This is a genomic window from Streptomyces sp. NPDC044044 (genome assembly GCF_056434405.1).
Genome location: NZ_JBWKFG010000009.1, coordinates 227,054 through 340,712 on the forward strand (window position 1 = coordinate 227,054; position 113,659 = coordinate 340,712).

The following is a 113,659-nucleotide window of genomic DNA, read 5'->3' on the forward strand; positions in this document are numbered from 1 at the left end:
CTGCTACCGCCACGCGCGGCCGTCCACCCCCTTTGCCCCAACTGCGTTTGAAATCAAGGGGATCAGGGGAGAACCTGCAATTCGTCCGGAAGGCGATGTCACGCCTCGATCCGGCCATGGACGGAACGAAAGGGGGCGGCACCCTTTCGGATGCCGCCCCATGTCGCTTCTGTGCCCTTGTCAGTCCTCGGAGGAATCAGCGGGTCCGGTTTCGCCGCTGCTCTCCTCGTCCGGTCCCGCACTCGGTCCCGTGCCTGAACCCGGTGCCGATCCCGGTCCCGGTCTTGGTTCTGTCTCCGGTTCCGGACGCGGCTGTGGCTTCGGCGGCCGTGTGCGCTCGCCGGAGCTGTCGCGCAGATACGGGGAGGCGTCGCCGCCCTCCGTGGCGTGGCCGCCGGGCTGCGGCGGGCCGCCGCCGTCGCGCCGCCGCAGATAGCGCTCGAACTCGCGGGCGATCGCCTCGCCGGTCGCCTCGGGCAGCTCGGCCGTGTCCCGGGCCTCTTCGAGGGACTGGACGTACTCGGCGACCTCGCTGTCCTCGGCCGCGAGCTGGTCCACGCCCACCTGCCAGGCACGCGCGTCCTCGGCCAGGTCGCCCAGCGGGATCCGCAGGCCGATGAGGTCTTCGAGGCGGTTCAGGAGCGCCAGCGTGGCCTTCGGGTTCGGCGGCTGCGAGACGTAGTGCGGGACGGCGGCCCACAGGCTCACCGCCGGGACGCCCGCGTGCGTGCACGCCTCCTGGAGGATGCCGACGATGCCCGTCGGGCCTTCGTACTTCGTCTCCTCCAGGTCCATGGTGCGGGCCAGGTCCGGGTCGGAGGTGACGCCGCTGACCGGGACGGGGCGGGTGTGCGGGGTGTCGCCGAGCAGGGCGCCCAGGATCACCACCAGCTCCACGCCGAGCTCGTGGGCGAAGCCCAGGATCTCGTTGCAGAACGACCGCCAGCGCATCGACGGCTCGATCCCGCGGACCAGCACGAGGTCACGGGGCTTGTCGCCGCCCACGCGGATCACCGAGAGCCGGGTCGTCGGCCAGGTGATTTTGCGAACGCCGCCTTCCAGGAAGACCGTGGGGCGGTTGACCTGGAAGTCGTAGTAGTCCTCGGCGTCAAGCGCCGCGAAGACCTCGCCCTTCCACTCCTTGTCGAGATGCGCGACCGCGGTGGAGGCGGCGTCGCCGGCGTCGTTCCAGCCCTCGAACGCGGCCACCATGACCGGGTCGACCAGCTCGGGAACCCCCTCGAGCTCGATCACCCAGGCCTCCTTCCGACGTCCTTTACGTACGCCCCAACCTTACGGCGTCCGGCGGGGCCCTCCGCAGCCCCCTTGCGACGGCTGCGATGAACGGATCACTGCCCCGCGGGAGGCCTCCGCACTCCCTCCGCGACCGTGCTTCACAGCGTCGACCGCAGCCACTGCTCCACGCTCGCGATGTGCACGGTCGCCCACGACCTGGCCGCCTCGGCGTCGCGGTCGCGCAGCGCGGTGAGGATGGCGCGGTGCTCGTGCAGGGTGCGGCTGACGGCGTCCTCCTGGGTGAGGCCGCGCCAGATGCGGGCCCGGGTGGTGGGCCCGGAGAGGCCGTCGAGGAGCGAGCAGAGCACCGAGTTGCCGGACGACTGCACGATGCCGCGGTGGAACTCCAGGTCGCAGGCGACCAGCTCCTCGACCGAAGGCGCCGCCCCCAGGGCGTCCAACTGCGAGGTGAGTACGTCGAGTTCGGCCTCGGTGATGTGGACGCTGGCCATCGCCGTGGCGGCGGGTTCCAGGATGCGGCGCACCGCGAGGAACTCCAGAACCGTGTCGTCGCGGTGGAAGTCGACGACGAAGCTCAGGGCTTCGAGCAGGAGCTGCGGGTCAAGGCTGGTGACGTACGTGCCGTCACCCTGGCGTACGTCGAGGATGCGGATCAGTGAGAGGGCGCGCACGGCCTCGCGCAGAGAGTTGCGCGAAAGGCCCAGGTCAGCGGCGAGTTCGCTCTCTTTGGGCAGCCGGTCGCCGGGGCGCAGCGCACCGGAGACGATCATGCCCTTGATCTTTTCGATGGCCTCGTCGGTGACAGCCATGGGGACCTCGCCTCACAAGACAGAAGACATCCGATGTATCGGACGATTATGGCGTGTCCCTGGGCTGTTGCGCACGTGGGTCCGGCGAATACGCATTTCTCTCAGGGCTAAGATTTCCCTGACTGACCGAACAGACCGCGGGACGGGCGAGAGGGAGGCTACGGCACATGGCCGGGAAGAAGTCGGCGGGGGCCCAGCGGGACGCGGTCGCATCGATCATCGAGGACTGGGCGCGAGAGCGGCCGGAGCTCGACACCTCGCCCCTTGAGGTACTCGCGCGGCTGCACCGGACCTTCCTGCGCTACAACACCAGGCTCACCACGGCGATCGAGCGGCACGGCCTGGCGGTCGCGGGCTTCGACGTGCTGACCGCGCTGCGCAGGGCCGGGGCGCCCTACCGGCTCACGGCGGGCCAGCTCGCCGACTCCGGCCTCGTCTCGTCGGCCGGGGTCACGCTGCGCATCGACCGCCTGGAGAAGGACGGCCTGATCGTGCGCGAGCGCGACGCGGAGGACCGCCGCGTCGTCTACTCACGGCTCACCGACACGGGCCTCGCCAAGATCGACGAGGTGTTCGCCGAGCATCTCGACAACGAACGCCGGATGCTCGACGGACTCTCCCCGGCCGAGTGCCGTCAGCTGGCCCGCCTGATGTCCAAGCTGGAGCGGTCCATCACCGACTCCGACGAGCCTCACGAAGCAGAGGCCTGAGCCTCCGCCTCCGCGCGGTACATCCGGCGCAGCCTGACCACGCCCAGGTCGTGCTGGTAGAGATTCTCGCGCTGGTCGGCGTCGGCGGGCATCGCCTCCAGCATCACCCGGTCCTGTTCGAGGACCTGCCAGTGGCGCTCCTCGATGAGGGTCTTGTAGAGGAAGCGCCAGGTGTCGCGCTGCCAGCCCTGCACGCGGCGGTAGCGCCAGAAGAAGACACCGGTGCGGTTCTCGTCGACCGGGCAGACCATGCCGACGATGCCGAACGGGCCGCCGGGGCCTGCCGACGGGGGGTACGGGATGGTGAGGTCCACCCAGTCCACGCCGGTGCGGCACAGCTCCACCCAGTCGAAGTTGACGCCCCGCTGGTCGGTCTTCTCGAAGAAGTAGCCGCGGTCCGTCTCGCGGATGCGGAACTTGGCGGTGGTGTCGCCGTCGTACATCGTGTGCGACTCGTGGTGCAGGAACGCGCCGTGCATCGGGTCGAGGAGGTTCTCCACCGCGAAGCGCCAGGGGCCGTTCCACTCCGCGTAGCACAGGATCGCGTCGACGTCGGGGTCGGTGAGCGGCTCGGGGAGCGTCAGTTCGGCAGGCTCCGGGTGTTTCTCGTCGCCGAAGTACGCGAGGATCGCGCCTCCGATCTCCCGCACGGGCAGCGACGTGACGAGTTTCTTGCCCTCCAGATTGCAGCCCGGAAGGCCAGGTACGGAGGAGACGGTGCCGTCGGTCTCGATCTCCACGCCGTGGTACCAGCAGGCCACCCGGTCGCCGAGGTGTTTGCCCAGCGAGAGGGGCGCACCGCGGTGCGGACAGCGGTCGGCGAGCATCGACAGGGCGCCGTCCGAGCGGCGGAAGAGCAGCCACTGCTCGCCGAGCGCGGTGACCTTGCGCATGGCGCCGGGGGCGACGAAGTCCGAGGGGACGACGGGGTGCCACTGGTTGCGCAGCCCGGTGGCGTAGATGTGGTCGGCGGAGGCGGTGAGGCCGACGCGGGGGGTCAGGGTGGTCATCGGGGTCACGCTCCCAGTCGGTTCATCTCGGCACGGAAGGACTCTTCGGTCCACGGGGCGCCGTCGGGTGCGTGGACCTGACGGGCGTTCAAGCCGCGTATGACATCGGGGAGTTCATGGCCGTCCTTGGTGAAGACCTCTTCGAGGGTGGCGGCGAGCTTGAACTCGTAGGGGGTCGGCTCGTGCGTCCGGGACTGGTGGATGTCCAGGTACGGCCAGGTGGTGGTCACTGTTGCCTCCGGTGGGGGAATTACAGATCGAGGACGAGAGGGCCGGACGCGCACCGCGAGACGCAGATCATCATCGAGGTGTTGGCAGCGTGCTCGGCCTCGCTGAGCAGGAAGTCGCGGTGGTCGGGCGTGCCGTTGAGCACACGGGTCTCGCAGCTGCCGCAGATGCCTTCCTGGCAGGAACTGCTGACGCTCAGGCCCGCGGCCTCGGCGGCCTGCAGGATGGACGTGTCGGCGCCGACGGAGAGGGTCAGGCCGGACCTGCGGCACTCCACGTCGAAGGAGGACTCGTCGCCCGTCCGCTCCACGACGGGCGCGGCGAACCGCTCCACGCGCAGCCGGTCCGCCGGGCAGACGGCCTCCACCGCGGCGAGCAGCGGCTCGGGGCCGCAGCAGTACACGAGCGTGCCGTCGGGCAGCCCGTCGAGCGCCGCGGAGAGGTCGATGTGCCCGTGCTCGTCCTGCGGCACGACGGTCAATTGGCCTTCTAGGGCAGCCAGTTCATCGGTGAACGCCATCGATCCCCGATTGCGCCCGCCGTACACCATGCGCCAGTCGGCCCCGCGCCGCGCGGCCTCCCGGGCCATCGCGAGGAGCGGTGTGACACCGATGCCGCCCGCGATGAAGAGGTAGCCGGGCGCGTCCTCCAGGGCGAAGTGGTTGCGCGGCTCGGACGCGGTGACCGTCTGGCCGGGCCGCAGCTTGGTGTGCACGTGCCGCGAACCGCCGCGCGAGGAGGCCTCGTTGAGGACACCGATGCGGTACGCCGACCCGTTCCGCGGGTCGCCGCAGAGGCTGTACTGGCGTACGTGGCCGCCGGTGTGGAGGTCGAGGTGCGCGCCGGGGGTCCAGGCGGGCAGTGGCTTGCCGTCCGGATGGGCCAGCTCGACGGAGAGGACTCCGTCCGCCTCCCAGGTCATACGGCGCACCAGCAGGGTCAGTTCGCTCGCGTTCTCGTTCTCGCTCATGCGGGTCGGTCCTCCTCACTGGCCGGGGATCTTGACGGGCGGGGTGAACGGGTTCTTCATCGGTCCGAGGCGGGCCAGGTCGACCTCGACGAGGGTCGGCCCGTCGGAGGCGACGGCGTGACTGATCACGGGGGTCGCGTGCTCCTCGGCGGCGATCCTCGCGTAGGCCAACCCGCAGGCCTGGGCGAGGAGTTCGAAGTCGGGCGTGGCGAGGTCCACTCCCGAGCGGCGCTCGCTGTAGCGGTCCTGCATGTTGCGGAGCACTCCGTACCCGCCGTCGTTGAAGACGATCAGGGTCAGCCGTGGCCGCTCCTGGGCGAGCGTGAGCAGTTCCCCCAGGTGGACGGCGAGCCCGCCGTCCCCGGCGAGGACGACGGTGGGCGCGTCGGGCCGCGCGAGTGCCGCGCCGATGCCCATGCCGAGCCCCTGCCCGATGCCGCCGCCGCGCGGGAAGACGTTGTCGCGGGGGTCGTACATCTCCAGGAGCCGGTTGCCCCAGCTGCTGGACGGGATGGTCACATCGCGGGCGACGACCGCCTCGCGGGGCAGCGCGGCACGGATGGCGTCGCAGATCGCGGCCTGCGGGCCGATGTTGTCGTGCAGCGTGGCGCGGACGTCCTCGCGGACGGCGGCGACGCGTCGCGTCCAGCTCTCGTCGGCACGGCGCGCGTGCGGCAGCAGCGCCGCGAGCACGTCGGGTGCGTGGCCGTGCAGGGCGTGCCGTGCCGGGTACACGCGGCCGAGTGCGGCGGCGTCGATGTCGACCTGGATGTGCGCTTCGGGGAGCGCGAGTCCGTAGTCGGCGGTCTCGTTGGACCGGAAGTGCGTGCCGACGGTCAGCAGGACGTCGGCGTCGGCGAGGAGGGCGCGGGCGGCCGGGGTGGTGGCGAAGTTCCCGATGACCTGCGGGTGGTCCTCGGGCACGGAGCCCCGGCCGGAGTTGGAGGTGAGCAGGCCCGCGCCGGTGGCGTGGAGCAGCTCGGCCAGCTCGGCGCCGGCGCGGGTGGCGCCGCCACCGGCCCAGATGAGGGGACGCTCGGCGGACGCCAACAGGGCTCGGGCCGCAGCGAGTTCACCCTCGGCGGGGACAGGAAGCCGAGCCTCGGGGGTTTCGAGCGCGGCGTCCGTCTGGGCCGCGTACTGCAGATCCACCGGCCACTCCACGCTCGCCGGGCCGCCCGGGTCCTTCAGCGCCGCCCGCGCCGCCTCGCGCAGGATCCGGCCCGCCGATGCGGTGGACGTCACCGTCTCCGCGTACGTGGACACCGCTCTGAGCATGCCCAGCTGGTCCTTGGTCTCGTGGATGAAGCCCCGGCCGCTGCCCAGGAACTCGGCTTCCACCTGGCCCGTGACGTGCAGGACGGACGTGCCCGCGCTCAGCGCCTCGACCAGGGAGCCGGCCGCGTTGCCCGCGCCCGTGCCCGTCGAGGTGAGCGCGCAGCCGAGGGAGCCGCGCGCCCGGCCGTAGGCGTCGGCGGCGTTCACGGCGGTCGCCTCGTGGCGTACCGGCACGAAGCGCAGCTCCCGGTCGACGGCCTCGACCAGCGGCAGATTGTGCACGCTGACGATCCCGAAGACCGTGTCGATGCCGAGTTCCCGCAGGACGGCGACGAGGAGATCGCCTCCGGTGGCGTAATGCATGGGTGGCATGGATGGCATGGGAGAGCTCCTCAGAGGATGCCGCGGCCGACGCCGCCGCAGACGTCGATGCTGGTGCCGGTGGTGTACGAGGCCCGGGGCGAGAGCAGCGCGACGATCGCGTACGCGACCTCCTCCGCGCGGCCCAGCCGCCCGAGCGCGATGCCGCGGTCCGCCGCGAGCTCCGCCTGCCAGTCCTCGTAGCTCATACCGGAGTCGGCTGCCGCGTGGCGGCGGGTCCACTGGCCGGTGTCGATCAGGCCCAGGCAGACCGAGTTGACGCGGATGCCCTCCGGGGCGAGCTCCGTGGCCAGGGACTTGGAGAGGTTGAGGATGCCCGCGCGGGCCGCGCTCGTGGTGATGAGGCGGGGCTCGGGCTGCTTGGCGAGGACCGCGTTGACGTTGACGATGCTCGCCGCGTCCGACGCCGCCAGGTGCGGGCGTGCCGCGTGCAGGGGGTTGAGGACACCGGTGAACTTCAGTTCGAGCTCGTCGCGCCAGTCCTCGGCGGTCGAGTCGTCGAGGCCCTTCATGCGGGACTGCCCCGCGTTGTTGACGAGCCCGTCGAGCGAGCCGAAGGTGCCGGCCGCGCGCTCGGTGAACTCCCGCACGGCGTCCGCGTCGCGCACGTCGCACACGCCCGTGAGGAGACGGTCGCCGCCGCCGAGCCCGGCAGCCGCCTTCGCGAGGCGGTCGGCGTCACGCCCGCAGGTCGCGACGCGCGCGCCCTCGTCGAGCAGGGCGCGGACCGTGGCCAGGCCGACGCCCGAGCTGCCGCCGGTGACCAGGACGGTCCGGTCGGAGAGGCCCAGATCCATAAGTGCTAGCTCCTGTGCGTCAGTTCGTCAGTTCGTCAGTTCATGGTGAATCCGCCGTTGACGGCGATCACCTGTCCGGTCAGATAGCGGGACTCCTCGGAGAGGAGGAAGGAGACGAGCCCGACGAGATCGTCCGGCTGCTGCGGTCGCGAGATCGCCCGGTTGCCCCGGTAGAGCGCGTGCCGCTCGGCCGGCACCGTCTCGGTGGCCTCGACCTCGGTGAGGCCCGGTGCCACCGCGTTCACGGTGATCCCCTTGTCGCCCAGCTCGCGCGCCATCGCCCGGGTCAGCGCGATGACCGCGCCCTTGGAGGCGATGTAGTGGGCGAGCCGCGGCGATCCGTAAAGGGCCGCGTCCGAGGCGATGTTGACGATCCGCCCGGGGGAGCGGAACAGCGGGTGGAGGGCCTTGGCGACCAGCCACGGGCTGCGGGCGTTGACCGCCATCAGGCGGTCCCACACCTCGACGTCGATGTCCTGGAACTCCTTGCCGCCGACGCCGTTGGCGAGCGCGGCATTGTTGACCAGGCCGTACAGCGAACCCAAGTCCGCTACCGCGGAGGCCAGTTCATCTACCGAAGCAGGGTCCGCCACGTCGCACCGCACGAAATGGGCATCCAGGCCCTCCGTACGCAGCTCCGCGACGGCCTCCTGCCCACGCCCCGCGTCCACCTCCGCGACGACGACCCGGAAGCCGTCCTCGCCCACCCGGCGGGCCATGGCCAGTCCCAGGCCACGGCCCGCGCCGGTGATGACGACGGTGCGCTCGTCAGTCACGGGTGACGCCGTGCATCGGCGAGTGCTCGGGGTACGTCGGGACCTGCGGCTTCTGCGTGCCGATGACGACGCAGAAGAGCGCGTCGGTGTCGCCCTCGTTCTTCAGGGAGCGCGCCACGCCCGCAGGGACGACGATCATGTCGCGGTAGCCGAGCGTGCGGTACTCCACCTCGTCGGCGCCCCGGTGGATGCCCACCTTGACCTGGCCCTCCAGGACGAAGAAGGCCTCCTCGACGTCGTGGTGGGTGTGCTCGGGGCCCTCGGCGCCCGGCGGGAGCAGCATGTTGGAGAAGGTGAATCCGCCGGACGGCAGGATGCGGCTGTCGTTCTCGTGGTTGCCGGTCGCGCCGGAGCCGACGTAACGGATCTGGCCGCGGCGGTACTGCGGGCCCGCCTTCTCCTGGAAGGACAGCGTGCTGAAGTCCGCGACACGGGACTCCTTGGTGGCGATCAGCGAGTCGGTGTACTTGCCGAGGTCGCTGCCGTTGTCGTAATCGGTGGTGGTCAGAGGCATGAGGAAGGCTCCTGTTCGGGGATGCGGGCGGTGATGCGGAGGTGGGAGAGGACCCAGGCGTTGAACGCCTCGGGCCGCTCCTGGTTGGCCAGGTGACCGGCGTCCTTGACGATCACGTAGGCGGTCTTGTGCAGGGCTCCGGCGATGGCCTGTGAGGCCTCCACGCCGGTGACCCGGTCCTGGTCGCCGCAGAGGACGAGGGTGGGCGCGGCGATGCCGGGGATCTCGGGGCGCAGATCGGCTCCGGCCATGGACTCGGCTGCGTACGCGTATCCGGGCAGGCGCACCGACGCGGCCATGGTGTCGACGACCCGCCGGACGAGCTGAGGGGGCGCGTCCGGCGAGACGAGCCGGGGCCCGCGCCGCTCGGCGAACGCCTGCGGCCCGAGCTCCGCGAGCTCGGCGGCCCGCTGCCGCATGGCGTCGGCCTTCGCGGGGTCGGTGCCGGAACCGGAGCTGGAGTCCGCGACGATCAGCGAGTCGACGAGCTCGGGGTGCCGGGCCGCGAGCCGCAGCGCGATCACCCCGCCCCACGAGACGCCGAGGACGTGCGCGCTCGCGCCGCGCTCCCGGATGAGGGAGGCCGCCGCGTCCACGAAGCCGTCCAGGTCCAACGGCCCTTCCGGATCAGCGGACTTGGCGTACCCCGGGGCATCCCAGGCCACGACCCGCACGTACGCGGACAGCGCGGCGAGCTGCGGCGCGAAGGCGGCGGACGAGGAGCCGATGCCGTGCAGGCACAGCAGCAGCGGCCCTGCGGAGCCCGCCTCCTCGACATGAATGGCCGTCACAGGATCTGTCCCGTCCGTCCCGCGAGCGCCGCGAGGCTGCGCAGGACCGCGTACGGCACGACCTGGCTGGTCGCCGGGTTGCCCGGGTCCGGCAGGTGCGCGACCTCGAAGCGGTACGTGCCGTGCGCGCCGGACGCCTCGACGACGTGCCGCGTGTGGTGGGCGCCGGGATCGGCGACGACCTGGACCCGCACAGCGTCCAGGTCGCCGACGGCGAGGGCGACCGATGCCGCGACGTTCGTCGACTTGGGGAACTTCACGGGGACGTCGCGCGCGGTCCCGGACATGACCTCGACCGGACCGGTCGCCGTCCGCATCCGGGACAGCAACTCCTCGTCCATCCAAGGCTGTTCGAGCGTGGACGGCAGTTTGGTGGTGGTCAGCCGCACCTCGTCGAGCGGGCCGAGCGAGCGCACCGCCTGGAGCAGATCGAGCCCGCCGACCGCGCCCCCGGTGAAGTACACCCGGCCGGGACCGGCGGACAGGAGCCGTTTGGACAGCTCCTCGTCGGTGAGCGCGCCGGTCGAGGCGATCAGCAGATCGGTCCCGGAGGAAAGGACACGCTCGCCCCATTCCCGTACGACGCCTTGGCCCGCCGCCTCGACGATGAGATCGCAGCGCTCCATGGCCTCGTCGAAGGAGACCTGCGGGGCGGGTGCGCTCTCGCCGAGCGGACGGTTGTCGACCAGGCAGGTCAACTCCGCGCCGGTGACGCGCTGTTCGGCGAGGGCGGTACCGACCACACGGCCGATGGCGCCCCAGCCGACGATGCCGACCTTGCGTACGCGCGTCATGCCTGAACCTCCAGGTTGTTTCGGGCGGAGAGGGGGCCCGGGTCGGGTGAACCCGCCATGTGGCAGCGGATCTCCTTCGACGGCGGCCCCGCCGTCCCCCACAGGTCCGACAGCTCGGGCACCCGCCGCCAGACGCGGGCGATCCACGCGTCCTCGACGATCTGCGCGACCTCGGAGGTGTACTCGCAGACGAGCCCGGAGGGGTCGGTGAAGTAGGAGAAGGTGTTGTTGCCGGGGCCGTGCCGTCCGGGGCCCCACTGCGGGTCGATGCCGTGGTGCCTGAGCCGGCCGAGGCCCCGCATGAAGTGGTCGACCGAACTCATCTCGTACGCCACGTGGTTGAGCGAGGCCCACTCGGCCTGGTTGAAGGCGATGCAGTGGTGGTCGGCGTTGCAGCGCAGGAACGCCATCTGGTGCTCGGACCAGTCGGAGACGCGCAGGCCGAGGACGTCGCGGTAGAAGGCGACGGAGGCGTCGATGTCCGCCGTGTTGAGCACCGCGTGCGTGACGCCCACCGGCACGGCGCCGTCGCTGCCCCGCGGCGCGACCGCGTGGACCTCCGCGCTGATCTCGATCAGGCGGTGCTCGGGGTCGGTGAAGCGCAGGCCGTAGCCGCCGCCGACCTGGTCGAGGGGGCCAGGCCCCGCGACCGGTGCGATGCCGCGCGCGAGCAGCCTGCGGGCGGCCTCGTCGACCTCGGCGGGCGTGCCCACCGCGAAGGAGATCCTGCCGAGGCCCGTGCGGTCGGCGCGGGTGAGCTGGAGCGCGTGGTGCTCGGCGCCGGTGCCGCGCAGCCAGGCGGCCGTGCCGCGCTCGGACTCGACGGTCTGCAGGCCCCAGACCTCCTGGTAGAAGTCGGCGGCCTCCGTGAAGGAGGGGGTGAGGAGCTCGACGGAGCGCAGGGCGCGGAGGCGGGCGATGGGAGGTTGGGACATGTCCTGCTCCAGAGGTGCAGAGATGTAGGTGCGGAGGTACGGGGTTCAGCCGGCCCAGGGGAGAGGCGCATCGGAGACGCCCCAGTAGAGGGACTTCTGGCGCTGGTAGGCGCGGATGCCGTCGCGGCCCTTCTCGCGGCCGAGTCCGCTCTCCTTCATGCCGCCGAAGGGCGTGGCGATGCTGAACTGCTTGTAGGTGTTGATCCAGACCGTGCCCGCGTCGACGCGGCGCGCGATGCGCCAGGCGGCCCGGTGGTCGCGGGTCCAGATGCCGCAGGCGAGACCGTAGACACTGGAGTTGGCCTGCCGCACGAGATCGTCCTCGTCGTCGAAGGGCAGCGCGACCAGGACGGGCCCGAAGATCTCCTCCTGGCAGGTCCGCGAGGAGTTCGGGAGCCCGTCCAGGACGGTGGGCAGGTAGTACGCCCCGTCCCGGTGTTCGGGGCCCTGCGGCACACCCCCGCCGCACAGCACCCGCGCACCTTCCTCGCGCGCGAGATCGACGTACGAGGCGACGGAGTCCCGGTGCTTGTGGTGGACGAGCGGCGCGACCTGGGTGTCCGGGGCGGTGCCGGGGCCGACGCGCAGCTTCCGTACGCGCTCGACGAGCTCGCCGACGAACTCCTCGTACAGCTCGCGGGCGACGAAGAGCCGTGACCCCGCGATGCAGGACTGTCCGCTGGAGGAGAAGATCCCGAACAGCACGCCGGCCAGGGCCTGCTCGACGTCGGCGTCGGCGAGGACGACCGTCGGCGACTTGCCGCCCAGTTCGAGCGAGACCGGCATCAGCTTCTCGGCGGCGGCGTGCGCGAGCGTGCGGCCCGTGCTCGTGCCGCCGGTGAAGGTGACCTTGCCGACGTGCGGATCGCGGACGATCGCGTCCCCGACGATGCTTCCGCGCCCGGTGAGCACGGACAGCAGCCCGGCCGGGAGCCCGAGTTCGTCCAGCGCGCGCGTGATGAGGCGGCCGAGCGCGAGGGAGACGAGCGGGGTCCACTCGGCGGGCTTGAGCAGCACCGCGTTGCCGCCCGCGAGCGCCGGGGCGAGCTTCTGGGCGTCGCTGGCGATGGGGGAGTTCCAGGGGTTGATCGCGCCGACGACGCCGATCGGCTCGTACACGCTCAGCGTCACGTAGTCGCCGCGCGAGGGCGTGATCGCCTCCTCCGCGGTCTCCAGGGCGGCAGCCGTGTAGCGGAAGGTCGCCGCCGCGCTGCCCACCAGGGCGCGGGTCTCGGTGAGCGCCTTGCCGGTGTCGGCGGTCTGCAGGGCGGCGAGGTCGTCCGTGGACTCCTCGATCAGCTCGGCGATGCGGTGCAGGAGCAGGGCGCGCCGGTGGGGCAGGAGGTCGCGCCAGCGCGGGTCGGCGGCGGCCTCGGCCGCCCCGCGCGCCGCTTCGGCGACCTCGTCGAGGGAGACCGCGTGGACGGTGGCGATGACGCGGCCCGTCGCCGGGTCGACGGCGCCGGCCGGGGCGCCCGAACCGCGTCGCCACTCGCCCGCGATGAGTGCTTCGTCGGCTGGGATGCGGGGCATGGGGGCCTCCTGGCGGAACGGGACGTGGTCGAACGGGATGCGCCCGAACGGGACTTGGCGGAAGGGGCCCGGTCTGAACATCGGCCCCACTTCGGTAAGCGCTAGAAATCTAAGGGCTTAAATATCTGGAGCGCAAGACCTACTCGATGGCGGACTTCGAGGATTTCCCCTGCGGAGGCTCTTGACGGCCTCCGGGGCTGGGACGGTACAACTTAAGCGCTTAGAAACTTTGCGCTTACTCGCTACTTGGCCCGCGTTTCCTCAGACGCCGTGGCCCGTCGCGTTCCCCGCTCGTCCCCGCCCCCTCAGCAGCGGAGTTCCCGCATGACGATCGACGCTTCCCCGGACCGAGCGGTCCGGGCCGCCATAGCCGCCCGCTTCGAACGGCTCCCCTTGTGCCGCTGGCACGTCACCGTCCGGCTCATCGTGGGCGCGGTCACCTTCTTCGAGGCCTTCGACCAGCTCCTTATCGCCTACGCCCTGCCCGAGCTGCGCCAGGAGTGGGACCTCAGCACGTCGGCCGCGACGCTGCTGCTCACCGTCGGCTCGATCGGCATGCTGATCGGGGCGCTGCTCTCCGGCCGGCTCGCGGACCGGATCGGCCGGGTCAAGGTCATCGCGCTGTGCATCGCGCTGTCCAGCGTCGCCAACCTGGCCCTGTCCGTGTCCACGTCGCCCGACGCGTTCATGGCCCTGCGGTTCGTCCAGGGCCTGGCGATCGGGGGCGAGGTGCCGGTGGCGGCGACCTTCATCGCCGAGATCACCCGCAGCCACCAGCGTGGCCGCTTCGTCCTCCTCTACGAGCTGGTGTTCCCGGCAGGTCTCACCGTGGGCGCGCTGGTCGCGGCCTGGGTGGTGCCGATCCTGGGCTGGCGCTGGATGTACGCGCTCGCGGCGCTGCCCGGCCTGCTCTGCATCCTCGTACAGCGCAAGGTCCCCGAGTCGCCGCGGTGGCTCGCGGACCACGGCAGGACCGATGAGGCGGCCGCGGTGATGACCGGCATCGAGACGGAGGTCGAACGGATCACGGGCAAACCGCTGCCGCCCGTTCCCGAGGCCCTTCCCGTGGCCGCTCCCGGGGAAGCGGCGTCCGGCCTGCGCGGCCTGTTCACCGGCCGCTACCGGCGCCGCACGCTGGTGATCGGTGTGCTCTGGTTCACCGGCTACTTCGTGAACTACGGCATCACGTCCTGGCTCCCGACGATCTACCAGAACCGCTACGACCTCTCCCTCTCGGACGCGCTCCTCTACTCGACGGTCACGTCCTGTGCGGGTCTGCTCGGCTGTCTCGTGGCCGCGCTGACGGTGGACCGCCTGGGGCGCCGGAAGGTCATCACCGGATGTCTGGGCGGGGCCGCGGTGATGCTGGTGGCGCTCGCGGCCGTGGGCGCGGGTACGCCGGTGCAGGTCCTGGTGTGGACGTCGCTCGCGGCGGTCTTCTTCTTCGGCTCCAACATCTGCCTGTACCTCTACACGCCGGAGCTCTTCCCGACGCGGATGCGGGCGCTGGGAAGCAGCATGGGCGGCGCGATGAACCGGCTCGGAGTGATCCTCGGGCCGATCGTGGTGGGGGTCGTCTACGCGGGCGGCAATGTGTCCACGGTGTTCGTGATGCTGGGGGCCGTGGCGCTGGTCGGGTCCGTGGTGGCGGCGGTCGGGGCGGAGGAGACGGCGGGGCGGCGGCTGGAGGAGGTCTCGCCGTAAGCGTCTCCGCAGACACGCAGACACGCAGACACGCAGACACGCAGACACGCAGACGCCGGGCGGGCCGGAGATCTCCGGCCCGCCCGGCGTCTGCGACACCTTGTGTCAGCCGAAGCGCTCGATGCGGATCCGGTCGACCGGCTGGCCCCCTGCCACCAGCAGGCGCGAGGCATGCTCGGCGAAGCCGTTCGACCCGCAGATGTACGCCTCCCAGCCCCCCTCGGGCTGCGCGGGCCCCAGCAGCGGAGCCAAGTGCTCGGCGCTCAGCCGGCCCTCCGCCCGCGTGAGGACGACCGTGGTCTCGTCGCCGTACTCCTCCGCGTAGATCAGATCCTCGCGGGTACGCGCCGACACGAGCAGCCGCAGCGGCACCGGACGCCCGGCCCGCCGCCAGTGCCGCAGCATGGACATCAGCGGGACCACACCGGACCCCGCACCGAGCAGCAGCGCGGGACGGTCACCGGGCCAGGCGAAGAACCCGGACAGCGGCCCCCGCACCTCCACCACGTCGCCGACGCGGGCGACCGTGTGGAGATGACCGGACACCTCGCCGCCCGGCACATGGTCCAGGGTCAGCTCGATCTCACCGCCCTCGTCCGGGGCCGAGGCGATCGAGTAGTGGCGTTGGGCGGTATACCCGTCCGCGGCCGTGAGCCGCAGCATCAGATGCTGGCCCGGCAGATGCCCCTGCCAGTCCGGCACCTTCAGGCGGAAGCTCGACACCGTGCCTGCCGCGTTCTCGCGCCGGACGTCCACCACCGTCGCCCGCTGCCAGACCGCCGCCGCGCGATTGCTCACCGCGATCCGTCCGGGCACGGCGAACCGCGTGGGGGGCCGATACGTCTCAGTCACCGGAGTAACGCTCCTCACGCCAGGGATCGCCCCGGTGGTGATAGCCGTTCTGCTCCCAGAAGCCCGGCTCGTCGTGGTCGAGGAGCCGCAGCCCCGCGACCCACTTCACGCTCTTCCAGAAGTAGAGATGGGGGACGATCAGGCGCGCGGGGCCGCCGTGCTCGGGAGGCAGCGGGCCGTCCCCGTACTCCCAGACGATCCACGCCTTCCCGCCCGTCACATCGGCGAGGGGGAGGTTCGTGGTGTACCCCGTGTGCGAGTACGCGACGACGTGCGTGGCCTCGGGGCGCGGCCCGGCGGCGGCCAGGAACGCGTCCAGGCTCGCCCCGCCGAAGCGGACCCCGAACTTGGACCAGCTGGTCACGCAGTGGATGTCCCCGCGGTACTCGGACGCGGGCAGCTCGTGCGCGTCGTCCCAGGTCCAGGTGTGCGGGGACGTCACGAGCCCGTCCACGCGGAACGACCACTCCGCGGGCGAGAGCTCGGGCGTCACCTCGGCGGACAGGACGGGCCAGCTGTCGGCCGCGTCGTACTGCCCGGGGGGCAGCCGTGGGTCGCGGTCGGCCGCGCGGGCGCGGCCGGTGAAGCCGCGGGTGGGTTCGACGGGCGTACGGTGCTCGATGGTCATACGGTGCTTGCCACTTCGGAGGTGCTCGGTGCCGCGGAGTCGGCCGCGTCTTGCAGGGCTCGCAGCGCGCGCTGCTCGTCCACTGTCTCCAGCGTACGGTCGCGCATCAGGACACGGCCGTCGACCACCGTGTCGCGCACGTCGGACGCGGCGGCGGAGTAGGCCAGCATCGACCACGGGTCGTGCCGCGGCGTGAGGTGCGGCCGGGCCAGGTCGAGGACGATCAGGTCCGCGCGCTTGCCCGGCTCCAGGGAGCCCAGCTGGTCGCCGAGGCCGAGGGCACGCGCGGATTCGATGGTCGCCATCCGCACGGCCTGCTCGGCGCCGACCGCCGTCGGGTCACCGCCCGCCTTGTGCACGAGCGCCGCGAGCTTCACCGCGCCGAGCAGGTCGAGCGTGTTGGAACTCACGGCGCCGTCCGTGCCGAGGCCCACCGTGACGCCCGCGTCGAGCAGGGCGGGGACGCGCGCGATGCCGCAGCCCAGCTTCAGGTTCGACACCGGGCAGTGCGCCACGGCCGTACCGGTGCGGGCGATGGCCTCGATCTCCGCGTCCGTGAGGTCCACCGCGTGCGCGAGCAGCGTGTCCGGGCCGAGCACGCCCAGCGATTCGAGCAGCTCCACCGGACGCATGCCGTGCTGCTCGCGCACCATCTCCACCTCGCCCGCGTTCTCGGCGGCGTGGATGTGCAGGAGCGCGCCGTGCTCGCGGGCCAGCGCGCTGATCGCCGTCAGCTGCTGCGGCACGAGGGTGTACGCGGAGTGCGCGAAGACCACAGGACGGGTGCCCGGCGCCGGGGTGCGGGCGGCCAGGTCGGCCGCCGCCCAGCCGAGCCGGTCGGCATAGGGGCGGCCGTCCGGCGGGCCCGGTACGTCCATGAACGTGGGGCCTGTCAGGAGGCGCCACCCGGCATCGCGCGCCACGGCCTCGGCCGCCTCGTGGAACCAGTACATGTCGAGCGCGGTGGTGACCCCGCCGCGCACGGACTCGGCGATCGCGCCCTGGATGCCCGCCGTCACGGTCTCTGCAGAGAGCTGCTTCGCCTCGGCCGGGATCACGCGGGCCAGGAAGCCCTGCAGCGTGAGGTCGTCGGCGATGCCGCGGAACAGGGTCATCGCCAGGTGCGTGTGCGTGTTGATCAGGCCGGGCAGGACGAGGCAGCCGCGGGCGTCGAGATGGTCGGCGGCCTCGTACGCGGCGCGCAGCCGCTCGGCGGGGCCGACCTCGACGATCCGGCCGTCGCGCACGGCGACGGCGCCGTCCTTCACGACGGTGCCGGACGCGTCGACGGTGAGGATGTCGCCGCCATGGACCAGAAGGTCCATGGAGCCGCCCCGGTCCTGGGCCGGCAGGTCAGTGGGGTGCATCGGTTCCGTTCTCCACAAGGTCGTGCGGGCGGCTGCTCAGTGCTCCGTGGCGGCCAGGAGCCGGAGCGCGTCCAAGGCTATCCGGGCGCCCCGGTCGACTCCCTCGGCCACCACGTTCCGGTGCGGGTTGTAGCCGCCGGTGGCTTCCTCGTCGACGAGTTCGTCGGCGTTGGCACCGTCCACGACGAGCGCGCCGCCCGCAACGAGACCGTGCGTGGACGCGAAGACGTACAGCGCCGAGAGCTCCATCTCGATGGCCGCGATCCCGGCGGCGGCGTACGCCTCGCCGGGCAGCGGCAGGAAGCCCGGCTGGAACGCGGCCCGCGTCCACACAACGCCGCGGTGGTACGGGGCTTCTGCCGCGCGGGCCGCACGCTGCAGCGCGATGACGGCCTCCGGGGTCGCGAACGCCGGGTACTCGGCGGGGATCAGCTGCTGCGTCACGCCGTCGTCGCGCACCGCCGCGTCCGCGATGACCAGGTCGCCGTCGCGGATGCCGGGGCGGATCGCGCCCGCCGTGCCGAGCCGCAGGATGGTGGTGACGCCCGCCTCGGCGAGCTCCTGGAAGAGCAGGATCGCGCCGGGGGCGCCGACGCCGTGCGAGGCGACGACGACCTCGGTGCCCTGCCACGTGCCGGTGAAGGTGCGGTACTCGCGGTGGTACGACACCTCCTTCGCGTCGTCCAGGAGGTCGGCGACGGCCGAGGCGCGCCCCGGGTCGCCGACGACGACGGCGCGGGTGGGCAGGCCGGTGCGGGGGACGCGGGTGATGGGCAGCGCGTCGGTGAGCGTAGGGGCGTCGGTCGTCGAGCCGGTCGGCAGGTCGGTCGTCAAGTCGGTCGTCATGAGGAAGCTCCTACCAGAGGCGTCGTCTTGCGGCGGCGCCTGCGCGCCGTGGACAGGAAGAGTGCGGCGAGCGTCACCACGTACGGCGCCGCGTCGGTCGCCTGCTGCGGCATGCCGAGCCCCTGAAGACGGAAGCCGACGGCCTCCGCGATGCCGAAGAGCAGCCCGGCGAGCAGGACGCCGAGCGGCAGGGCGCGGCCCAGCATCACGGCCACCACGGCGATCCAACCACGCCCGGCCGTCATGTTCTCGGAGAACAACGTGACGTTGCCGAGGGCGAGTTGGGCTCCCGCGAGGCCGCACAGGACGCCTGACGTCAGGACGGCGGCGTACTGGTACTTCGCCGGGCTCACCCCCAGCGTCGCCGCCGCGTCGGGCGCCTCGCCCACGCCGCGAAGCCGCAGGCCCCACGGGTGGCGGGCCAGGAACACCGCGGCCACGGCGACCGCGGCCCACGAGAGGTACACGAGAGCGGAGTGCCCGGAGAGCACCGCCCCGGCGAACGGGATGTCGATGCCGCCGAGCCCCGCCAACTCCGGGTCGGAGAACGTGCCTTGCACGCCGAAGACCGTACGCAGCAGGAACCCCGTCAGGCCGACCGCGAGAAGGTTGAGCGCGACGCCGAGCACGACGGCGTCCCCGCGCAGCGAGATGGTTCCGACGGCCAGGATCATCGAGTACGCCGCCGACGCGAGGGCGGCGAACACGACACCGAGCCAGGCGCTGCCGGTGAACCAGCTGCCCGCGACGCCGCTGAAGCAGCCGATCAGCATCATGCCTTCGAGGCCGATGTTGAAGACGCCCGCGCGCTCGCAGATCGCGCCGCCGAGCGCGGCGAGGAGGATCGGGGTGAGGGCGAGGAGCGCCGAGTGGAACAGCGCGGAGTCGATGCTCATCGCACGTTCACTTCCTTCACGTCGATCTCGGCGGGGGTCTCGGCGGCGGACTTCTTCCTGGCCCGCCGCCACGTCAGGTTGAGCCGGGCCGCGAGGAAGACGATGACGACGGCCTGCAGGACCTGCGTCAGCTCGCGCGGCACTTCGGTGGTCCGCTCCATGGCGAGCCCGCCGACTTCGAGCGCCGCGAAGAACAGGGCGGCGAGCGCCGTCCCCAGGGGCGCGGCGGCGGCGAGGAGCGCCGCCGTCAGGCCGGTCCAGGTGTGCCCGGCCGCGGTGAGCGAACCGTCGATGAAGCGATAGGGGAAGCTCAGTACGCCGATGGCGCCGACCAGGCCCGCGACGGCCCCGGAGAGCGCCATGAGCCGCAGCGTGAGGCGCGGCCTGTCGACCCCCGCGTACGCGGCGAAGCGCGGATTGAGCCCCGTCATGCGGATCTCGTAGCCGGTGGCGGTACGGGCGTCGGCGAACACGAAGACGGCGACCGCGGCGGCCACGAGGAGCAGTCCGACGGTGACGGTCGACGACCCGAAGGCGGGCAGCTCGACCCCGTCGGGAAGCCGCCGGGTCTGCGGAAGGCTCGACCCGTCCTCCTTCAGCGGAAAGCGCGCGAGGTAGGAGGCGAAGGACATCGCCGGATAGCCGAGCAGCAGACTGCTGACGAGCAGCGGCACCCCGAACCGGTTCTGGCACACGGCGGCGAGCGCGGCGTAGGCGGCGCCGGCCGTCATCCCCGCGAGCAGCGAGGCGACCACGGTCAGCGGCGCGGGCAGCGGCGAGTAGAGCCCGGTGGCCGCCGCCGCGATCCCGCCGAGCACCAGCTGCCCGTCACCGCCGAGGTTGAGCAGCCCCGCCCGCATGGGGATCGCGAGCGCGAGGGCGAGCCCGATGACGCTGGTCCCGGTGGTGAGCGTGGACCCGATGCCGTCGGGCCCGAGCGCGCCGCTGACGACGGAGCCGTACGCCCCGAAGGGGTCGGCCCCCGTCCCGACGAGGAAGAGCGCGCCGACGATCACCGCGGCGACGACGGAGTGCAGTGCGGGGGAGCGAAGGCTCCGGCCGCTCAGGGAGCGGATCGTGGCACCCATGTCAGGGGGCCTCCTTCACGGGGGCGGGTTCGCTCTCGCGGGGAGGCGGGACCGTGGCTTCATCGGTGGTGCCGGTGCCGGTGCCGGTGCCGGTTCTGGTGTCCGAGCCGCCCGCCATGGCGAGACCAAGGGTCCGCTCGTCCGCGTCCGCGCGGGCGTACTCCGCGGCCACCCGGCCCTCGTACATCACCAGGACACGGTCCGACAGACCGCGGATCTCGCTCAGTTCGGCGGAGACCAGGAGGATCGCGTGGCCCGCGTCGCGGTGGGCGATCAGCTGGTCGTGGATGGTCTGGATGGCACCGATGTCGACGCCCCGTGTCGGCTGCTCGACGATCAACAGGGGGGATTCATGGGCGAGTTCGCGGCCGATCACCAGCTTCTGGAGGTTGCCGCCGGACAGCGAGCCCGCCGTGTGGCGGGACGAGGCCGCCTTGATGCCGAAGCGTTCGATCAGGACGCGCGCGTGCTCGCGGAGCCAGGACGGGCGCAGGAGGCCGTGCCCCCGGTGGTGGCCCATGGCCAGGTTCTCGGCGATCGTCGCGGCCGGCGCGGTGCCGACCGCCACGCGGTCCTCGGGGACGTAGGCGAGACCCGCCGCGCGGCGCCCCGCGGCCGACGCGTCCGTGATGTCCTGCCCGCAGAGCGTGACCCGGCCGCGGGAGAGCGGACGCAATCCGGCGATCGCCTCGACGAGTTCACTCTGGCCGTTGCCCGCCACGCCCGCGATCCCCACGATCTCGCCCGCGCGGACGGAGAGCGCGACCTCGCGCACGGCGTCCGTCGACAGGGAATCGACGAGAAGGACATCGCCGCCCGGTGTGCCCGTCGGGTGCACGCGGTCCAGCTCCACCGCGCGGCCCGTCATCGCCGCGGCGATCCCGTCCGCGCTGGTGTCCGCGGTCCGCATCCGCGCCGCGACGCGGCCGTCCCGCAGGACCGTCACCGCGTCGCTGCCCTCCATCACCTCGCGCAGCTTGTGGGTGACGAGGAGGACCGTGCGCCCGTCGTCCGCGAGGGAGCGCAGCACACCGAACAAGGCGTCGGCCTCCGACGGGGTCAGGACCGCCGTCGGCTCGTCGAGGATCAGCGTGCGGGCGCCGCGGTAGAGGAGCTTGAGGATCTCCACCCGCTGGCGCACGCCCACCGCCAGGTCCCCGACCTTCGCCGCCGGGTCCACCGCGAGCCCGTGCTCATCGGCGAGCGCACCCACACGCCGCAGCGCCTCCGCGCGGTCCGTCAGACCGAAACGGCGCGGCTCGGCGGCGTACACGACGTTCTCCGCGACCGTGAAGGACGGGAAGAGCTTGAAGCTCTGGTGCACCATGCCGAGGCCCGCCGCGATCGCCTCGCTCGGGCTAGCGAACGTCACCTCGCGCCCGTCGAGCAGGATCTGCCCCGCGTCCGGCCGCTGCAGCCCGTAGAGCACGGACATCAGCGTCGACTTGCCCGCGCCGTTCTCGCCCATCAGGGCGTGGATCTCGCCGCGCGCGACGGTCAGGTCCACCCGGTCGTTGGCGAGGGTGCCGGGGAACTCCTTGGTGATGCCGCGCAGTTCGACGGCCGGAGCGGCGGCGGCAGAGGCGGTGAGGGACTCAGGCCGCGGGGTCATCGACCTTCAGCTTCCCCGCGACGATCTCGTCCCGCAGCGACTCGACGCGCTTCAGCACATCCTTGTGGTCGGCGATCAGGCACTGGGAGTCCGCGACGCCGGGCTCGAGGCCGGTCAGCGACATCCCGCCCTCCTTGAGGCCGTACGACACCGTGGTGCCGCCCTTGCCCTTCAGGATCTGCGCGATGCCCTTCTCGACGGCGACATCGGTCTTCTTCAGTACGTTGTCGACGACGACCCCGGCGTTGCCGACGCACTGGTTGGCGTCGACGCCGTACGCCTGGAACCCCTTGGCCTTCGCGGCCTGGAAGACACCGGTGTTGCCGCCCGCCGCTGCCGCCATCACCTGGTCGGCGCCGCCCGAACCGATGGTCGCCGCCTGGTCCTTGGCGCGCGCCGCGTCACTGAACGGGGACTGTCCGCCGACGAAGAGCGTGCGGTCCTTGACGCCCGCCTTCGCCTTCTTCGCACCGGCCGCGAACGGCTCGCTGTAGCGGCGGAACTGCACGCTGTCGAGGACGACGACGGCTCCCACCTTGTTGCTCTTGGTGAGCAGTCCGGCCTCGGCGCCCGCGAGGTACACCGCCTCGTGCTCGCGGAAGACCGCGCACGTGACGTTCTTGAACGTCTTCTTCGTGCACGCGTCGACGAGCAGGAACTGCTGCTTGGGGTGCGCCTCGGCCTGCTGGGCGGCGATGTCGGCGAACTCGAAGCCGACGAGCGCGATGACGTCGGGCGCGGAGTCCACGGCCGACTGCACGTTCTGCTGCTGCGAGGACGTGTCGCTGCTCTGGAAGACCTTCGGGGTCCCGGCGCCCTGCGCCTTGGCCGCCGACTTGACCCCGCTGACGGCCAGCTTGAGGAACTCGTTCTGCGCCACCGGGTCGGGCGTGACGAGCGTGAACGCCTTGGCTCCCTCACCGGCGTCCGCATCGCCCTTCTTCGCCGCCGCGTTGCAGCCGGTGGCGAGAAGGGCGGCGCCGACGGCGAGCGACGACAGCCGAAGGGACGTACGACGGGATATGCGAAGCGGCATGCGCAGGGACATACGGGAGCGCCTTCTCGAAGGAGCCTGGGAGCCCAGGCCGTGGCAGGGGGCGGTTCGGGACGTGCGAAGCGATGTCGCTCAGCGACAACGGCGACAACAGCGACAGCGGTGACAGCGGCACATTCGGCGGCCGTCGGTCACGCTGTTGGTCACGGCGGGGCAGCGCATGGAGCCGGCGGTCCGCTGGGCTTTCATGGCCGTCCTCCTCGCACCGTGGGTCGATCCGTCCTGGGTGGCGGTGAGGGTAACACCGGATTTCGGACAGCCGCACGAACGTCTCGAAATATGGTTCGAGCACGTCAGGTACGGTGACGGCACCCCTCCTCGCATGGCCGGAACGCCCCTATTTTCCCGGAGTTGAGCACATGAGCAGCCAGGACCTGCGCGCTGTCACGTGGACGGCGGCCGCGGAGGGCGCCACGCCCTCCCTCTCCCTCATCGACCAGACCGCGCTCCCGCACGCCCTGGAGCGCCTCGACGTCACGACGGTCGACCAGCTGATCGACGCGATCGTGCGGCTCGTGGTCCGCGGGGCACCCGCGATCGGCGCGGCCGGTGGGTACGGGGTCGCGCTCGCCATGGCGCAGGGCGAGCGCGAGGGCTGGGACCGGGCACGCCTGGACGCGGAGGTCGCCCGGGTGCGTGCGGCGCGGCCCACCGCCGTGAACCTGATGGTGTGCGTGGACCGGGTCGCCCCGCTCATCGACGCCGGGCTGCCCGCGGTGCTCGCGGAGGCGGACGCGATCGTGCGGGAGGACCTGGAGGCGAACCACGCGATGGGCGCGTTCGGGGCGGACTGGCTCCTGAAGCGCCTGTCCGTGGACCGCCCGCTGCGGATCCTGACCCACTGCAACACGGGCGCGCTCGCCACGGCGGGCTGGGGCACGGCCTTGGGCGTCATACGCGAACTGCACGGCCGTGGCCGCCTGGAGACCGTGTACGCCGACGAGACCCGCCCCCTGCTCCAGGGCGCCCGCCTGACGGCGTGGGAGCTGGCCCAGGAGGGGATACCCCACTTCGTCCAGGCGGACGGGGCGGCAGCGGGCACGATTCTGCGGGGCGAGGTGGACGCGGCGATCGTCGGCGCGGACCGGATCGCGGCGAACGGCGACACGGCCAACAAGGTGGGCACCGTGGGGATCGCCCTCGCGTGCGCGTACGCGGGAATCCCGTTCGTGGTGGCCGCGCCCACGACGACGGTGGACCTTGCCACGGAGACGGGTTCGGGCATTCAGATTGAACTGCGGGGCGAGGACGAGGTGTTGGAGTGGGGTGGTGTGCGGACCGCTCCGGCGGGGTCGCGGGGGCACAACCCTGCCTTTGATGTGACGCCCGGGTCGTTGGTGACGGGGCTGGTCACGGAGCGGGGCGTGCTGGAGGTGGGGGCGGGGGAGTTGCCGTCGGCGGGGCTGAGCTGAGGGCGTTCCTCACGCCGGAGGGGCTGAAGGATTTCCCCGGGCCGGGGTGAAACTTCAGCCCGTCCGGCATTCGAGGACGAACTCGGCGAAGCCGGTGATGACGGCGCCCAAGGCCCCCGCGCCGAAGGCCCCCGCGCCGAGCGGGTTTCCGGGAAGGGGCGGGGTCGGGGGAAATCAGCCCCGGGTCAGCTCCAGCTCCAGAAGCCACTCCACGACCTCCGTGCGGTGCCGCGCCTCCCGCGGGTTCTCCCCCCACACATACAGCCCGTGCCCAGCCACCACCACCGCCGGCATCCCCGGCGAAAGCGCAGCCTCAAGCCGATCCCCGAGCACCGCCATGTCCTGGCTGTTCTCGATCACCGGCAGGGTCACGGCGACCTCATGCGTCCCGTGCCCGAGCCCCTTCAGCATCTCCAGGTCCCGGAACGCCACACCCCCCGGCTTCCGGTGCCCCATCGCCACCGACGCCACGGTATGGACATGCACCACGGCCCCGGCCCCGGTCAGCGCGGCCACCCGCGCGTGCAGCGCCGCCTCCGCCGAGGGGCGCCCCGCGCCCAGCGCCGCACCGGACGCATCCGTCAACACCACGTCCGCCGGGGTGAGTTCACCCTTGTCGCGCCCACTGGCCGTCACGGCGAGCTGAAGCGGCGTACGCGAAAGCACCACGGACAGGTTCCCGGACGTACCCCGCATCCATCCGAACGAGGCGAAGCGCGCCGCCTCGGCGGCGAGGACGGCGCCCGCCTCCTCCAGGTCGAGCGCGGCAGTGGTCTCACTCATCGGTCTCACTCCTGGTCCTGACAAAACTGATCTCGTCGAAGGCCGCGGCCTCCGGATGCCCGCCGACCCCGGCGGCGAAGTAGGGCTCCCCGGCCCGACGGACACCGACGGTCCGCCACCCGGCGTCCCGCGCTGCGTCCAGCTCCCCGAGCCGGTCGGAGAGGAACAGCGTGCGGCCGGGGTCCACCCCGGCAGCGGCGGAAATGGCCCGGTAGGAGTCCGGCTCCTGCTTGGGGCCCGCATTCTCGGTGTCGTAGAAGCCGCTCACGAGCTCCAGCAGGGACCCCTCGGGCGAGTACGTGAACCACGCCCGCTGCGCCGCGACGGACCCGGACGAATACACGTACAGGCGCACCCCGCCGCCACCGTCACCGTCCGCCGCCCAGCCCCGCAGCACACCGATCACCTCGGGGTAGAAGTGCGAGACCAGCTCGCCCCGCGCGAAGCCCTCCGCCCAGAGGATCCCCTGGAGCGTCTTCAGGGGCGTCGCCTTGCGATCGGCGTCGACCCATGCGCCCAGGATCTGCTCCACCCGCCCGGCATCAGCCCCCGGCTCACCGGCAAGGTCGCGCACCTGCGCGACGGCCCGCGCCACCTCCGGCTCGTCGCCCCGCGAGGCGAGCAGCGCCCCGAAGCGTTCGCGGGCGTAGGGGTAGAGCACATCCACCACGAACCCCGTGGCGCTCGTGGTGCCCTCGATGTCGAGGACCACGGCGTCCACGGAGCCCGCATCGAACCGAACGGTCACGCGGTGTACCCCGCGTGGATCGCGTCGAAGTCCGGGAAGCGGTCCGCGATCGGGCTGCCGGTGAACGTGCCGATCCAGCCGTCCTCCTCGTGGAAGAAGCGGATCGCCGTGAACGCGGGGGACGTGCCCATGTCGAACCAGTGCGTCGTGCCGCGCGGCACCCCGAGCAGATCGCCCTTCTCGCAGTAGACCGCGTGCACTTCGCCGGCCACGTGCAGATAGAAGATCCCGGCGCCCGCGACGAAGAACCGCACCTCGTCATCGTCGTCGTGCGTGTGCTCGGCGAGGAACTTCTGCCGGGCCGCCTTCGCCTTCTCGGGCCACTCGGGGTCGTCGCTGGGGTGCAGCGCGACCACGTCGACCGTCCGGAAGCCCTCTTCGGCGTTGAGCTGGTCGATCTCCGTGCGGTACGCGGCGAAGACGGCAGCGCTGTCCGCGTCGGCGGGCACGTCCTCGCGCACCGGCCACTGCTCGTAGCGCACGCCGACGGGGGCGAGCGCGGCGGCGATCTCGGCCGGGTCCGCGGTGCGGCGTATGACGGTCTCGGGGCCGGACTCCGGCCAGGTCGTCAGGAGGGTCATCGATCACTCCAGGGCAGGTCAGGGATGTGTTCGGATCGTAGCTCGCGGTCCGGACACGTCACACGGTGTCCCACAGCGTGGACGGCGCGGCCCTGCGCACCACCGGCGCGACCTCCTCGGCGAACCGCTGCAGCGTCTCGATCTGCTCGCCCCGCTCCAGGCCGTAGCCGTCCACGGTGACGGACTGCAGGTCGTGCCCGTACACCTCGTGGTAGCCCAGGATCTTGTCGATGATCTGCTGCGGGGAGCCGATGAGCTGCGGCCCGTCCGCGATCGCGTCCTCGATGGTGCGGAAGGGGGTGTTGTAGCCCGCCCTGCCCGCCAGATGCGGCTTGAAGGTCTGGCGCACCTTCGCCTCGTACAGCTCGCGGTAGCGCGAGACGGCCTGCTCCGCGGAGTCCGCGATCAGCAGCCCGCCCGAGCCGGCCGCCACACGGGCGCGCGCCGGATCGTGCCCGTACTCCTCGAACCGCTCGCGGTAGTGCGCGATCAGCTTCGCGTAGGCGGCACGCGGCTGGATGGCGTTGGCGGTGAACAGCGGATCACCGTGCTTGGCCGCCAGGTCGGGGGAGTTGAGGGACGTCGCGGAGCCGTGCCAGATGCGCGGCACACCCGCGTAGGGGCGCGGCACCGTCGTCACGTCCTTCAGCGCGGGCCTGAACTCGCCCTCCCAGTCGACGTTCTCCTCGCTCCACAGACGCCGGAGCAGCTCGTACTTCTCCTTCTGCAGATCCCACTGCCGCTCCTCGTCGAGCCCGAAGAGAGCGAAGTGCCCCGCCTCCGCGCCCTTGCCGATCACCAACTCGACGCGTCCGCGCGAGATCTGATCGAGCGTCGCGTAGTCCTCGGCCACCCGCACCGGGTCGAGGATCGCCACGACGGTGACGCCCGTGAGCAGCTTGATGCGCGTGGTGCGGGCGGCGAGCGCGCCGAGCACGACGGTGGGGCTCGACGACAGGAAGTCGCCCGCGTGCCGCTCCCCGACGGCGTACGCGTCGTAGCCGAGCCGCTCGGCGGCCACGCCGACCTCGATCACGTCCGCCAACCGGTCGGCGGGTGAAGGGAGTTGACCGGTCAGTGGATGCGGGGCGTGGCCGATGATCGAGAGCACCTGGAACTTCATGGCCCTCACTCTTCCCGCGCCCTGTTGCACCCGTATGTACGCGGTATGGCGGCACGCCGGGCCAGGGGGCCCGGACACGCCGAAGGGCGGTTCCCCCTCCCGCGGGGAACCGCCCTTCAACAGCGCTGGGTGTGACTACTTGCCGTCGAGCACGTCCTGGACCTTGCCGCGGACCTCGTCCGTGGCAAGACCGCGGATCGTCAGCGTCGTACGGCGGCGAAGCACGTCGTCCGCCGTCTCGGCCCACTCGTGGTCACGGGCGTAGACGACCTGCGCCCAGATCTCCGGGGCGTCCGGCGAGACGCGCTCGGCCAGCTCCGGGTTCTCGTTCGCCAGGCGGGCGATGTCGAAGGAGAGCGAGCCGTAGTGCGTCGCCAGGTGCTTGGCGGTGTCGGCGGCCATGCGCGGGCCCGGCGCCGGGCCGTCGACGAGCAGGCGGTGCGCGACCGCGCGCGGGTTGGCGATGCCGGGCAGCGGAAGCCGCTTCTGGAGCTGCGAGATCGGCTCGTAGTCGTCGCCGAGCGGGTGGCCCGGCAGCGACTCCAGCTTCTTCATCACCGTACGGCCGATGTGGCGGAAGGTCGTCCACTTGCCGCCCGCGACCGAGAGCATGCCGCCCGCGCCCTCGGTGACGACCGTCTCGCGCTTGGCCTTGGAGGTGTCGCCGGGACCGCCGGGCAGGACCCGCAGACCCGCGAAGGAGTACGTGATCAGGTCACGGGACAGCTGCTGGTCGCGGATGGAGAACGCGGCCTCGTCCAGGATCTGCGCGGTGTCCGCCTCGGTGACCTTGACGTCCGCCGGGTCGCCCTCGTACACCTCGTCGGTCGTGCCGAGCAGCAGCATGTCCTCCCAGGGCAGGGCGAACGTGATGCGGTACTTGTCGATCGGCGTGGCCAGCGCGGCCTTCCAGGGGGCGGTGCGCTTGAGGACCAGGTGCGCGCCCTTGGAGAGGCGGATGGAGGGGTCCGCGTCGGGGTTCTCCATCTTGCGCAGGTGGTCGACCCACGGCCCGGTCGCGTTGAGCACGAGCCGCGCGTTGACGCCGAACTCGTCACCGCTCATGCGGTCCTTGAGCTCCGCGCCCGTGACCCGGCCCTTGGTGAAGCGAAGGCCCGTGACCTCGGCGTGGTTGAGGACGGCGGCACCGGCCTCGACGGCCGCGCGGACCGTCATCAGGGCCATGCGCGAGTCGTTCATCTGGTCGTCGCCGTACACGGCCACGGCCTTGAGGTTGTCCGTGCGCAGCTCCGGCACGTCCTGCGCGGCCTTCGACGGCGAGAGCAGGTGGCCGACGCCGTCACCGAACGCGGAGAGCGCGCTGTACGCGAAGACGCCCGCGCCCAGCTTGGCCGCGCCGTGCGGGCCGCCCTTGTAGACGGGCAGGTAGAAGGTGAGCGGGTTCGCCAGGTGGGGGGCCACCTGACGCGACACCGCGCGACGCTCGAAGTGGTTCTCCGCGACCAGCTTCACCGCGCCGGTCTGCAGGTAGCGCAGACCGCCGTGGAGAAGCTTGGAGGAGGCGGAGGAGGTGGCGCCGGCGAAGTCACCGGCGTCCACCAATGCCACCCGCAGTCCCGACTGCGCGGCATGCCAGGCGGTGGAGATGCCCAGGATCCCGCCGCCGATCACCAGGAGGTCGTACGTCGCCTTGGAAAGCTGCTCCCGGGTCTCGGCGCGGCTCGCCACTGGAATAGAGGCACGTGAACCGGCAGCCGGATGCGTCCCGAGGGCAGGGACGCTCTGCAGGGTGGTCATGTTCTTACTCCTCGTCCTCGATCCAGCCCATGGTCCGCTCGACGGCCTTGAGCCAGCTCTTGTACTCACGGTCGCGGGTGTCCGCGTCCATGCGGGGGGTCCACTCCGCCGCCCGGCGCCAGTTGGCGCGCAGTTCGTCGGTGCCGGACCAGAAGCCGACGGCGAGGCCGGCGGCATAGGCGGCGCCGAGGCAGGTCGTCTCGGCCACCATCGGGCGCACCACCGGTGCGTCGAGGAAGTTCGAGAGCGTCTGCATCAGCAGGTTGTTGGAGGTCATGCCGCCGTCGACCTTGAGGGCCGTGAGCTCGACGCCGGAGTCCTTCGTCATGGCGTCGGTGATCTCACGGGTCTGCCAGGCCGTGGCCTCCAGGACGGCGCGCGCGATGTGCGCCTTGGTGACGTACCGGGTGAGACCGGCGATCACACCGCGGGCGTCGGAACGCCAGTACGGGGCGAAGAGGCCGGAGAAGGCCGGTACGAAGTAGGCGCCGCCGTTGTCCTCGACCGACGACGCGAGCGTCTCGATCTCGGCGGCGGAGTTGATCAGGCCCATCTGGTCGCGCATCCACTGCACCAGCGAACCGGTGACGGCGATGGAACCCTCGAGGGCGTAGACCGGCTTCTGGTCGCCGATCTGGTAGCCGACGGTGGTCAGCAGGCCCGAGTAGGAGTTGATGGCCGACTCACCGGTGTTCATCAGCATGAAGGTCCCGGTGCCGTACGTGGACTTGGCCTCGCCCTTGGCGAAACAGGTCTGGCCGAAGAGGGCCGCCTGCTGGTCGCCGAGCGCGGAGGCGACGGGGATGCCGGGCAGGACGTCGCCGAGCGTGCCGCCGGTGACCTCGCCGTAGACCTCGGCGGAGGAGCGGATCTCGGGGAGCATCGCCATCGGGACGCCGATGGACTCGGCGATCTTCTCGTCCCACTTCATGGTGTGCAGGTTCATCAGCATGGTGCGCGACGCGTTGGTGACGTCGGTGACGTGCTTGCCGCCGTTGACACCGCCCGTCAGGTTCCAGATGACCCAGGAGTCCATGGTGCCGAAGAGGATGTCGCCCGCCTCGGCGCGCTCGCGCAGGCCCTCGACGTTGTCGAGCAGCCAGCGGGCCTTGGGCCCGGCGAAGTAGCTGGCGAGCGGCAGGCCCGTCTCACGGCGGAAGCGGTCCTGGCCGACGTTGCGGCCGAGCTCCTTGCACAGGGCGTCGGTGCGGGTGTCCTGCCAGACGATGGCGTTGTGCACCGGCTCGCCGGTGTTCTTGTCCCAGAGCAGCGTGGTCTCACGCTGGTTGGTGATGCCGATCGCCTTGATGTCCTCGTGGGTGATCCCGGCCTTGGAGATGGCGCTCGCGACGACTTCCTGGACGTTGGTCCAGATCTCGGAGGCGTCGTGCTCGACCCAGCCCGGCTTCGGGAAGATCTGCTCGTGCTCCTTCTGGTCGACCGAGACGATCCGGCCGTCCTTGTCGAAGACGATGCAGCGGCTCGAGGTGGTGCCCTGGTCGATGGCCGCGATGAAGGGGCCAGCGGTGTGTGCGTCGGTGGTCACGGTGTGCTCCTGATTTCTTGCTCGGCGGTCTGTCTCAGGCGGTCATCGGCTGCTGTCGCGGTCCTACTTGAACGCGAGGTTGTAGAGACCGCCCGCGATGGCGCCGCCGATCAGCGGGCCGACGATGGGCACCCATGCGTACGTCCAGTCCGAGCCGCCCTTGTTGGGCAGCGGGAGCAGGGAGTGCACGATGCGCGGACCCAGGTCACGGACCGGGTTGATCGCGTAGCCCGTGGGGCCACCGAGGGAGAGACCGATGCCGACGACGACGAGCGCGGTGATCAGCGCACCGAGGACGCCGATGCCGTTGCCGTTGTCGTTCAGGCCCTGCGTGAGGATCGCGAGGACCAGCACGATGGTCGCGATGACCTCGGTGAGCACGTTCTGCGCGTAGTTCCGGATCTCGGGGCCGGTGGAGAAGATGCCGAGCACCGGACCGGCCTTCGGCGCGCTCTTCAGGTCGACCATGCCCTCGTCCGCCGGCAGCGTGGCGAGGAGCTCGGGGTCGGTGAGGTGCGCCTTGAACTGACCCATGTAGGTGAGCCAGACCAGGATCGCGCCGATGATCGCGCCGAGCAGCTGCGAGCCCAGGTAGAGCGGAACATCGCTCCACTTGGTGCCGCCCTCGATGGCGAGTCCGACGGTGACCGCCGGGTTGAGGTGGGCGCCTGACACGCCACCCGCCAGGTAGGCGCCGGTCAGCACGGCGAAGCCCCACCCGAAGGTGATCGCGAGCCAGCCGGCGTCCTTGGCCTTGGAGGCCTTGAGCGTGACGGCGGCGCAGACACCACCGCCGAGCAGGATGAGTATGGCGGTACCGATGGTCTCGCCGATGAAGATGTCGGAGCTGGACACCCGCGACTCCTTTGTCCTTCGTCCAGGGGAAGGCGAACCCCGGGTCCCTCCGGTGGTCCGCGACCTCAGGTGAGGTCGTTGCCGGCCCTTGGCCTTGTCACACTCTAGCGCGTAATGCCGGTAGGTGTTCGACAATGCCGACCGATGGACGCGAGTCTCACCCCGGGGTTACTTGCCCGTCAAGACTTCCGTTATTGAAAACACGATCGTTATTGATCGTTCCGGGTTATCGATCCCCGTCGGGGTGAAACACGTGCATCGATCGTCGCGCACAAGGATGCCCCCTGCATGTTGAGCAGGGGGCAGGCGGCGGCGTGCGGACGGTGGCGCGGGGGCTAGAAGCGCCCGGCGCCCAGGTCCCGTGACACGGCGCGGGCGCAGTCCCGCACGGCCGCGATGAGGTCGGGACGCAGCTCCCCGTCCTTCTGGACGCGTTCCACCGCGCCGGTGATGCCGACCGCGCCGACCGGCATGCGGCGCCGGTCGTGGATGGGGGCGGCCACGGAGGCGATGCCCTCCCATGTCTCCTCGACGTCGGAGGCGTACCCGCGCGCGCGGGTGATGTCGAGGACGCCCTCGAAGTCGTCGGGGTCCACGACGGTGCGTGTGGTGAGGGCGGGCCAGTCGGCTTCGGCGGCCTCGCTGTGCGCCACGGGGTCGTACGCGGCGAGCACCTTGCCCAGGGCCGTGGAGTGCAGCGGCTGCATGGCCCCGACCTCCAGGACCTGGCGGCTGTCGTCGGGCCGGAAGACGTGGTGCACGATCAGGACGCCCTGCTGATGCAGGACGCCGAGGTAGACACTCTCGCCGCTGGAGCGGGCCAGGTCGTCGGTCCACACCAGGGCGCGGGCCCGCAGCTCGTGCACGTCCAGGTAGCTGTTGCCAAGGCGCAGGAGCTCGGCGCCGAGCTGATAGCGGCCCGAAGCGGACTCCTGCTCGACGAAGCCCTCCGCCTGCAGGGTGCGCAGGATGCCGTGGGCCGTGCCCTTGGCCAGGCCAAGGGCGGACGCGATCTCCGAGAGGCCGAGCCTTCGCTCTCCGCCCGCGAGAAGCCGCAGCATCGCGGCCGCCCGCTCGAGCGACTGGATGTTCCGTGCCATCGCAGCCCCTTCCTCCGTCCCCTCTGACTCCAACGTTCGACAATGCTGAACACTATCGGTCGTTGTCGACCTCCCGCGACAGCGCGGCAGGCTGTGTTTCTCGCCGTTCCCGCCGTTCCCGCCGTTCTCTCCCTCCTTGCCCTTCTCGCCGTTTCCCGCCGCACCCCGCGCCACACCCGGTCGCGGAGGCCGGACCGGGGCGGGGGCGTCCGCACCATGAACACTCAAGCGCCGTGGACCTTCGTCCCGCTACCCTGGCCGAGTGCGCCTTCCACCGAAGCGCAAAGCCGACAGCCGTCGCACCTCAGGGAGCTCTTTCATGGCCTCGTTGCCAACCCCCTCGTCCGGTCTCCACGACGGGACCCGAGTCGAAGCCCTCCGCGAAGCCCTCGCCACCCGTGTCGTGGTGGCCGACGGCGCGATGGGCACGATGCTCCAGGCACAGGACCCCACCCTCGAGGACTTCCAGAACCTCGAAGGCTGTAACGAGATCCTGAACGTGACCCGCCCGGACATCGTCCGCTCGGTCCACGAGGAGTACTTCGCGGTCGGCGTCGACTGCGTCGAGACGAACACGTTCGGCACGAACTTCGCCGCCTTGAGCGAGTACGACATCACCGAGCGGAACCTCGAGCTCTCCGAGGCAGGCGCCCGCATCGCCCGCGAGGTCGCCGACGAGTTCACCGCGAAGACCGGCCAGCAGCGCTGGGTCCTGGGCTCGATGGGCCCCGGCACCAAGCTGCCGACGCTGGGCCACGCCCCGTACACCGTGCTGCGGGACGCCTACCAGATCAACGCCGAGGGCATGATCGCGGGCGGCGCCGACGCGCTCCTGGTGGAGACCACCCAGGACCTCCTGCAGACCAAGGCCGCGATCCTCGGCGCCCGCCGCGCCCTGGAGGCCACCGGCACGAACCTCCCCCTGATCTGCTCGGTCACCGTCGAGACCACCGGCACGATGCTGCTCGGCTCCGAGATCGGTGCCGCGCTGACCGCCCTGGAGCCGCTCGGCATCGACATGATCGGCCTGAACTGCGCCACGGGCCCGGCCGAGATGAGCGAGCACCTGCGCTATCTCGCCCGCCACTCGCGCGTCCCGATCTCCTGCATGCCCAACGCGGGCCTGCCGGTCCTGGGCAAGAACGGCGCCCACTACCCCCTGACCGAGGCCGAGCTCGCCGACGCCCAGGAGACCTTCGTACGCGAGTACGGCCTCTCCCTGGTCGGCGGCTGCTGCGGCACGACCCCCGAGCACCTGCGCCAGGTCGTCGAGCGGGTCCGCGGCGTGGAGACGGTCCGCCGCGAGCCGCACCCCGAGCCCGGCGCCGCCTCGCTCTACCAGACCGTGCCCTTCCGCCAGGACACCGCGTACATGGCGATCGGCGAGCGCACGAACGCCAACGGCTCGAAGAAGTTCCGCGAGGCCATGCTGGACGCCCGCTGGGACGACTGCGTGGAGATGGCCCGCGACCAGATCCGCGAGGGCGCCCACATGCTCGACCTCTGCGTCGACTATGTGGGCCGCGACGGCGTCGCGGACATGGCCGAGCTCGCCGGCCGCTTCGCCACCGCCTCCACCCTTCCCATCGTCCTGGACTCCACCGAACTGCCGGTCATCCAGGCCGGGCTGGAGAAGCTGGGCGGCCGCGCGGTCATCAACTCCGTCAACTACGAGGACGGGGACGGCCCCGAGTCCCGCTTCGCCAAGGTCACCGCGCTCGCCAAGGAGCACGGCTCCGCGCTGATCGCGCTGACCATCGACGAGGAGGGCCAGGCCCGCACCGTCGAGCACAAGGTCGCCATCGCCGAGCGCCTCATCGACGACCTGACCGGCAACTGGGGCATCCACGAGTCGGACATCCTCATCGACACCCTGACCTTCACCATCTGCACCGGTCAGGAGGAGTCCCGCAAGGACGGCATCGCCACCATCGAGGCGATCCGCGAGCTCAAGCGCCGCCACCCGGACGTGCAGACCACCCTGGGTCTGTCGAACATCTCCTTCGGCCTCAACCCGGCTGCCCGTGTCGTCCTGAACTCCGTCTTCCTCGATGAGTGCGTCAAGGCGGGCCTTGACTCGGCGATCGTGCACGCCTCCAAGATCCTGCCCATCGCGCGCCTGGAGGAGGAGCAGGTCAAGGTCGCCCACGACCTGATCTACGACCGCCGCGAAGAGGGCTACGACCCCCTGCAGAAGCTCATGGAGCTCTTCGAGGGCGTCAACATGAAGTCGATGAAGGCGGGCAAGGCCGAGGAGCTCCTGGCCCTGCCGCTGGACGAGCGCCTCCAGCGCCGCATCATCGACGGCGAGAAGAACGGCCTGGAGGACGACCTCACCGAGGCCCTGCAGACCCGCCCGGCGCTCGACATCGTCAACGACACCCTCCTGGAGGGCATGAAGGTCGTCGGCGAGCTGTTCGGCTCCGGCCAGATGCAGCTGCCCTTCGTGCTGCAGTCCGCGGAGGTCATGAAGACCGCGGTCGCGCACCTGGAGCCGCACATGGAGAAGTCGGACTCCGAGGGCAAGGGCACCATCGTCCTGGCCACCGTCCGCGGCGACGTCCACGACATCGGCAAGAACCTCGTCGACATCATCCTGTCCAACAACGGCTACAACGTCGTCAACCTCGGCATCAAGCAGCCCGTCGCCGCGATCCTGGACGCCGCGGCCGAGCACCGCGCCGACGTGATCGGCATGTCGGGTCTCCTGGTGAAGTCGACCGTGATCATGAAGGAGAACCTGGAGGAGCTCAACCAGCGCAAGATGGCGGCCGACTTCCCGGTGATCCTGGGCGGCGCGGCGCTGACCCGTGCGTACGTCGAGCAGGACCTCCACGAGATCTACGAGGGCGAGGTCCGCTACGCCCGCGACGCGTTCGAGGGCCTGCGCCTGATGGACGCCCTCATCGCGGTCAAGCGCGGCGTCCCCGGCGCCACCCTGCCCGAGCTGAAGCAGCGCCGCGTACCCAAGAGGGACACCCCCGCCGTGGAGGTCACCGAGGACGAGGGGCCCGCCCGCTCGGACGTCTCGGTCGACAATCCCGTCCCCACCCCGCCGTTCTGGGGCACCCGCGTGGTCAAGGGCATCCAGCTCAAGGAGTACGCGTCCTGGCTGGACGAGGGCGCCCTGTTCAAGGGCCAGTGGGGCCTCAAGGAGGCCCGCAAGGGTGACGGGCCCTCGTACGAGGAGCTCGTCGAGACCGAGGGCCGGCCCCGGCTGCGCGGCTGGCTGGACGAGCTGCACACCAAGAACATGCTGGAGGCGGCCGTCGTGCACGGCTACTTCCCCTGTGTCTCCAAGGGCGACGACCTGATCATTCTGGACGACCAGGGCAACGAGCGCACCCGCTTCTCCTTCCCGCGCCAGCGCCGCGGCCGGCGCCTGTGCCTCGCGGACTTCTTCCGCCCGGAGGAGTCCGGCGAGACCGACGTGGTCGGCCTGCAGGTCGTCACCGTCGGCTCGAAGATCGGCGAGGCCACCGCCAAGCTGTTCGCCGCCGACTCCTACCGCGACTACCTCGAACTGCACGGCCTGTCCGTGCAGTTGGCCGAGGCGCTCGCGGAGTACTGGCACGCGCGCGTGCGCGCCGAGCTCGGCTTCGGGGGCGAGGACCCGGCCGCCGTCGAGGACATGTTCGACCTGAAGTACCGCGGCGCGCGCTTCTCGCTCGGCTACGGCGCCTGCCCGAACCTGGAGGACCGCGCCAAGATCGCCGAGCTCCTGGAGCCGGAGCGGATCGGCGTGGAGCTGTCCGAGGAGTTCCAGCTCCACCCGGAGCAGTCCACGGACGCGATCGTCATCCACCACCCCGAGGCGAAATACTTCAACGCGCGTTAAGCGGTCAAGTCGTACACTTGTCGGTCCAGCGCAGGCCGGTTGCTCACCCGTCACAAGGGAGCAACCGGCCTTCTCGTCCCTCATGGAGGTGTGCCCGGATGACCAGTACGGTTCCCGCGCTCGGTACCCGAACGGCCGAAGGCTCCGCTCTGCAGGCGGTGCTCCTCGACATGGACGGAACACTCGTGGACACCGAGGGGTTCTGGTGGGACGCCGAGGTCGAGGTCTTCGCCGCACTCGGGCATACGCTCGACGAGTCCTGGCGTGACGTGGTCGTCGGCGGTCCCATGACGCGCAGCGCCGGATTCCTCATCGCGTCCACCGGGGCCGACATCACGGTCCCCGAGCTGACCGTGCTGCTCAACGACGGCTTCGAGAACCGCATCGGCCGCGCCCTGCCGCTGATGCCGGGCGCCGCGCGGCTCCTTGCCGAACTCGCCGCGCACGAGGTGCCGATGGCACTGGTCTCCGCGTCGCACCGGCGCATCATCGACCGCGTGCTCGACTCGATCGGGGCCCACCACTTCACGCTCACCGTCGCGGGCGACGAGGTGGCCCGGACCAAGCCGCACCCGGACCCGTACCTCCTCGCGGCGGCCGGGGTTGGCGCGGAACCGGCCAGATGTGCCGTCATCGAGGACACCGCGACCGGCGTCGCGGCGGCCGAGGCCGCGGGCTGCCGAGTGGTGGCCGTACCGTCCGTGGCGCCCATCGCCCCGGCGTCCGGCAGGACCGTCGTCCCGTCCCTCGAACATGTCAACCTGCCTTTCCTGCAAGGTCTGATGGCTGGAAAGCGCTGAACAGTTGAAGATGTGACCTTTCCCACTCCGTTGGGGGTCGACAGCTGGTCACAGCTGTGCCGGGCCTCCGATATGGGCGAGTTGTGGAGTGTCGTTGTGTCCCGATTGAGGGGAACCTGACGAAACCTTCCCGTGTCGGGTTATCGGTGCGTCCGCGCCCGGTTTCGCTGCGTGATTGAGGGTCAACTCCGGTCCCTTCCGGCCCAACTGGTGGTGCGGACTAATGTCGTCGCGAGAACATCGCCACGCCCCCACGGACCGACTGACCCCACCCCTCGTTGCCGGTCCTGACGGGACCAACAGCTCTGGAGAACGTCGAGCATGAACCGTAAGACTTTGGTGCTGCCGGCCGTCATAGGTCTGCTCGCCCCCGCGCTCGCGGCGTGCGGCGGGGCGGGCGACGGTGGGGGAGACGACGCGATCGCCGTCGGCACCACGGACCGGTTCGCCACCTCGCCCGAGGTCCCGGCTCCCTTCGACCCGGCGTACGCCTATGACGCGGGCTCCTGGAACATCCTGCGCCAGACGGTCCAGACGCTGATGGCCATGCCGCGGGGCGACGGCGAGCCCGAGCCCGAGGCCGCCGAGAGGTGCGGGTTCACCGACACCGGCAACGAGCGCTACGAGTGCACGCTGCGCAAGGGCCTGAAGTTCGCCGACGGCAAGCCGCTGACCGCCACCGATGTGAAGTTCTCCATCGAGCGGGTGCGCGACATCAAGGTCAAGGACCCCAGCGGCTCCGACGGCCTGGTGGCCAACGTCGACGCGATCGAGACCCAGGGCGCCCGGGGCATCGTCTTCCACCTCAAGAGCCCCGACGCGACGTTCCCGTACAAGCTGGCCACGCCCACCGCGGGCATCATCAGCTCCGAGCACTACGCGAAGAACAAGCTGCGCGACGGCTTCGACGTGGACGGCTCCGGTCCCTACACCGCCGAGCAAGAGGTCGAGGGCAACAAGCTCGTCAAGACGGTGTTCTCCAAGAACCCCAACTACAAGGGCGCGTTGAAGCCCAAGAGCGACAAGATCGAGCTGCGCAACTACGACTCCACCGACGCCATGGGCAGCGCCCTCAACAGCGGCGACATCGACATGATGACGCGCACCATGTCGCCCGAGCAGATCAAGCAGCTCGACGAGGACCCGGGCAAGAACATCGAGTTCGTCGAGACCCCCGGCCTCGAGATCCGCTACCTCGGCTTCAACACGGACGCCACCACCGTCAAGTCCAAGGCCGTCCGCCAGGCCATGGCGCAGGTCGTCGACCGCGGCGCCATCGCGACCGGCGTGTACGGCGACGCGGCCGAGCCGCTCTACTCCCTGGTGCCGACCACGGTCACGGGCCACACGAACTCGTTCTTCAACAAGTACGGCGACCCGAGCCCGGCCAAGGCCCGCAGCCTGCTCCAGAAGGCCGACATCACCACCCCGGTCAAGCTCACCCTGCACTACACGACCGACCACTACGGCCCCGGCACCAAGAAGGAGTTTGAGCTGCTGAAGAAGCAGCTCAACGCCAGTGGGCTGTTCGACGTGTCGATCAAGGGCGAGGCCTGGAGCACCTTCCGCTCCGCCGAGCAGAAGGGCGCGTACGACGTCTACGGGATGGGCTGGTTCCCCGACTTCCCCGACGCCGACAACTTCCTCGCGCCGTTCCTCGACGAGGACAACTTCCTCGGCTCGCCGTACGTGAACAAGACCATCAACGAGGAGCTGATCCCGCACTCGCGCCGCGAGGCGGACCGGCTCACCGCGTCCAAGAGCATCCAGAGGATCCAGGACATCGTCGCCGACGACGTGCCGGTGCTTCCCCTCTGGCAGGGCAGGCAGTACATCGCCGCCCGCGACGACATCACGGGCGTCGAGTGGGCCCTCAACTCCTCGTCGAACCTGCAGCTGTGGGAGCTCGGCCGCGGTGTGAGCGGCTGACCTCCGCGCACGCCGGCACGGACCGCCGGGCTTCGCTCCACCGATGGACATCAACGACAAGGCACGTACGTGAAATTGCGTAACCAGTGGCTGGCCCTTCCCCTCACGGGAGGACTGGCCGCCGCCCTGCTGACCGGCTGCGGCACGGAAACGGGCGGAGCGGGGGAGGACGGCGACTCGGTGGTGATGGGGATGTCGGACGACGTCCTGGCCACCGACCCGGCGTCCGGCTACGACCCCGGGTCGTGGCTCCTGTTCAACAACGTCTTCCAGTCCCTGATGAGCTTCCCGAACGGGGGCACGGAGCCGGAGCCCGAGGCCGCCAAGGAGTGCGGCTTCACGGACACGAAGACCAGGGTCTTCGAGTGCACGCTGCGGGACGGTCTGAAGTTCAGCAACGGCAACGCGCTGACCTCGAAGGACGTCAAGTTCTCCTTCGACCGCATGATGAAGATCAATGACGACGCCGGTCCCGCGATCATGTTCCCGATGCTCGACCGCGTCGAGACGCCGAACGCCAAGAAGGTCGTCTTCAAGCTCAAGTACGCCGACGCGACCTTCCCCAGCAAGATCGCGTCCGGCGCCGGCTCCATCGTCGACCACGCGTCGTACGACATGAACAGCCTGCGCGGCGGCGACGAGGCCACGGGCTCGGGACCGTACAAGCTCGACTCCTTCGACAAGGAGCAGGCGGTGTTCTCGGTCAACCCCGACTACAAGGGCACCGCCAAGGTGAAGAACAAGGGCGTCACCCTCAAGTTCTTCCACGACGACCAGAAGGGCCTGAAGAAGGCACTCCTGGACGACAAGATCGACATCGCGTACCGAGGCCTCGCCGCCGACGACATCGCGGACATCGAGCAGGACACCTCCGACAAGAGCCAGAACATCGACGTCGTCGAGGGCACCAGCGCCGAGGTGCAGCACCTGGTCTTCAACATGAAGGACCCAGTCGCCGGCAAGCTGGGCGTCCGCAAGGCCATGGCCTACCTCCTGGACCGTGACGCCCTGGTCAAGGACGTCTACCGGGACACGGCCACGCCGCTGTACTCGATCGTCCCGGCCGGGATCGGCGGTCACAACACCGCCTTCTTCGACACCTACGGCGCCCGCCCGCAGCGCTCCAAGGCCGCGGCGGCCCTGAACGAGGAGGGCATCAGCGGCAAGGTCAAGCTCACGCTCTGGTCCACGCCCTCGCGCTACGGCCCCGCGACCGACCAGGAGCTGAGGGCGATCGCCAAGCAGCTCAACGCGAGCGGCCTCTTCGACGCCGACGTGAAGTCGATCGAATTCAGCCAGTACGAGCGGGACATCAAGTCCGGCAAGTACGGCGTCTACGTCAAGGGCTGGGTGCCGGACTACCCGGACCCGGACAACTTCACGCAGCCGTTCTTCGGCAAGGGCAACGTCCTGCAGAACGGCTACCAGAACAGCGAGATCACCGGGAAGATCATCCCCGGCACCGCGGGCGAGACCGACCGCACCCGGACCGACGAGGACTACTCGAAGCTCCAGGACGTCGTCGCCGACGAGCTGCCGATTTTGCCGGTCTGGCAGGCCAAGCAGTACGCCGTCATCTCCGACGACGTGTACGGCGTCGAGTCGTGCCTCGACGCGTCGACGGTGTTCCGCTTCTGGGAGCTCAGCAAGGCCTGATCACGACAGTGAAAAAGGTGGCCGCCCCTTTCCGAGGGGGCGGCCACCTTTTCCGTTCGCCACTGCCTGTACTGCCTCTACTGCTGCCCTGTACTGCCTCTACTGCGCGCCGGGTCGCACCAGGCCGCTCTCGTACGCGTACACAGCGGCTTGCACGCGGTCGCGCAGGCCCAGCTTCGTGAGCACATGGCCCACATGCGTCTTGACCGTCGTCTCGCTCACGAACAGGTCCGCCGCGATCTCCGCGTTCGACAGGCCGCGCGCCACCAGCTTGAGGACCTCGACCTCCCGCTCGGTGAGTGTGTGCAGGGCGTCGGGCACCGGCTCGTCGCCCGACGGGAGATGCCCCGCGTACTTGTCGAGGAGCCTGCGCGTGATGCTCGGCGCGAGCATCGCCTCGCCCGACGCGACCACGCGGATCGCCTGCACCAGCTCGTTCGCCGGAGCGTCCTTGAGCAGGAAGCCACTGGCCCCCGCGCGCAGCGCCTCCACCACGTACTCGTCGAGGTCGAAGGTGGTCAGGACCAGGACCTTCGCCGGTCCGTCCCGGCCGGGACCGGTGATCTGCCGGGTCGCCTCGACGCCGTCCATCCTCGGCATACGGATGTCCATCAGGACCACATCGGGCTGCAGCGCCCGCACCTGGTCGAGAGCCTGCAGGCCGTCCCCGGCCTCGCCGACGACCGCGACATCCTGCTCGGCCTCCAGGATCATCCGGAACCCGGTGCGCAGCAGTGGCTGGTCGTCGACCAGTAGGACACGGATCGCCACGTAACTCTCCTTCGCTAGCCCGGGGCCATTCTGCCCTGCGTGCCCTCTTCGGACTCGGGCACCCTCACCGCAAGGGGGTACGGCGGGGGAGTCCCGCCGAATTCCGGACATACGGCCTGGTGGTCACACCAGCCGCAGAGCTTCGTCGGCCGGGGCCGCCACTCACCCGTCTCGGTGGCGAGCGTGATCGCCTCCCACAGCGCGTGCAGCTTCCGCTCGACCTGCTCCAGGTCCTCGGTCCTCGGGTCGTACGTGATGACGTCGCCGCTGCCCAGATAGACGAGCTGCAGGCGGCGCGGGACCACGCCCTTCAGGCGCCACACCACCAGGGCGTAGAACTTCATCTGGAAGAGCGCGCCCTCGGAATACTCGGGGCGGGGGGCCTTGCCCGTCTTGTAGTCGACGATCCGCACCTCGCCGGTGGGTGCCACGTCCACGCGGTCGATGATGCCGCGCAGCTTCAGGCCCGACTCCAGCTCCGCCTGCACGAACAGCTCGCGCTCGGCGGGCTCAAGGCGGGTGGGGTCCTCCAGGGTGAACCAGCGCTCGACGAGCTTCTCCGCGTCCGCGAGCCAGCGCGCGAGCCGCTCGCCCTGCTCGTCGTCGGCGAACAGCTCCGTCAGCTCCGGCTTGGCCTCGCGCAGGCGGTCCCACTGCCCCGGGATCAGGGCCTTGGCGCGCGGCGCGGTCCGCTCGCCCGCGGGCGCGTCGAAGAGCCGCTCAAGGACGGCGTGCACCAGCGTGCCGCGGGTCGCGGCCTCGCTCGGCTTCTCCGGCAGCTTGTCGATCACCCGGAAGCGGTAGAGCAACGGACACTGCATGAAGTCACTGGCGCGCGACGGCGACAGGGACGCCGGACGCACGGCCGTCACGGCACCCTCGGTCCTTGTTTCCATGAGGACAGACCCTACGACCCGCCACTGACAACGGCCGCATACCATCGACGACAGACCCTCTCGCCCTGCATGATCGTGCGTGTACCGCGCCGGACAGGGGCGAGGGACGCTTCGAACGAGGGGACATCGTGGACGAGAGCGGCGGGAGCGGCAGGCCGCGGTCCGACGGGACGGACGGTCGGCGGCCGGACCACGCGGACGACCACTCGGAGTCGCCACGTCCGGTGGACACGGCCGACTCCGCGAGGCCCGCGCAAGGCGGCTCCGACAGCGCCGAGGGCCCCGACAGTGCTGCCCGGCCCCAGGCACCCGGACAGGCGCCCCAACAGGCGCCCGACGACACACCACGCCCCGCGGACCAGCCCCGGGAGCCGGGCGACCGCCTCACGAAGAACCCGCAGGACACACCGGCCCCGCGGGACACGCCCGGGAGGACGTCGGCCAAGGACACCCATCCCGAGTACGCGCACGCCAGCCACGGCCCCGCCCCGAAGGCGACCCCGCCCAAGGGACAGAAGGGACCCGGGGGAGGGCTGCTCATGGGACGGCCGTTCGGCGTGCCCGTCTACGTGGCGCCCAGCTGGTTCCTCGTCGCCGCCCTCATCACCTGGGTGTTCGGCGGCCAGCTCGACCGGGTCCTGCCCGAACTCGGCGCCGCCCGCTACCTCGTCTCCCTCTTCTTCGCCGTCGCCTTCTACGCCTCCGTGCTCGTCCACGAGCTGGCCCACACCGTCGCCGCCCTGCGCTTCAAGCTGCCGGTGCGCCGCATCCAGCTGCAGTTCTTCGGCGGGGTCTCGGAGATCGAGAAGGAGTCGGAGACGCCCGGACGCGAGTTCATCCTCGCCTTCGTGGGCCCCCTGCTCTCCCTCGTCCTCGCGGGCGTCTTCTACGCGGGCATGCAAGCCGTAGAGCCCGGCACCGTGCCCGGCGTCCTGCTCGCGGGACTGATGATCTCGAACCTCATCGTCGCCGCCTTCAACCTCCTGCCCGGCCTGCCCCTGGACGGCGGCCGTATGCTCCGCGCCGTCGTCTGGAAGATCACCGGCAAGCCCATGAGCGGCACCATCGCCGCCGCCTGGGTCGGCCGCGCCCTCGCCATCTCCGTCCTGGTCGGCCTGCCGATCCTCAACCAGTCCGGCGCGCTCGGCGGCGAGACCCAGGACATCGGCGGCATGGACACCGTCATGGACGCCCTGCTCGCCGCGATCCTCGCCGCGATCATCTGGACCGGCGCGGGAAACAGCCTGCGCATGGCCCGCCTCCGGCAGCACCTGCCCGAGCTCCGCGCCCGCGCCCTGACCCGCCGCGCCGTCCCCGTGGAGACGAACACCCCGCTCTCCGAGGCGCTGCGCCGCGCCAACGACGCGGGGGCCCGCGCCCTGGTCGTGGTCGACGCCGACGGCGACCCGATGTCGGTCGTCCGCGAGGCGGCCATCGTCGGGGTGCCCGAGCACCGCCGCCCCTGGGTCACCGTCAGCGGCCTCGCCCAGGACATCACCGAAGGCATGCGGATCTCCGCCGAGCTCGCGGGCGAGGAGCTGCTCGACACCCTCCGGGCGACGCCCGCCACGGAGTACCTCGTGGTCGAGGCCTCCGGCGAGATCTACGGAGTGCTGTCCGCCACCGACGTGGAGCGCGCCTTCGTCAAGGCGATGGCCCGCCCCAGCTGACGCGGCCACCCTGGTCCTGGGCCCCCGAACGGGCCGGTAGGCTGTTCACATGTCCGAACCGACCGGTGCCGCCCGCCGACGCGGGCCCTTCAAGGTCGGGGACCAGGTTCAGCTGACCGACCCCAAGGGCCGCCACTACACGTTCACGCTCGAGGCCGGGAAGAACTTCCACACCCACAAGGGTTCCTTCCCCCACGACGAGCTGATCGGTGCTCCCGAGGGCAGCGTTGTCCGCACCACGGGAAACGTCGCCTACCTCGCGCTGCGCCCCCTGCTCCCCGACTACGTCCTGTCCATGCCCCGCGGCGCCGCCGTGGTCTACCCCAAGGACGCGGGGCAGATCCTGGCCTTCGCGGACATCTTCCCCGGCGCCCGTGTCGTCGAGGCGGGTGTGGGCTCCGGCTCGCTCAGCAGCTTCCTCCTGCGCGCCATCGGCGACGAGGGAATGCTGCACTCGTACGAGCGCCGCGAGGACTTCGCCGAGATCGCCCAGCAGAACGTGGAGCGCTACTTCGGCGCCCCGCACCCCGCCTGGCAGCTCACCGTCGGCGACCTCCAGGACAACCTGAGCGACACCGAGGTCGACCGCGTCATCCTCGACATGCTCGCCCCCTGGGAGTGCCTGGACGTCGTCTCCAAGGCGCTCGTCCCCGGCGGCATCCTCTGCTGCTACGTCGCGACCACCACCCAGCTCGCACGGACCGTCGAGTCCATCCGCGAGATCGGCGGCTTCAACGAGCCGACCGCCTGGGAATCGATGATCCGCAACTGGCACGTCGAGGGCCTCGCCGTCCGCCCCGACCACCGCATGATCGGCCACACCGGCTTCCTGCTCACCGCCCGCCGCCTCGCGGACGGCGTGGAGCCGCCCATGCGCCGCCGCCGCCCCTCCAAGGGCGCCTACGGCGACGACTACACCGGCCCGAACGCCGACGGCGGCACCCCCCGCGCGGAGCGCTGAGGCGCCACCGCCGAACGCACAGGCGCCGCCGCCGAGTTCCCCCTTCGACCGGGGAACTCGGCGGCGGCGCCTTTCCGTTCATGCCCTTCCTGGACCCCGCTGTTCCGCCGCACTGTGAGGTATGGCACGATGCTGGCCACCTCCCCCACCGGCACAGCCCTCACAGGAGACACTCCTAGTGCAGCACCCCGCCGTCCCGGAACTGGCACACAACACCACCCGCCCCGTCCACTGGCTGGCCACCGCGGCCGCGCTCGCCGCCGTCGTCGCGGGCTCCTCCTTCCTGCAGCCCGACCCCGCGAACGCCGCCCAGCCGAGCTCCAAGCCGTCCGGCAAGACCGCCGCCGCTCCGGCCCCGGCTCCGGATCCGGCCACCGTCACGTACCCCATCACCTGCGGCAACGTGAAACCCGTGGTCAAGAAGAAGGCCTCCGGGGACCTCGACGGGGACGGCAGACCCGAGACCGTCGCCGTGGTGCACTGCGCCGCCGGATCGGGCACGCCGCCCGACGGCGTGTACGTCGTCACGCGGGCCACGGAGGGCAAGCCCCGCGTCGTCGCCACCCTCGTCGACCCGAAGGACCGCCAGAACGTCAGCGACTTCGCCGTACGTGACGGCGTGATCACCGCCACGCTCCTGGGGTACTCGTCACCGAACGTGCCCAGCTGCTGCCCGGACCTCCAGGACGAGGCCAAGTGGCAATGGAAGGACGGCACGTTCGCACGGTCCACCCCGGCCGGTGCACACAGCGTGTGACCGCGAGGACACGAAGAAGGGCCTGTGCCCGCCGCTCAGCGGCGGGCACAGGCCCTTCTTCTTCGACGAGTTCGCGGCCTCAGGCCGCGTCGGGGCCGTAGACCTCGACGCTGTCCGAAACGCGACGCACGTGGATGCAGTCTCCCGGGCACTCCTTCGCCGAGTCCACGACATCACGCAGAAGCGGCAGCGGTACGGGCGTTGTGGCGCCCGGCGCCTGCAGGAGCTCGTCGTCACCGCTCTTCACATAGGCCAGACCGTCGATGTCCAGCTCGAAGACCTCGGGCGCGTACTGCGCGCAGATCCCGTCGCCGGTACAGAGGTCCTGGTCGATCCAGACCTCCAGGAGATCGCGGCCCTCGGGGCCGGTCCCAGCTTCGTCCTGCACGGTCATTTCTCCTGCCGATCGCTGCGTCGAGCGAACCGACTCGAGGACAAGTCGGGCCAGCCCTGACGGGTGTTGAACGCTTCGACGATACAACCGCCCGCTTTCCGATGTTGTTGGGTGGGTATTCACCTGGCGTGAGGGAGAGCGCAAGGGTGAAGATCGGACACACCTCGACCGTCTTTGTGATCTAGGGGTTTCAATCGACACCCACCCAGGTAGGGTCTGGAAGCGTCCAGCTCCCCTTGGAGGAGGTGAGGACCGTGGCAGCACACGACGACGACATCAACCGCGGCATCCGGCCGGGGCGAGGGTCTGATGACCCCGCCGGTCAGGTTGCCTATCTCGAGCAGGAAATCGCCGTCCTGCGACGCAAGCTCGCCGACTCTCCGCGGCATACGAGAATTCTCGAAGAGCGGATCGTCGAGCTGCAGACCAACCTGGCCGGCGTGTCCGCACAGAACGAGCGGCTCGCCAACACGCTCCGTGAGGCCCGCGACCAGATCGTGGCCCTCAAGGAGGAAGTCGACCGGCTCGCGCAGCCGCCGGCCGGCTTCGGGGTCTTCCTCGTGGCGAACGAGGACGGCACGGCGGACATCTTCACCGGGGGCCGCAAGCTCCGGGTGAACGTCAGCCCCAGCGTGGAGCTCGAAGAGCTCAGGCGCGGCCAGGAAGTCATGCTCAACGAAGCGCTCAACGTGGTCGAGGCCATGGAGTACGAGAGCGTGGGGGACATCGTCACCCTCAAGGAGATCCTCGAGGACGGCGAGCGTGCCCTGGTGGTCGGGCACACCGACGAGGAGCGAGTGGTCAGGCTCGCCGAACCACTCCTCGACGTCACCATCCGCCCGGGCGACGCACTCCTGCTCGAACCCCGCTCCGGCTACGTCTACGAAGTGGTTCCCAAGAGCGAGGTCGAAGAACTCGTCCTCGAAGAGGTACCGGACATCGGCTACGAGCAGATCGGCGGCCTGGGCAACCAGATCGAGCTGATCCGCGACGCGGTCGAACTGCCCTACCTCTATCCGGACCTCTTCAGGGAGCACGAACTGCGGCCGCCCAAGGGCGTCCTGCTGTACGGGCCCCCCGGCTGCGGCAAGACGCTGATCGCGAAGGCCGTCGCCAACTCCCTTGCCAAGAAGGTCGCCGAGGTGACCGGAGCGGCACAGGGGAAGAGCTTCTTCCTCAACATCAAGGGCCCCGAGCTCCTCAACAAGTACGTCGGCGAGACCGAGCGCCACATCCGCCTGGTCTTCCAGCGTGCGAGGGAGAAGGCGAGCGAGGGCACCCCCGTCATCGTCTTCTTCGACGAGATGGAATCCCTCTTCCGCACCCGCGGATCCGGAGTCAGCTCGGACGTGGAGAACACCATCGTCCCCCAGCTGCTCGCCGAGATCGACGGCGTGGAAGGCCTGGAGAACGTCATCGTCATCGGTGCCTCGAACCGTGAGGACATGATCGACCCCGCGATCCTGCGGCCCGGACGACTCGACGTGAAGATCAAGATCGAGCGCCCCGACGCCCAGGCGGCGAAGGACATCTTCGCCAAGTACCTCACCGAGCGGCTCCCGCTGCACGCGGACGACCTCGCCGAGCACAGCGCCGACCGGCGGACCACTGTGGACGGCATGATCCAGTCCGTCGTGGAGCAGATGTACGCGGAGTCCGAGGAGAACCGCTTCCTCGAGGTGACGTACGCCAACGGCGACAAGGAAGTCCTGTACTTCAAGGACTTCAACTCCGGCGCCATGATCGAGAACATCGTGGGACGCGCCAAGAAGATGGCCATCAAGGCCTTCCTCGACGCCGACCAGAAGGGCATCAGGGTCTCTCACCTCCTGCAGGCTTGCATCGACGAGTTCAAGGAGAACGAGGACCTGCCCAACACCACCAACCCGGACGACTGGGCCCGCATCTCCGGCAAGAAGGGCGAACGGATCGTGTACATCCGTACGCTCGTCACCGGAAAGCAGGGCGCGGACACCGGACGCTCCATCGACACGGTGGCGAACACCGGTCAGTACCTGTAGAAGACAGGGCGGCTGCGGGTGTCCTTCGTGGGTACCCGCAGCTGTCTGTTTTTCAATGAACGCAATGATCTCCCCACCAGCGCAAAGGCGCTCTAGGCTCTTCGGTACCGCCGAGCGCGCAGTGCGGGGACGGGCACCGCACACGCACCGGAGAACCAGCGGTACTTGAGCGCCGCACCCGAATGGGAGCGCCGCCGGGCAAGGAGGGCCGCATGACCGTACGGCGAGTAATGGGCATCGAGACGGAGTACGGCATCTCCGTCCCCGGCCACCCGAACGCCAATGCCATGCTCACCTCGTCCCAGATCGTCAACGCCTACGCCGCGGCGATGCACCGGGCGCGACGCGCCCGCTGGGACTTCGAGGAGGAGAACCCGCTGCGGGACGCACGGGGCTTCGACCTCGCACGTGAGACCGCCGATGCCAGTCAGCTCACCGACGAGGACATCGGCCTCGCCAACGTGATCCTCACCAATGGGGCGCGTCTCTACGTGGACCACGCGCACCCCGAGTACAGCTCACCCGAGGTCACCAATCCCTGGGACGCCGTCCTGTGGGACAAGGCGGGCGAACGCATCATGGCGGAGGCGGCCGAACGGGCCGCGCAGCTGCCCGGCGCCCAGCCGATCCACCTCTACAAGAACAACACCGACAACAAGGGCGCCTCGTACGGCACGCACGAGAACTACCTGATGAAGCGGGAGACCCCCTTCTCGGACATCGTGCGCCACCTGACACCGTTCTTCGTGTCCCGGCAGGTCATCACCGGCGCCGGCCGTGTCGGCATCGGCCAGGACGGCCACGAGCACGGCTTCCAGCTCAGCCAGCGCGCCGACTACTTCGAGGTCGAGGTGGGCCTGGAGACGACACTCAAGCGGCCCATCATCAACACCCGGGACGAACCGCACTCCGATGCCGAGAAGTACCGCCGCCTGCACGTCATCATCGGCGACGCGAACCTCTCCGAGATCTCGACCTATCTGAAGCTGGGCACGACGTCCCTGGTCCTCGCCATGATCGAGGACGGCTTCATCGCGGTGGATCTCGCCGTCGACCAGCCCGTGCGCACCCTCCACCAGGTCTCGCACGATCCGACGCTCAAGCGCCTGATCACGCTCCGCAGCGGCCGCACACTCACCGCTGTCCAGCTCCAGATGGAGTACTTCGAGCTGGCCCGCAAATATGTGGAGGAGCGGTACGGCTCCGAGGCCGACGAGCAGACCAAGGACGTCCTCACCCGCTGGGAAGACGTCCTGGGGCGTCTGGAGAGCGATCCGATGAGCCTCTCCGGGGAACTCGACTGGGTCGCCAAGCGGGAGCTCATGGAGGGCTACCGCCGCCGTGACAGCCTCGACTGGGACGCGGCGCGGCTGCACCTGGTCGACCTCCAGTACGCGGACGTACGGCCCGACAAGGGCCTCTACAACCGTCTGGTGGCACGCGGCAAGATGAAGCGCCTCCTGGAGGAGCCACAGGTCGAGCGCGCCCAGACGAAGCCTCCGGAGGACACGCGCGCGTACTTCCGCGGCCGGTGCCTGGAGCAGTACGCGGACGACGTGGCCGCGGCCTCGTGGGATTCGGTCATCTTCGACCTTCCGGGCCGCGACTCGCTCCAGCGCGTGCCCACACTGGAGCCACTGCGCGGGACACGGAACCACGTGAAGGAGCTCCTGGACCGCTGCCGCACGGCGGAGGATCTGGTACGGGTGCTCTCCGGAGGCTGAAAGACCCGGCGTGTGGGAATCATCGAGGTGGTCCCCGGACGTTGCAGTAACTACGGGGCCGATGTCAGACCTGGCTTATAGGGTCTGATCAAGTGCATCGCACCTAACGAGCGGGGTGAGGTAGATGGCGACCAAGGACACCGGCGGCGGACAGCAGAAGGCGACGCGTTCCACCGAGGAGGTCGAGGAGCAGACTGAGGAAGCGCAGGGCTCCGAAGACCTCAAGGAGCGCCAGGAGAAGCTGAGCGACGACGTGGACTCCGTCCTGGACGAGATCGACGACGTCCTCGAGGAGAACGCCGAGGACTTCGTGAGGTCCTTCGTGCAAAAGGGCGGGCAATAAGCGGGCGTGGCGGCCGAGGGCGCGTGTGGTGCCGGGAGTGCGTGGCGCAGTACGGGGCCGCGCATGACCGGCGGCGTCCACGCGAACCGATGTGAACTGCCTCAACGCCCCAGCCGTACATGTGGATCACTGCCATGAGGCGGGTAGGGTCCCTGACGTACTGTGCTTCAACTGCAATTCGGCCATCGGCAAGTTGGGATCCGACCCCGGCACCGTCCGCCGTGCGGCCGCATACCTGGAAGGAAACGCGTGGAAGCCAACACTCGTAGCACCGGGCGTCTACCAGCTGCCTTCCTGACGCCTGGTTCTTCGTCCTTCATGGACTTCCTGTCCGAGCACCAGCCCGCGATCCTGCCGGGCAACCGGCAGTTGCCGCCCACGCAGGGTGTGATCGAGGCGCCGCACGGCACGACGATCGTGGCGACGACGTTCCCCGGCGGCGTCGTGCTCGCCGGTGACCGGCGGGCGACCATGGGCAATGTCATCGCGCAGCGCGACATCGAGAAGGTCTTCCCGGCCGACGAGTACTCCGCCGTCGGCATCGCCGGCACCGCCGGTCTCGCCGTGGAGATGGTCAAGCTCTTCCAGCTGGAGCTTGAGCACTTCGAGAAGGTCGAGGGTGCCACGCTCTCCCTGGAGGGCAAGGCCAATCGTCTCTCCACGATGATCCGGTCGAATCTGGGAATGGCCATGCAGGGCCTGGCCGTTGTCCCGCTCTTCGCGGGGTATGACGTCGACCGCGAGAAGGGGCGCATCTTCAGTTACGACGTCACGGGCGGCCGTTCCGAGGAGCACGGTTTCGCGGCCACCGGCTCCGGTTCGGTCTTCGCGCGCGGTGCGATGAAGAAGCTCTACCGCAACGACCTGACAGAGCAGGAAGCGACGACGCTCGTCGTGCAGGCGTTGTACGACGCCGCGGACGACGACTCGGCGACGGGTGGCCCGGATGTCGCCCGCCGCATCTATCCGATCGTGACTGTGATCTCCGACGAGGGTTTCCGGAGGCTGGCGGACGACGAGTCCTCCGAGATCGCCCGCTCGATCCTTGAGCGGCGCCTGGAGCAGCCCGACGGCCCGCGGGCCTCGCTGCTCTGATCGATCCGTATTCGCCACTGACTGAGTCACTGACAGAAAGGGACGGATAGCCGGTGTCGACGCCGTTCTATGTCTCACCCCAGCAGGCCATGGCCGACCGGGCGGAATACGCCCGCAAGGGCATCGCCCGTGGTCGCAGCCTTGTTGTGCTGCAGTTCGCCGATGGCATCGTGTTCGTCGGCGAGAACCCGTCCCGTGCGCTGCACAAGTTCAGCGAGATCTATGACCGGATCGGCTTCGCGGCCGCCGGCAAGTACAACGAGTACGAGAACCTCCGGATCGGCGGCGTGCGGTACGCCGATCTCCGTGGGTACACGTACGACCGCGACGATGTGACGGCCCGTGGGCTCGCGAACGTCTATGCCCAGACGCTGGGCACGATCTTCTCGAGCCAGGCGGAGAAGCCCTACGAGGTGGAGTTGGTCGTCGCCGAGGTGGGCGCCACGGCTGACGCCGATCAGATCTACCGGCTGCCGCATGACGGTTCGATCGTGGACGAGCACGGCTCGGTCGCGGTCGGCGGCAATGCCGAGCAGATCAGCACGTATCTCGATCAGCGTCATCGTGACGGGATGTCGCTCGCCGAGGCGCTGAAGCTGGCCGTGCAGTCGCTGTCCCGCGACACCAACGGCAGCGAGCGGGAGATCCCCGCGGAGCGGCTCGAGGTGGCGGTCCTCGACCGTACGAGGCCGCAGCAGCGGAAGTTCAAGCGGATCGTCGGGCGTCAGCTCGCGCGGCTGCTCGAAGGCGGTGCGTCGGCGCCCACGGACGCCGAGTCCGACAACGAAGAGCCGGACGCCGACTCCGGTTCGGACTCCGGGTCCGGCTCCGGCTCCGGGTCCACCGAGGAGTAGTCCGGTTCGTCGTGTGCGCCCCGTGTCCTGGCCGTGAGGCCGGGGCGCGGGGCGCCCGCATGTGTGGAGGGGCTAGCGGGCCGCGGGGGCCGTCGAGCCGCGGATCACGAGCTCGACGGGGAGGGTGTCGGGCCGGGGCCTGTGGCCGTCGAGGACGGCGAGCAGGGCCGTCATGCCGCGTTCCCCGAACTGTTCCGCGGGCAGCCGCACGGTGGTGAGTTCGGGTTCCACGGCGGTCGCCAGAGTGAGGTCGTCGAAGCCGGTCACCGAGAGGTCCTCGGGCACGCGCAGGCCCAGTCTGCGGGCCGCCTTGCAGGCACCCGCGGCGAGGATGTCGTCGTCGCAGACGAGCGCGGTGGGGCGGGGCCCCGGCGCGCGGAGGGCGGCCTCGGCGGCCGTGCGGGCGTCGTCGACGGTGAGGGGTGCCCGGACGGTGCGTACGGCCGCGTCGGTGCCCCTCAGCGCCTCCGCGAGGGCCTCGGAGCGTACGTCGAAGGTCCAGGAGTCGACGCCCGCGGCCAGGTGCAGGAAGTCGCGGTGGCCCAGGGCCAGCAGATGCTCGGCCGTCCGGCGCATGCCGTCGCCGATGTCGAGGTTGACGGTGGCCGCGCCGAGGCTGCCCGCCGGGTCGCTGTCGAGCATGACCAGGGGGAGCGCGTCGCCCTGGATGGTGGCGAGGGCGTCGGAGGCGATGGAGGAGGCGAGGATCCCGTCGAGGGCGGCGCGGCTGGAGTCGAAGGGGTCGCGGGCGGGGCCGATGCCGTCGGGGGAGGGGTAGAGGACGACTCCGAAGCCGTTCTCGGCGGCGACGCGGGCGGCCCCGGTGTAGACGCGGGCGAAGAACTCGTTCGTGAGGGCGGGGACCACGAGGAGGGCCGTCCTGGTGCGGCCGAGGCGGAGATTGCGGGCCGCGAGGTTCGGGCGGTAGCCCAGCTCGCGGGCGGTGTCACGGACGCGTTCCGCGGTGCGCTCGGCGACGCGCCCGCGCCACTTCTCGCCGAACACGAGGGAGACGGTGGCCTGGGACACCCCGGCGGCCCGTGCGACGTCGCGGCTCGTGGGGCGTGGCCCTGCGGCCTCCTGCTGTGGCCCGGCCACTTCTGGTACCTCCCAGGTCGGTCCCGCGGGGCGCGATCGGGGTGGACCCGCGGTGAGCGCTCATGGTACGTATGATGCCCGAAGTTATACGTAAAACCTCGGTGTGACGGCACCAGGGGGAGGGGCGGGAAGCATGGCTGCCGGATACGCGGAGATCCTCCGGACGAGATACGCCGGGCGGCTGCTGGCGGGCACCCTCGTGGGCCGGCTGCCGAACGCGACGGCCGCGATCGCCATCGTGCTGTTCATCCGCGCCGAGGGCGGCACGTACAGCCTGGCCGGCGCTCTCGCCGCGGTGTACGGCGTGGCCAACGCGGTGGGGCAGCCGCTGCTCGGCCGCCTGGTGGACCTGTACGGGCAGCCGCGCGTCCAGCTCCCCTCGGCGCTCGTCTCCGCCCTCGGCATGGCGGGCTTCGCCTTCACCGGTCCCGATTCGCTCGGCCTGGCGTACGTGGCGGTGGGCGTGGCCGGCCTCTTCACGCCACCCCTGGAGGGCGGCCTGCGCGCGCTGTGGCCGAGCGTCCTGGGCAAGGAGGAGCAGGTGCACACGGCGTACGCCATGGACGCCATCGCCCAGGAAGTCATGTTCACTGTCGGACCGTTGCTCATCACGGGCTGTGTCGCGCTCTGGTCGGAGCAGGCCGCGCTGCTCGTCGTGAACGTCATCGGCCTGCTGGGCGCCCTCTCCGTGGTGATGTCGAAGCCCTCGCGCGCGTGGCGCTCGGCACCCCGTGAGGCGCACTGGCTCGGCGCGCTGCGCTCACCCGGGCTCATCGCGCTGCTCGGCGCGTTCCTGTTCATCGGCATGGCGCTCGGCTCCATCACCGTCGCCGGGGTGTCGTACGCCGACGGGCACGGCGGGGACGCGGTGTACGGCTGGATGATGGCGGCGCTCGGGCTCGGCGCCCTCGTCGGAGGTTCGGTGTACGGGGCGCGGCAGTGGGCCGGCGTGCCGGAGAAGCGGCTGACCGGCCTGGTGGCCCTGCTCGCCCTCTGCTACTGGCCGTTGACGCTGATGCCCGGCGCGGTCGCCATGACGGTGCTCGCGGCCGTCGCGGGCGTGTTCCTCGCGCCGGCGCTCGCGTGCGCGTTCATCATCGTCGACCGGCACGCCCCGCGGGGCACCGTCACCGAGGCGTTCTCCTGGCTCGTGACCACGTTCACGGTGGGCGCGTCGCTCGGCACGGCCGCCGCGGGGCCGGTCGTCGAGTGGGGCGGGACCCGGTGGGGCTTCGCCGTTCCGGGGCTCGCGGGAATCGCCGCGCTGCTTGTTCTGCTGGCCACGGCGCGGGCGCTCGCGCTGCCCGCAGAATCGGCGGTCGTTGCGGGTTCATCGGAAAATGATCGAAACGGTGCCGTCGAACCCGGTTTCAGGGCAGGGCATCAGGCGTAATGTTCAGTCATGGACCGCCGCATTTTCGGGCTGGAGAATGAGTACGGCGTCACGTGCACGTTTAGGGGACAGCGCCGTCTGTCGCCTGACGAGGTGGCGCGCTACCTCTTCCGCCGTGTTGTCTCATGGGGCCGCAGCAGCAACGTCTTTCTGCGGAACGGCGCCCGCCTCTATCTTGACGTCGGGTCACATCCGGAATACGCGACACCGGAATGTGACAACGTGACCGAGCTGGTCACCCACGACAAAGCGGGCGAGCGCATTCTGGAAGGCCTGCTCGTCGACGCCGAACGCCGCCTGCACGAGGAGGGAATCGCGGGCGACGTCTATCTCTTCAAGAACAACACCGACTCGGCGGGAAACTCCTACGGCTGCCACGAGAACTATCTGGTGGCCCGGCACGGGGAGTTCTCGCGGCTCGCGGACATCCTCATTCCCTTCCTCGTCACGCGACAGCTGCTCTGCGGCGCGGGCAAGGTGCTGCAGACTCCGCGCGGCGCCGTGTACTGCGTCAGCCAGCGTGCCGAGCACATCTGGGAAGGGGTCTCCTCCGCGACCACCCGCTCCCGGCCGATCATCAACACCCGCGACGAACCGCACGCGGACGCCGAGCGCTACCGCAGGCTGCACGTCATCGTCGGCGACTCGAACATGTCCGAGACGACCATGCTCCTGAAGGTCGGTGCCACCGACCTCGTCCTGCGCATGATCGAAGCGGGCACGGTGATGCGGGACCTGACCCTGGAGAACCCGATCCGGGCGATCCGCGAGGTCAGTCACGACATCACGGGCCGCCGCAAGGTGCGCCTGGCCAGCGGCCGCGAGGCATCGGCCCTCGAAGTCCAGCGCGAGTACTACGAGAAGGCCGTGGACTTCGTGGAGCGCCGCGGCATCCGCACGGGCACGGTCGAACAGGTCCTCGAGCTGTGGGGCCGCACGCTCGACGCGATCGAGGCCGAGGACCTCGACCGCATCGGCACCGAGATCGACTGGGTCATGAAGTACAAGCTCATCGAGCGGTACCGAGCGAAGAACAACATGACCATGTCGCATCCCCGGGTCGCGCAGATAGACCTCGCGTATCACGACATCCACCGCCGTCGCGGGCTGTACTACCTCCTGGAGAGGAAGGGCCAAGCCGCCCGCATCTGCAACGACTTGAAGATCTTCGAAGGCAAGTCGGTGCCGCCGCAGACCACCCGCGCGCGGCTGCGCGGCGACTTCATCCGCAGGGCCCAGGAGCAGCGCCGCGACTTCACGGTCGACTGGGTGCACCTGAAGCTCAACGACCAGGCACAGCGCACGGTGTTGTGCAAGGACCCCTTCCGGTCGGTGGACGACCGGGTGGAGAAACTGATCGCCGGTATGTAACCCCTGATACAGGAGATGCGTTGCGGGAACGCAACGCGGGGCGCCGTACGTTCCTCGTACGGCGCCCTTCTCCATGCGTAGAGTTGCGCGCACGCCAACCGACAAGATCGACCGATACGAGGCCCCCACCGTGCGCCGACGCTCACTTCTCCTTGCTGTTCCGGCCGGCCTGCTCACGCTGGCCGGCTGTGGTGACGACAAAAAGGCCGACAAGGCCAAGTCAAGCGACAGCCCGTCCCCTTCCAACTCGACGTCGGCCGCGCCGACGGCGAAGATCGTTGACGGGCCCGTGCCCGAGATCACGAAGGGGACGAAGTTCGGGCAGAAGCCGACCGTCGCCAAGGGGTCCGGCAAGCCGTCGTCGGACCTCGCGGTCAAGACGCTGATCGAGGGCAAGGGCGACGAGGTCAAGAAGGGCGACTACCTCCAGGCCAACTACCTCGGCCAGATCTGGGCCACGGCGAAGGTCTTCGACAACTCGTACGACCGGGGCAACCCCACGGTCTTCCCGATCGGCGTCGGTCAGGTCATCCCCGGCTGGGACCAGGCTCTGGTCGGCAAGAAGCTCGACAGCCGCGTGGAGCTCGCGATCCCGCCGAAGATGGGTTACGGCACCGAGGGCAACAAGCAGGCGGGCATCAAGGGCACGGACACGCTGGTGTTCGTCGTGGACCTCGTGGGCACCTTCACGAACAAGAGCTCGGCCAAGGGCAAGGAGGTCGCGCAGTCCAACATCGACCTCCCCAAGGTCGGCACGAACACGGACGGCAAGGCCCCCAAGATCGACGTCCCGAAGAAGGCCGCCCCGAAGAAGCTCGTCGCGAACTACATCCTCGAGGGCGACGGCGACGAGATCAAGGCGACCGACAGCCTCCTGTGCCAGTACAAGGGCGTGCTGTGGGCCGACGGCAAGGAGTTCGACTCCTCGTACAAGCGCAGCGAGCTCGCCTCGTTCCAGCTGGCGCAGGTCGTCAAGGGCTGGGCGCAGGGCCTGACCGGCAAGAAGGTCGGCAGCCGCGTCCTGGTCGTCGTCCCGCCGGATCTCGGTTACGGCGACCAGCCCCCGCAGGGCAGCACCATCAAGAAGGACTCCACGCTGGTCTTCTCCGTGGACATCCTCGCGAAGATGTGATGCCGGGCAAGATGCAAGACTGTCCGCGCATGACCATCCGTATCAAGCAGGAGCATTTTCGTGAGCATTGACAAGCCCGAGGTCGACTTCCCGGTCGGCGAGCCGCCGGCCGAACTGCAGATCAAGGAAATCTGGGAGGGTGACGGGGCGGTCGCCAAGGCGGGCGACTTCGTCAAGGTCCACTACGTGGGCGTCGCCTTCAGCAGCGGCGAGGAGTTCGACGCCAGCTGGAACCGCGGCACCCCGCTGGAGTTCCAGCTCGGCGCCGGCCAGGTCATCGCCGGCTGGGACCAGGGCGTCCAGGGCATGAAGGTCGGTGGCCGGCGCGAGCTGACCATCCCCTCCCACCTCGCGTACGGCGACCGCGGCGCCGGTGGCGGCCGTATCGCGCCCGGCGAGACGCTGATCTTCGTCTGCGACCTCGTGGGCGTCTGAGCGACGACTGGGGCCAGGGTCTGATCAGACCTGTCCACCGAGGGTCCATGCCTGTCCTGGCATGGGCCCTCGGCTTTTGCCGGGACACCCCGGGGCGGTACGGTCGGCGGTCGGAAGCACTGTTGAGAAAGGGCGTCGATGGCCATTGCCAAGGCCGAGCGGCTGATGAATCTGGCGCTGTGTCTGCTCGGGACCCGGCGACCGCTCAGCAAGCGCGAGCTGCGTGAGTCCATCGAGGCCTATCTGGAGGCGGGGTCCGACGACTCCTTCAACCGGATGTTCGAGCGCGACAAGGACGATCTGCGCGAACTCGGCCTGGTCATCGAGACGGTGGAGAACCTCGACGGCGAGGTGGGCTATCTCGCGCGCCGCGACAGCAACCGCCTCCCGCCCATCACCATCGACGCCGAGGAGGCCGCCGCGCTCGGCCTCGCCGCCAAGGTCTGGCAGCAGGCACGCCTCGCCGGAGCGGCCAGTGGCGCCCTGCAGAAGCTGCGCGCCGCAGGCCTTCCGGAGGACGCCGAGCCGCAGGGGGCGCACAGCGCCCTGGAGCCGCGCATCCCCGTGCACGAGGCGTCCTTCGAGCCGCTGATGCTCGCCTGCCGCGACCGCCGCCCCGTCGTCTTCGACTACCGCAAGGCCACCGCGGCACGCCCCGAGCAGCGTCACGTCGAGCCGTGGGCCCTGGAGTGCTGGCGCGGCCACTGGTACCTCGCGGGCTGGGACCGCGACCGCGGCGCCGAGCGCGTCTTCAGGCTCTCCCGCATCACCGGGAAGGTCCGCGCCCGCGCCGGCAAGTTCACCGCCGACATCCCCGATGTGGTCACGGTGCGTGAGACGGTCGCGAGCTGGGCGGGTGAGAGCGCCGACCGCTCCGCCCTGATCAGACTGCGTACGGGCGCGGGCTATCCGCTGCGCGCCAAGGCCGCCCAGATACGTGAAGTGGGCGAGGGGTGGGACGAGTTGGAGATTCCGTACGGGCACGGGCTCGACGCCTGGCTGGTGGAGTTCGGGCCCGATGTGGTGGTCCTTGAACCCGCCGAGCTGCGGGCCGACGTGGTGGACCGGCTGCGCGCCGTGGCCAAGGGCTGAGGGGACGTACGACCATGGCCTCGAACGCCATCGACCAGACCCGGCGGATGCTCTCCCTGGTGACGTATCTGCGCGAGCGCCCCGGCGCCCACGTCAGTGACGTCGCCCGCGCCTTCGGGATCACCGAGGACGAGCTGATCTCCGACCTGGACGTGCTGCCGCTGTGCGGGACCAGCTTCCGCGGCGGCGACCTGCTCGACATCGACACCGACGGCGACCGCATCTGGTGGCACAACCCGGACGACGTGGCGGCCCCCCTGCGGCTCGCCGCCGACGAGGCCACCGCGCTCCTGGTGGCCGCCCGCGCGGTCTCCACGCTGCCGGGGCTGCGCGAGAGCGACCGGCAGGCGCTGGTGCGCGCCACCGCGAAGCTGGAGACGGCGGCCGGCGAGAACGCGGGCGCCAGTGCGCGGCTCTCGGTGACCTTCGAGTCCGAGGGCGGCGTCTTCGCCGACGTCGACCGCGCCATCTCCGAGCGGCGCAGGCTCTGGCTGCGCTACTACTCGCCCGCGCGCGACGAGCTCACCGAGCGCGAGGTGGACCCGATCCGGCTCTTCGCGGTCGGGCACACGTACATGGAGGCGTGGTGCTACCTCTCCGAGGCGCGCCGCACCTTCCGCCTCGACCGGGTGGCCGAGATCAGGATCATGGACGAGCCGTCGTCGCCGCCCGAGGTCGAACTGCGCGATCTCTCCGAGGGGCTCGTGCAGCCCGCCGCCGAGGACCCCGAGGTGGTCATCGAGGTCGGCCCCGGCGGCCGCTGGGTCGCCGAGTACTACCCCCACGACAGCGCGGAGGAACGGGCCGACGGCGGTCTGCGGATCACGCTGCGCACCCCGGACCCCACCTCGCTGCGCAGGCTCGCCCTCAGGCTCGGCGGGGACGGGCACATCGTCTCGCCCGCGGATCTCGCGGACAGCGCACGGCTGGCGGCGCGTGAGGCGCTCGCGGCCTACGACAAGCACGACAAGCACGACGAGCACGATGAGCACGACCAGCACCCCGGTGGGGCGTACGACAGGCAGGAGCAAGGACGTTGAACACCAGCATCATGTCCGAGATTCCCGGAATGTCGAGAATCGCCCCCGTGCTCTTCAAGGCCGCCTGCCCCGACTGCCGCGCCCGCTTCGAACTCTCCGCGGGTGCCCTGCGATTGGTCATCGGCGCCTCGGCCCGCACCACCTTCTACTCGTTCACGTGCCCCGAGTGCGGCAACGCGGTGCGCAAGTCCGCGGGCGAGCGCATCGTCGAACTGCTCACCGGCGGCGGGGTGCGGACGCTGCGTCTGCACTCGACCGTCTAGGCTCGGCGCATGTTCTGGGCGATGCTGGCGATTGCCGCGGGGTTCTGTGGCCTCGCCGTGCTCGGCGTACTGGCGATCCGGGTCTTCATCGAGGCGCAGCGCCTCAGCACTCAGGTGACGGAGACCACACAGCGGATCAACCGCGCGGCGGAGGATCTCGAAGCGGCGGCGACCGGTGTGGCCCGTGCGGGCCGAGATGTCCTTTAGATCCTGTGAAACCCGTCGGTGCCACAGGGGCGCGCATCGACACCGCGGCCTGTCAACTTCCCTTGTCCGGCAGGTACGCTGCTGAAGTGGCCCGGAGTTGCGAGGCGCGGGCCGCAACTGGGAGTACGCACAGGGATTGCCCTGCGTTCACCCCTGAGCGTTACGATCGCTGCCAGCACGGTGGCCGGACAGCAAGTCCGGCCTGTCCGGCAGCCCCGCCCCTGCCGCCTCGGTGAGAAGGTAAAGACCTATGTTCGGAAAGATCGGCGCCCCCGAGATCATTCTCATTCTCGTCGTCATCGTTCTGCTGTTCGGCGCGAAGAAGCTTCCCGACATGGCCCGGTCGCTCGGCAAGTCCGCGCGCATCCTCAAGAGCGAGGCGAAGGCGATGAAGACGGACGGCAAGAAGGACGAAGCCGCCCCGGCCGACCCGCCCAGCGACCCTTCCGCCGCCCAGCCGCGCACCATCCAGGCCGCGCCCGGCGACGTGACCAGCTCGCGTCCGGTCACCGAGCCCACCGACAGCACGACTAAGCGCTGATCCAAGGCCGGCGACGGCCGGCCTGCCGCACGAGATGAGGACGTGGGTTGCTCAAGTCTGCCCGCAAGAAGGAACAGGATCCCGAGGGGCGGATGCCGCTTGCGGAGCACCTGCGCGAGCTCCGCAACCGGCTCGCGAAGGCCGTGCTGGCCATCATCGTCGTCGCGATCGTCGCTGCCTTCTTCTACAAGGACATCATCGAGTTCTTCACGAACCCGATCCTTAGCTCCGTAGGGTGCGAGTCGAGCTTCGCCGAGCTGGCGGACAAGGGCGGCGAGGAGACCTGCGCGCGCATCGTCCTGAACGGTCTGATCACGCCGTTCACGCTCGCGCTGAAGATCTCCCTGATGGCCGGCGTGGTGCTGGCCTCGCCGATCTGGCTCTACCAGCTGTGGGCCTTCGTGGCCCCGGGCCTGCACCGCAGCGAGAAGAAGTACGCGTACGCGTTCGTGGGCGCCGGTTTCCCGCTCTTCCTGGGCGGCGGCTTCTTCGCGTACAAGACGCTGCCGACGATGGCCCGCGTGCTGCTCGAATTCTCCCCCGGCGGTGTCGACAACCAGCTGCCCCTGGACGAGCTGATCGACCTGGTCACCCGCATGGTGATCGTCTTCGGCCTCTCCTTCGAGCTGCCGCTCCTGCTGGTGATGCTGAACCTCACCGGGGTGCTCACCGGCAAGCGGATGCTCGGCTGGTGGCGCGGCATGATCATGGGCATCACGGTCTTCGCGGCTGTGGCGACGCCCAGCACCGACCCGCTGACCATGATGATGCTCGCCGGTCCGATCTGGGTGCTGTACTTCGCGGCCACCGCCTTCTCGCTCATGAACGACCGGCGCAAGGCCAGGATCGACGCCGCGGGGCCCGATGACGACGAGGCCTCCGACCTCGACCTCACCCCCGAGGACGTCGGCGAGATCGAGCCCGTGTCCGCGAACAGGGCGCTGCCCGAGCAGGCGAGCGGCGACGGCGCGAACCGAGACCGGGTAAACGGTTTCGACGACGTGACCTGACCTTGTAGGGTCCGGCCGTGACCAGCGAGATCACCCTCTTCGTCAATCCCACCGCGGGCCGCGGCCGGGGCGCTCACGCAGCGCAGCCGGCCGCTTCGGCGTTGCGTGCCGCAGGCTTCTCCGTGCGCACGGTCATCGGCGAGGACGCCGCCGACGCGCTGCGCCGGGCCCGTGAGGCCGTCGACGCCGGTACGCGCGCGCTGATAGCCGTCGGCGGTGACGGCATGGCCAGCCTCGCCCTCCAGGCCGTCGCCCGTACGCAGACGCCCCTGGGGGTGATCGCCGTGGGCACGGGCAACGACTTCGCACGCGCCCTGGGGCTCCCGGTCCGCGATCCGGCCGCCGCAGGGACGGTCGTCGCCGACGCGCTCGAAGCGGGGCGCACGCGCGACGTCGACCTGGGGCGGGTGGGCAAGACGTGGTTCGGCACCGTGCTCGCCTCCGGCTTCGACTCGCGGGTCAACGACCGGGGCAACCGGATGCGCTGGCCCACCGGGCGCTTCAAGTACGACCTCGCGATGGCCGCCGAGCTGGCCGCCTTCCGGCCCATCCCGTACCGGATCACGCTGGACGACGGCCGGGTCCACGAGGTCGACGCGACGCTCGTCGCCGTGGGGAACGGATCGTCGTACGGCGGGGGCATGAAGATCTGCGCGCGGGCCGACATGAGCGACGGGCTCTTCGACGTCACGGTCGTCGGCGACTGCAGCCGTACGACGCTCCTGAAGGTCTTCCCGCAGGTCTACAAGGGCACGCACCTCGACCACCCCAAGGTCACCGTGTTCCGGGCCGCGAAGGTGGAGCTCGCGGCCCCGGGAGTCACCGGATACGCGGACGGGGAGCAGCTCGGCGGGCTTCCCCTGACGGCGGAGTGCGTGCCGGGGGCCGTGCGGGTCCTGGTGCCCGAAGGGCCGTGGGCGCCGTAAGGCAGATAATGATCGTCCGTTGTCAGTGGTGGCCGGTAGTCTCGAAAGCACGATGACAGAGGACCTCTCACCGGCCGAGCGGTATGCGGCGGCGCGCGAGCGCGCTGCTGAGCAGGCCACCGCACTCGCTGGCTTCCGCGAGATGTACGAATTCGGCCTCGACCCCTTCCAGATCGAGGCCTGTCAGGCGCTCGAGGCGGGCAAGGGTGTGCTCGTGGCCGCCCCCACGGGCTCGGGCAAGACGATCGTCGGCGAGTTCGCCGTGCACCTGGCCCTGATGCAGGGCAAGAAGTGCTTCTACACGACCCCCATCAAGGCGCTCTCCAACCAGAAGTACGCCGACCTCTCCAAGAGATACGGCGCGGACAAGGTCGGTCTGCTGACCGGCGACAACAGCGTCAACTCCGATGCCCCGGTGGTCGTGATGACCACCGAAGTGCTGCGGAACATGCTGTATTCGGGCTCGCAGTCGCTCCTGAACCTCGGCTATGTGGTGATGGACGAGGTGCACTACCTCTCCGACCGCTTCCGTGGCGCCGTCTGGGAAGAGGTGATCATCCACCTCCAGGAGTCGGTGACGCTGGTCTCCTTGTCGGCGACCGTCTCGAACGCCGAGGAGTTCGGCGACTGGCTGGACACCGTGCGCGGCGACACCCAGGTGATCGTCTCGGAGCACCGGCCCGTGCCGCTGTTCCAGCACGTCCTCGCCGGGCGCCGGATGTACGACCTCTTCGAGGAGGGCGAGGGCCAGCGAAAGGCCGTCAACCCCGACCTCACGCGCATGGCGCGGATGGAGGCCAGCCGTTCGTACAACCCGCGCGACCGCCGCAAGGGCAAGATGATCCGCGAGGCCGACCGGGAGCGCGAGCGCAGGCAGCGGTCGCGGATCTGGACGCCGGGCCGGCCCGAGGTCATCGACCGGCTCGACTCCGAAGGTCTCCTTCCCGCGATCACGTTCATCTTCAGCCGCGCGGCCTGCGAGGCCGCCGTGCAGCAGTGCCTGCACGCGGGACTGCGGCTGAACGACGAGGACGCGCGGGCCCAGGTCCGCGAGATCGTCGAGGAGCGCACGGCCGCCATCCCGGACGAGGACCTGCACGTCCTTGGTTACTACGAATGGCTGGAAGGCCTGGAGCGCGGCATCGCCGCGCACCACGCGGGCATGCTGCCGACCTTCAAGGAGGTCGTCGAGGAGCTCTTCGTGCGCGGGCTCGTGCGCGCCGTCTTCGCCACCGAGACGCTCGCGCTCGGCATCAACATGCCCGCGCGCAGCGTGGTGTTGGAGAAGCTCGTCAAGTGGAACGGCGAGCAGCACGCGGACATCACCCCCGGCGAGTACACCCAGCTGACCGGCCGTGCCGGGCGCCGGGGCATCGACGTCGAGGGCCATGCGGTGGTCCTGTGGCAGCGCGCCATGAGCCCGGAGCACCTCGCGGGACTGGCTGGCACGCGCACGTACCCGCTGCGGTCCAGCTTCAAGCCGTCGTACAACATGGCGGTGAATCTGGTCGAGCAGTTCGGGCGGCACCGCTCGCGTGAGCTCCTGGAGACGTCCTTCGCGCAGTTCCAGGCCGACAAGTCCGTCGTCGGGATCTCGCGCCAGGTGCAGAAGAACGAAGAGGGCCTGGAGGGCTACAAGGCCTCGATGACCTGCCACTTGGGCGACTTCGACGAGTACGCCCGCCTGCGCCGCGAGCTGAAGGACCGGGAGACCGAGCTCGCCAAGCAGGGCGCCAACCAGCGCAGGGTGGCCGCGGCCGCCGCCCTGGAGAAGCTCAAGCCCGGCGACGTCATCCACGTGCCGACCGGGAAGTACGCGGGGCTCGCGCTCGTCCTGGATCCGGGGATTCCCGCGGGCCGGGTCAACGGCCACCGCGGCTTCGAGCACCAGGACGGGCCCAGGCCCCTGGTGCTCACCGCCGAGCGGCAGGTCAAGCGGCTCGCCTCGATGGACTTCCCGGTGCCGGTCGAGGCCCTTGAGCGGATGCGCATCCCGAAGTCGTTCAACGCGCGCTCGCCGCAGTCGCGCAGGGACCTGGCCTCCGCGCTGCGCACGAAGGCCGGGCACATCGTTCCCGAGCGGCACCGCAAGGGGCGCGCCGCCGCGGCCGACGACCAGGAGATCGCCCGGCTCCGTACGGAACTGCGGGCGCACCCCTGCCACGGGTGCGACGAGCGCGAGGACCACGCGCGGTGGGCCGAGCGCTACTACCGCCTGCGCCGGGACACCGTCCAGCTGGAGCGGCGGATCGAGGGGCGCACGAACACCATCGCGCGGACCTTCGACCGGATCGTCGCGCTGCTCACCGAGATGGACTACCTCCGGGGTGACGAGGTCACCGAGCACGGCAAGCGGCTCGCCCGGCTCTATGGAGAGCTGGATCTCCTGGCGAGCGAATGCCTGCGGGAAGGCGTGTGGGAGGGGCTCAGCCCGGCCGAACTGGCCGCGTGCGTCTCGGCGTTGGTGTTCGAGGCCCGGATGGCGGACGATGCGCTCGCCCCCAAGCTGCCCTCCGGGAAGGTGAAGGCCTCGCTCGGCGAGATGGTGCGGATCTGGGGGCGGCTCGATGCCCTGGAGGAAGAGTTCAAGATCAACCAGGCGGAAGGGGTCGGGCAGCGTGAGCCGGATCTCGGGTTCGCCTGGGCGGCGTACATGTGGGCGTCGGACAAGGGACTCGACGAGGTGCTGCGGGAGATCGAGATGCCCGCGGGGGACTTCGTGCGGTGGTGCAAGCAGGTGATCGATGTCCTCGGGCAGATCTCCGCGGCCGCTCCCCGTGAGGGATCCACCGTGGGGAAGAACGCCCGCAAGGCCGTGGATCAGCTGCTGCGGGGTGTGGTGGCGTACAGCTCGGTCGGGTGACGGTGGGCCGGGGCGGGTCCGGGGAATCCGATTCCCCGGGCCCGCCCCGGCTGCCGGTGCTCAGGCGGCGTCGGACGGGTCGAGGATCGCCGCGTCCCGCTTCGCCACCTCTTCCCGCACGATCGGGATCACGTGACGCCCGAAGTCGATCGCGTCGTCCAGGAGGTCGTAGCCCCGGGCGGAGAGGATCTCCACGCCCAGGTCGTAGTAGTCCAGGAGCGCCTGGGCGACCGTCTCCGGAGTGCCCACCAGCGCCGTCGAGTTGCCCGCGCCGCCGGTCTCCGCGGCCGTCGGGGTCCAGAGCGCGCGGTCGTGGTGCTCGCCCGAGGCCGCTGCCGCGAGCAGGCGCCGGGAGCCCGCGTTCTCGGGGTTCTTCAGCGGGTGGCGGCGGGACAGCGGGGCGCCCGCCTTGCGGGCCTTGATGCGGGCCAGGGTCGCGTGCGCCTTCTCCCAGGCCAGTTCCTCGGTGGGCGCGATGATCGGGCGGAAGGCCACCTGGATCCTGGGGACGTCCGTGCGGCCCGCGGCCTTCGCCGCCGCCCTCACCGACTCGATCTGCTCGGCGGTCTGTGCCAGCGGCTCGCCCCACAGGCAGTAGATGTCCGCCTCGGCGCCCCCGGCGGCGTACGCGGCAGGCGACGAACCCCCGAACGAGACGCGCGGATGCGGCTGTTGGACCGGGAAGGTGTCGCTGACGAAGTCGTTGAAGCGGTAGTGCTCGCCCTCGTGGTCGAAGGGTTCGTGCGAGGTCCACGCCTTCTTGATGATCTGGATGGCCTCGCGCGTGCGCGCGTACCGCTCGTCCTTGGTGTGGAAGTCGCCCTCGCGCTGCTGCTCGTGGTCGTTGCCGCCCGTGATGAAGTGCACCGCGAGGCGGCCGTCGCTGATGTGGTCCAGGGTCGCGAAGGTCTTCGCGGCGAAGGTGGGGTACGAGACGTTCGGGCGGTGCGCGACCAGGATCTGGAGCTTGTCGGTGCGGGCCGCTATGAAGGCGGCGGCGGGGGAGGGGTCGGGGGATCCCGATCCGTAGGCGAAAAGGACACGGTCCCAGCCGTGGTCCTCGTGGGCTCGGGCGAGCCGGAGCGTGTAGTCCTTGTCGAAGGACGCGCCCGAGCGCGCGGTGACTTCGGAGCCTTCATTGGTCGCTGCGATGCCGAGAAACTCGACGGGCATGGCGGGGTCTCATCTCAATTGGTGTGGGTGTGCGCTGACTTGGAAGCAGTCAGAAGCAACACGACGCGGACCACACACGACCGAAGTCGATGTGATCGCGCGTGACCAGACGCAGCTGAGGGCGCATGCGCCCAGTGGAACAGCCCTCCATGTGGAGCGTCAACCACGGCTGTGCCATGCCCATTCCCGGGCGCGCGGGGAGCCGAACGGGGGTCGCCCGGAGCTGTGTTCCCGCCTGTTCGACGCCATCACTCCACGTGTTCGATTGATCGCCACGCGTGTAAATGGAGCCGAGTGTATGCCTGTCGGCAAGGCGGTTTCAGGGGGTTACTGAATATGACTCGGCGATGATTCCGGCGGACTAAGCTCGCCCGGAGCGCGGCGAGTTGAAACGAGTTGCGATAGATTCGCGCGTTTGTTCCCAGTTCTTTCGATAGTTCGCATACGTCTACCGCTCCCAACTCCCCGTAAACTCCCCCCATTTCATGGAATCAACCCCCATTCCTCCCCCAAGACAACTGTTCAGAGGGCATACATGGTGAGTGTTCAATCGCCTCCCGGTGGCCGAGAAGTCCCTTACGCACGTGTGCTGTTGCTGCCCGCCATGCTGATGGCTGCGGCGACCGGAGCCGCCGTCGCCGCGGTGACGGAACCCGCCCGCATCGCGGTGGGCTGGTGCGGCGCGATCGCGACCCTCGTGGTCGTCGCGGTCGGCGCCGAAGCAGTGCGACGCGGCCGGTCCATCCGGGAGTTGCACACGCAGTACGCGCGGCGGCTCGCTTTCCTGGAGCGGCGCATCGCGTCCCATGACGACGAGACAGTCCGCCTGGGCAGGGAAATCATCCCCGAGGCCGTCTTCAGGCTCCGGCAGGGCGAAGCGCCATCGGAAGTGATCCGCAACCTCGTCGACGGCGACGAGTCCTTCGCCGAACTCCCCCAGTCGCAGCGGCAGATGCTCCGGCACGTCCTGGACACCCTGGACACCGGAGAGGCGATGCGCGAGTCCTCACAGCGCGCCTTCGTCAACATCGCCCGGCGCGTCCAGTCCATCGTCCACCAGCAGGCCGCGGAACTGCGCGAGATGGAGGAGTTCCACGGCCGCAACCCCGAGGTCTTCGACGACCTGCTCCGCATCGACCACGGCACGGCCCTGATCGGCCGCCTCGCCGACTCGATCACCGTGCTCGGCGGCGCCCGCCCGGGACGCCAGTGGCCCAAGCCCGTACCGCTGTTCAGCGTGTTGCGTGGCGCCATGTCCCGGATCCTGGAGTACCAGCGCGTCGACCTGCACTCGATCGCCAAGGTCGCCATCAACGGCACCTCCGTGGAACCGCTCATCCACGCCTGCGCCGAGCTGCTCGACAACGCCACGCGCTACTCGCCGCCGCAGACCCGCGTGCACGTCACCGCCGTCGAGGTGCAGACCGGCATCGCCGTCGAGATCGAGGACGGCGGTGTCAGCCTCAGCGAGGAGGCGCGGGCACGGGCCGAGCGCATGCTCGCCCAGGCCCAGGCCGGCATCGACCTGAACGACCTCGGTGAGAGCCCCCGCCTCGGCATGGCCGTCGTGGGCCGGCTCTCGCAGATGTACAACCTGCAGGTCTCGCTGCGCCAGTCCGCGTACGGCGGCGTCCGCGCGGTGCTCATCGTCCCGCGCGAGATGATCACCACCGGGCCCGCGCCCGGCCTCGCGCACGGCATCGGAGCGTCCGCAGTGCCCCGGGTGAACTCGGAGGGCAGGCCCATCGAGGAGGCCCAGGGCATCCGGCGCAAGAAGCCCCGCGTCATGACGGCAGGGCCGCCGATCTCCAAGTCGCTCACCGCGGCCATGGAGGACGACATCCCCGAGGTCACCGAGTGGACGTCGAACGGTCTGCCGCAGCGCCGCAGCCGGGTCCGCACCCCGCTCGCCGAGCGGCTCGCCCAGGAGGCCGCGGACGAGAAGTACGCCGCGCAGCGCGCCCAGTACGCCCCGCAGGGCGCACCGGTGGCACCCGAACCGGTGAAGAAGGAGGAGAAGGAGCCCGGCCTCTGGATCGAGGCGTTCATGAAGGGCGTCAACGGCAACGAATCCGCAGCCGACGACCCGTTGTTCCCCAAGGGCCACAGCGAGAACGACCACGGCACCGCCGACAGTGCCGACAATGCCGACGAGGGGGGCTGGAAGTGATCCAGCAACGGGCCAATTTCGACTGGATGCTCAAGGAGCTCGCCGACGGGGTGCCGCAGACGCGGCAGATCGTGGTGCTCTCCGCGGACGGCCTGCGCATCGCGCGCTACGGCGGCGACCCCGACGCCGCCGACCGGATCGCCGCCGCCTGCGCGGGACTTCAGTCCCTGGCCGCCGCGGTGGCCACCGAGATCCCGCACAGCGACGGCGGGATGCGCATGGTGATCATCGAGGTGGACGGCGGCTACTTCTATCTGATGGCAGCGGGAGCCGGCGCCTATCTCGCCGTGCTCGCCGACGAGACCGTCGACGCGGGCCTCATCGGCAACCGCATGCGGGACCTGGTCGTCAGGATCGGCGCCCATCTGACGAGCCCGCCCCGGCGAGATGGGCAGGCCGTATGAATCCTCCGCAAGGCGAGAACCCCTCCCACCGGGACGACCCTCCCCAACGGCAGCGGCGCAGCCCGGAGAATCCCGAGCGGCTCTACATCCTGACCGGCGAGGACACGGAGAGGGCGCCACTCGACCTCGTCACGCTGATCGTCGCGCACGGCGAGGCGGAGCCCACCGCCCAGCCGGAGCACTCCGTCGTCCTGCGGCTGTGCAAGACGCCGCTGTCCGTCGCCGAGCTCTCCGCGTATCTCGCGCTGCCGTTCAGCGTGGTGACTGTCCTGCTGACGAAGATGCTCGGGGCCGACCTGGTACAGGCGCGGGCGCCGATCGTCCGCTCCACGCTCCCCGATCGTTCCCTTCTCGAAGCGGTGATGCATGGACTTCAAAAGCTCTGACACGATCACCGGGCCCAGCAGCGAGGACGTCCTGCCGCACACGGCCACGGCCGCCGTGAAGGTCGTGATCGTGGGCGGGTTCGGGGTTGGCAAGACGACGATGGTCGGCTCGGTCAGCGAGATCCGTCCGCTGACCACCGAAGAGACCATGACCCAGGCGGGCATCGGCGTCGACGACAACTACGGCTCCGACACCAAGACGGCCACCACCGTCGCGATGGACTTCGGCCGGATCAGCATCTCCGAGGAGCTGGTGCTCTATCTGTTCGGCACCCCCGGCCAGGAGCGCTTCTGGTTCCTGTGGAACGGCCTCTTCGAAGGCGCGCTCGGCGCGGTCGTCCTCGTCGACACCCGCCGTCTCGAAGTCAGCTTCGACGTGATCGGCCGCCTGGAGGAGCGCGGCGTGCCCTTCGTCGTCGCCGTCAACGACTTCCCCGACGCGCCCGGTCACCCGGTCGATGCGCTGCGCCGTGCCCTCGACCTGGACGAGGTGGTCCCGATAGTGAAGTGCGACGCCCGGCAGCGCGCATCGAGCCGGGACACCCTGATGACCCTCATGCGGTACCTGCACTCCCTGACCGTGGCCCGCGTCTGACACCTCATCTCATCGGCAACCCCGGAATCCCCTTCCGCGACCCCGGAGCGACGAACGTGACGACCCCTTCCCACTCCCACCCCGGCATGGACGACCCGGCCATGCCACCGCCCGGCTGCCCCGCGCACGGCCTGGGCCCCGGCGGCCTGCGCCGTTTGTACGGTCCCGAGGCGGACACCGACCTCGCGGGCGTCTACGAGAAGCTGCGCGCCGAACACGGCGCGGTGGCCCCGGCCCTGCTGCACAACGACGTACCCATCTGGGCGGTCCTCGGCCACAGCGAGAACCTCCACATGGTCCGCACCCCCTCGCAGTACACCCGGGACTCGCGCCAGTGGCGTGCCGTCATGGACGGCTCCATGGGCGCCGACAACCCGCTCGCCCCGGTCGTCACCTGGCAGCCCATGGCCAGTTTCGTGGAGGGCGACGAGCACCAGCGGCTGCGCGGCGCGGTCACCGGCGCCATGGCGGGCCTGGACCACCGGGGCATCCGCCGCTACATCAACCGCTACAGCAACCTCCTGCTCAACGACATCTGCCAGGACGGCCACGCCGACATCGTGAGCCAGTTCGCCGAGCATCTGCCGATGATGGTGATGTGCCATGTCATCGGCATGCCCGAGGAGTACAACGAGCGGATGGTGCAGGCCGCCCGCGACATGATCCGGGGCACCGAGACCGCCATCGCCAGCAACGCGTACATCATGGACGCGCTGATGCGCCTGGTGGCGCGGCGCCGGGCGAAGGCGGAGGAGGACTTCACCAGCAACCTCATCGCCCAGCCCGCGCAGCTCACCGACGACGAGGTCGCCGCGCACCTGCGGCTCGTGCTCATCGCCGCCTACGAAGCGACGGCCAACCTCATCGCCAACGCCCTGCGCATGGTCCTCACCGACCCGCGCTTCCGCGCCCAGCTCAGCGGCGGCCAGATGACGGTCCCCGAGGCGGTCGAGCAGTCCCTGTGGGACGAGCCGCCGTTCAGCGCCATGATCGGCTACTTCGCCAAGCAGGACACGCAGCTCGGCGGCCAGCAGATCAAGGCGGGCGACGGTCTGATCCTCGGCATCGCGCCGGGCAACGTGGACCCCGTCGTACGCCCCGATCTGGCCGCCAGCATGCAGGGCAACCGCTCCCATCTGGCGTTCAGCGGCGGACCGCACGAGTGCCCGGGGCAGGACATCGGCCGCGCCATCGCCGACACGGGTGTGGACGCGCTGCTCATGCGCTTCCCGGACGTGGAACTCTCCATCGAGGAGCACGAGTTGAGGTGGAACTCGTCGATCCTCTCCCGGCATCTGGTGGAGCTTCCCGTGCAGTTCGCGCCGCGGCCTCCGCAGGACGTGATGGCGCGGCCCATGGCGCGGGTGCCGGGTGCGCGCAACGACTGGTCGGTGTCGTCCCCGGCCCAGCGGCCCGCGTATCCCGCGACGCCGGCGCCCCAGCCGGCGGCACAGCACGCTCCGCCGCCGCCCGCGCCGGAGTCCGCACCGGTGGTCGCGGCCGTGCCGCGGCAGGGAGTGTGGCGCAGGCTGGTGACCTGGTGGCGAGGTTACTGACCGCCCGCTGACGGGCCCGCCCAGCTGTCGTACGACGTCCAGGCGCCCAACTCGCGGGCGCTGACGAAGCGATGGTCGGCGCCCGTGACGGGGTCCGTGAACTCCAGTACGCGCGACAGGAGTTGGAGGGGCCGCCGGAAGTCGTCCGGCGGCACGGGCCCCTTCACGAGCGGGTAGACCGGATCGCCGAGGATCGGCAGGCCCAGGGCGTTCATGTGCACACGCAGCTGATGGGTGCGGCCGGTGTGCGGGGTGAGCCGGTAGCGCGCCAACGTGCCGTTCTGTGCGGCGAGTTCGATGTGGCTCTCGCTGTTGGCTTCGGCGCCGGGGACTTCGTAGGCGGCGATGATGCCGCGCTCCTTGACGATGTGGCTGCGCACGGTGCGGGGGAGTTCGACCCCGGGATCGTGGGCGGCCACCGCCTCGTACTCCTTGCGCACCCGCCGCTCGCCGAACAGCATCTGGTACGCGCCGCGTTCCTCGGGCCGCACGGTGAAGAGGATCAGCCCCGCGGTGAGCCGGTCGAGGCGGTGCGCGGCGCCGAGCGCGGGGATGCCGAGGTCCCTGCGGAGCCGGGCAAGCGCGGTCTCGGTGACGTGGCTGCCGCGGGGCGTGGTCGCCAGGAAGTGGGGTTTGTCGGCGACGACGATGTGCTCGTCGCGGTACACCACGTCGATGTCGTACGGCACCGGGACCTCGTCCGGCAGATCCCGGTGGAACCACACGAAGGCGCCGGGCACATAGGGCGCGTCCGGCGCCACGGGAAGCCCGTCCACGCCGACGACGAGACCGTCCCGCAGCATCCCGTCGATCACTCCGGGCCCGGCCTTGAGCCGCTCGACGAGATGGTCCCGCACGGTCGCCCATGCTCCGTCGGCCGGCAGCTTGACCCGCATGGGGTCGACGCCGTGCCGCTGGGGCAGGGGAGAGGGCGGGATGCGGGGCTTTCGGGTCACAACGGGCAAGAGTACGGGGCCCGGCGGCGCCGCCTCGCCGTTTTTCCCAGGTCAGGAGCGCGTCGGCGCGTCTGTCCTGACCAGTGCGTGCAGATGCATGTCGTGCCAGCCGTCCGCGTGCAGTACGGCACTGCGCTTGGTGCCCTCCGCCGCGAAGCCGGTCTTGAGCGCGACGCGGCAGGAGGCCTCGTTGGCCGTGGCGTGGGTGAGTTCGAGGCGGTGCAGGCCCACTTCGCCGAACGCCCAGTCGCTCAGCGCCGCGAGGGCGCGCGGGGCGATGCCACGGCCGCGGGCCGACGGCATGGTCCAGTAGGCGACTTCGGCCTGCCCGTCGGCGAGCACGATGAGGCGCAGCGAGATCCGGCCCACCACCGCGTCCGTGGCGGCGTCGGCGACGGCCCAGTGCGCGTCCCGCTCCTCGGGCCAGGCCTTGCGCCAGCCGTCGATCCAGCCACGGGTCTCATCGACGGAGTCGGCCACGCGGGCGTGCCAGCGCTGGAGCACGGGGTCCTGGAACGCCTCGTACACGGCGGGCGCGTCGTCGGGCGACCAGGGGCGGATGACGAGCCCGCCGGGGACGGGGATGACCGGCTGCTCCTGGTGGGCGAGGGCGCCCGCCGGGACGACGTCCGAGATCTTGTAGGGCATGGGCTCATCGTGTCAGCGGGCCCGCCGCCGCGCGTAGTGGTTTTCGCGGGGCGCCCGGCGTCCGCGATGTTCGCGCTACATCCACATCCCCTTGAGGGGAGGCGGGTTCAGGAGCCGGTCGCCGCCGCGGGCGTCTCCTGCTCCGCCTCCACCTGGGCGTTCCAGTCGCGCTTGGAGGCCTGCCAGCCGTCCTCGTTGTGGCCGAGGCGCCAGTAGCCGGAGATCGAGAGGCGCTCGCGCGGCACCTCGCGCTCCACGCGGAGATAGCGGCGCAGCTCCTTCACGAAACCGGCCTCGCCGTGCACGAACGCCTGCACGTCGCCCGCCGGGAAGTCGAGGGAGCGTACGGCCTCGACGAGCGCCTCGCCCACGGGACGCTGCCCGCGGTGCAGCCACTCGATCTCCGCGGCCGTGCTGATCTTCTGCTCCTCGTCCGCGTCGGCGATCTCCACGAAGGCATACGCCTTGGCGCCCTCGGGCAGTGCCTCCAGGGCGGCGGCGATCGCGGGCAGTGCGCTCTCGTCACCGGCGAGCAGATGCCAGTCGGCGGCGGCGTCCGGGGCGTACCCGCCGCCCGGGCCGAGGAAGTGGACCGTGGCGCCCGGCTCGACGCGCTTGGCCCACGGGCCCGCGAGGCCCTCGTCGCCGTGGATGACGAAGTCCACGGCGAGCTCGCGGGTCTGCGGGTCCCAGGAACGCACCGTGTACGTACGCGTCACGGGCCACTGGTCGCGGGGGAACTCCTCGCGGATCCGCTGGATGTCGAAGGGCTCCGGATACGTCACGCCCTCGGCGCCGAAGAGCAGTTTCACGTAGTGATCGGTGGAGTCGCCCACTGTGAACTCGGCGAGGCCCTCGCCGCCCAGGACGACACGCTGCATGTGCGGGGTGAGGCGCTCGGTGCGCACCACCTGCGCGACGTGGGCCTTCGGTGCCTTGCGTGCCGGACGTTCTGCCATGGCGGCTGCCTCCCCTGATCAAATGTTGCTTAGGCTTACCTAAGCTAACACCTCATCCCTGAAGAGTAGTGAGCAACCGCTTGAGCGCTCCACCGAGATTCCACCGCGCCGCCAACTCATCAAGGGCCGCGGGATCGCGGGGTTCGCCGGGCAGGGCGAGGTCCACGTCGGGCAGCGGCACGTCGCCCGCGACGCGGACCACCGTCGGCGCGACGGCCACATACGCGCGCGATGCGTCGAGCCGCTTGCGCTGAGAAGGCGTCAACTTGCTCTTCGGGTCGTCCACGGCGGCCATGATTCCGGCCAGATTTCCGTACGCGTCGAGGAGCTTGGCCGCTGTCTTCTCGCCAATGCCGGGCACGCCGGGCAGGCCGTCGCTCGGGTCGCCGCGCAGCAGGGCCAGGTCGACATAGCCGGAGCCGTCCACTCCGTACTTCTCGCGGAGCCAGGCCTCGTCCGTGAGCTGGAGGGAGCCGACGCCCTTGAGGGGGTAGAGGACGCGGATGCCGCGCGCGTCGTCGACCAGCTGATAGAGGTCGCGGTCGCCGGTGACGATGTCGACGGGGCCTGTGGCACGGCCGGCGTACGTGCCGATCACGTCGTCCGCCTCGTACGACGACACGCCCACGCGGGCGATGCCGAGGGCGTCCAGGACGTCCTCGATGATCGGGACCTGCGGCGAGAGCGTGTCCGGGGTCTCCTCGGCGTCCGGGCCCTCGGCGACCTCCTCGGCGACGCGATGCGCCTTGTACGAAGGGATCAGCTCGACGCGCCAGTGCGGGCGCCAGTCCGCGTCCATGCAGGCGACCAGGTCGTCAGGGCGGTGGTCCTGGACGAGCCGGGCGATGAAGTCGAGCAGGCCGCGCACCGCGTTGACCGGAGTGCCGTCCGGGGCCTTCACGGAATCGGGGACCCCGAAATAGGCCCGGTAGTACAGGGACGCCGTGTCGAGCAGCATGAGCCGTCGCGTTCGCTGAGTCACCTTCGCATCATGCCGCACGGCACTGACAGCGCACCGTCACCGGCCCCGTCAAGGCGTGGTTTCCGCCCCGCCGGGCAGGGGCCGGATCGCGCCATGTTCCGGCCGTCGGAAGTGAATGGAATGTGAACTGGAACACTCTTGCGTTTGTTCTGTGTAAGTCGGGGCAGGCGCCGAGCCGGAGCGCCTCCGGTCGAGGATTCAACTATTTCGCCGGGTAACTAGCGGGCAGAACCCGCGTCGCTCCACGGCCCGCCGGCGGGGGAGGCGGGCCGTCTTGGTTCAACCCGAGAGGTGTATGTGTCCAGGCTGCAAGCCGAACACCTGTACAAGGTATTTGGCAGACGACCCGCTGACGCGGTGGAGAAACTCCGCCACGGAACCGACCGAGAGGAGCTGCGCGCCGAGGGCACCACTGCCGCGGTGATCGATGCTTCCTTCACGGTCGAGCCGGGCCAGATCTTCGTCGTCATGGGTCTCTCCGGATCCGGCAAGTCCACGTTGTTGCGCATGCTCAACGGTCTGTCGGAACCGACGGCAGGACAGGTGCTCTTCGAGGGGCAGGACCTGACCGGTCTGAGCGCCCGTGAGCTGCGCGAGGTGCGCTCCAAGAAGATCAGCATGGTCTTCCAGCACTTCGCGCTCTTCCCGCACCGCAGCGTCCTCGAGAACGCCGGCTACGGCCTCGAGGTGCAGGGTGTGCCGCGCGCCGAGCGCGAGGAGCGCGCCACGGTGGCGCTCGAACTCGCGGGGCTCAAGGGCTGGGAGAAGTCCTGGCCCGACGAACTCTCCGGCGGTATGCAGCAGCGCGTGGGCCTGGCCCGCGCGCTCGCGACCGACGCGGACCTGCTCCTCATGGACGAGTCGTTCAGCGCGCTCGACCCGCTGATCCGCCGCGACATGCAGGACCAGCTCCTCGAGCTCCAGAAGCGGCTGAAGAAGACCATCGTCTTCATCACCCACGACCTGAACGAGGCCATGCGCCTCGGCGACCAGATCGCCGTCATGCGCGACGGCGAGATCGTCCAGATCGGCACCGCCGAGGACATCCTCGTCACCCCGGCCAACGACTACGTCGCCGCGTTCACGCAGGACGTCGACCGCTCCCGTGTCCTCACGGCGGGCGCGATCATGGCCGAGCCCGAGACCGCCTTCGGCACGAAGACGGACGAGGGCAAGGAGCTCAAGACCGCACAGGACGTGCTGTCCGCGGCCCCCGCCACGGTCAAGGCCGAGACCCCGATCATCGACCTGTTCACGCCGTGCTCCACCAGTGGTGTGGCCGTCGCCGTGACCGACGACGAGGGCGCGCTCATCGGCGTGGTGCCGAGGGCGCGACTGCTCGCGGTGCTCGGTGAGCCGATGGCCCCCGAGAACGAGCCGCAGGACACCGCCGTCCCGCTCGACAAGACGCAGGACAACGGCGGACAGGCTGTGGGCAAGGTGGTCAGCGGTGCCTAGGATTCCCTTCGGCGAGTGGGTCAACGACAGCGTCGACTGGCTGCTCAGCCACATGGCCTGGCTGTTCGACTTCTTCAAGACCGTCTTCCAGGGCGCCTACGACGGCATAGCCGACGTGCTCCAGGCGCCCGAGCCCCTGATACTCGCGGGCATCTTCGCCGTGATCGCGTTCTGGCTGCGCGGAGTGGTCGCCGGTGTGCTGACCTTCGCGGGCTTCGCGTTCATCGTCTCGCTGGAACTGTGGGACCACGCGATGATGACGCTGGCCCTGGTGCTCGTCTCGACGATCATCGCGCTGGTCATCTCCGTGCCCGTGGGCATCTGGGCGGCGCGGTCGAGCACGGTGAGCGGCATCGTCCGCCCGGTGCTCGACTTCATGCAGACGCTGCCGGCGATGATCTACCTCATCCCCGCCATCCTCTTCTTCGGGATGGGCGCCCCCGCGGGCATCGTCGCCACCCTGATCTTCGCCCTGGCCCCCGGCGTCCGCATGACGGAGCTGGGCATCCGCCAGGTCGACAAGGAACTGGTCGAGGCCGCGGACGCGTTCGGCACCACGCCGCGCAACATCCTGCTGCGCGTCCAGCTGCCCCTCGCGCTCCCCACGATCATGGCCGGTGTCAACCAGGTCATCATGCTGGGTCTGTCCATGGCCGCCATCGCGGGCATGGTCGGTACGGAGGGCCTGGGCGCCGACGTCAACGAGGCCATCGGCCAGCTGAACGTGGGCCTCGGCTCCGAGGCGGGCGTCGCCATCGTCATCCTGGCGATCTACCTGGACCGGATGACCAGCTCGCTGGGCACCCAGGTCTCCCCGCTCGGCCGCCGCGCCGTCGCGAAGCTGCGTGCCGCGCAGGGCCTGAACATCTGGAACTACCGCCCGCAGGCCGCCGTCGCGGTCATCGGCGTGGTCGTGCTCGCGCTCGTCGCGGGCGGCATGGGCGCCTTCGGCGGTTCGAAGTCCGAGGACGTCGCCACCGACGGGAAGAACGTCGGCCAGGGCAAGGAAATCAACATCGGCTACATCCCCTGGGACGAGGGCGTGGCCTCCACCTTCCTCTGGAAGGAAGTCCTGGAGCAGCGCGGCTTCAAGCCGCAGACCAAGCAGCTCGAGGCGGGCCCGCTCTACACCTCGCTCTCGCAGGGCAGCATCGACTTCCAGACCGACTCGTGGCTGCCGACGACGCACGCCGCGTACTGGAAGAAGTACGGCGACAAGCTCGAGGACCTGGGCTCGTGGTTCGGCCCGACCTCGCTCGAACTCTCCGTGCCCTCGTACGTGAAGGGCGTCGACTCGCTCGAGGACCTCAAGGGCAAGAGCGGCAAGTTCAAGGGCAAGATCGTCGGCATCGAGCCGAGCGCCGGGATGATGGGCCTGCTCAAGGACAAGGTGCTCAAGGAGTACGGCCTCGACAAGGAGTACAAGGTCGTCGACGGCTCCACCCCGGCGATGCTGGCCGAGCTGAAGCGCGCGTACGCCAAGAAGGAACCGATCGTCACCACGCTCTGGTCGCCGCACTGGGCCTACAGCGACTTCGACCTGAAGAAGCTCAAGGACCCGAAGGGCTCCTGGGGCAAGGGCGACGGTGTGCACACGCTGGCACGCAAGGGCTTCTCCGACGAGAACCCGCAGGTCGCCAAGTGGCTCAAGGACTTCAAGATGAGCGAGAAGCAGCTCACGAGCCTTGAGGCGGAGATCAACAAGGCGGGCAAGGGCAAGCAGCAGGAAGCCGTCAAGGCCTGGCTGAAGAAGAACCCGGGCGTCGTCGACAAGCTGGCCCCGCTGCCGAAGAACTCCACCCCCGCCGAGGCGAAGCGTCCGCTGAACGCCGCGTACTTCGCGTGGGACGAGAACATCGCCGTCACCAACCTCTGGAAGCGTGTCCTCGAGCGGCGCGGCTACAAGATGAAGCTGACGCCGTCCGACGTCGGCCCGGTCTACACCGCTCTCGCGCAGGGCGACCTCGACCTGGACCTCGACGCCTGGCTGCCCACGGCCCAGAAGCAGTACTGGGACAAGAACAAGGCGAACCTCAAGGACCTGGGCTCCTGGTACAGCCCGACGTCGCTGGAGATCGCCGTCCCGTCCTACGTCAAGGACGTGAAGTCGCTCGAGGACCTCAAGGGCAAGGGCGACAAGTTCAAGGGCAAGATCATCGGCATCGAGCCCGGCACGGGCGTGATGACGGCGCTCAAGGACAAGGTGCTCCCCGGCTACGGCCTGGACAAGGAGTACAAGATCGTCTCCGGCTCGACGCCCGCGATGCTCTCCGAGCTGAAGTCGGCGTACGCCAAGAAGGAGCCGGTCGCGGTCCTGCTCTGGTCGCCGCACTGGGCGTACAACGAGTACGAGCTCACCAAGCTGAAGGACCCCAAGGTCGGCTTCGGCAAGGGCGACACGATTCGGACGATCTCCAGCAAGGAGTTCCCGAAGCAGTACCCGCAGCTCACGAAGTGGCTCAAGAACTTCAAGATGAGCGAGAAGGAACTGGCCAGCCTGGAGAACGAGATCAACAAGGCGGGCAAGGGCAATGAGCCCAAGGCCGTCGACTCGTGGCTGAAGAAGAACCCGGGATTCGAGCAGAAGATGACTCCGCAGTCCTAGTTCTTCCTCTTCTCGGCTGAAGCGTTGAATCACCCCGAGGGGTGGGCGTCGTCCTTGTGGCGAAGCCCACCCCTCAGGGCGTTCCCGGGGGCACACCGGCTCCCTAGGCTGGGCAGCCTCCCCGCTGCTCGAACGTAAGTGCCCCTCCGTGATCGTCCGCCCCCGTACGACGCCCCGCCTCGTCCTCACCGTGGCCCTGGCCCTCGTCGCCGCCCTGCTCCTGGCGCACCTGGCCGACGCGAGCCCCGCACCCGCCTCCGCGGGCACCGCGCGGCTCGCCGCCCTCGCCGCCGATGTGACCGCGGCCGAAGGGCACCGCTACGACGCGCGGGACGACACCGGCCGCACCATGGACGCCGCGCAGATCGCGCAGAGCCCCGACGGCACCTATCTGGCCGTCTACCACACCCTCCTGGACGACGGCCGTTTCCATGCCGCCGTCGCCACCTCCACCGATCTGCGGCACTGGCACCGCCGCCACGACTTCGGTCCCGGCACCCACCAGGCGTCGCTCGCCGCCGACGGGCGCGGCGGGTACGTCCTCGCGTACGAGAAGGACCCGAGGAACCACATCGCCGTGCGCGCGTACGCCGACGAGGCCGCGCTGCTCCAGGGCCGCGCGGCGCGCGCCTACGACGCGCCGCGCACCCTCTCCCGGTGCGCCGAGGGCACCCCCGCCGTCACCGCCGTACGCGGCGACACGATCGAGCTCACCGGGCACTACCGCGCGGATTGCGACACCGACCGTCAGCTGCGCGCCACCCTCACCGGGTTCCGCGACTGGCACGCGGCGCCCGACCGGCGGCTCGACCGGGCGCTGCAGGCCTGGGGCAACGGCGGGAACCTCGGGGACCGGGCGCCCGTCGAGCTCGACGGACAGCGGATGCTCTTCGTCGAGGGACAGCGGCGCAAGGGCGACTTCGCGAGCTGGCGGACCTACGCGTACGACCCGGTGAGCGGCCGGGCCGACCGCCTGGCCATCTCCACCCACGGCACGAGCCGTGCCTTCGCCAATCCGTCGGCGACCCTCCTCACCGACCCGCACGGCAGGCCTGCTCTGCTGGTCAGCGTGTTCATACCGGGGGAGGGAGCGGCTCCTGGGGAGGCCGGTCAGCTTGTCTACTGGCACAAGCTGTAGGTGGCGGTCCTCGCAACGGGGCAAAACCGTTTGGCGAACATGCGTAGGGTGCAGAAAACCCAACAGGGTTGAGAGTGGACCGACGCGCAGAAGGGAGCCGAGGCGATGGACGAGCAGAAGGAAACCCTCCGGGTGGGCTCGGCCGTGCGGCGCCGCCGCCGGCAGCTGGAGCTCACCCTCGCCGTGGTGGCCGAGCGCAGCGGTCTCTCGGTGCCCTTCCTGAGCCAGGTCGAGAACGAGCGCGCGCGGCCCAGCAGGCGTTCCCTGCAGCGTGTCGCCGACGCCCTCCTGACGACCGACGTCGAACTGCTGGCCGCCGCGGACCCCGCGTGCACGGTCGACCTGATGCGATCCGAGGAAGGCGACGTCGAGAATTCGGCCCCGGACGCGCGGGTGCGCAATCTGGTGCGCGGTCACCACCAGCTGCACGCCGTCGAGTTCACCGGCGACCACGACGAGGGCCGCGAGTTCCAGCACCGCAACGACGAGTTGATGTACGTGGTGGGCGGCGCCGTCGAGGTCGAGGCGGAAGGCAGGGCCTATCGCCTCGGGCGCGGCGACAGCCTGTATCTGACGGGCGGGGTGCGCCACCGGTGGCGGGCGACCGTGCCGGACAGCCAGGTGCTCGTCGTGGCCGTCGGCGATCACATCGAGGCCCTGGACGGCTCGCGGCGCTGAGGGGGTCTCACGGTGACCGGAGCGAGGGCGACCGGAGTGCGCGCGACTGGAGTGCGGGCGACCGGAGTACGGGCGATCTCTCTGGTGCCCTCGCTGACCGAGGCGGTCGCGGTCAGTGCGCCGGGAGCGCTGGTGGGGGCCACGGAGTGGTGCAGCCATCCGGAGGACCTGGACGTCGTCCGCGTGGGCGGCACCAAGAACCCTGACGTGCGCCGGATCGTCGGCCTCGCCCCGGACCTGGTGATCGCCAACGAGGAGGAGAACCGCGCGCCGGACCTCGCGGCGCTGCGGGCGGCGGGGATCGAGGTGCTCGTGACGGAGGTACGGGACCTGCCGGACGCCTTCCGTGAACTGGCCCGGGTGCTCGCCGCCTGCGGGGCGGGGCGCCCCGGATGGCTGGACGACGCGGAGTCGGCATGGGGCCAACTTCCCGCGCCCGAAGCCCGGTTGAAGGCGGTGATCCCCATCTGGCGGCGCCCGTGGATGGTCCTGGGCCGCGACACGTTCGCGGGGGATCTGCTGCGGCGCCTGGGCGTCGACAACGCGTACGCGAGCCACGCCGAGCGCTATCCGCGCATCCCGGTCGAGGAACTGCGGGCGGTGGCCCCGGACGTGGTGGTCCTGCCCGACGAGCCCTACCGCTTCACGCGCGAGGACGGCCCCGAGGAGTTCACGGCCCCGTCGGCCCTCGTCAGCGGCCGCCACCTCACGTGGTACGGCCCGTCGCTGGCCGAGGCACCGGCCGTGCTCAGCGAGGCGCTGCGAGCAGCTTCCCGTTGAGAACCCCGCGCAGTGTCTGCGTGAGCGCCACCGCCCAGGCCGCCACCAGCAGGGCGTACAGGGCGACCGCCAGCCAGTCGTAGACCGCGAGTCCGGTGTGCTTGCCCAGGCCCTCGGCGCCCGTGACGCACGTACCGACGGGGAACGTGAACGCCCACCAGGTCATCGCGAAGCCCATGCCCTTGCGGCGGGCCCGCAGCACCATCGCGCCCGCGAGCGCGAGCCACAGGAGGGCGAAGCCCATCACCGGGACGCCGTAGAGCACGGCGAAGACGGCGAAGCCCTGGTCGTAGGGGGCAGGGACGACACCGGTAGCCGCGGTGTCGGCGAACTTGTTGACCGCCGTCGTCGACTGGCCGAGCGGGCCGAGCACCAGGAAGAGCGTCGGTGTGAGGGCGATCGGGAAGGGGCCGCCGGTCAGCAGGCGGGCGAAGATCATCGGCAGCATCACCAGGGTGGCGAGCAGGCTCAGGCCGAACATCGCGAAGCAGGCGAAGAGGAGTGTCTCCTGCGCCTGCCCCGCGGGGAGGTGGGGCACGAGGAGGGGGCCGAGGGCGGCGGACACCATGGGCGCCACCAGGGGCAGCAGCCAGACCGGCGATGCCTGGCCCGGTGCCGTGCGGTGCTTGACCACCATCAGGTACGGGATCGCTACGGCCGCCGCGAGGCCGATGGCCGTGCCGGAGACGAAGAGCACGGCGTCCAGTGCGACCGCCGCGCTCGTCCCGATCCAGTCCTCGCCCACGAGAAGGGCGCCGCCGCCCACCGCGAGCAGGGCCATGGAGAGACAGCCGTAGAAGGGGGCGACGGCCGGGTCGAGGAGGTGGGCGCGGGCCTGGTCGCGGTGGTGGATCCAGTGCAGGGTCCGGGCGGTGACGAGCGCCACCAGCATCAGCAGGGAGAGCGCCCAGACCGCCGTGCAGGCGGTCCGCAGTCCGGGGACGTGCACCGGCAGCGTCGCGCCCGCGCCGCCGATGATCGCCGTGCCCATGACGGTGGCGTACCAGTTCGGGCCGAGGTGACGGGTGGCGAGCGTGATGCGGGGGAGGCGGGGGAGGCGGGGGATGCGGGGGATGCCGGAGATGCTGGTGTCTGAGGATGCCTGCGGGTGGGCGACGGTGACCATGACTCCACGGTCGCCGTTCGGCGGGGCCCCCACCAGGAGGCACCTTCGTATGAGGGCATAACCTGGGCTTATGGGTACGTCTTCTGGTTCCGCCGCCGCGTCCGACACGTCGCCGGGGGCACCGCTCGCACATCGCGTGCCGGACCTCGGGGCGCTCGAACTGCTGCTCGCCGTGGCACGGCTCGGCAGCCTGGGGCGGGCCGCGAAGGAGCTGGGCATCACGCAGCCCGCCGCGAGCAGCCGCATCCGGTCGATGGAGCGGCAGCTCGGGGTCGCGCTCGTCGACAGGTCGCCGCGCGGCTCGCAGCTCACCGACGCGGGGGCGCTCGTCACGGACTGGGCGCGGCGGATCGTGGAGGCGGCGGAGGCGTTCGACGCGGGCGCGCAGGCGCTGCGGGACCGGCGGGACTCGCGGCTGCGGGTCGCGGCGAGCATGACGATCGCCGAGTATCTGCTGCCGGGCTGGCTGATCGCGCTGCGGACCCAGCGGCCGGACACGGCGGTGTCGTTGACGGCCGGCAACTCGACCGCGGTCGCGGAGCGGCTCATCGCGGGCGATGCGGACCTCGGCTTCGTCGAAGGGCTCGCGGTGCCGAGCGGCCTGGACTCGGCGGTCATCGCCCACGACAGCCTGATCGTCGTCACGGCGCCCGGTCACCCGTGGGCGCGGCGCCGAAAGCCGCTGGAGGCAGCGGAGTTGGCGGCCACGCCGCTGATTCTCCGGGAGGAGGGTTCGGGGACGCGGCAGGTCCTCGACGCGGCGCTCGGCGGCCTGGCCCGCCCGCTGATCGAGCTGTCGTCCACCACCGCGGTGAAGGCGTCGGCGGTGAACGGGGCGGGGCCCGCGGTGCTGAGTGAGCTGGCGGTGGGGGAGGAGCTGTCGGCCCGGCGGCTGGTGAACATTCCCCTGGAGGGGGTCCGGTTGCGCAGGGCCCTGCGGGCGGTGTGGCCGACGGGGCATCGGCCGACGGGCCCGGCACGAGATCTGCTGTCGCTGACGCGGGCGGGGTCGGCTTAGCAGGGGGTCGCGGGCCAGTGTGCTGCGGGGCAATCGGGTGGGTGGGAGGGAGAGGTCCTGCCGGAGGGAGTGCCCGGGGGCGCCGTGCCGCCGGGTTCAGGCGCGCCCCCGGCCGCAGAGCCGACCCCGCGGCGCGGACAACGCGGAGGTTCAGGCGATCCCCCCGCCCGCCGAAGGCCTCGCCGCGCGGACCAGCGCCGCCATGACCCGGAGATCCTCACCCATCTCCGGGTGCCACTGCACGCCGAGGACCCAGCTCCCGGACGGCCGTTCCACCGCCTCCACCGTGCCGTCCGCCGCGTACGCCGACACCACCAGGTCCCGGCCCAGGCGGTCCACCGCCTGGTGGTGGTAGGTCGGGACGGCCGACGCGGCCGGAGCGATCGACTCGTACAGCGTGCCCGGAACCGGCTTCACCTCGTGCGTGCCGAAGACGCCCACCGCCTCCACGTGTCCCTCCATGTGCTGCACCAGCGTGCCCCCCAGCGCCACGTTCAGGAGCTGCATGCCCCTGCAGATGCCGAGCAGCGGCGTCCCCGACGCCAACGCCGCCTCGATCAGCGCCAGTTCCCACGCGTCCCGCTCCGGCGCCGGAGGGCCTGTGCGCTCCTCACGCTCCGAGCCGTAACGGACGGGATCGACATCGGGCCCACCCGCGATGACCACGCCGTCGAGCCTGGCGACGACTTCATCCGCGTACGAAGGATCGTCCGGCGGAAGCATCGCGGCGATGCCGCCCGCCGCCTGCACGAGCCGCGGGTAGCCGACGGGGAGCAGCGCCGCCGGCAGCTCCCACACGCCCCAGCCCGCCTTCGCCTCCAGATACGTGCTGACACCGATCAGCGGCCTGCCGGTGGTCTCGCTCACCCTCGTCTCCTTCATGTCCCTCACGCTCAGTCGCGTTCCAGTTCCGCCTCCGCGGCGGCGAGCGCCGCGAACTCCTCCTCCGGCGCCCGCGCCACGAGCCGCTTGCGGCTGTAGATGCCGAAGTACGCGATCGCGACCACGTATACCCCGAGCGCGATCAGCGCCGCCGTCACGTCCACCAGGAACGTCGCGACCAGCGCCGAGCACGCGAGGACCAGCGCCACCGACGAGGTCAGCATGCCGCCCGGCGTGCGGTAGGGCCGTTCGAGGCCCGGCTCCCTGCGGCGCAGCACGATGTGCGAGAGCGACATCAGCGCGTACGAGATGGTCGCGCCGAACACCGCCACGTTCAGCATCCGCGCGCCGTCCCCGGTCGCCGCCGCCAGGCCGAAGCCGATCGCCCCGGGCACCAGGAGGCCCAGGTAGGGGGCCTTGCGGCTGCTCGTGAGCGACAGGAACCTCGGCAGGTAGCCCGCCCTCGACAGGGCGAAGAGCTGGCGCGAGCCCGCGTAGATCAGGGAGAAGAACGACGCCACAAGGCCGGCCAGGCCCGCGTAGTTGACGATGCGGCTGAGCGCTGTCGCGTCGCCGCCCGGCTGCAGCGCCTCCACCAGCGGGTTGCCCGCATCCTGGATCGCGTTCGCGCCGCGCGCTCCGGCCGACGCGAAGAACGTGAGGAGCGCGAGCACGACGAGGATGGCCATCGACCAGCGGATCGCGCGCGGCAGCGTGCGCGCCGGGTCCTTCGTCTCCTCGGCCGCCAGCGGCACGCCCTCGACACCGAGGAAGAACCACATGCCGAACGGGAACGCCGCCCAGATGCCCAAAAGCCCCATCGGCAGCCAGGAGTTGGCGCCGAAGGCGTCCGCCTCCACGGGGATGTCGTTCAGCTTCGACGCGTCGAAGTCCATGAACGCGCCGACCGCGAAGACGAGCAGCGCCGCCACCGCGATGCCCGTGACGACGAAGCTGAAGCGCAGCGCCTCGCCGACGCCCCACAGGTGGATGCCGATGAAGACGACGAAGCAGGCCAGATAGACGGGCCAGCCCGAGGTCAGGCCGAAGAGGCCGAGAGACTCGACGTAGTCGCCGATGAAGATGGAGATCGCCGCGGGCGCCAGGATGTACTCGATGAGGATCGCCGTGCCGGTCAGGAATCCGCCCCACGGGCCGAGCGCCCGGCGCGCGAAGCCGTAGCCGCCGCCGGCGGTGGGCAGGACCGACGACAGTTCAGCCAGCGAGAACACCATGCAGGCGTACATCACGCCCATGAGCGCCATGGCGATCGCCAGGCCGCCGAAGCCGCCTTCCGCCAGGCCGAAGTTCCAGCCCGAGAAGTCGCCGGAGACGACGTACGCGACGCCGAGGCCGGTGAGGAGCAGCCAGCCCGCGCTGCCTCTGCGCAGTGTTCTCCGCTCCAGATAGTCGTCCGCCGGTTCGGCGGCACTCGTCTTGGTGGACTCCACGGTCATGGCACGGCTCCTATGCGGCGGTGGCGCTGCGGCGGGGTGACGGAACAACGGGGTGTCGGAAACAACGGGGTGACGGAACGCTGAGGGTGACTCAATGGAACGGATCCATACCTTTGCCGTGCCACCGCCGAGAAATCAAGACCCCTGCGTTACGCCGTGGTTAATCCCCCGCGCCCTGCCCCTTATGTCAGGAAGCCCCGCAGCAAGGCGGCCGTGCCGCCGCAGTGCTCGCGCATCATCTCCCGCGCCCCGTCCGCGTCCCCGTCGAGCACCGCCTCGACGAGGGCGGTGTGCTGGCGCTGCGAATGCTCCAGGTTCCGTACCAAGAGGGGGATGCAGTCCAGGAGGTCGTTGACGGTCGCGCGGACCGCCGCGTACTGCGCGGTGAGCGAGGGGGAGCCGCAGAGCTCGGCGAGGGTCAGGTGCAGGAGCGTGTCCTGGCGGCGGTACTCGGAGAGTGGCGCCTCATGGGTCTGCGCGAGCGCCGTGCGCAGCCGCTCGCGCTGCTCGTCGCTCAGGCCGTGCGCCGCGCAGAGCCCGGCCGCGCCGACCTCCAGGACCTCGCGGAACCGCAGCGCGTCCTCGACGTCGACGTCCGCCACGCGCCGCCGCAGCTCGTCCTCGCCCCCCGCCTCGGGGCGCGGGCGCACGAACGTGCCGCCGTACCTGCCCCGCCGCGACTCGACGAGGCCCTGGTCCTGGAGCACCTTGAGGACCTCGCGCAGCGTCACCCGGCTGATGCCGAGCCGGTCGGCCAACTCCCGCTCCGACGGCAGGCGTTCACCGCCGGGCACCAGGCCGAGGCGTACGACCTGGAGGATCTGCTCCAGGGCCTCCTCGAAGCCGTTGCCCGCCCGTACGGGGCGAAGGACCGGTGTGAGCCGGTCGTCGGCGGCCGTGGCGGCCGCGTCACCTGTGTCGGCGGCCGCGTCGGCATCCGCGTCGGCATCCGTGTGCGACATCTGGCCGTACCCCCTTCCCAATCAATGGTTCTCGGCAATACCTTATGGCTCTCGGCTGACCCAAGGAGGATTTTCCCGTGGCAGACCGCACACCCCCGCTCGGGATCGAGGAGCTGCGTGCTCTCGTCACGAGCGGCGAGATCGACACTGTCGTCCTGGCCTTCCCCGATATGCAAGGGCGGCTCCAGGGCAAGCGGTTCGCCGCCCCGTTCTTCCTCGACGACGTCCTGGAGAACGGCACGGAGGGCTGCAACTACCTCCTGGCCGTCGACGCGGAGATGAACACCGTCGAGGGATACGCGATGTCCTCCTGGGACCGCGGCTACGGCGACTTCGCCATGCGCCCCGACCTCAGCACCCTGCGCCGCGTTCCCTGGAACGAAGGCACCGCGATGCTCATCGCGGACCTCGCCTGGAACGACTCCTCGCCCGTCGTGGCCGCGCCCCGCCAGATCCTGCGCCGCCAGCTCGACCGGCTCGCCGAACTCGGCTTCACCGCCAACGTCGGCACGGAGCTGGAGTTCATCGTCTTCAAGGACACCTACGAGCAGGCCTGGGACTCCGGCTACAAGGCCCTGACCCCGGCGAACCAGTACAACATCGACTACTCCGTGCTCGGCACGGGACGCATCGAGCCGCTCCTGCGCCGCATCCGCAACGACATGGCGGCCGCCGGACTCGTCGTCGAGTCGGCCAAGGGCGAGTGCAATCCGGGCCAGCACGAGATCGTGTTCCGCTACGACGACGCCCTCGTCACCTGCGACCAGCACGCCATCTACAAGACCGGCGCCAAGGAGATCGCGTCCCAGGAAGGTGTCTCGCTCACCTTCATGGCCAAGTACAACGAGCGCGAGGGCAACTCCTGTCACATCCACCTCTCACTCGCGGACGCCGACGGCAACAACGCCATGGCCGGTTCATCGAGCGACCCCGGTGGTATGTCGCCCGTCATGCGGCACTTCCTCGCCGGGCAGCTCGCCGCGCTCCGCGACTTCTCGCTCCTCTACGCGCCCAACATCAACTCCTACAAGCGGTTCCGGCCGGGCTCGTTCGCGCCGACCGCCGCCGCCTGGGGCTACGACAACCGCACCTGCGCCCTGCGCGTCGTGGGCCACGGCCGCTCGATGCGCTTCGAGAACCGTCTGCCGGGCGGCGACGTGAACCCGCACCTCGCGGTCGCCGGACTCGTGGCCGCCGGTCTGCACGGCATGGAGCAGAAGCTCGAACTGCCCGAGGAGTGCACGGGCAACGCCTACACCGGTGACTACGCGCACGTCCCCACCACCCTGCGCGAGGCCGCCGAGCTCTGGGAGAACAGCGCCATCGCCAAGGCAGCCTTCGGCGACGAGGTGGTCGCGCACTACAGCAACATGGCCCGGGTCGAACTGGACGCCTTCGACTCCGCGGTGACCGACTGGGAGCTCCGCCGCTCCTTCGAACGCATGTGAGGCACCCTTGCCCGACGTACAGAACCTCGAAGTGCTGAACCTCGACGTACTGAACCCGGCGACGGAAGAGGTCGTCGCGACCGTCCCCGCCGCCACCGCACAGGACATCGACGCCGCAGTCGCACGCGCATCCGCGGCGCAGGTGAAGTGGGCCGCCGTGGCCCCCGCCGACCGCGCCCGCCTGCTGCGCCGCTTCGCCGTGGCCGTCGACGAACACGTCGAAGAACTCGCCCAGTTGGAGGTGCGCGAAGCCGGACACGTCATCGGCAACGCACGCTGGGAGGCGGGCAACGTCCGTGATCTCCTCGACTTCGCGGCCGGGGGAGTGGAACGGCTGAGCGGCCGTCAGATCCCGGTGCCCGGCGGCCTGAACGTCACGATCCTCGAACCCCTCGGGGTCGTCGGCGTCATCGCGCCCTGGAACTTCCCGATGCCCATCGCGGCATGGGGCACGGCCCCGGCGCTCGCGGCAGGCAACGCGGTCATCCTGAAGCCCGCGGAGACGACCCCGCTGACCGCGCTCCGCCTCGCCGAACTCGCCCTGGAGGCGGGCCTCCCCGAGGGGCTCTTCCAGGTCCTGCCCGGTGCCGGGGACGTCGCGGGCAACGCCCTCGTCGAGCACCCCGGCGTCGCCAAGATCGTGTTCACCGGCTCCACGCGCGTCGGCAAACAGATCATGGCCAAGTGCGCCGACCGAGTGAAGCGCGTGACGCTCGAACTCGGCGGCAAGAGCCCGAACATCGTCTTCGCCGACGCGGACGTGGAGGCCGCCGCCCTCGCCACCCCCATGTCGTACCTCGACAACTCCGGCCAGGACTGCTGCGCCCGCACCCGCATCCTCGTGCAGCGCTCGGTGTACGACCGCTTCCTGGAGATCGTCGGACCGGCCGTCGAGTCCGTCGTCGTCGGCGACCCGGCCGACGAGAAGACCCAGATGGGCCCGCTGATCTCCAGGTCCCAGCTGGAGCGCGTGCGGTCGTACGTCCCCTCCGGCGCCGGAATCCACGGAACGGCCCCCGAAGGGCCCGGCTTCTGGTTCCCGCCGACGCTCCTCACCGACGCCGAAGCCGCGTCGCCGGTGGCGACGGAAGAGGTCTTCGGCCCGGTCGCCGTCGTCCTCCCCTTCGAGGACGAGGCCGACGCGATCCGCCTCGCCAACGCGACCGAGTACGGCCTTTCGGGATCGATCTGGACGCGGGACGTCAGCAGGGCCCTGCGGGTCTCCCAGGCCGTCCAGGCCGGGAACCTGTCCGTCAACTCGCACTCTAGCGTGCGCTATTGGACCCCGTTCGGGGGTTACAAGCAGTCCGGACTCGGTCGTGAGCTCGGCCCGGACGCGCTCGCCGCTTTCACGGAAACCAAGAACGTCTTCATCAGCACGGAGGCCTGAGCACCATGACCGAAGCAATCATCTGCCGCCGCCTGGTCGGCCGCACCGCCGTCGTCACCGGCGCCGGCAGCGGCATCGGCCTCGCCACCGCGCGCCGCCTCGCCTCCGAGGGCGCGCACGTCGTCTGCGGCGACATCGACGAGGCCGCGGGAAAGGCGGCGGCCGACGAGGTCGGCGGCACCTTCGTCAAGGTCGACGTCACCGACGCCGAGCAGGTCGAGGCGCTCTTCAAGACCGCGTACGACACCTACGGCTCGGTCGACATCGCCTTCAACAACGCGGGCATCTCGCCGCCCGACGACGACTCCATCCTGGACACGGGCCTCGAGGCCTGGAAGCGCGTCCAGGACGTCAACCTCACCTCCGTCTTCCTGTGCTGCAAGGCCGCCATCCCCTACATGCGGCGCCAGGGCAAGGGCTCGATCATCAACACCGCGTCGTTCGTGGCCAGGATGGGCGCCGCGACCTCGCAGATCTCGTACACCGCGTCCAAGGGCGGCGTCCTCGCGATGTCCCGCGAGCTGGGCGTGCAGTTCGCCCGCGAGGGCATCCGCGTGAACGCGCTGTGCCCCGGCCCGGTCAACACCCCGCTCCTGCGGGAGCTCTTCGCCAAGGACCCCGAGCGTGCCGCCCGCCGCCTCGTCCACATCCCCGTGGGCCGCTTCGCCGAGGCCGACGAGCTCGCCGCCGCCGTGGCGTTCCTCGCCAGCGACGACTCCTCCTTCGTGAACGCCACCGACTTCCTCGTCGACGGCGGCATCGCGGGCGCGTACGTCACGCCCGTGTAGTTCACCCCGCAGCAATCCCCCCGACAGCCGGGCGTCGCACGACGCCCGGCTGTCCTGCGTAGACACAGGAGTGTGTTCATGAACCTCAAGCGCCGCTGCGCCGCGGCCGCAGCCGTCCTCGCCGTCGCCGCCACCGGACTCGTCTCCGTCCAGGCGACCGCTCAGGCCACCCAGCCCGCCCCGGCCACCGGCTCCCGGGCCGAGAAGTGCCCCAGGCTCACCGTCTCCCCGGGCTGGTACGGCGACAACCGGGCCAGACTCCAGAAGATGATCGACACGTACGGGCGCTGCGGCGGCAGCCACAAGGGCGCCGCCAAGCCCGTCGCCGCCTTCGACTGGGACAACACGGTCATCAAGAACGACGTCGGTGACGCCACCATGTTCTGGCTCCTGCGCAACAGCAAGATACGTACGCCTCGCGGCGCCGACTGGCACACCACGAGCCGCTACCTCACCGACCCGGCGGCCAAGGCCCTGGCCAAGGCCTGCCCCGCCACCGGCACCACCCTGCCCACGCGCCGCGACACGGACTGCGCCGACGAGATCGCCTCCGTCTACAGCGAGGGCACCACCACCGGCGGCGACGCGGCCTTCGCCGGCTTCGACCACCGCCGCATGGAACCCCAGTACGCCTGGCTTGCCCAGCTCACCCGCGGCTGGTCCACCCGGCAGGTCGAGGGCTTCGCCGCCGCGGCCCGCAAGGAGAACCTCGCCGCGCCTGTAGGCACCGAACAGCAGGTCGGCACCGGCAAGTTCACCGGCTGGGTCCGCTACTACGACCAGCAGCGCGATCTGATCCGTACGCTCAAGAAGGCCGGGTTCGACGTCTACGTGGTCTCCGCGTCGCCCGAGCCGGTCGCCGAGGTGTGGGCGAAGGGCGTCGGCGTCGACGCCCGGCACACCATCGGCATCCGCAACGTCACCGCGCACGGGAAGCTGACGGCCCATCTGGCGGGCTGCGGCACCGTCAAGGACGGCGACGACTCGATGATCACGTACATCGACGGGAAGCGCTGCTGGATCAACCAGGAGATCCACGGACTCCGGGGCGCCGCCGCCGAGAAGGTCCAACCGGCCCACAAGCGGCAGGTGTTCGCGGCAGGGGACTCCGACACCGACATCTCCTTCCTGCGTGACGCCACGGCCCTGCGGCTCGTCCTGAACCGCAACAAGAACGAGCTGATGTGCCGCGCCTACGACAACGGCGACGGCCGCTGGCTGGTGAACCCCATGTTCATCGAGCCCAAGGGCAGGCTCGCGAAGCCCTACCCGTGCGCCAGCACCGGTTACACCGAACGGGACGGCAAGGAAGGCCCGGTGCGCCGCGCCGACTGGTCCGTCATCCCCGACCAGAAGGACACGGTGCACGGATCCTGACCGTGCCCCGAGATTGATGTACGGTCCATGCGCATGCGCAACAGACATGCCTTGGCGTTGACGCTGGCCACGGCCGCCACTCTGGCGGCCGTGCCTGCGACGCTCCCCGCGGCCGCCGCCACGCCCGCGAACTCCCCCGCTGCGAAGGCCCATTGCCCGCAGCTGTCCAAGAAGCTGACCTGGTTCGGCGACAACCGCGACCGGCTCCAGCAGATGATCGACGAGCGCGGACGCTGCGGCTCCCACCGGGGGCACGACCAGAAGCGTCCCGTCGCCGCCTTCGACTGGGACAACACCGTCGTCAAGAACGACATCACCGACGCGACGATCGCCTGGTCCCTCCACCACGACAAGATCCTTCGCCCCGCCAGCTGGAAGTCCACCAGCAAGTGGATGACCGACGAGGCGGACAAGGCGCTCACCAAGGCCTGCGGCACGAAGGTGCCGGTCGGCAAGCCGCTGCCCACCTCCACCGACACCGACTGCGCCGACGAGATCTTCGAGGTCCGCGAGGACGGCAGGACGATGAGCGGCGCCGCCGCCTTCGCCGGCGAGTGGGACCACCGGCACACCGTCCCGCAGTACGCCTGGGTGCCCCAGCTCTTCGCCGGACACACCGTCCCCGAACTGGAGTCGTACGCCGCGAAGGCCCGCAAGCAGGTGCTCGCGGCCCCGATCGGCGCCACCCAGACCGTCGGCACGCACGAGATCCCCGGTTACGCCCGCTACTACGACCAGCAGCGCGACCTCATCCGCACGCTCAAGAAGGCCGGGTTCGACGTCTACATCGTCTCGGCGGGCTCGGAGCCGGTGACGGAGGTCTGGTCGAAGGGCGTCGGCATCGACCGGAAGCACACCATCGCCATCCGCTCGGTCCTCGACCGCAAGGGCCGGATCACCACCTGGAACCAGGGCTGCGGCGACGTACCGGTGAACAAGGGCGAGGCCATCCCGTACATCGACGGCAAGCGCTGCTGGATCAACCAGGAGATCTACGGAGTCAAGGGCAAGTCGGCCTGGGACAAGCAGGACCCCTCCCACCGCATCGCCCTCGGCGGCGGTGACGCCGACACGGACGTGACGTTCGTCGGCGACGCCACGGGCGCGCACCTCGTCCTGAACCGCAACAAGAACGAGGTCATGTGCCGCGGCTACGACAACGCCGACGGCCGCTGGGTCGTGAACCCCATGTTCATCGAGCCCATGAAGCAGAAGCCGGACCTCTACCCGTGCTCGACGGCCGCGTACAACGCACCGGACGGCAGCAAGGGCCCGGTCCTGCGCGAAGACGGCTCCGTGGTGCCTGATCAGGCGGACGCTGTGTTCTGACCGTTCCGACTGCTCCGACTGTTCTGATCTTCGCGGCACGTCCTAGAGTGCCGGGATGAGCATGTCGCCTCCTCCCGGCTGGTACCCGGACCCGTCGGCGCCCCCGGCACAGCCCGTCGAGCGCTGGTGGGACGGGTCCGCGTGGACCGAGCACCGGCGTGCGCCCGCGGCCCCTCGAACGGGCCAGGCGCAGCCGGGGTTCGGCCCGCCGCAGGACCGGACCCAGGTCCAGCCGCTGCCCGGGACCTCCGCAGGAGGCCGGGCCAAGGTGGTGGCCCTCGCCACCGCCGGGGTCGTCCTGGTCGCGTCGATCGTCACGGGCGTGGTGCTCCTGCGCGAGGACGACCGCGACCCGCAGGCAGGACCGCAGGCGCCGACCACCTCGGAGCCGGCGGACAGCCCCACGCCGACCTCGCCGACGCCCACCACGTCGGCGCCGGACCCCGACCCCTCCACCCTCGTCGACCAGCTCAACGGCATCACGATCCCGGTCCCCGACGGCTGGGAGAAGGCCGACAGCACCGTCGGCGGCGATCCGACCGTCCGCACCCCGGACGTCTACGACTGCCCCGGCGAGGGCAGCCTCTGCCGCCACGGCACGGTCTACTCGCGCACCTCGACGGCGACGGACGAGCGCTCGCCCAAGGCACTGGCCCAGCGGGACATCAAGGACGCCGCGGACCGGGCGTACGACGAGGACAAGGTCGGCATGAAGCCCTTCGGCGGCATCGCGAGCCACGAGAAGGTCAAGGAGGGGACCGTCGCGGTCGCGGGCCGCTCCGGATACCTCGTGCGCTGGCGCGTCCGCACGAACAAGGGCCCCGGCGGGTACGTCCAGTCCTTGGCGTTCCCCTCGAGCGTCGGCTCCGAGGCGATGGTCATCATCCGCTTCGCGATCGACGCGCGGACCGGCGAAGGCGCGCCGCCGCTCGCCGACCTGGACAAGATCACCAAGGGGATCCGCCCGGTCGGTGCCGAGGGGACGAGCGGCGGCGTGGGCAACAGCGTGGGCGCGACGCCCTGACGCTCCCGGGGTCTCAACGCCCTGACGTTCCCGGGGCTCAGAGGAAGGTGTGCCCCTCTCCCCGGTACGTCGGCACGGTGGCCGTCACGCGGTCGCCCTCGACGAGCCGCAGCGCGTCGAACCGCTCGCACATCTCCCCGGCCTTGGCGTGCCGGAACCACACCTTGTCGCCGATCAGCAGGTCGTCCGCGGGCGCGCCGAGCAGCGGTGTCTGCACCTCGCCCGCACCCTCCTGCGGGTCGTAGCGCAGCCCTTCCGGGAGATAGGGCACAGGGGAGCGGTCGGGTCCCGCGGCACCCGACGCGGGGTAGCCGCCGCCGAGCACGGTCACCGTGCCGACGCCGGGGCGGCGCACGACGGGCTGGGCGAAGAGCGCGGCCGGACGCCCGCTGAACGACGTGTAGTTGTCGAAGAGGCGCGGTACGTACAGGCCCGACCCCGCGGCGATCTCGGTCACGGCCCGCTCGGCCGCGGTGTGCTGCACGCTGCCGGTGCCGCCGCCGTTGACGAACTCCAGGTCCGGGGCGACCGCCCGCACCGCGCGGATGGTCTCGGCCCGCCGGGCGGCGAGCTCCTTGCGGGCGGCGGTCTGCATCAGCCGGATGGCACGGGAGCGCGCGGGATGCCCTGCGACCGCGTCACCGACCCCCGCCACATGCCCTTCGTACGCCATCACGCCCACGAGCCGGAACCCCGGCCGCCGGGCCACGGCGCGGGCGAGCGCGGCGACTTGGACGGGGGAGTGCAGGGGCGAGCGCAGCGCCCCGATCCGCACGCGCCCGCCGAGGATCTTGTAGGCGGTGTCCAACTCCAGGCAGACCCGGACCTCTTCGCGCCCGTCGCCCCTGGCCTCGTCGATGAGCCGCAGCTGCGCCGGGTCGTCGATCATCACGGTCACCGAGGAAGCGAGCTTCGGGTCGGCGGCGAGCTCTGCGAAGGCGGCCCGGTCGGCCGAAGGGTAGGCGAGCAGGACGTCGTCGAACCCGGACCGCGCGAGCCACAGGGACTCGGCGAGCGTGTAGGACATGATCCCGGCGAAGCCGTCGCGGGCCAGGACGCGTTCGAGCAGCGCCCGGCAGCGTACGGACTTGCTCGCGACCCGGATCGGCTTCCCGCCGGCCCGGCGCACGAGGTCGTCGGCATTGGCGTCGAACGCCTCCAGGTCGACGATCGCGACGGGGGCGTCGAGGTGCGCGGTGGCCCGGTCGTAGCGGGCCCTGTCTGCTGCACGGGCTGTCATGGCCGAAGCCTGCCAGACGGGATTACCCGAGGGTAGGGGGATGATCCGGGCAGATCGCCCGGGGGTGCGGACTGGTTCCCTCACGACCGGAATCTGCCCTTAGAGTTACGCGCAGAAGAGCGAGGAAACGGGGGGTGCATGAGCACGGAAGCGCGACGGGCTCCCGTCCCGCCACGTCCCACGACTCCACCCCCACCGCCGGGCCCGCCTGCCTCCCCGGCGCCTCCCGTGCCATCCGCGCGCTTCCCGGACGGGCGTCCGCGGACGCCGGGCGACGGTGAGTGCTCCCCGCCGCCACCGCCGGTGGCCGACCCCGCGCCCGAGGACGGCGACTCCATACTCGAGGACCTGCTGGCGCCCTTCGACCGGGCGAGGGAGCCGGGGCCCGCCGCGTCACCGGACGACCAGCAGGACGCTGATGGCGAGCAGTTGCCGTCACCGCCTCCGCCGCCCGCTTCGGCGCGTTTTCCCGACGCGCCGCCTCCGGCGACGACGCGCGCGCACGCGCCGGTGCCTGACCCTGCCCCCGCCTCCGCCCAGACGCCCGCCGCCGAAGCGCCGCTCCTGCCGCCGCGCCCTCCTGCTCCGCCGTACGTCGGCGTGCCGGGCCCGGACGCGGAGAGCGAACCGGACGCGGCGGAGTACCGACTCCGCCCCCCGATGCCTGCCGCACCGCCGTCGGCTGTGGCTGTGTCCGCTGTATCCGCAGTATCCGCGGACATACCTGAGGCCCACCCGGGGCCCGCGCCGCTTGCCGGGATCGCGCCACCGCCCTGGTCCGCGTCGGAGCCCGCAGCCGCGTCCCCGTCCGACTCCGCACCCGCATCCGCATCGGCATCCGCGCCGGAGGCTGTCACGCCCACGCCGACGCCCCCGGCGCCCCCCACCGAGCCCGCGACCTCGCAGACCCACGCGTACGCCCGCACTCCCCGGACCACCGCCGCCCGCCGCGCGGTCGGCGCCGTCGACCTGACGCCGGGACCCGGGGCGGGGCGGCCCTTCGTGGCGTTCGCGCGGCCCGCGCTCTACGACGACAGCACCACGCGGCTGCGGCCCGTCCGCACCTGGGTGCAGCCCCGCGTGACCGCGGCCGCCGCCTGTGTCGTGCTCGGGCTCGGGCTCATCGGGGGCGCCGCCACCGGGAGTTGGCTGACCGGGGGAACCGAGGGGGCGAGCGCATCGCCCAACGCGTACGCCGTGGCGGGCGAGCTCTGGCACAGCGTGCCCGTCGACCAGCTCTTCCCGGCGACCATCAAGGGGGAGGGCGCGGGACCCGGCGGAGCCGACCGCACCTGGACCCGTGTCGCCGTCGCCCCCGACAGCACCTGCAAGGGCGCCTTCGACCCGCTCCTGCGCAAGGCACTCGCCCCGGCGGGCTGCCTGAGGCTGCTGCGCGCCACGTACACGGACGCGACCCGCAGCCATGTCACCACCGTGGGCCTGCTGTTCACCAAGGCCGACGCCGAAGCGATGCGCTCCCTGCGCACCCGCTTCACGGAGGAAGGCCTTGACCGGCGCCCCGACCTGATGCCACGGCCGTACGCGGCCAAGGGCACCCCGGCCGCGGACTTCGGCGACGCCCAGCGCGCGTCCTGGACGGTCTCCGTGCTCCCGGACGCCCCCGTCGTCGCCTTCGCCGTCTCCGGTTTCGCCGACGGGCGTACGGTCACCGAACCCGAGCCCGCCGAAGAGGCCATGAACACCTCCGACACCACCGCCCCCGCCCAGGCGGGCCTCGGCAACGAGGCGAAGGGCATCGCCGACCGCGTCGAGCGGCGCCTGCGCAAGACCATCGCGGCCACGGAGAAGCCCTCATGAGAACCCGCCGGTGGGCGGTCGCCGCCCTCGCCGCCTCGCTCGCGCTCCTGCCCGCCACCGCGCACGCCGACGACGGCATACGCGCACAGCAGTGGGCCCTGGACGCCATGCACACCGGCCAGGCCTGGCAGACCACCAAGGGCAAGGGCATCACCGTCGCCGTCCTGGACACCGGCATAGACCGCGACCACCCCGACCTGACCGGCAGCGTCCTCGAAGGCAAGGACATGGTCGGCTTCGGGGCGAAGAAGGGCGACCGCCCCTGGGCCCGGCACGGCACCGCCATGGCCGGCATCATCGCGGGCCACGGGCACGGCGCGGGCAACGGCGACGGCGTCGTCGGCATCGCCCCGGAGGCGAGGATCCTGCCGATCCGCGTCATCCTGGAGGACGGCGACCCGGACCGCGCGAAGGCCCGCAACACCCGGGGCAACGCGCTGGCGGACGGCATCCGCTGGGCCGCCGACCACGGCGCCGACGTCATCAACCTCTCCCTCGGCGACGACTCCAAGTCCGCCCACCCCGAACCCGCCGAGGACGCCGCGGTCCAGTACGCCCTGAAGAAGGGCGCCGTCGTCGTCGCGTCGGCGGGCAACGGCGGCGAGCGCGGCGACCACATCTCGTACCCGGCGGCCTATCCCGGAGTCATCGCCGCCACCGCCGTCGACGCGAACGGCGACCGCGCCTCCTTCTCCACCCGCCGCTGGTACGCCACCGTCAGCGCCCCCGGCAAGAAGATCGTCATCGCCGACCCCGACCGCGAGTACTACGAAGGCTGGGGCACCAGCGCCGCCTCGGCGTTCGTCTCGGGCGCCGTCGCCCTCATCCGCGCCGCCCACCCCGGCCTCACCCCGCCCCAGATCAAGCAGCTCCTGGAGGACACCGCACGGGACGTGCCCAGCGGTGGCCGCGACGACTCGCACGGCTTCGGCTTCATCGACCCGGCGGCCGCGATCGCCGAGGGCGGCAAGAAGAAGCCGGAGGAGCTGAGCTCCGCGGCGTACGGGAAGAAGTACTTCGGCCCGGGTCCCGACGAGGACGCGGGCGACGGCGGACCCGCCGGCTGGGTGGGCCCGGTCGCGGGCGGCCTCGGCGTGGCCCTCCTGGCAGCGGCGGTCTACCTCTGGCGCGGCCGTCGCCAAGCCCGCCCAGGCACCGCTCGACAGGTCCCGGACCAGGGTCGATAGGGTCGGTGCCGTGGCGAACAAGAACATCCCGGACCCCGGCTTCTCCGACGACGACGGCTCCGCCGACCCCCGGCTCACCGCGGCCCTGACCGCGTGGGCCGACGACCGCACGGCCCACGGCCCCGTCCTGGAGGCGCTGACCGGCGCCCGGCTGCTGGTCCCCGTGGTCGCCGTGCTCGGCGAGGTCGAGGAGGACGCGAACGGGCTGCGCCGCGAGAAGTCCAGCGACATGGCCGTCCCCACCCTCAAGGCGGGCGACCGCAAGGCACTGCCCGCGTTCACCTCGACCCAGGCCCTCGCCCTGTGGGACCCGGAGGCACGGCCCGTCGCCGTCCCCCTGCACCAGGCGCTCCAGGCCGCCGCCCACGAACAGGCCGACACGATCGTGCTCGATCTCGCGGGACCCGTTCCCTACGAGATCAACCGGCCCGCCCTGATCGCCCTCTCCGAAGGCCGTCACACCCGGGACCCGCTCGCCGACCCCGCTGTCACGGCCGCCGTGCGCGCGGCCGTCGCCGCCGAGCCCGCCGTTCTGCGCGCCCACCTCGGCGCGGGCACCGCGGACGGCACCCTCGCGCTGGTCCTGGACCCCTCGGCGGACCCGGCCGAAGCCGCCCAGCGTGTCGCCGGGCACATCGCGGCCGACGAAACACTGAGGGCCCGCCTGGTGAGCGGCCTCGACCTGGCACTGCTGCCGGCCGGGGCGACGCCACCGGGCGAGCCCTTCTACGTACGAGAAGCCTGAGAGGTCAGCCGAAGACCGGGCCCGTGTACTTCTCGCCCGGACCCTGGCCCGGCTCGTCCGGCACGTCGGAGGCCTCGCGGAAGGCCAGCTGCAGCGACTTCAGGCCGTCGCGCAGCGGGGCCGCGTGGAACGAGGAGATCTCCGTGGCGCTCGCGTCCATCAGGCCGGCGAGCGAGTGGATCAGCTTGCGGGCCTCGTCGAGGTCCTTGTGGCCCTCGCCGCCCTCGGCGAGGCCCAGGTTCACGGCCGCGGCGCTCATCAGGTGGACGGCGACCGTGGTGATCACCTCGACCGCGGGGACGTCCGCGATGTCACGGGTCAGGGTGTCGAAGTCGGGGGAGCCGCCGGTGGCGGACTCGGGGGTGGGGGTCGCGTCGCTCATGTCCCACACGATAAGCGGAGCCCCGTCCGGAGTGTCCCGCGGGAGTCCGTGCGGACTGCACGGCGCCGTTGGTTAGCCCCACCCCCGCGGAGCTGCTAACCTTGTGTAACGACCGGCCGGACACTCGCGTGCCACGCAGAGACCCGGCCCACAAGTGGAGGCTCCGCTTCCCACCTAGTCGCTCCCCGGAGCGGCAGGTCACCGGTCAGGCGGCCGCAGTCCCCGAGACTACGGCAGGCCCGAGATGCGCCCCGCGATCACCGCGGAGGTGCTCCGGTAGTAATGGAGCCCCTTCCTGTGATCGGTTGGGGCATTTTTTATGTACTCACTCGGTTGGTCGAGACAACAGACGTAACGCGGCTGTCCGCCAGACCGCCGCGTGGTGCTACCGAGGAGGATCCATCAGCGCCGAGCCCCGCATCAACGACCGGATTCGCGTTCCCGAGGTGCGACTTGTCGGTCCCAGCGGCGAGCAGGTCGGGATTGTTCCGCTTGCCAAGGCCCTGGAACTTGCACAGGAGTACGACCTCGACCTGGTCGAGGTGGCGGCTACTGCCCGTCCGCCCGTGTGCAAGCTCATGGACTACGGGAAGTTCAAGTACGAGTCGGCCATGAAGGCCCGTGAGGCGCGCAAGAACCAGGCGCACACGGTCATCAAGGAGATGAAGCTCCGGCCGAAGATCGACCCGCACGACTATGACACCAAGAAGGGTCACGTCGTCCGGTTCCTCAAGCAGGGCGACAAGGTCAAGATCACGATCATGTTCCGTGGTCGCGAGCAGTCCCGGCCGGAGCTCGGCTACCGACTGCTGCAGCGTCTCGCGAACGACGTCGAAGACCTCGGGTTCATCGAGTCGAACCCGAAGCAGGACGGCCGAAACATGATCATGGTCCTCGGTCCGCACAAGAAGAAGACCGAAGCCATGGCCGAGGCCCGCGAGGCCCAGGCTGTCCGCAAGGCAGACGCGAAGGCCAACCCGGGCCGCTCGCAGAACGCCGTCGCGGAGGAGGAGCCCGCCGAGGCTCCTGCCGAGGCCGCCGCCGAGGCCGAGGCGCCCGCCGAGGAGCCTGCAGAGGCCTGATTCAGGACGCGCCTCCCACGCGCGCCCCGAACGACAACCGATACATCTGACGCTCCCTGCCCACGGTTCGCAGGAACCGGTAACGGCAGGGAGTGCCAATGACGAGGAGAGAACGGCGCTATGCCGAAGAACAAGACGCACAGCGGTGCCAGCAAGCGCTTCAAGATCACCGGCTCCGGCAAGGTGCTCCGTGAGCGCGCCGGCAAGCGCCACCTGCTCGAGCACAAGTCGTCCCGTCTGACGCGTCGCCTCAGCGGCAACGCCGAGATGGCCCCGGGCGACGCCAAGAAGATCAAGAAGCTTCTCGGCAAGTGAGTCCTGGCGCACACCGCGCCTGAACTCTGACCGGGACCCAATCGATACCGGGTCGTGTGAGTCCAACCACGACCCCGCTACAAGGAGTTAACAAGTGGCACGCGTCAAGCGGGCAGTCAACGCCCACAAGAAGCGTCGGGCGATCCTCGAAGCGGCCAGCGGCTACCGCGGCCAGCGTTCGCGCCTGTACCGCAAGGCCAAGGAGCAGGTCACCCACTCCCTGGTCTACAACTACAACGATCGCAAGAAGCGCAAGGGCGACTTCCGTCAGCTGTGGATCCAGCGCATCAACGCCGCTGCCCGCCAGAACGGCATGACGTACAACCGCCTCATCCAGGGTCTGAAGGCCGCCAACATCGAGGTGGACCGCAAGATCCTGGCCGAGCTGGCCGTCAACGACGCGAACGCGTTCGCCGCGCTCGTCGAGGTTGCGCAGAAGGCCCTGCCGTCGGACGTCAACGCCCCCAAGGCTGCCTGACGCCGCGCCGTACCTGAGCGTTGCTCGCGGACCCGCAGGCCTACTGGCCTGCGGGTCCGCTTGCGTCCGGCCTCGTGTCCGCCGCCCTCTGCCGTCTGCCGTCCGCCCGCCGTCTCCGGCTGAGCGCGCAGTTCCCCGCGCCCCTGACGGGGCGCTCTCCCCGAGGTGAGTTTCATGGTTGCCAGCCCCGAGTTGATCTCCCCCAAGTCGTCCCGTGTCAGCGCCGCACGGCGGCTGGCCAAGCGGAACTTCCGGGGCAAGGAGCAGCTGTTTCTCGCCGAGGGGCCGCAGGCCGTGCGGGAGGCCGCCGCGTACCCGGACACGCTCGTCGAGCTGTTCGCCACCGTGGACGCCGCCGACCGCTACGCCGACATCGTCGGCGAGGCCCGTGCCGCCGGTGCCCGTCTGCACCTGGCGGACGAGGACGTCATCGCCGACATCTCGACGACCGTGACGCCGCAGGGGCTCGTCGGGGTCTGCCGGTTCGTCGACACCCCCTTCGACAGCATCCTCGCCGCACGGCCCAAGCTGGTCGCCGTCCTCGCGCACGTCCGTGACCCCGGGAACGCCGGCACCGTGCTGCGGTGCGCCGACGCCGCGGGAGCCGACGCGGTCGTCCTGACGGATGCCTCCGTGGATCTCTACAACCCCAAGTGCGTGCGTGCGTCCGTCGGTTCGCTGTTCCATCTGCCCGTCGCCGTCGGCGTACCCGTCGAGCGGGCCGTCCAGGGGCTGAAGGACGCGGGTGTGCGGATCCTGGCCGCCGACGGGGCGGGCGAGGACGACCTCGACGACGAGCTCGACAAGGGCACCATGGGCACTCCTTCCGCCTGGGTCTTCGGCAACGAGGCCTGGGGCCTGCCGGAGGAGACCCGCGCACTCGCCGACGCCGTGGTGCGCGTTCCGATCCACGGCAGAGCCGAAAGCCTCAACCTCGCGACGGCGGCGGCCGTGTGCCTCTATGCGTCCGCCCGTGCACAGCGTGCGGCTGGAGGGTGCCGTTCCGTCACTCCCAGCTAGTAGGGTGACGGGCTCGGAGGCCTCCTGCGCCGGTCCGAGAGGTGGGGTACGGGGAATGAGCATCGGCACGAGCAGATCACCGGGAGTACAGGACATCCTGTGTACTCGCGCGGACCATGGCGCCCTCGGTGACCTCGGCGACGGGCTCGGCATCCACCCGGACGACCTCCCCGACGGCCTCGTCGTCGCGGACGAGTCGGGCACGGTCATCTGCTTCAACGCCGCGGCCGCGCGCATCACCGCGGTGCTCGCGTCCGACGCCCTGGGCGCTCCGCTGGAGCGTGCCCTGCCGTTAGAGGACCTCGAAGGCCGCCGCTGGTGGCAGCTGACCGATCCGTACGGCGGCATCGCCACCCGTTTCGCCCAGCCCGAGCGCAATCTGCTGCTCCCCGGCGGGCGTGAGGTCCTCGTCTCCGCGCGCTATGTGCGCACCGCGCCCACCGGGCCCGTACGCCGCGTCGTCGTCTCCATCCGCGACACCGAGGCCCGCCGCCGCACCGAGCGCAGCCACGCGGAGCTGATCGCCACCGTCGCCCACGAGCTCCGCTCGCCCCTCACCTCCGTGAAGGGCTTCACGGCGACACTGCTCGCCAAGTGGGAGCGCTTCACCGACGACCAGAAGAAACTGATGCTGGAGACGGTGGACGCCGACGCCAACCGCGTCACGCGGCTCATCGCCGAGCTCCTCGACATCTCCCGCATCGACTCAGGGCGGCTGGAACTGCGCCGCCAGCCCGTCGACATCGGTGCCGCCGTCGGCCGCCACATCCAGGCCCATGTCGCGTCCGGCCAGGACGCGGACCGCTTCCTCGTCCGGATACAGCGGCCGCTGCCCGACTGCTGGGCCGACCCCGACAAGATCGACCAGGTGCTCAGCAATCTCCTGGAAAATGCGGTGCGGCACGGCGAAGGAACCGTCACCATCGACGTGGCAGCATCGTCGAAGGCATCCCCGCGCGAGCAGGGCGGCGCAGAGACGGCCGTGACCGTGAGCGACGAGGGGTCCGGCATTCCGGAGGAATCGATGGGCCGTGTCTTCACCCGCTTCTGGCGGGGCAGCAAGCGCGGCGGGACGGGACTGGGGTTGTACATCGTGAAGGGCATCGTGGAGGCGCACGGCGGGACGATCACCGTCGGCCGCGCGCCCGGTGGCGGCGCCCAGTTCCGATTTACGTTGCCCGTGGGCACTCCGGCATATCTCCTGTGATCGTCACCGATCACCTCTGATCCGCCCGAGCACCGCCCGCGGGCTCATTCACCTGCGCCACCCCCGTTAGACTCGATCCTTGGCACGTTTGCGTCCCCCTATGTGGACGATTCGTCTCCGAGTCGTAGACGGGGACCATCACCAGCCAACCGGAAGCACGGGAAGAGATGTCGGCACCGAACAAGTCGTACGACCCTGTTGAGGTCGAGGCACTGAAACCTGAAGAGATCGAGCGCATGCGGGACGAGGCGCTCGCCGCCTTCGCCGCCGCGGGCGACCTCGAACAGCTCCAGGAGGCCAAGGTCGCGCACACCGGCGGCACCTCGCCGCTGGCCCTCGCCAACCGCGAGATCGGCGCGCTGCCCCCGCAGGCCAAGGCCGAGGCCGGCAAGCGCGTCGGCATGGCGCGCGGCGCCGTGAGCAAGGCGCTCGCCGCCCGGCAGACCGAGCTCGAGGCCGAGCGCGACGCCCGGGTGCTCGTCGAGGAGGCAGTGGACGTCACGCTGCCGTACGACCGCGTCCCGGCCGGCGCCCGGCACCCGCTGACCACGTTCATGGAGCGCGTCGCGGACGTCTTCGTCGCCATGGGCTACGAGATCGCGGAGGGCCCCGAGGTCGAGGCGGAGTGGTTCAACTTCGACGCCCTGAACTTCACCCCGGACCACCCGGCCCGGCAGATGCAGGACACGTTCTTCGTCGACGGGCCGGCAGGCACCGACGGGGACGAGTCCGGTGTCGTGCTGCGCACGCACACCTCTCCCGTGCAGGCCCGCGCGATGCTCGACCGCGAGCCGCCCGTCTACATCGTCTGCCCCGGCCGTGTGTACCGCACGGACGAACTGGACGCGACGCACACCCCGGTCTTCCACCAGATCGAGCTGCTCGCCGTGGACGAGGGCCTGACCATGGCCGACCTCAAGGGCACCCTGGACCACATGGTCCAGTCGCTCTTCGGCGCGGACATGAAGACGCGCCTGCGTCCGAACTACTTCCCGTTCACCGAGCCGTCCGCCGAGATGGACATGGTCTGCTACGTCTGCCGTGGCGAGTCCGTGGGCAACCCCGACCGCCCCTGCCGCACCTGCGGCAGCGAGGGCTGGATCGAGCTGGGCGGCTGCGGCATGGTCAACCCGAAGGTGCTCACCGCCTGCGGCGTCGACCCCCAGAAGTACAGCGGATTCGCCTTCGGGTTCGGCATCGAACGGATGCTGATGTTCCGCCACAACGTCGAAGACATGCGAGACATGGTCGAGGGTGACGTCCGGTTCACCCGGCCCTTCGGGATGGAGATCTGATGCGGGTCCCGCTTTCCTGGCTGCGGGAGTACGTCGATCTCCCCGCCACCGAGACCGGCCGTGACGTACAGGCCAAGCTCATCGAGGTCGGCCTCGAGGTCGAGACCGTCGAGCAGGTCGGCGCGGGCCTCACCGGTCCGCTCGTCGTCGGCAAGGTCCTCACCATCGAGGAGCTGACGGAGTTCAAGAAGCCCATCCGCTTCTGCACCGTCGACGTCGGCTCCGCCAACGGCACCGGTGAGCCGCAGGAGATCGTCTGCGGCGCCCGGAACTTCGCGGTCGGCGACAAGGTCGTCGTCGTGCTGCCCGGCGCCGTCCTGCCCGGCGACTTCAAGATCGCCGCGCGCAAGACGTACGGCAAGACCTCGCACGGCATGATCTGCTCCGGCGACGAGCTGGGCATGGGCGACGACGGAAGCGCCGGCATCATCGTCCTTCCGCCCGAGCACGAGGTCGGCACCGACGCCATCAAGCTGCTCGAACTGGTCGACGAGGTCCTGGACATCGCCGTCACGCCCGACCGCGGCTACGCCCTGTCGATGCGCGGCGTCGCCCGCGAGACCGCCATCGCGTACGGCCTGCCGCTGCGCGACCCGGCGCTCCTGGACGTGCCCGCGCCGAACGCCTCCGGCTACCCGGTCAAGATCTCCGACCCGATGGGCTGCGACCGCTTCACCGCGCGCACGGTCACGGGTCTGCGGCCCGAGTCCCGGTCGCCGATCTGGCTGCAGCGCCGCCTGCAGAAGGCGGGCATGCGCCCGATCTCGCTCGCCGTCGACATCACGAACTACGTGATGCTGGAGCTCGGCCAGCCGCTGCACGCCTACGACCGCTCCCGCATCGAGGGCACGATCGGCGTGCGCCGTGCCGAGCAGGGTGAGAAGTTCACGACGCTCGACGGCGCCAAGCGCGTCCTGGACGCCGAGGACCTGGTCATCACCGACGACCGCGGCCCCATCGGCCTCGCGGGTGTCATGGGCGGTGCCAACACCGAGATCGCGGACCACGAAGAGGCGGCCGGCACCACGGACGTCGTCATCGAGGCCGCGCACTTCGACGCGATCTCCATCGCCCGCACGGCCCGCCGCCACAAGCTGCCCTCCGAGGCGGCCAAGCGCTTCGAGCGCGGCGTCGACCCACAGGCCGCGTCCGCCGCCGCGCAGCGCACGGTGGATCTCCTCGTGCTGCTCGCGGGCGGTACCGCCGAGACCGGGGTCACCGAGGTCATCGCGCCCTCCGCGCCCCACACGATCAGCATGCCCGCCGATCACCCGGACAAGGTCGCCGGTGTGGAGTACGGCCGCGAGACCGTCGTGCGCCGCCTGCAGGAAGTCGGCTGCGACGTCTACGGCCAGGACGCCCTGACCGTCACCGTGCCCTCCTGGCGTCCCGACCTCGCCGAGCCGAACGACCTCGCCGAAGAGGTCATCCGGCTCGAGGGGTACGAGAACCTCCCGTCGACGCTGCCCAAGCCCCCCGCGGGCCGCGGGCTCACCGACCGGCAGCGGCTGCACCGCCGCATCGGCCGCGCGCTCGCAGGGAGCGGATTCGTCGAGGCGCCGAACTACCCCTTCATCGGCGAGCAGGTCTTCGACCAGCTGGGCCTGGAGCCCGGCGACCCCAAGCGCCGGGTCGTGAAGCTGGTCAACCCGCTCTCCGACGAGGAGCCCGCTCTTCGTACGACGCTGCTTCCGGGGCTGCTCGGCGCGCTGCGCCGCAACGAAGGCCGCGGCAGCCACGACCTGGCGCTCTTCGAGACGGGGCTGGTCTTCCAGCCGCGTGAGGAGGCGCGCATCGCGGTGCGTCTGCCCGTCGACCGCCGGCCCACGGACGAGGAGGTCGCCTCCCTGACCGAGGCGCTCCCCGTGCAGCCGCGGCACGCCGCCGTCGTCCTCGCGGGCGCCCGCGAGCAGGCCGGCTGGTGGGGCAAGGGCCGTCCGTCCGAGTGGGCCGACGCGATCCAGGCCGCGCGCGCCCTGGCCGCCGAGTCGGGCACCGAACTGCTCGTGCGCCAGGGCCAGTACGGCCCGTGGCACCCGGGCCGGTGCGCCGAGCTCGCCGTGGTGATCGATGGCGCGGAGCAGGTCATCGGGCACGCGGGCGAGCTGCACCCGCGCGTCGTCAAGGCGCTCGGTCTGCCCGCGCGCACCTGTGCGATGGAGCTCGACCTGGACGCTCTGGAGGACGCCGGCGCCGGTGTCCCGCAGGGGCCGAAGATCTCCACCTTCCCGGTCGCCACGCAGGACGTCGCGCTCGTCGTCGACGGGGGCGTTCCGGCCGCCGACGTCGAGAAGGTGCTGCGCGAGGGCGCGGGTGAACTCCTGGAGTCCATCCGCCTGTTCGACGTCTTCACCGGCGAGCAGATCGGCGCGGGCAAGAAGTCCCTCGCGTACGCGCTGCGCTTCCGCGCGGCCGACCGCACGCTGACCGTCGACGAGGCCTCCGCGGCCCGTGACGCGGCCGTCGCTCTGGCGGCCGAGCGGACCGGCGCGGTGCTGCGCGGAGCGTAGTCACCGCCCGTAGTCGCCGCCAGGCGCACAAGAGGCGCATAGAAGGGCGTATCCGGACCTCCGGGTACGCCCTTCACTCGTTTGAGTGACTAGTAAGCCCTCTCTGGCCCGATCGGCCCAGGCGGTCGACAGAATCAGTCCGGCCGCAGGGGCCGTGATCTGTACGGACCGCGCGGCCTGCACGCTGAACAGGGCCTTAGGGGGGCCGTCGGCATGATCCGTATCAGGGCTGGGGCTCCCCGCCGGAGGCTGCTCCGGGGGAGGGGCCGGACCAGGCTCCGGGCCAGGCTCCGGGCGAGGGCCGGGGCGAAGGAGTTCCGTGTGGATCCGCCGCGGATCCGGCGCGTCCTCTCGCTCGGCCTTCCCGCGGCGTGGGGCGCGGCAGCCGTCACGTACAAACTGGTCTGCCCGCTCGCCCAGCAGAACGGCCTCGAGGCGCGGATCGTCACCAGCGCGGTCTTCTTCGCCGTCGGCACCGGTCTGATATTGCATGTGCACGGCACGCTGCTGCGGGAGCTGCGGCAGCTCCGCCAGATCGCGGGCGTCGCGCAGAATGCCCTGCTCCGCCCGCTGCCACCGCGCGTCGAGGGCCTCACGGTCGCGGCCGGGCGGCTCTCCGCGTCACGTGGTGCCTCCGTCGGCGGCGATCTGTACGAGGTGGCGGCCACCGACCACGGCGTCCGCGTCGTCATGGGCGATGTGCGCGGGCACGGCCTGACCGCCATCAGCACGGCCGCCGCCGTGCTCGGAAGCTTCCGCGAGGCCGCGTACGAAGAGCCGGAACTGCCGCACGTGCTCAGGAAGTTGGAGCGCGCCCTGGAACGTCATCTGCGGGAGCGTTCGCGGGCCGAGCATCCGGCGGGCGGCGGCGCACCGGCGGACAGCCCGCCGGCCGAGGAGTTCGTCACCGTACTCCTGATGGAGATCGGCCCGGACGGCGAGATGACCGCGCTCAACTGCGGCCACCCCTGGCCGCACCGCCTGAGCGGGCACGCCGAGCCGGTCGCCGGCGGGGAACCGCTGCCGCCGCTCGGTCCCTTCCCGCTCCCCGCCGAACTGTCCGTACTGCACTGCGGATCCCTCCTTCCGGGGGAGGGGCTCGTGCTGCACACGGACGGCATGGAGGACGCGCGGGACGCGGCCGGACGGTTCTTTCCGCTCCAGGCGGCGCTCACCGAAGCGGTGCGGGTCCCGCCGGTCGCGCCCCAGACCGTGATCCGCGCGGTGTACGCCCAACTCCTGCGTCACACCGGGCGGTTGCCCACCGATGACGCCGCGCTGCTCGTCCTGCGCAACGACCGCCGGAGGGTGCCCCACCAGCAGGGGGAGACGGTGCGCCGGGAAAGCACCATGACGTGACGCACCGTCGACCTCCACCGGCCATGCGCCGCCCGTTCCCGCCTTGGAGTTGTCGGGCAGACAGCGGGGCGGGCGGCGCCAGTGAGGGCCGCCGCACTTTTCGAGGGGGAGCCGGCGGCCCGGCCGGCCTCCTTGTGAGGAATCTCAGTCAAGCGGGACAGGAGTGGCGACGGCAGAGCGCACACCCCCCGGATTCGGGCGTTCCGTTCACACCCCGTGTGAAGTCACCTCTACTACGCTGGCCACACCGAGCCACCGGAGGGCCTCCATGCAGCCCAATACCCTGCTCGACGCGATCCTCGACGAGGCGGGCATCTCCCACGCGGGCCTGGCCGCCCACGTCAATCAGGCAGGGAAGAGGCGCGGCCTCGCCCTGCGCTACGAACACACCGCCGTCTCCCGGTGGTTGAAGGGGCAGCGCCCGCGGGGCCAGGTGCCCGACCTGATCTGCGAGGTCCTCGCGGGGCGGCTCCAGCGCACCGTGACCCTGGACGACATCGGCCTCGGAGTGCCGGGCCTGCCGGTCGCGGGAGCGGGCTCCGCGGCCTCGACGCTGTCCGGCTTCGTGGAGAGGGCCACCGCGCTGTGGCGCTCCGACGAACAGCAGCGCCCGCATCTTCTCGGCGCCCCCGCCGTCACGGGAACGCCCGCGGTGATGCCCGTCTGGGAGTGGGAGAACCCGCCGGAGGACGTGGACGTCTCGCGCGGCGGCAGGCATCCGGTCAGCACGGCCGACATCGACATGATGCGCGCGGCCCGCGCCCACTACGAGCAGATGTACCGCAAGACCGGCGGCATCGCGACCCGCACCCGCATCGTCGGCTTCCTCAACGCCGAGGCCGCGCCCCTGCTGCGCGGCAGTTACACGGACGAGACGGGGCGGCAACTGCACAGATCCACGGGCGGGTTGGTGGCCATAGCGGGCATCTGTGCCTACGACTCGGACGCGCACGGCCTGGCCCAGCGCTACTTCCACCAGGCCCTGCGCCTGGCAAAGGCCAGTGGCGACCGCGGACTTGGCGCCTACGTCATCGCGCTCCTGGTCAATCAATCCCTGTTCATGCGCGAGTACCGCCAGGCGGTGGCCTTCGCGGAGGCCGCGCTGCGCGCCGCGGGGCGCGAGCTCACCCCGGCCCTGGCCTCCGATCTCTACGCCATGCAGGCCAAGTCGTACGCGCACCTGGGCGACGGCAGCAGTGCGCTGTCCTGCATCCGGCGTGCGGAAGGCGCGGCGGACCGCATCCGGCGTGGGCGCGAGCCGGACGAGACCGGCTATGTCCAGCCCGGACTCGTCAATGTGCAAGTGGCGGAGGCGCTGCTCAGCCTCGGCGACCTCGCGGGAGCGTACGAGCACGCGGCGGCGGCGGTGGACACGCCGGCTCACGACCGGGGCCGGGTGCATCGGCTCGCCATGCTCAGCCAGATCGAACTGCGCCAGGGAAACACCGACGAGGCCGTGGCCACGGCGGTGGAAATGGCAGAACAGGCACGGGGAATGGAGTCCCAACGGCTGCGCGACCGGCTGCGGGCCGTGCGGGAACATCTGGTGCGCAGCGACTGCGCGGGCACGGCCGAGGCGGCCGAACTCATCGACGGGGCGCTGCGCGTGCCCCTGTGATGCGCACCGCGCGTACGCCTGCGACGACTCACGGCGAGCGCTGAACTCCGGCGTCGTCCACACGCTGCTCTGAACACCCTCCTGCTGCGATATTGCCATCTACTCGGCGGAAGGTGGCAGAACCGTGCAGTGGACGAAACAAAGCGAACAAACTGTGTATGGAAACCGATGGTTCACGGTCAATCTGGCAGATGTGGAATTGCCCGACGGCCGGCACCTGGACCACTTCCTGATACGGCTGCGGCCCGTCGCCGTGGCCACCGTCGTCAATGACGCCAACGAGGTGCTGCTGCTGTGGCGGCACCGCTTCATCACCGACAGCTGGGGCTGGGAACTGGCGGCGGGAGTCGTCGAGGACGGTGAGGACATCGCGTACGCGGCCGCAAGGGAAATGGAGGAAGAGACCGGCTGGCGGCCGGGCCCGTTACGACACCTGATGAGTGTCGAGCCGTCCAATGGGCTCACCGACGCCAAGCACCACATCTACTGGTCGGATGAGTGCACCTACATCGGTCATCCCGAGGACGACTTCGAGTCCGACCGCCGTGAATGGGTCCCACTCAAACTCGTCCCTGACATGGTGGCCCGCGGTGAAGTACCGGCCGCCAATATGGCGGCCGCGCTACTCCTCCTGCACCACCTCCGTCTGGGCCAGGACGCGCACTAACGGCCGATGGCCTGCCAGACTGCCACGGCGAGCGCACCAACCGCCGTCAGGGCGAGTAGGGCGGGCAGCGGCCAACGTGTGTGCTCGAGTGCCGTGATCCTCACGGTCAGTTCGTCCTGGCTCTTGACGCTCTGTTCGTCATGTTGGGTGAGCAACGCCAGCTGTCCGTCGACGCGGGCGAGGCCCACGTCCAAGCTGCGGCGTAACTCGGCGAGTTCTTCGGGGACCACGCGAGTTTCGGGGTCGGCGGTCACAAGTCCGTTCCTTTCTGTAGCTGTCAACCCCCCTGGTGCGCACGGAAAGTCAACTCGCCTGGTGGCCAGGGCGGGAGAGTGTGCGAAGGGCATATGCGAGCCCAGGGCGCACACGGTGTGTGAACGCCGCGGGCCCGGCACTCGATCGAGTGCCGGGCCCGCGTGCGGTGCGAAGTTCCGGGTGCCAGTGTGACCCGTGCCAGGTGTGTCAGGCGTACGGGTAGAAGCCCGAGCCGGACTTGCGGCCGAGCCGGCCCGCGTCCACCATCCGCTGGAGCAGCGGGGGCGCGGCGTACAGCGGCTCCTTGTACTCGGCGTACATGCTGTCCGCCACCGAGGCGACGGTGTCGAGACCGATCAGGTCGGCGAGCTTGAGCGGGCCCATCGGGTGGGCGCAGCCGAGCTCCATGCCGTTGTCGATGTCCTCGCGGCTTGCGATGCCCGACTCGAACATCCGGATCGCGGAGAGCAGATACGGGATGAGCAGCGCGTTGACCACGAAGCCCGAGCGGTCCTGGGCACGGATCGCGTGCTTGCCGAGCACCTTCTCGACCATCGACTGCGCGCGGCTGATCGTCCCCTCGGACGTCGTCAGCGCGGGGATCAGCTCGACGAGCTGCTGCACCGGGGCCGGGTTGAAGAAGTGGATGCCGATGACCGCGTCGGGGCGGGAGGTGGCGACGGCCAGCTTCACCAGCGGGATGGACGAGGTGTTGGAGGCGAGGATCGCGTCCTGCCGGGTCACCACCTGGTCGAGTACCTGGAAGATCTCGGTCTTGACCGCCTCGTTCTCGACGACCGCCTCGATCACGAGGTCGCGGTCGGAGAACTCCCCGAGGTCGGTCGTGAAGCTCAGACGGGCGAGCGTCTCGTCGCGCTCCTCCTCCGAGATCTTGCCGCGTTCGGCGGCCTTGGAGAGGGAGTTGTAGAGCCGGGTGCGGCCGATCTCCAGGGCCTCGCCGGTGGTCTCCGCGACCTTCACATCGAGTCCGGAGCGGGCGCAGACCTCCGCGATCCCGGCGCCCATCTGGCCGCAGCCCACTACTCCGACGCGTGCGATGTCGGGCATAGAGTCGGTCACCTCGTGCCTTTCGCTGATCAACGGGAGGGCAGCCCTCCGTACGGTTGCGGTGTCTGCCCCAGCGGTGAACGTTACTCCGGAACCTCAGGTGCATGACGTGCCGGGTCGGGCATGCTGTCCGGTACAAGCAGCGGTTCCGGCGGATATACAGGCCAGGGGGCGAGCGGATGAGGCGTATGTCACGCCGAGGTTTCACGATTGCGGCAGCCGCGATGGTGGCGGGGCTCACAGCCGCGGGGGACGCGGCGGCCGTGCCCGAGCGGGCCCCTTCGCGGCGCGAGCTGCGGGGCATGTGG

At 70.5% G+C, this 113,659-nt stretch carries 104 protein-coding genes and 1 pseudogene (1 of these 105 only partly in view); 59 read left to right on the forward strand and 46 right to left on the reverse strand.

Annotated features, from left to right (window positions below):
• Positions 1–180: 180 nt before the first annotated feature.
• Positions 181–1,254, reverse strand: a complete 1,074-nt coding sequence (locus tag AC07AG_RS31745; RefSeq protein WP_478759575.1) for a PAC2 family protein — start codon at positions 1,252–1,254, stop codon at positions 181–183.
• A gap of 140 nt (positions 1,255–1,394) precedes the next feature.
• Entirely contained in the window at positions 1,395–2,066 is a 672-nt protein-coding gene (locus AC07AG_RS31750) for a FadR/GntR family transcriptional regulator (RefSeq protein WP_249590945.1), read from the reverse strand.
• A 167-nt stretch (positions 2,067–2,233) separates the two neighbouring features.
• On the opposite strand from AC07AG_RS31750, the gene AC07AG_RS31755 reads away from it, so the two are divergent.
• On the forward strand, positions 2,234–2,776 hold the full coding sequence (locus AC07AG_RS31755; RefSeq protein ID WP_249590946.1) for a MarR family winged helix-turn-helix transcriptional regulator: 543 nt from the start codon (positions 2,234–2,236) through the stop codon (positions 2,774–2,776).
• On the opposite strand, the gene AC07AG_RS31760 is transcribed toward AC07AG_RS31755, so the two are convergent.
• The 11 genes from AC07AG_RS31760 to AC07AG_RS31810 are packed head-to-tail and all read right to left on the reverse strand — an operon-like array spanning position 2,758 to position 12,783.
• Entirely contained in the window at positions 2,758–3,786 is a 1,029-nt protein-coding gene (locus AC07AG_RS31760) for a Rieske 2Fe-2S domain-containing protein (RefSeq protein ID WP_478759576.1), read from the reverse strand. The two genes, AC07AG_RS31755 and AC07AG_RS31760, sit on opposite strands and share 19 nt — an antisense overlap.
• Positions 3,787–3,791: 5 nt before the next feature.
• Positions 3,792–4,016 carry a recombinase-like helix-turn-helix domain-containing protein gene (locus tag AC07AG_RS31765; RefSeq protein ID WP_249590948.1) on the reverse strand — a complete coding sequence of 75 codons (225 nt, stop codon included), beginning with the start codon at positions 4,014–4,016 and terminating at the stop codon, positions 3,792–3,794.
• A 20-nt stretch (positions 4,017–4,036) separates the two neighbouring features.
• Positions 4,037–4,984, reverse strand: coding sequence for a PDR/VanB family oxidoreductase (locus AC07AG_RS31770; RefSeq protein WP_478759577.1), 948 nt, complete (start codon positions 4,982–4,984; stop codon positions 4,037–4,039).
• 15 nt (positions 4,985–4,999) lie between these two features.
• Positions 5,000–6,625 (reverse strand): thiamine pyrophosphate-binding protein, encoded by a 1,626-nt coding sequence (locus AC07AG_RS31775; RefSeq protein ID WP_478759949.1) that lies wholly within the window; start codon positions 6,623–6,625, stop codon positions 5,000–5,002.
• A 29-nt stretch (positions 6,626–6,654) separates the two neighbouring features.
• Complete coding sequence (locus AC07AG_RS31780) at positions 6,655–7,440, reverse strand: SDR family oxidoreductase (protein WP_478759578.1); 786 nt, start codon at positions 7,438–7,440, stop codon at positions 6,655–6,657.
• A gap of 35 nt (positions 7,441–7,475) precedes the next feature.
• Positions 7,476–8,216, reverse strand: coding sequence for an SDR family oxidoreductase (locus AC07AG_RS31785; RefSeq protein WP_478759579.1), 741 nt, complete (start codon positions 8,214–8,216; stop codon positions 7,476–7,478).
• On the reverse strand, positions 8,209–8,730 hold the full coding sequence (locus AC07AG_RS31790; protein ID WP_249590951.1) for a cupin domain-containing protein: 522 nt from the start codon (positions 8,728–8,730) through the stop codon (positions 8,209–8,211). The genes AC07AG_RS31785 and AC07AG_RS31790 overlap by 8 nt, the downstream gene beginning before the upstream one ends.
• A complete protein-coding gene (locus AC07AG_RS31795; protein ID WP_478759580.1) occupies positions 8,721–9,521 on the reverse strand; it encodes an alpha/beta fold hydrolase in 801 nt (266 codons plus the stop codon). Before AC07AG_RS31795 ends, AC07AG_RS31790 begins: the two co-directional genes overlap by 10 nt.
• Entirely contained in the window at positions 9,518–10,315 is a 798-nt protein-coding gene (locus tag AC07AG_RS31800; RefSeq protein WP_478759581.1) for an aspartate dehydrogenase domain-containing protein, read from the reverse strand. The genes AC07AG_RS31795 and AC07AG_RS31800 overlap by 4 nt, the downstream gene beginning before the upstream one ends.
• Positions 10,312–11,250, reverse strand: a complete 939-nt coding sequence (locus tag AC07AG_RS31805) for a VOC family protein (protein WP_478759582.1) — start codon at positions 11,248–11,250, stop codon at positions 10,312–10,314. The genes AC07AG_RS31800 and AC07AG_RS31805 overlap by 4 nt, the downstream gene beginning before the upstream one ends.
• Before the next feature lie 45 nt (positions 11,251–11,295).
• Positions 11,296–12,783: an aldehyde dehydrogenase gene (locus tag AC07AG_RS31810; RefSeq protein ID WP_478759583.1), complete on the reverse strand. Its 1,488-nt coding sequence runs from the start codon at positions 12,781–12,783 to the stop codon at positions 11,296–11,298.
• 324 nt (positions 12,784–13,107) lie between these two features.
• Here AC07AG_RS31810 and AC07AG_RS31815 point away from each other — a divergent pair, with 324 nt between their 5' ends.
• On the forward strand, positions 13,108–14,487 hold the full coding sequence (locus AC07AG_RS31815; protein ID WP_478759584.1) for an MFS transporter: 1,380 nt from the start codon (positions 13,108–13,110) through the stop codon (positions 14,485–14,487).
• A gap of 105 nt (positions 14,488–14,592) precedes the next feature.
• Here the strand turns inward: AC07AG_RS31815 and AC07AG_RS31820 are convergent, their stop codons facing one another.
• Genes AC07AG_RS31820 through AC07AG_RS31855 form a run of 8 tightly spaced genes read right to left on the reverse strand, consistent with a single transcriptional unit; the run spans position 14,593 to position 22,812 of the window.
• Positions 14,593–15,339 carry a ferredoxin reductase gene (locus tag AC07AG_RS31820; RefSeq protein WP_478759585.1) on the reverse strand — a complete coding sequence of 249 codons (747 nt, stop codon included), beginning with the start codon at positions 15,337–15,339 and terminating at the stop codon, positions 14,593–14,595.
• Positions 15,332–15,967 (reverse strand): sulfite oxidase-like oxidoreductase, encoded by a 636-nt coding sequence (locus AC07AG_RS31825; protein ID WP_478759586.1) that lies wholly within the window; start codon positions 15,965–15,967, stop codon positions 15,332–15,334. The genes AC07AG_RS31820 and AC07AG_RS31825 overlap by 8 nt, the downstream gene beginning before the upstream one ends.
• Complete coding sequence (locus AC07AG_RS31830; protein WP_478759587.1) at positions 15,964–17,334, reverse strand: amidohydrolase; 1,371 nt, start codon at positions 17,332–17,334, stop codon at positions 15,964–15,966. The genes AC07AG_RS31825 and AC07AG_RS31830 overlap by 4 nt, the downstream gene beginning before the upstream one ends.
• 36 nt (positions 17,335–17,370) lie before the next feature.
• Complete coding sequence (locus AC07AG_RS31835; protein WP_478759588.1) at positions 17,371–18,180, reverse strand: phosphorylase family protein; 810 nt, start codon at positions 18,178–18,180, stop codon at positions 17,371–17,373.
• A complete protein-coding gene (locus AC07AG_RS31840) occupies positions 18,177–19,076 on the reverse strand; it encodes an ABC transporter permease (protein ID WP_478759589.1) in 900 nt (299 codons plus the stop codon). The genes AC07AG_RS31835 and AC07AG_RS31840 overlap by 4 nt, the downstream gene beginning before the upstream one ends.
• Complete coding sequence (locus AC07AG_RS31845; RefSeq protein ID WP_478759590.1) at positions 19,073–20,164, reverse strand: ABC transporter permease; 1,092 nt, start codon at positions 20,162–20,164, stop codon at positions 19,073–19,075. Before AC07AG_RS31845 ends, AC07AG_RS31840 begins: the two co-directional genes overlap by 4 nt.
• Before the next feature lies 1 nt (position 20,165).
• The gene (locus AC07AG_RS31850; RefSeq protein ID WP_478759591.1) at positions 20,166–21,776 is read right to left on the reverse strand and encodes an ABC transporter ATP-binding protein; all 1,611 of its coding nucleotides are present in this window, start codon (positions 21,774–21,776) and stop codon (positions 20,166–20,168) included.
• Entirely contained in the window at positions 21,760–22,812 is a 1,053-nt protein-coding gene (locus tag AC07AG_RS31855; protein WP_478759592.1) for a BMP family ABC transporter substrate-binding protein, read from the reverse strand. Before AC07AG_RS31855 ends, AC07AG_RS31850 begins: the two co-directional genes overlap by 17 nt.
• A 377-nt stretch (positions 22,813–23,189) precedes the next feature.
• Between AC07AG_RS31855 and mtnA the strand changes: the two genes are divergently transcribed.
• Positions 23,190–24,242: an S-methyl-5-thioribose-1-phosphate isomerase gene (gene mtnA, locus AC07AG_RS31860; RefSeq protein WP_478759593.1), complete on the forward strand. Its 1,053-nt coding sequence runs from the start codon at positions 23,190–23,192 to the stop codon at positions 24,240–24,242.
• Positions 24,243–24,416: 174 nt separating this feature from the next.
• Here the strand turns inward: mtnA and mtnB are convergent, their stop codons facing one another.
• The 8 genes from mtnB to AC07AG_RS31900 form a co-directional block, all read right to left on the reverse strand.
• Positions 24,417–25,025, reverse strand: a complete 609-nt coding sequence (mtnB, locus tag AC07AG_RS31865; RefSeq protein ID WP_478759594.1) for a methylthioribulose 1-phosphate dehydratase — start codon at positions 25,023–25,025, stop codon at positions 24,417–24,419.
• Positions 25,018–25,773 (reverse strand): acireductone synthase, encoded by a 756-nt coding sequence (mtnC, locus tag AC07AG_RS31870; protein WP_478759595.1) that lies wholly within the window; start codon positions 25,771–25,773, stop codon positions 25,018–25,020. The genes mtnB and mtnC overlap by 8 nt, the downstream gene beginning before the upstream one ends.
• Positions 25,770–26,354: a 1,2-dihydroxy-3-keto-5-methylthiopentene dioxygenase gene (locus tag AC07AG_RS31875; RefSeq protein ID WP_478759596.1), complete on the reverse strand. Its 585-nt coding sequence runs from the start codon at positions 26,352–26,354 to the stop codon at positions 25,770–25,772. Before AC07AG_RS31875 ends, mtnC begins: the two co-directional genes overlap by 4 nt.
• A gap of 58 nt (positions 26,355–26,412) precedes the next feature.
• Positions 26,413–27,477, reverse strand: a complete 1,065-nt coding sequence (locus AC07AG_RS31880) for an LLM class flavin-dependent oxidoreductase (protein WP_478759597.1) — start codon at positions 27,475–27,477, stop codon at positions 26,413–26,415.
• 135 nt (positions 27,478–27,612) lie between these two features.
• On the reverse strand, positions 27,613–29,235 hold the full coding sequence (locus tag AC07AG_RS31885) for a glycerol-3-phosphate dehydrogenase/oxidase (RefSeq protein WP_478759598.1): 1,623 nt from the start codon (positions 29,233–29,235) through the stop codon (positions 27,613–27,615).
• Between the two features lie 4 nt (positions 29,236–29,239).
• Positions 29,240–30,781 (reverse strand): glycerol kinase GlpK, encoded by a 1,542-nt coding sequence (gene glpK / locus AC07AG_RS31890; protein WP_478759599.1) that lies wholly within the window; start codon positions 30,779–30,781, stop codon positions 29,240–29,242.
• 63 nt (positions 30,782–30,844) lie between these two features.
• The gene (locus AC07AG_RS31895) at positions 30,845–31,636 is read right to left on the reverse strand and encodes an MIP/aquaporin family protein (RefSeq protein WP_478759600.1); all 792 of its coding nucleotides are present in this window, start codon (positions 31,634–31,636) and stop codon (positions 30,845–30,847) included.
• Positions 31,637–31,971: 335 nt separating this feature from the next.
• Positions 31,972–32,736 (reverse strand): IclR family transcriptional regulator, encoded by a 765-nt coding sequence (locus AC07AG_RS31900; RefSeq protein ID WP_249590972.1) that lies wholly within the window; start codon positions 32,734–32,736, stop codon positions 31,972–31,974.
• A 319-nt stretch (positions 32,737–33,055) separates the two neighbouring features.
• Here AC07AG_RS31900 and metH point away from each other — a divergent pair, with 319 nt between their 5' ends.
• From metH to AC07AG_RS31920, 4 genes are all read left to right on the forward strand, one after another.
• The gene (gene metH, locus AC07AG_RS31905; RefSeq protein ID WP_478759601.1) at positions 33,056–36,574 is read left to right on the forward strand and encodes a methionine synthase; all 3,519 of its coding nucleotides are present in this window, start codon (positions 33,056–33,058) and stop codon (positions 36,572–36,574) included.
• A 98-nt stretch (positions 36,575–36,672) separates the two neighbouring features.
• Complete coding sequence (locus tag AC07AG_RS31910) at positions 36,673–37,374, forward strand: HAD family hydrolase (protein WP_478759602.1); 702 nt, start codon at positions 36,673–36,675, stop codon at positions 37,372–37,374.
• A gap of 321 nt (positions 37,375–37,695) precedes the next feature.
• Positions 37,696–39,303: an ABC transporter substrate-binding protein gene (locus tag AC07AG_RS31915; protein ID WP_478759603.1), complete on the forward strand. Its 1,608-nt coding sequence runs from the start codon at positions 37,696–37,698 to the stop codon at positions 39,301–39,303.
• A 69-nt stretch (positions 39,304–39,372) separates the two neighbouring features.
• Positions 39,373–40,959, forward strand: a complete 1,587-nt coding sequence (locus AC07AG_RS31920; RefSeq protein ID WP_478759604.1) for an ABC transporter substrate-binding protein — start codon at positions 39,373–39,375, stop codon at positions 40,957–40,959.
• A gap of 99 nt (positions 40,960–41,058) precedes the next feature.
• Here AC07AG_RS31920 and AC07AG_RS31925 read toward each other — a convergent pair whose 3' ends face one another.
• Together AC07AG_RS31925 and AC07AG_RS31930 are read right to left on the reverse strand one after the other, a co-directional pair.
• Positions 41,059–41,730 (reverse strand): response regulator, encoded by a 672-nt coding sequence (locus AC07AG_RS31925; protein WP_478759605.1) that lies wholly within the window; start codon positions 41,728–41,730, stop codon positions 41,059–41,061.
• Between the two features lie 14 nt (positions 41,731–41,744).
• On the reverse strand, positions 41,745–42,626 hold the full coding sequence (locus tag AC07AG_RS31930) for a RecB family exonuclease (RefSeq protein WP_478759606.1): 882 nt from the start codon (positions 42,624–42,626) through the stop codon (positions 41,745–41,747).
• Positions 42,627–42,754: 128 nt separating this feature from the next.
• On the opposite strand from AC07AG_RS31930, the gene AC07AG_RS31935 reads away from it, so the two are divergent.
• The 3 genes from AC07AG_RS31935 to AC07AG_RS31945 all read left to right on the forward strand — a co-directional run bounded on the left by AC07AG_RS31935 (position 42,755) and on the right by AC07AG_RS31945 (position 46,014).
• Complete coding sequence (locus tag AC07AG_RS31935; RefSeq protein ID WP_478759607.1) at positions 42,755–44,296, forward strand: site-2 protease family protein; 1,542 nt, start codon at positions 42,755–42,757, stop codon at positions 44,294–44,296.
• 49 nt (positions 44,297–44,345) lie between these two features.
• Positions 44,346–45,257, forward strand: coding sequence for a tRNA (adenine-N1)-methyltransferase (locus tag AC07AG_RS31940; RefSeq protein ID WP_478759608.1), 912 nt, complete (start codon positions 44,346–44,348; stop codon positions 45,255–45,257).
• 178 nt (positions 45,258–45,435) lie between these two features.
• On the forward strand, positions 45,436–46,014 hold the full coding sequence (locus AC07AG_RS31945) for a hypothetical protein (RefSeq protein WP_478759609.1): 579 nt from the start codon (positions 45,436–45,438) through the stop codon (positions 46,012–46,014).
• Positions 46,015–46,093: 79 nt separating this feature from the next.
• Here AC07AG_RS31945 and AC07AG_RS31950 read toward each other — a convergent pair whose 3' ends face one another.
• Positions 46,094–46,408 carry a ferredoxin gene (locus AC07AG_RS31950; RefSeq protein ID WP_249590982.1) on the reverse strand — a complete coding sequence of 105 codons (315 nt, stop codon included), beginning with the start codon at positions 46,406–46,408 and terminating at the stop codon, positions 46,094–46,096.
• Between the two features lie 254 nt (positions 46,409–46,662).
• Here AC07AG_RS31950 and arc point away from each other — a divergent pair, with 254 nt between their 5' ends.
• From arc to prcA, 6 genes and pseudogenes are all read left to right on the forward strand, one after another.
• Positions 46,663–48,429, forward strand: a complete 1,767-nt coding sequence (arc, locus tag AC07AG_RS31955) for a proteasome ATPase (RefSeq protein ID WP_383322387.1) — start codon at positions 46,663–46,665, stop codon at positions 48,427–48,429.
• Between the two features lie 212 nt (positions 48,430–48,641).
• Complete coding sequence (dop, locus tag AC07AG_RS31960) at positions 48,642–50,153, forward strand: depupylase/deamidase Dop (protein ID WP_249590984.1); 1,512 nt, start codon at positions 48,642–48,644, stop codon at positions 50,151–50,153.
• Positions 50,154–50,277: 124 nt separating this feature from the next.
• Positions 50,278–50,496: a ubiquitin-like protein Pup gene (locus AC07AG_RS31965; protein ID WP_249590985.1), complete on the forward strand. Its 219-nt coding sequence runs from the start codon at positions 50,278–50,280 to the stop codon at positions 50,494–50,496.
• Positions 50,497–50,587: 91 nt separating this feature from the next.
• A pseudogene (locus tag AC07AG_RS31970) lies at positions 50,588–50,794 on the forward strand (endonuclease domain-containing protein); the annotation flags it as partial.
• Positions 50,746–51,591, forward strand: a complete 846-nt coding sequence (gene prcB, locus AC07AG_RS31975) for a proteasome subunit beta (protein ID WP_344520699.1) — start codon at positions 50,746–50,748, stop codon at positions 51,589–51,591. The pseudogene AC07AG_RS31970 and the gene prcB, both read left to right, overlap by 49 nt.
• A gap of 53 nt (positions 51,592–51,644) precedes the next feature.
• Complete coding sequence (gene prcA / locus AC07AG_RS31980) at positions 51,645–52,445, forward strand: proteasome subunit alpha (protein ID WP_478759610.1); 801 nt, start codon at positions 51,645–51,647, stop codon at positions 52,443–52,445.
• 72 nt (positions 52,446–52,517) lie between these two features.
• On the opposite strand, the gene AC07AG_RS31985 is transcribed toward prcA, so the two are convergent.
• Positions 52,518–53,543: a LacI family DNA-binding transcriptional regulator gene (locus AC07AG_RS31985; protein ID WP_478759611.1), complete on the reverse strand. Its 1,026-nt coding sequence runs from the start codon at positions 53,541–53,543 to the stop codon at positions 52,518–52,520.
• 133 nt (positions 53,544–53,676) lie between these two features.
• Here AC07AG_RS31985 and AC07AG_RS31990 point away from each other — a divergent pair, with 133 nt between their 5' ends.
• From AC07AG_RS31990 to AC07AG_RS32045, 12 genes are all read left to right on the forward strand, one after another.
• The gene (locus AC07AG_RS31990) at positions 53,677–54,936 is read left to right on the forward strand and encodes an MFS transporter (RefSeq protein WP_478759612.1); all 1,260 of its coding nucleotides are present in this window, start codon (positions 53,677–53,679) and stop codon (positions 54,934–54,936) included.
• A gap of 9 nt (positions 54,937–54,945) precedes the next feature.
• Positions 54,946–56,307, forward strand: a complete 1,362-nt coding sequence (gene pafA, locus AC07AG_RS31995; RefSeq protein ID WP_135334215.1) for a Pup--protein ligase — start codon at positions 54,946–54,948, stop codon at positions 56,305–56,307.
• 130 nt (positions 56,308–56,437) lie between these two features.
• On the forward strand, positions 56,438–57,439 hold the full coding sequence (locus AC07AG_RS32000; RefSeq protein ID WP_478759951.1) for an FKBP-type peptidyl-prolyl cis-trans isomerase: 1,002 nt from the start codon (positions 56,438–56,440) through the stop codon (positions 57,437–57,439).
• Positions 57,440–57,499: 60 nt separating this feature from the next.
• Positions 57,500–57,874 (forward strand): FKBP-type peptidyl-prolyl cis-trans isomerase, encoded by a 375-nt coding sequence (locus AC07AG_RS32005; protein WP_478759613.1) that lies wholly within the window; start codon positions 57,500–57,502, stop codon positions 57,872–57,874.
• A gap of 138 nt (positions 57,875–58,012) precedes the next feature.
• Positions 58,013–58,966, forward strand: a complete 954-nt coding sequence (locus AC07AG_RS32010) for a helix-turn-helix transcriptional regulator (RefSeq protein WP_478759614.1) — start codon at positions 58,013–58,015, stop codon at positions 58,964–58,966.
• Between the two features lie 14 nt (positions 58,967–58,980).
• Positions 58,981–60,006 carry a helix-turn-helix transcriptional regulator gene (locus AC07AG_RS32015; protein ID WP_478759615.1) on the forward strand — a complete coding sequence of 342 codons (1,026 nt, stop codon included), beginning with the start codon at positions 58,981–58,983 and terminating at the stop codon, positions 60,004–60,006.
• Positions 60,007–60,017: 11 nt separating this feature from the next.
• The gene (locus tag AC07AG_RS32020) at positions 60,018–60,269 is read left to right on the forward strand and encodes a hypothetical protein (protein WP_249590994.1); all 252 of its coding nucleotides are present in this window, start codon (positions 60,018–60,020) and stop codon (positions 60,267–60,269) included.
• A gap of 9 nt (positions 60,270–60,278) precedes the next feature.
• Positions 60,279–60,476, forward strand: coding sequence for a hypothetical protein (locus AC07AG_RS32025; protein ID WP_249590995.1), 198 nt, complete (start codon positions 60,279–60,281; stop codon positions 60,474–60,476).
• Between the two features lie 250 nt (positions 60,477–60,726).
• Positions 60,727–61,017 (forward strand): Sec-independent protein translocase subunit TatA, encoded by a 291-nt coding sequence (tatA, locus tag AC07AG_RS32030; protein ID WP_344520689.1) that lies wholly within the window; start codon positions 60,727–60,729, stop codon positions 61,015–61,017.
• Positions 61,018–61,064: 47 nt separating this feature from the next.
• On the forward strand, positions 61,065–62,027 hold the full coding sequence (gene tatC, locus AC07AG_RS32035; protein ID WP_478759616.1) for a twin-arginine translocase subunit TatC: 963 nt from the start codon (positions 61,065–61,067) through the stop codon (positions 62,025–62,027).
• Between the two features lie 17 nt (positions 62,028–62,044).
• Positions 62,045–62,953 (forward strand): diacylglycerol kinase, encoded by a 909-nt coding sequence (locus AC07AG_RS32040; RefSeq protein WP_478759617.1) that lies wholly within the window; start codon positions 62,045–62,047, stop codon positions 62,951–62,953.
• Between the two features lie 52 nt (positions 62,954–63,005).
• Positions 63,006–65,816, forward strand: coding sequence for a DEAD/DEAH box helicase (locus tag AC07AG_RS32045; protein ID WP_478759618.1), 2,811 nt, complete (start codon positions 63,006–63,008; stop codon positions 65,814–65,816).
• A gap of 60 nt (positions 65,817–65,876) precedes the next feature.
• Here AC07AG_RS32045 and AC07AG_RS32050 read toward each other — a convergent pair whose 3' ends face one another.
• The gene (locus tag AC07AG_RS32050; RefSeq protein WP_478759619.1) at positions 65,877–66,989 is read right to left on the reverse strand and encodes an LLM class flavin-dependent oxidoreductase; all 1,113 of its coding nucleotides are present in this window, start codon (positions 66,987–66,989) and stop codon (positions 65,877–65,879) included.
• A 535-nt stretch (positions 66,990–67,524) separates the two neighbouring features.
• Between AC07AG_RS32050 and AC07AG_RS32055 the strand changes: the two genes are divergently transcribed.
• From AC07AG_RS32055 to AC07AG_RS32075, 5 genes are read left to right on the forward strand one after another with little or no spacing between them, the layout of a single operon-like run.
• Positions 67,525–69,159 carry an ATP-binding protein gene (locus tag AC07AG_RS32055; protein WP_478759620.1) on the forward strand — a complete coding sequence of 545 codons (1,635 nt, stop codon included), beginning with the start codon at positions 67,525–67,527 and terminating at the stop codon, positions 69,157–69,159.
• Positions 69,156–69,563, forward strand: coding sequence for a roadblock/LC7 domain-containing protein (locus AC07AG_RS32060; RefSeq protein WP_249591002.1), 408 nt, complete (start codon positions 69,156–69,158; stop codon positions 69,561–69,563). Before AC07AG_RS32055 ends, AC07AG_RS32060 begins: the two co-directional genes overlap by 4 nt.
• Entirely contained in the window at positions 69,560–69,949 is a 390-nt protein-coding gene (locus AC07AG_RS32065) for a DUF742 domain-containing protein (protein WP_478759621.1), read from the forward strand. The genes AC07AG_RS32060 and AC07AG_RS32065 overlap by 4 nt, the downstream gene beginning before the upstream one ends.
• Entirely contained in the window at positions 69,930–70,544 is a 615-nt protein-coding gene (locus AC07AG_RS32070; protein WP_478759622.1) for a GTP-binding protein, read from the forward strand. The genes AC07AG_RS32065 and AC07AG_RS32070 overlap by 20 nt, the downstream gene beginning before the upstream one ends.
• A gap of 56 nt (positions 70,545–70,600) precedes the next feature.
• Positions 70,601–72,100 (forward strand): cytochrome P450, encoded by a 1,500-nt coding sequence (locus AC07AG_RS32075; RefSeq protein ID WP_478759623.1) that lies wholly within the window; start codon positions 70,601–70,603, stop codon positions 72,098–72,100.
• Here AC07AG_RS32075 and AC07AG_RS32080 read toward each other — a convergent pair.
• From AC07AG_RS32080 to AC07AG_RS32095, 4 genes are all read right to left on the reverse strand, one after another.
• Complete coding sequence (locus tag AC07AG_RS32080; protein WP_478759624.1) at positions 72,094–73,056, reverse strand: RluA family pseudouridine synthase; 963 nt, start codon at positions 73,054–73,056, stop codon at positions 72,094–72,096. The genes AC07AG_RS32075 and AC07AG_RS32080 overlap by 7 nt on opposite strands.
• A 51-nt stretch (positions 73,057–73,107) precedes the next feature.
• On the reverse strand, positions 73,108–73,704 hold the full coding sequence (locus tag AC07AG_RS32085; RefSeq protein ID WP_478759625.1) for a GNAT family N-acetyltransferase: 597 nt from the start codon (positions 73,702–73,704) through the stop codon (positions 73,108–73,110).
• A gap of 107 nt (positions 73,705–73,811) precedes the next feature.
• Positions 73,812–74,663 (reverse strand): siderophore-interacting protein, encoded by an 852-nt coding sequence (locus AC07AG_RS32090; RefSeq protein WP_478759626.1) that lies wholly within the window; start codon positions 74,661–74,663, stop codon positions 73,812–73,814.
• Positions 74,664–74,715: 52 nt separating this feature from the next.
• Complete coding sequence (locus tag AC07AG_RS32095) at positions 74,716–75,621, reverse strand: 5'-3' exonuclease (protein ID WP_478759952.1); 906 nt, start codon at positions 75,619–75,621, stop codon at positions 74,716–74,718.
• A 321-nt stretch (positions 75,622–75,942) separates the two neighbouring features.
• On the opposite strand from AC07AG_RS32095, the gene AC07AG_RS32100 reads away from it, so the two are divergent.
• The 5 genes from AC07AG_RS32100 to AC07AG_RS32120 all read left to right on the forward strand — a co-directional run bounded on the left by AC07AG_RS32100 (position 75,943) and on the right by AC07AG_RS32120 (position 82,304).
• A complete protein-coding gene (locus tag AC07AG_RS32100) occupies positions 75,943–77,103 on the forward strand; it encodes a quaternary amine ABC transporter ATP-binding protein (RefSeq protein WP_478759627.1) in 1,161 nt (386 codons plus the stop codon).
• Positions 77,096–79,708 (forward strand): ABC transporter permease/substrate binding protein, encoded by a 2,613-nt coding sequence (locus tag AC07AG_RS32105; RefSeq protein ID WP_478759628.1) that lies wholly within the window; start codon positions 77,096–77,098, stop codon positions 79,706–79,708. Before AC07AG_RS32100 ends, AC07AG_RS32105 begins: the two co-directional genes overlap by 8 nt.
• A 148-nt stretch (positions 79,709–79,856) precedes the next feature.
• Positions 79,857–80,846, forward strand: coding sequence for a hypothetical protein (locus AC07AG_RS32110; RefSeq protein WP_478759629.1), 990 nt, complete (start codon positions 79,857–79,859; stop codon positions 80,844–80,846).
• A 105-nt stretch (positions 80,847–80,951) separates the two neighbouring features.
• Positions 80,952–81,524, forward strand: coding sequence for a helix-turn-helix domain-containing protein (locus AC07AG_RS32115; protein WP_478759630.1), 573 nt, complete (start codon positions 80,952–80,954; stop codon positions 81,522–81,524).
• 12 nt (positions 81,525–81,536) lie between these two features.
• Positions 81,537–82,304 (forward strand): helical backbone metal receptor, encoded by a 768-nt coding sequence (locus AC07AG_RS32120; protein WP_478759631.1) that lies wholly within the window; start codon positions 81,537–81,539, stop codon positions 82,302–82,304.
• On the opposite strand, the gene AC07AG_RS32125 is transcribed toward AC07AG_RS32120, so the two are convergent.
• Positions 82,273–83,430, reverse strand: a complete 1,158-nt coding sequence (locus AC07AG_RS32125; protein ID WP_478759632.1) for a TDT family transporter — start codon at positions 83,428–83,430, stop codon at positions 82,273–82,275. The genes AC07AG_RS32120 and AC07AG_RS32125 overlap by 32 nt on opposite strands.
• 70 nt (positions 83,431–83,500) lie before the next feature.
• On the opposite strand from AC07AG_RS32125, the gene AC07AG_RS32130 reads away from it, so the two are divergent.
• Positions 83,501–84,448 carry a LysR family transcriptional regulator gene (locus AC07AG_RS32130; RefSeq protein ID WP_478759633.1) on the forward strand — a complete coding sequence of 316 codons (948 nt, stop codon included), beginning with the start codon at positions 83,501–83,503 and terminating at the stop codon, positions 84,446–84,448.
• Between the two features lie 150 nt (positions 84,449–84,598).
• Here the strand turns inward: AC07AG_RS32130 and AC07AG_RS32135 are convergent, their stop codons facing one another.
• The 3 genes from AC07AG_RS32135 to AC07AG_RS32145 form a co-directional block, all read right to left on the reverse strand.
• Entirely contained in the window at positions 84,599–85,315 is a 717-nt protein-coding gene (locus tag AC07AG_RS32135) for a gamma-glutamyl-gamma-aminobutyrate hydrolase family protein (RefSeq protein ID WP_478759634.1), read from the reverse strand.
• 26 nt (positions 85,316–85,341) lie between these two features.
• Positions 85,342–86,787 (reverse strand): ethanolamine permease, encoded by a 1,446-nt coding sequence (gene eat, locus AC07AG_RS32140; RefSeq protein ID WP_478759635.1) that lies wholly within the window; start codon positions 86,785–86,787, stop codon positions 85,342–85,344.
• A 182-nt stretch (positions 86,788–86,969) separates the two neighbouring features.
• The gene (locus AC07AG_RS32145; RefSeq protein ID WP_478759636.1) at positions 86,970–87,749 is read right to left on the reverse strand and encodes a FadR/GntR family transcriptional regulator; all 780 of its coding nucleotides are present in this window, start codon (positions 87,747–87,749) and stop codon (positions 86,970–86,972) included.
• 77 nt (positions 87,750–87,826) lie between these two features.
• On the opposite strand from AC07AG_RS32145, the gene AC07AG_RS32150 reads away from it, so the two are divergent.
• The 6 genes from AC07AG_RS32150 (at position 87,827) to AC07AG_RS32175 (ending at position 95,105) form a co-directional block, all read left to right on the forward strand.
• Complete coding sequence (locus tag AC07AG_RS32150) at positions 87,827–89,197, forward strand: glutamine synthetase family protein (RefSeq protein WP_478759637.1); 1,371 nt, start codon at positions 87,827–87,829, stop codon at positions 89,195–89,197.
• A 7-nt stretch (positions 89,198–89,204) separates the two neighbouring features.
• Positions 89,205–90,587 carry an aldehyde dehydrogenase family protein gene (locus tag AC07AG_RS32155; protein WP_478759638.1) on the forward strand — a complete coding sequence of 461 codons (1,383 nt, stop codon included), beginning with the start codon at positions 89,205–89,207 and terminating at the stop codon, positions 90,585–90,587.
• 5 nt (positions 90,588–90,592) lie between these two features.
• On the forward strand, positions 90,593–91,375 hold the full coding sequence (locus AC07AG_RS32160) for a 3-oxoacyl-ACP reductase (RefSeq protein ID WP_478759639.1): 783 nt from the start codon (positions 90,593–90,595) through the stop codon (positions 91,373–91,375).
• Between the two features lie 78 nt (positions 91,376–91,453).
• Positions 91,454–92,752, forward strand: coding sequence for a haloacid dehalogenase-like hydrolase (locus AC07AG_RS32165; RefSeq protein ID WP_478759640.1), 1,299 nt, complete (start codon positions 91,454–91,456; stop codon positions 92,750–92,752).
• A 33-nt stretch (positions 92,753–92,785) separates the two neighbouring features.
• Entirely contained in the window at positions 92,786–94,081 is a 1,296-nt protein-coding gene (locus AC07AG_RS32170; protein ID WP_478759641.1) for an HAD family hydrolase, read from the forward strand.
• A gap of 55 nt (positions 94,082–94,136) precedes the next feature.
• Positions 94,137–95,105, forward strand: coding sequence for a DUF2510 domain-containing protein (locus AC07AG_RS32175; protein WP_478759642.1), 969 nt, complete (start codon positions 94,137–94,139; stop codon positions 95,103–95,105).
• Positions 95,106–95,142: 37 nt separating this feature from the next.
• Here the strand turns inward: AC07AG_RS32175 and AC07AG_RS32180 are convergent, their stop codons facing one another.
• The gene (locus tag AC07AG_RS32180; protein ID WP_478759643.1) at positions 95,143–96,345 is read right to left on the reverse strand and encodes an amino acid deaminase/aldolase; all 1,203 of its coding nucleotides are present in this window, start codon (positions 96,343–96,345) and stop codon (positions 95,143–95,145) included.
• A 228-nt stretch (positions 96,346–96,573) separates the two neighbouring features.
• Between AC07AG_RS32180 and AC07AG_RS32185 the strand changes: the two genes are divergently transcribed.
• The 3 genes from AC07AG_RS32185 to AC07AG_RS32195 are packed head-to-tail and all read left to right on the forward strand — an operon-like array spanning position 96,574 to position 100,095.
• A complete protein-coding gene (locus AC07AG_RS32185) occupies positions 96,574–98,163 on the forward strand; it encodes a hypothetical protein (RefSeq protein WP_478759644.1) in 1,590 nt (529 codons plus the stop codon).
• Entirely contained in the window at positions 98,160–99,350 is a 1,191-nt protein-coding gene (gene mycP, locus AC07AG_RS32190) for a type VII secretion-associated serine protease mycosin (RefSeq protein ID WP_478759645.1), read from the forward strand. The genes AC07AG_RS32185 and mycP overlap by 4 nt, the downstream gene beginning before the upstream one ends.
• 10 nt (positions 99,351–99,360) lie before the next feature.
• Complete coding sequence (locus AC07AG_RS32195; RefSeq protein ID WP_478759646.1) at positions 99,361–100,095, forward strand: SseB family protein; 735 nt, start codon at positions 99,361–99,363, stop codon at positions 100,093–100,095.
• A gap of 4 nt (positions 100,096–100,099) precedes the next feature.
• On the opposite strand, the gene AC07AG_RS32200 is transcribed toward AC07AG_RS32195, so the two are convergent.
• Positions 100,100–100,477 (reverse strand): DUF1844 domain-containing protein, encoded by a 378-nt coding sequence (locus AC07AG_RS32200; protein WP_478759647.1) that lies wholly within the window; start codon positions 100,475–100,477, stop codon positions 100,100–100,102.
• A gap of 401 nt (positions 100,478–100,878) precedes the next feature.
• Here AC07AG_RS32200 and infC point away from each other — a divergent pair, with 401 nt between their 5' ends.
• The 10 genes from infC to AC07AG_RS32250 all read left to right on the forward strand — a co-directional run bounded on the left by infC (position 100,879) and on the right by AC07AG_RS32250 (position 112,028).
• Positions 100,879–101,559, forward strand: coding sequence for a translation initiation factor IF-3 (gene infC / locus AC07AG_RS32205; RefSeq protein ID WP_478759954.1), 681 nt, complete (start codon positions 100,879–100,881; stop codon positions 101,557–101,559).
• 120 nt (positions 101,560–101,679) lie between these two features.
• Positions 101,680–101,874: a 50S ribosomal protein L35 gene (gene rpmI / locus AC07AG_RS32210; protein WP_135330421.1), complete on the forward strand. Its 195-nt coding sequence runs from the start codon at positions 101,680–101,682 to the stop codon at positions 101,872–101,874.
• A gap of 94 nt (positions 101,875–101,968) precedes the next feature.
• Positions 101,969–102,352: a 50S ribosomal protein L20 gene (rplT, locus tag AC07AG_RS32215; RefSeq protein ID WP_003970214.1), complete on the forward strand. Its 384-nt coding sequence runs from the start codon at positions 101,969–101,971 to the stop codon at positions 102,350–102,352.
• A 174-nt stretch (positions 102,353–102,526) separates the two neighbouring features.
• Positions 102,527–103,372, forward strand: coding sequence for a TrmH family RNA methyltransferase (locus AC07AG_RS32220; RefSeq protein WP_478759648.1), 846 nt, complete (start codon positions 102,527–102,529; stop codon positions 103,370–103,372).
• 55 nt (positions 103,373–103,427) lie between these two features.
• Positions 103,428–104,579, forward strand: a complete 1,152-nt coding sequence (locus AC07AG_RS32225) for a sensor histidine kinase (RefSeq protein WP_478759649.1) — start codon at positions 103,428–103,430, stop codon at positions 104,577–104,579.
• Between the two features lie 167 nt (positions 104,580–104,746).
• A complete protein-coding gene (gene pheS, locus AC07AG_RS32230; RefSeq protein ID WP_478759650.1) occupies positions 104,747–105,874 on the forward strand; it encodes a phenylalanine--tRNA ligase subunit alpha in 1,128 nt (375 codons plus the stop codon).
• Positions 105,874–108,384, forward strand: coding sequence for a phenylalanine--tRNA ligase subunit beta (pheT, locus tag AC07AG_RS32235; RefSeq protein ID WP_478759651.1), 2,511 nt, complete (start codon positions 105,874–105,876; stop codon positions 108,382–108,384). Before pheS ends, pheT begins: the two co-directional genes overlap by 1 nt.
• A gap of 213 nt (positions 108,385–108,597) precedes the next feature.
• A complete protein-coding gene (locus tag AC07AG_RS32240) occupies positions 108,598–109,743 on the forward strand; it encodes a PP2C family protein-serine/threonine phosphatase (protein WP_478759652.1) in 1,146 nt (381 codons plus the stop codon).
• Between the two features lie 268 nt (positions 109,744–110,011).
• Positions 110,012–111,361: a transcriptional regulator gene (locus AC07AG_RS32245; protein ID WP_478759653.1), complete on the forward strand. Its 1,350-nt coding sequence runs from the start codon at positions 110,012–110,014 to the stop codon at positions 111,359–111,361.
• Between the two features lie 124 nt (positions 111,362–111,485).
• The gene (locus AC07AG_RS32250) at positions 111,486–112,028 is read left to right on the forward strand and encodes an NUDIX hydrolase (RefSeq protein WP_478759654.1); all 543 of its coding nucleotides are present in this window, start codon (positions 111,486–111,488) and stop codon (positions 112,026–112,028) included.
• Here AC07AG_RS32250 and AC07AG_RS32255 read toward each other — a convergent pair.
• Together AC07AG_RS32255 and AC07AG_RS32260 are read right to left on the reverse strand one after the other, a co-directional pair.
• A complete protein-coding gene (locus AC07AG_RS32255; RefSeq protein WP_478759655.1) occupies positions 112,025–112,282 on the reverse strand; it encodes a hypothetical protein in 258 nt (85 codons plus the stop codon). The genes AC07AG_RS32250 and AC07AG_RS32255 overlap by 4 nt on opposite strands.
• A gap of 208 nt (positions 112,283–112,490) precedes the next feature.
• Positions 112,491–113,351, reverse strand: coding sequence for a 3-hydroxybutyryl-CoA dehydrogenase (locus tag AC07AG_RS32260; RefSeq protein ID WP_249591035.1), 861 nt, complete (start codon positions 113,349–113,351; stop codon positions 112,491–112,493).
• A 179-nt stretch (positions 113,352–113,530) separates the two neighbouring features.
• On the opposite strand from AC07AG_RS32260, the gene AC07AG_RS32265 reads away from it, so the two are divergent.
• Positions 113,531–113,659: the 5' end (the start) of a glycoside hydrolase family 10-like protein gene (locus tag AC07AG_RS32265; RefSeq protein ID WP_478759656.1), read on the forward strand. The gene runs 1,104 nt beyond the window's last position; only the first 129 of its 1,233 coding nucleotides appear in the window; the start codon lies at positions 113,531–113,533; its stop codon lies beyond the right edge, outside the window.

Excerpts from the sequence above, each read along its gene's own strand:
- AC07AG_RS31780 (WP_478759578.1), bottom strand. The coding sequence starts at position 7,440 with ATGGATCTGGGCCTCTCCGACCGGACCGTCCTGGTCACCGGCGGCAGC.
- AC07AG_RS31940 (WP_478759608.1), top strand. The coding sequence starts at position 44,346 with ATGTCCGAACCGACCGGTGCCGCCCGCCGACGCGGGCCCTTCAAGGTC.
- mtnA (WP_478759593.1), top strand. The coding sequence starts at position 23,190 with ATGAGCAGCCAGGACCTGCGCGCTGTCACGTGGACGGCGGCCGCGGAG.
- pheS (WP_478759650.1), top strand. The coding sequence starts at position 104,747 with ATGTCGGCACCGAACAAGTCGTACGACCCTGTTGAGGTCGAGGCACTG.
- AC07AG_RS31950 (WP_249590982.1), bottom strand. The coding sequence starts at position 46,408 with ATGACCGTGCAGGACGAAGCTGGGACCGGCCCCGAGGGCCGCGATCTC.
- AC07AG_RS32085 (WP_478759625.1), bottom strand. The coding sequence starts at position 73,704 with ATGCCCTACAAGATCTCGGACGTCGTCCCGGCGGGCGCCCTCGCCCAC.
- AC07AG_RS31815 (WP_478759584.1), top strand. The coding sequence starts at position 13,108 with ATGACGATCGACGCTTCCCCGGACCGAGCGGTCCGGGCCGCCATAGCC.
- AC07AG_RS31965 (WP_249590985.1), top strand. The coding sequence starts at position 50,278 with ATGGCGACCAAGGACACCGGCGGCGGACAGCAGAAGGCGACGCGTTCC.
- AC07AG_RS32260 (WP_249591035.1), bottom strand. The coding sequence starts at position 113,351 with ATGCCCGACATCGCACGCGTCGGAGTAGTGGGCTGCGGCCAGATGGGC.
- AC07AG_RS32165 (WP_478759640.1), top strand. The coding sequence starts at position 91,454 with ATGAACCTCAAGCGCCGCTGCGCCGCGGCCGCAGCCGTCCTCGCCGTC.
- AC07AG_RS32065 (WP_478759621.1), top strand. The coding sequence starts at position 69,560 with ATGAATCCTCCGCAAGGCGAGAACCCCTCCCACCGGGACGACCCTCCC.
- AC07AG_RS31880 (WP_478759597.1), bottom strand. The coding sequence starts at position 27,477 with ATGAAGTTCCAGGTGCTCTCGATCATCGGCCACGCCCCGCATCCACTG.
- AC07AG_RS32220 (WP_478759648.1), top strand. The coding sequence starts at position 102,527 with ATGGTTGCCAGCCCCGAGTTGATCTCCCCCAAGTCGTCCCGTGTCAGC.
- AC07AG_RS32180 (WP_478759643.1), bottom strand. The coding sequence starts at position 96,345 with ATGACAGCCCGTGCAGCAGACAGGGCCCGCTACGACCGGGCCACCGCG.
- AC07AG_RS32095 (WP_478759952.1), bottom strand. The coding sequence starts at position 75,621 with ATGCTGCTCGACACGGCGTCCCTGTACTACCGGGCCTATTTCGGGGTC.
- AC07AG_RS32025 (WP_249590995.1), top strand. The coding sequence starts at position 60,279 with ATGTTCTGGGCGATGCTGGCGATTGCCGCGGGGTTCTGTGGCCTCGCC.
- AC07AG_RS32020 (WP_249590994.1), top strand. The coding sequence starts at position 60,018 with ATGTCCGAGATTCCCGGAATGTCGAGAATCGCCCCCGTGCTCTTCAAG.
- AC07AG_RS32160 (WP_478759639.1), top strand. The coding sequence starts at position 90,593 with ATGACCGAAGCAATCATCTGCCGCCGCCTGGTCGGCCGCACCGCCGTC.
- AC07AG_RS31770 (WP_478759577.1), bottom strand. The coding sequence starts at position 4,984 with ATGAGCGAGAACGAGAACGCGAGCGAACTGACCCTGCTGGTGCGCCGT.
- AC07AG_RS31900 (WP_249590972.1), bottom strand. The coding sequence starts at position 32,736 with ATGGCACGGAACATCCAGTCGCTCGAGCGGGCGGCCGCGATGCTGCGG.
- metH (WP_478759601.1), top strand. The coding sequence starts at position 33,056 with ATGGCCTCGTTGCCAACCCCCTCGTCCGGTCTCCACGACGGGACCCGA.
- AC07AG_RS31750 (WP_249590945.1), bottom strand. The coding sequence starts at position 2,066 with ATGGCTGTCACCGACGAGGCCATCGAAAAGATCAAGGGCATGATCGTC.
- AC07AG_RS32225 (WP_478759649.1), top strand. The coding sequence starts at position 103,428 with ATGAGCATCGGCACGAGCAGATCACCGGGAGTACAGGACATCCTGTGT.
- AC07AG_RS31825 (WP_478759586.1), bottom strand. The coding sequence starts at position 15,967 with ATGACCATCGAGCACCGTACGCCCGTCGAACCCACCCGCGGCTTCACC.
- AC07AG_RS32010 (WP_478759614.1), top strand. The coding sequence starts at position 58,013 with ATGGCCATTGCCAAGGCCGAGCGGCTGATGAATCTGGCGCTGTGTCTG.
- AC07AG_RS32090 (WP_478759626.1), bottom strand. The coding sequence starts at position 74,663 with ATGGCAGAACGTCCGGCACGCAAGGCACCGAAGGCCCACGTCGCGCAG.
- AC07AG_RS31755 (WP_249590946.1), top strand. The coding sequence starts at position 2,234 with ATGGCCGGGAAGAAGTCGGCGGGGGCCCAGCGGGACGCGGTCGCATCG.
- rpmI (WP_135330421.1), top strand. The coding sequence starts at position 101,680 with ATGCCGAAGAACAAGACGCACAGCGGTGCCAGCAAGCGCTTCAAGATC.
- AC07AG_RS31990 (WP_478759612.1), top strand. The coding sequence starts at position 53,677 with ATGGCTGCCGGATACGCGGAGATCCTCCGGACGAGATACGCCGGGCGG.
- AC07AG_RS31800 (WP_478759581.1), bottom strand. The coding sequence starts at position 10,315 with ATGACGCGCGTACGCAAGGTCGGCATCGTCGGCTGGGGCGCCATCGGC.
- AC07AG_RS31805 (WP_478759582.1), bottom strand. The coding sequence starts at position 11,250 with ATGTCCCAACCTCCCATCGCCCGCCTCCGCGCCCTGCGCTCCGTCGAG.
- AC07AG_RS32175 (WP_478759642.1), top strand. The coding sequence starts at position 94,137 with ATGAGCATGTCGCCTCCTCCCGGCTGGTACCCGGACCCGTCGGCGCCC.
- AC07AG_RS32045 (WP_478759618.1), top strand. The coding sequence starts at position 63,006 with ATGACAGAGGACCTCTCACCGGCCGAGCGGTATGCGGCGGCGCGCGAG.
- eat (WP_478759635.1), bottom strand. The coding sequence starts at position 86,787 with ATGACCGTGGAGTCCACCAAGACGAGTGCCGCCGAACCGGCGGACGAC.
- mycP (WP_478759645.1), top strand. The coding sequence starts at position 98,160 with ATGAGAACCCGCCGGTGGGCGGTCGCCGCCCTCGCCGCCTCGCTCGCG.
- AC07AG_RS31790 (WP_249590951.1), bottom strand. The coding sequence starts at position 8,730 with ATGCCTCTGACCACCACCGATTACGACAACGGCAGCGACCTCGGCAAG.
- AC07AG_RS31840 (WP_478759589.1), bottom strand. The coding sequence starts at position 19,076 with ATGAGCATCGACTCCGCGCTGTTCCACTCGGCGCTCCTCGCCCTCACC.
- AC07AG_RS32240 (WP_478759652.1), top strand. The coding sequence starts at position 108,598 with ATGATCCGTATCAGGGCTGGGGCTCCCCGCCGGAGGCTGCTCCGGGGG.
- pafA (WP_135334215.1), top strand. The coding sequence starts at position 54,946 with ATGGACCGCCGCATTTTCGGGCTGGAGAATGAGTACGGCGTCACGTGC.
- AC07AG_RS31930 (WP_478759606.1), bottom strand. The coding sequence starts at position 42,626 with ATGGAAACAAGGACCGAGGGTGCCGTGACGGCCGTGCGTCCGGCGTCC.
- AC07AG_RS32200 (WP_478759647.1), bottom strand. The coding sequence starts at position 100,477 with ATGAGCGACGCGACCCCCACCCCCGAGTCCGCCACCGGCGGCTCCCCC.
- AC07AG_RS31830 (WP_478759587.1), bottom strand. The coding sequence starts at position 17,334 with ATGCACCCCACTGACCTGCCGGCCCAGGACCGGGGCGGCTCCATGGAC.
- AC07AG_RS32115 (WP_478759630.1), top strand. The coding sequence starts at position 80,952 with ATGGACGAGCAGAAGGAAACCCTCCGGGTGGGCTCGGCCGTGCGGCGC.
- AC07AG_RS32050 (WP_478759619.1), bottom strand. The coding sequence starts at position 66,989 with ATGCCCGTCGAGTTTCTCGGCATCGCAGCGACCAATGAAGGCTCCGAA.
- AC07AG_RS32055 (WP_478759620.1), top strand. The coding sequence starts at position 67,525 with ATGGTGAGTGTTCAATCGCCTCCCGGTGGCCGAGAAGTCCCTTACGCA.
- AC07AG_RS32145 (WP_478759636.1), bottom strand. The coding sequence starts at position 87,749 with ATGTCGCACACGGATGCCGACGCGGATGCCGACGCGGCCGCCGACACA.
- pheT (WP_478759651.1), top strand. The coding sequence starts at position 105,874 with ATGCGGGTCCCGCTTTCCTGGCTGCGGGAGTACGTCGATCTCCCCGCC.
- AC07AG_RS32170 (WP_478759641.1), top strand. The coding sequence starts at position 92,786 with ATGCGCAACAGACATGCCTTGGCGTTGACGCTGGCCACGGCCGCCACT.
- AC07AG_RS31875 (WP_478759596.1), bottom strand. The coding sequence starts at position 26,354 with ATGACCCTCCTGACGACCTGGCCGGAGTCCGGCCCCGAGACCGTCATA.
- AC07AG_RS32125 (WP_478759632.1), bottom strand. The coding sequence starts at position 83,430 with ATGGTCACCGTCGCCCACCCGCAGGCATCCTCAGACACCAGCATCTCC.
- AC07AG_RS31915 (WP_478759603.1), top strand. The coding sequence starts at position 37,696 with ATGAACCGTAAGACTTTGGTGCTGCCGGCCGTCATAGGTCTGCTCGCC.
- AC07AG_RS31910 (WP_478759602.1), top strand. The coding sequence starts at position 36,673 with ATGACCAGTACGGTTCCCGCGCTCGGTACCCGAACGGCCGAAGGCTCC.
- tatA (WP_344520689.1), top strand. The coding sequence starts at position 60,727 with ATGTTCGGAAAGATCGGCGCCCCCGAGATCATTCTCATTCTCGTCGTC.
- AC07AG_RS32070 (WP_478759622.1), top strand. The coding sequence starts at position 69,930 with ATGGACTTCAAAAGCTCTGACACGATCACCGGGCCCAGCAGCGAGGAC.
- AC07AG_RS32245 (WP_478759653.1), top strand. The coding sequence starts at position 110,012 with ATGCAGCCCAATACCCTGCTCGACGCGATCCTCGACGAGGCGGGCATC.
- AC07AG_RS31810 (WP_478759583.1), bottom strand. The coding sequence starts at position 12,783 with ATGCCCCGCATCCCAGCCGACGAAGCACTCATCGCGGGCGAGTGGCGA.
- AC07AG_RS31775 (WP_478759949.1), bottom strand. The coding sequence starts at position 6,625 with ATGCATTACGCCACCGGAGGCGATCTCCTCGTCGCCGTCCTGCGGGAA.
- dop (WP_249590984.1), top strand. The coding sequence starts at position 48,642 with ATGACCGTACGGCGAGTAATGGGCATCGAGACGGAGTACGGCATCTCC.
- AC07AG_RS31835 (WP_478759588.1), bottom strand. The coding sequence starts at position 18,180 with ATGACGACCGACTTGACGACCGACCTGCCGACCGGCTCGACGACCGAC.
- AC07AG_RS32130 (WP_478759633.1), top strand. The coding sequence starts at position 83,501 with ATGGGTACGTCTTCTGGTTCCGCCGCCGCGTCCGACACGTCGCCGGGG.
- AC07AG_RS31845 (WP_478759590.1), bottom strand. The coding sequence starts at position 20,164 with ATGGGTGCCACGATCCGCTCCCTGAGCGGCCGGAGCCTTCGCTCCCCC.
- AC07AG_RS31760 (WP_478759576.1), bottom strand. The coding sequence starts at position 3,786 with ATGACCACCCTGACCCCCCGCGTCGGCCTCACCGCCTCCGCCGACCAC.
- mtnB (WP_478759594.1), bottom strand. The coding sequence starts at position 25,025 with ATGAGTGAGACCACTGCCGCGCTCGACCTGGAGGAGGCGGGCGCCGTC.
- AC07AG_RS31850 (WP_478759591.1), bottom strand. The coding sequence starts at position 21,776 with ATGACCCCGCGGCCTGAGTCCCTCACCGCCTCTGCCGCCGCCGCTCCG.
- AC07AG_RS32015 (WP_478759615.1), top strand. The coding sequence starts at position 58,981 with ATGGCCTCGAACGCCATCGACCAGACCCGGCGGATGCTCTCCCTGGTG.
- AC07AG_RS31855 (WP_478759592.1), bottom strand. The coding sequence starts at position 22,812 with ATGCCGCTTCGCATATCCCGTCGTACGTCCCTTCGGCTGTCGTCGCTC.
- AC07AG_RS31885 (WP_478759598.1), bottom strand. The coding sequence starts at position 29,235 with ATGACCACCCTGCAGAGCGTCCCTGCCCTCGGGACGCATCCGGCTGCC.